The 96947-nt window shown below is 71.1% G+C and carries 80 protein-coding genes, 2 tRNA genes, 2 pseudogenes and 1 riboswitch; of the genes and pseudogenes, 29 read left to right on the top strand and 55 right to left on the bottom strand.

From position 1 onward, the window contains the following. Positions 1 to 216, top strand: a pseudogene (locus ACIRR9_RS03290) (glucosamine-6-phosphate deaminase); the annotation flags it as partial. 97 nt (positions 217 to 313) lie between these two features. On the opposite strand, the gene ACIRR9_RS03285 reads toward ACIRR9_RS03290, so the two are convergent. The 4 genes from ACIRR9_RS03285 to ACIRR9_RS03270 all read right to left on the bottom strand — a co-directional run bounded on the left by ACIRR9_RS03285 (position 314) and on the right by ACIRR9_RS03270 (position 5102). After that, positions 314 to 1798: a glycoside hydrolase family 3 protein gene (locus ACIRR9_RS03285; RefSeq protein ID WP_403746985.1), complete on the bottom strand. Its 1485-nt coding sequence runs from the start codon at positions 1796 to 1798 to the stop codon at positions 314 to 316. Positions 1799 to 1807: 9 nt separating this feature from the next. Then, entirely contained in the window at positions 1808 to 2647 is an 840-nt protein-coding gene (locus ACIRR9_RS03280; protein ID WP_123974245.1) for a carbohydrate ABC transporter permease, read from the bottom strand. Next, on the bottom strand, positions 2644 to 3630 hold the full coding sequence (locus ACIRR9_RS03275) for a carbohydrate ABC transporter permease (protein ID WP_403746983.1): 987 nt from the start codon (positions 3628 to 3630) through the stop codon (positions 2644 to 2646). The genes ACIRR9_RS03280 and ACIRR9_RS03275 overlap by 4 nt, the downstream gene beginning before the upstream one ends. Before the next feature lie 179 nt (positions 3631 to 3809). After that, the gene (locus tag ACIRR9_RS03270) at positions 3810 to 5102 is read right to left on the bottom strand and encodes an extracellular solute-binding protein (protein WP_403746981.1); all 1293 of its coding nucleotides are present in this window, start codon (positions 5100 to 5102) and stop codon (positions 3810 to 3812) included. 310 nt (positions 5103 to 5412) lie between these two features. On the opposite strand from ACIRR9_RS03270, the gene ACIRR9_RS03265 reads away from it, so the two are divergent. The 3 genes from ACIRR9_RS03265 (at position 5413) to mctP (ending at position 8298) form a co-directional block, all read left to right on the top strand. Then, positions 5413 to 6177: a GntR family transcriptional regulator gene (locus ACIRR9_RS03265; protein WP_123974248.1), complete on the top strand. Its 765-nt coding sequence runs from the start codon at positions 5413 to 5415 to the stop codon at positions 6175 to 6177. 223 nt (positions 6178 to 6400) lie between these two features. After that, positions 6401 to 6673, top strand: a complete 273-nt coding sequence (locus ACIRR9_RS03260; RefSeq protein ID WP_403746978.1) for a DUF3311 domain-containing protein — start codon at positions 6401 to 6403, stop codon at positions 6671 to 6673. Continuing rightward, positions 6670 to 8298, top strand: a complete 1629-nt coding sequence (mctP, locus tag ACIRR9_RS03255; RefSeq protein ID WP_403746975.1) for a monocarboxylate uptake permease MctP — start codon at positions 6670 to 6672, stop codon at positions 8296 to 8298. The genes ACIRR9_RS03260 and mctP overlap by 4 nt, the downstream gene beginning before the upstream one ends. Before the next feature lie 34 nt (positions 8299 to 8332). Here the strand turns inward: mctP and ACIRR9_RS03250 are convergent, their stop codons facing one another. Beyond that, the gene (locus tag ACIRR9_RS03250; protein WP_403746973.1) at positions 8333 to 11959 is read right to left on the bottom strand and encodes an ATP-binding protein; all 3627 of its coding nucleotides are present in this window, start codon (positions 11957 to 11959) and stop codon (positions 8333 to 8335) included. A gap of 157 nt (positions 11960 to 12116) precedes the next feature. Here ACIRR9_RS03250 and ACIRR9_RS03245 point away from each other — a divergent pair, with 157 nt between their 5' ends. The 3 genes from ACIRR9_RS03245 (at position 12117) to ACIRR9_RS03235 (ending at position 16314) form a co-directional block, all read left to right on the top strand. Next, positions 12117 to 12623, top strand: a complete 507-nt coding sequence (locus ACIRR9_RS03245) for a GNAT family N-acetyltransferase (RefSeq protein WP_403746971.1) — start codon at positions 12117 to 12119, stop codon at positions 12621 to 12623. Between the two features lie 45 nt (positions 12624 to 12668). Next, positions 12669 to 12801: riboswitch (cobalamin riboswitch) on the top strand. Between the two features lie 124 nt (positions 12802 to 12925). Beyond that, entirely contained in the window at positions 12926 to 15286 is a 2361-nt protein-coding gene (locus ACIRR9_RS03240; protein ID WP_403746969.1) for a ribonucleoside-diphosphate reductase subunit alpha, read from the top strand. Next, positions 15286 to 16314, top strand: coding sequence for a ribonucleotide-diphosphate reductase subunit beta (locus tag ACIRR9_RS03235; protein WP_403746968.1), 1029 nt, complete (start codon positions 15286 to 15288; stop codon positions 16312 to 16314). Before ACIRR9_RS03240 ends, ACIRR9_RS03235 begins: the two co-directional genes overlap by 1 nt. A gap of 15 nt (positions 16315 to 16329) precedes the next feature. Here the strand turns inward: ACIRR9_RS03235 and ACIRR9_RS03230 are convergent, their stop codons facing one another. After that, a complete protein-coding gene (locus tag ACIRR9_RS03230) occupies positions 16330 to 17109 on the bottom strand; it encodes a hypothetical protein (RefSeq protein WP_403746966.1) in 780 nt (259 codons plus the stop codon). A 34-nt stretch (positions 17110 to 17143) separates the two neighbouring features. Beyond that, entirely contained in the window at positions 17144 to 17356 is a 213-nt protein-coding gene (locus ACIRR9_RS03225; protein WP_403746965.1) for a hypothetical protein, read from the bottom strand. Between the two features lie 93 nt (positions 17357 to 17449). On the opposite strand from ACIRR9_RS03225, the gene ACIRR9_RS03220 reads away from it, so the two are divergent. After that, the gene (locus ACIRR9_RS03220) at positions 17450 to 18415 is read left to right on the top strand and encodes a helix-turn-helix domain-containing protein (RefSeq protein WP_403746963.1); all 966 of its coding nucleotides are present in this window, start codon (positions 17450 to 17452) and stop codon (positions 18413 to 18415) included. Positions 18416 to 18439: 24 nt separating this feature from the next. Here the strand turns inward: ACIRR9_RS03220 and ACIRR9_RS03215 are convergent, their stop codons facing one another. The 10 genes from ACIRR9_RS03215 to ACIRR9_RS03170 all read right to left on the bottom strand — a co-directional run bounded on the left by ACIRR9_RS03215 (position 18440) and on the right by ACIRR9_RS03170 (position 28706). Then, the gene (locus tag ACIRR9_RS03215) at positions 18440 to 19873 is read right to left on the bottom strand and encodes a cytochrome P450 (protein WP_403746961.1); all 1434 of its coding nucleotides are present in this window, start codon (positions 19871 to 19873) and stop codon (positions 18440 to 18442) included. Next, on the bottom strand, positions 19870 to 20955 hold the full coding sequence (cyc1, locus tag ACIRR9_RS03210) for an epi-isozizaene synthase (protein ID WP_403746960.1): 1086 nt from the start codon (positions 20953 to 20955) through the stop codon (positions 19870 to 19872). The genes ACIRR9_RS03215 and cyc1 overlap by 4 nt, the downstream gene beginning before the upstream one ends. A gap of 292 nt (positions 20956 to 21247) precedes the next feature. After that, positions 21248 to 21898, bottom strand: coding sequence for a peptide deformylase (gene def / locus ACIRR9_RS03205; protein WP_365350520.1), 651 nt, complete (start codon positions 21896 to 21898; stop codon positions 21248 to 21250). 155 nt (positions 21899 to 22053) lie between these two features. Then, entirely contained in the window at positions 22054 to 23034 is a 981-nt protein-coding gene (locus ACIRR9_RS03200) for a hypothetical protein (protein ID WP_365350553.1), read from the bottom strand. Between the two features lie 103 nt (positions 23035 to 23137). Next, positions 23138 to 24430: an HD-GYP domain-containing protein gene (locus ACIRR9_RS03195; RefSeq protein WP_403746958.1), complete on the bottom strand. Its 1293-nt coding sequence runs from the start codon at positions 24428 to 24430 to the stop codon at positions 23138 to 23140. After that, positions 24427 to 25779 carry an HD-GYP domain-containing protein gene (locus ACIRR9_RS03190; protein ID WP_403746956.1) on the bottom strand — a complete coding sequence of 451 codons (1353 nt, stop codon included), beginning with the start codon at positions 25777 to 25779 and terminating at the stop codon, positions 24427 to 24429. Before ACIRR9_RS03190 ends, ACIRR9_RS03195 begins: the two co-directional genes overlap by 4 nt. Positions 25780 to 25946: 167 nt before the next feature. Continuing rightward, complete coding sequence (rsrA, locus tag ACIRR9_RS03185) at positions 25947 to 26258, bottom strand: mycothiol system anti-sigma-R factor (protein WP_123974261.1); 312 nt, start codon at positions 26256 to 26258, stop codon at positions 25947 to 25949. After that, the gene (gene sigR / locus ACIRR9_RS03180) at positions 26255 to 26938 is read right to left on the bottom strand and encodes an RNA polymerase sigma factor SigR (protein ID WP_403747050.1); all 684 of its coding nucleotides are present in this window, start codon (positions 26936 to 26938) and stop codon (positions 26255 to 26257) included. The genes rsrA and sigR overlap by 4 nt, the downstream gene beginning before the upstream one ends. Positions 26939 to 27248: 310 nt before the next feature. Then, a complete protein-coding gene (locus ACIRR9_RS03175; RefSeq protein WP_403746953.1) occupies positions 27249 to 27881 on the bottom strand; it encodes an alpha/beta family hydrolase in 633 nt (210 codons plus the stop codon). Between the two features lie 9 nt (positions 27882 to 27890). Continuing rightward, positions 27891 to 28706 (bottom strand): SOS response-associated peptidase, encoded by an 816-nt coding sequence (locus ACIRR9_RS03170; protein ID WP_365350528.1) that lies wholly within the window; start codon positions 28704 to 28706, stop codon positions 27891 to 27893. A gap of 104 nt (positions 28707 to 28810) precedes the next feature. On the opposite strand from ACIRR9_RS03170, the gene ACIRR9_RS03165 reads away from it, so the two are divergent. The 4 genes from ACIRR9_RS03165 (at position 28811) to ACIRR9_RS03150 (ending at position 32433) form a co-directional block, all read left to right on the top strand. Continuing rightward, positions 28811 to 29533: a M50 family metallopeptidase gene (locus tag ACIRR9_RS03165; protein ID WP_384568074.1), complete on the top strand. Its 723-nt coding sequence runs from the start codon at positions 28811 to 28813 to the stop codon at positions 29531 to 29533. Between the two features lie 148 nt (positions 29534 to 29681). After that, on the top strand, positions 29682 to 31010 hold the full coding sequence (aroA, locus tag ACIRR9_RS03160) for a 3-phosphoshikimate 1-carboxyvinyltransferase (protein ID WP_365350532.1): 1329 nt from the start codon (positions 29682 to 29684) through the stop codon (positions 31008 to 31010). A 12-nt stretch (positions 31011 to 31022) separates the two neighbouring features. Next, positions 31023 to 32033 carry a ribosome small subunit-dependent GTPase A gene (rsgA, locus tag ACIRR9_RS03155; protein WP_403746951.1) on the top strand — a complete coding sequence of 337 codons (1011 nt, stop codon included), beginning with the start codon at positions 31023 to 31025 and terminating at the stop codon, positions 32031 to 32033. 76 nt (positions 32034 to 32109) lie between these two features. Further along, positions 32110 to 32433, top strand: coding sequence for a multidrug efflux SMR transporter (locus ACIRR9_RS03150; protein WP_123974268.1), 324 nt, complete (start codon positions 32110 to 32112; stop codon positions 32431 to 32433). A gap of 92 nt (positions 32434 to 32525) precedes the next feature. Here the strand turns inward: ACIRR9_RS03150 and ACIRR9_RS03145 are convergent, their stop codons facing one another. After that, positions 32526 to 33131, bottom strand: coding sequence for a TetR/AcrR family transcriptional regulator (locus tag ACIRR9_RS03145; RefSeq protein WP_403747048.1), 606 nt, complete (start codon positions 33129 to 33131; stop codon positions 32526 to 32528). A 218-nt stretch (positions 33132 to 33349) separates the two neighbouring features. On the opposite strand from ACIRR9_RS03145, the gene hisN reads away from it, so the two are divergent. Next, positions 33350 to 34150: a histidinol-phosphatase gene (hisN, locus tag ACIRR9_RS03140; protein ID WP_403746948.1), complete on the top strand. Its 801-nt coding sequence runs from the start codon at positions 33350 to 33352 to the stop codon at positions 34148 to 34150. Positions 34151 to 34332: 182 nt separating this feature from the next. After that, positions 34333 to 34725 (top strand): cyclic nucleotide-binding/CBS domain-containing protein, encoded by a 393-nt coding sequence (locus tag ACIRR9_RS03135; protein ID WP_123974272.1) that lies wholly within the window; start codon positions 34333 to 34335, stop codon positions 34723 to 34725. Between the two features lie 87 nt (positions 34726 to 34812). Here the strand turns inward: ACIRR9_RS03135 and ACIRR9_RS03130 are convergent. Continuing rightward, a pseudogene (locus ACIRR9_RS03130) lies at positions 34813 to 36296 on the bottom strand (catalase). Positions 36297 to 36439: 143 nt separating this feature from the next. Between ACIRR9_RS03130 and ACIRR9_RS03125 the strand changes: the two are divergent. Next, complete coding sequence (locus ACIRR9_RS03125) at positions 36440 to 36859, top strand: Fur family transcriptional regulator (protein WP_365350551.1); 420 nt, start codon at positions 36440 to 36442, stop codon at positions 36857 to 36859. 145 nt (positions 36860 to 37004) lie between these two features. Here ACIRR9_RS03125 and ACIRR9_RS03120 read toward each other — a convergent pair. From ACIRR9_RS03120 to ACIRR9_RS03105, 4 genes are all read right to left on the bottom strand, one after another. Beyond that, positions 37005 to 37078 (bottom strand) — tRNA-Met (locus tag ACIRR9_RS03120). 107 nt (positions 37079 to 37185) lie between these two features. Beyond that, the gene (locus ACIRR9_RS03115; RefSeq protein WP_403746946.1) at positions 37186 to 39027 is read right to left on the bottom strand and encodes a sel1 repeat family protein; all 1842 of its coding nucleotides are present in this window, start codon (positions 39025 to 39027) and stop codon (positions 37186 to 37188) included. A 238-nt stretch (positions 39028 to 39265) separates the two neighbouring features. Then, positions 39266 to 39339, bottom strand: a tRNA-Met gene (locus ACIRR9_RS03110). Between the two features lie 41 nt (positions 39340 to 39380). Next, positions 39381 to 42353, bottom strand: coding sequence for a UPF0182 family protein (locus ACIRR9_RS03105; protein ID WP_403747047.1), 2973 nt, complete (start codon positions 42351 to 42353; stop codon positions 39381 to 39383). Positions 42354 to 42571: 218 nt separating this feature from the next. Between ACIRR9_RS03105 and ACIRR9_RS03100 the strand changes: the two genes are divergently transcribed. Further along, positions 42572 to 43114, top strand: a complete 543-nt coding sequence (locus ACIRR9_RS03100) for a PPA1309 family protein (protein ID WP_365348953.1) — start codon at positions 42572 to 42574, stop codon at positions 43112 to 43114. Positions 43115 to 43232: 118 nt separating this feature from the next. On the opposite strand, the gene ACIRR9_RS03095 is transcribed toward ACIRR9_RS03100, so the two are convergent. The 4 genes from ACIRR9_RS03095 to ACIRR9_RS03080 form a co-directional block, all read right to left on the bottom strand. Continuing rightward, the gene (locus ACIRR9_RS03095; RefSeq protein WP_403746944.1) at positions 43233 to 44330 is read right to left on the bottom strand and encodes a PDZ domain-containing protein; all 1098 of its coding nucleotides are present in this window, start codon (positions 44328 to 44330) and stop codon (positions 43233 to 43235) included. A 59-nt stretch (positions 44331 to 44389) separates the two neighbouring features. Next, positions 44390 to 44554, bottom strand: coding sequence for a hypothetical protein (locus ACIRR9_RS03090; protein ID WP_185149156.1), 165 nt, complete (start codon positions 44552 to 44554; stop codon positions 44390 to 44392). 116 nt (positions 44555 to 44670) lie between these two features. After that, a complete protein-coding gene (locus ACIRR9_RS03085; protein WP_123974277.1) occupies positions 44671 to 45132 on the bottom strand; it encodes a molybdenum cofactor biosynthesis protein MoaE in 462 nt (153 codons plus the stop codon). A 190-nt stretch (positions 45133 to 45322) separates the two neighbouring features. Continuing rightward, on the bottom strand, positions 45323 to 46435 hold the full coding sequence (locus ACIRR9_RS03080; protein WP_365348947.1) for an SDR family oxidoreductase: 1113 nt from the start codon (positions 46433 to 46435) through the stop codon (positions 45323 to 45325). Between the two features lie 192 nt (positions 46436 to 46627). Here ACIRR9_RS03080 and ACIRR9_RS03075 point away from each other — a divergent pair, with 192 nt between their 5' ends. After that, the gene (locus ACIRR9_RS03075) at positions 46628 to 48067 is read left to right on the top strand and encodes a zinc-dependent metalloprotease (protein WP_403746941.1); all 1440 of its coding nucleotides are present in this window, start codon (positions 46628 to 46630) and stop codon (positions 48065 to 48067) included. Continuing rightward, complete coding sequence (locus tag ACIRR9_RS03070) at positions 48064 to 48585, top strand: NUDIX hydrolase (RefSeq protein WP_403746940.1); 522 nt, start codon at positions 48064 to 48066, stop codon at positions 48583 to 48585. Before ACIRR9_RS03075 ends, ACIRR9_RS03070 begins: the two co-directional genes overlap by 4 nt. Positions 48586 to 48652: 67 nt before the next feature. Here the strand turns inward: ACIRR9_RS03070 and ACIRR9_RS03065 are convergent, their stop codons facing one another. The 4 genes from ACIRR9_RS03065 to ACIRR9_RS03050 all read right to left on the bottom strand — a co-directional run bounded on the left by ACIRR9_RS03065 (position 48653) and on the right by ACIRR9_RS03050 (position 52519). Beyond that, on the bottom strand, positions 48653 to 49408 hold the full coding sequence (locus tag ACIRR9_RS03065) for an AIM24 family protein (RefSeq protein ID WP_365348941.1): 756 nt from the start codon (positions 49406 to 49408) through the stop codon (positions 48653 to 48655). A gap of 17 nt (positions 49409 to 49425) precedes the next feature. Beyond that, positions 49426 to 50106 (bottom strand): AIM24 family protein, encoded by a 681-nt coding sequence (locus ACIRR9_RS03060; protein WP_403746937.1) that lies wholly within the window; start codon positions 50104 to 50106, stop codon positions 49426 to 49428. An 11-nt stretch (positions 50107 to 50117) separates the two neighbouring features. Beyond that, positions 50118 to 51785: a TerD family protein gene (locus ACIRR9_RS03055; protein ID WP_403746934.1), complete on the bottom strand. Its 1668-nt coding sequence runs from the start codon at positions 51783 to 51785 to the stop codon at positions 50118 to 50120. A 137-nt stretch (positions 51786 to 51922) separates the two neighbouring features. Then, positions 51923 to 52519: a M48 family metallopeptidase gene (locus tag ACIRR9_RS03050; protein ID WP_365348935.1), complete on the bottom strand. Its 597-nt coding sequence runs from the start codon at positions 52517 to 52519 to the stop codon at positions 51923 to 51925. A 236-nt stretch (positions 52520 to 52755) separates the two neighbouring features. On the opposite strand from ACIRR9_RS03050, the gene ACIRR9_RS03045 reads away from it, so the two are divergent. Both ACIRR9_RS03045 and ACIRR9_RS03040 read left to right on the top strand, forming a co-directional pair. After that, complete coding sequence (locus ACIRR9_RS03045) at positions 52756 to 53961, top strand: TOMM precursor leader peptide-binding protein (RefSeq protein WP_403746932.1); 1206 nt, start codon at positions 52756 to 52758, stop codon at positions 53959 to 53961. Next, entirely contained in the window at positions 53954 to 55357 is a 1404-nt protein-coding gene (locus ACIRR9_RS03040; protein WP_403746931.1) for an ABC1 kinase family protein, read from the top strand. Before ACIRR9_RS03045 ends, ACIRR9_RS03040 begins: the two co-directional genes overlap by 8 nt. Positions 55358 to 55372: 15 nt before the next feature. On the opposite strand, the gene ACIRR9_RS03035 is transcribed toward ACIRR9_RS03040, so the two are convergent. The 5 genes from ACIRR9_RS03035 to ACIRR9_RS03015 form a co-directional block, all read right to left on the bottom strand. Further along, complete coding sequence (locus ACIRR9_RS03035) at positions 55373 to 55585, bottom strand: hypothetical protein (protein ID WP_316775496.1); 213 nt, start codon at positions 55583 to 55585, stop codon at positions 55373 to 55375. A 137-nt stretch (positions 55586 to 55722) separates the two neighbouring features. Next, positions 55723 to 56049, bottom strand: coding sequence for a hypothetical protein (locus tag ACIRR9_RS03030; RefSeq protein ID WP_123974288.1), 327 nt, complete (start codon positions 56047 to 56049; stop codon positions 55723 to 55725). Then, entirely contained in the window at positions 56046 to 56414 is a 369-nt protein-coding gene (locus tag ACIRR9_RS03025) for a WhiB family transcriptional regulator (RefSeq protein ID WP_123974289.1), read from the bottom strand. Before ACIRR9_RS03025 ends, ACIRR9_RS03030 begins: the two co-directional genes overlap by 4 nt. Positions 56415 to 56586: 172 nt before the next feature. After that, the gene (locus ACIRR9_RS03020; protein ID WP_403747045.1) at positions 56587 to 56868 is read right to left on the bottom strand and encodes a hypothetical protein; all 282 of its coding nucleotides are present in this window, start codon (positions 56866 to 56868) and stop codon (positions 56587 to 56589) included. Between the two features lie 198 nt (positions 56869 to 57066). Then, positions 57067 to 59262 carry an ATP-dependent DNA helicase UvrD2 gene (locus ACIRR9_RS03015; protein WP_403746929.1) on the bottom strand — a complete coding sequence of 732 codons (2196 nt, stop codon included), beginning with the start codon at positions 59260 to 59262 and terminating at the stop codon, positions 57067 to 57069. A gap of 176 nt (positions 59263 to 59438) precedes the next feature. Between ACIRR9_RS03015 and ACIRR9_RS03010 the strand changes: the two genes are divergently transcribed. Further along, on the top strand, positions 59439 to 59681 hold the full coding sequence (locus ACIRR9_RS03010) for a mycoredoxin (protein ID WP_089098894.1): 243 nt from the start codon (positions 59439 to 59441) through the stop codon (positions 59679 to 59681). Positions 59682 to 59737: 56 nt separating this feature from the next. Here ACIRR9_RS03010 and ACIRR9_RS03005 read toward each other — a convergent pair whose 3' ends face one another. The 6 genes from ACIRR9_RS03005 to ACIRR9_RS02980 all read right to left on the bottom strand — a co-directional run bounded on the left by ACIRR9_RS03005 (position 59738) and on the right by ACIRR9_RS02980 (position 70471). Continuing rightward, on the bottom strand, positions 59738 to 60340 hold the full coding sequence (locus tag ACIRR9_RS03005) for a class I SAM-dependent methyltransferase (RefSeq protein ID WP_403746927.1): 603 nt from the start codon (positions 60338 to 60340) through the stop codon (positions 59738 to 59740). 10 nt (positions 60341 to 60350) lie between these two features. Further along, entirely contained in the window at positions 60351 to 61295 is a 945-nt protein-coding gene (nudC, locus tag ACIRR9_RS03000; RefSeq protein ID WP_403746925.1) for an NAD(+) diphosphatase, read from the bottom strand. Positions 61296 to 61447: 152 nt separating this feature from the next. Continuing rightward, positions 61448 to 62851, bottom strand: a complete 1404-nt coding sequence (locus ACIRR9_RS02995) for a dipeptidase (RefSeq protein WP_403746924.1) — start codon at positions 62849 to 62851, stop codon at positions 61448 to 61450. Positions 62852 to 62861: 10 nt separating this feature from the next. After that, positions 62862 to 66464, bottom strand: a complete 3603-nt coding sequence (locus tag ACIRR9_RS02990; protein WP_403746922.1) for a UvrD-helicase domain-containing protein — start codon at positions 66462 to 66464, stop codon at positions 62862 to 62864. 60 nt (positions 66465 to 66524) lie between these two features. Further along, entirely contained in the window at positions 66525 to 69818 is a 3294-nt protein-coding gene (locus ACIRR9_RS02985; RefSeq protein WP_403746920.1) for an ATP-dependent helicase, read from the bottom strand. A 266-nt stretch (positions 69819 to 70084) separates the two neighbouring features. Beyond that, complete coding sequence (locus ACIRR9_RS02980) at positions 70085 to 70471, bottom strand: MGMT family protein (protein ID WP_403746918.1); 387 nt, start codon at positions 70469 to 70471, stop codon at positions 70085 to 70087. 162 nt (positions 70472 to 70633) lie between these two features. Here ACIRR9_RS02980 and ACIRR9_RS02975 point away from each other — a divergent pair, with 162 nt between their 5' ends. The 3 genes from ACIRR9_RS02975 to ACIRR9_RS02965 all read left to right on the top strand — a co-directional run bounded on the left by ACIRR9_RS02975 (position 70634) and on the right by ACIRR9_RS02965 (position 76682). After that, positions 70634 to 73375, top strand: coding sequence for a lysylphosphatidylglycerol synthase domain-containing protein (locus ACIRR9_RS02975; RefSeq protein ID WP_403746917.1), 2742 nt, complete (start codon positions 70634 to 70636; stop codon positions 73373 to 73375). Between the two features lie 62 nt (positions 73376 to 73437). Further along, on the top strand, positions 73438 to 74976 hold the full coding sequence (locus tag ACIRR9_RS02970; protein WP_403746915.1) for an alpha/beta hydrolase: 1539 nt from the start codon (positions 73438 to 73440) through the stop codon (positions 74974 to 74976). A gap of 158 nt (positions 74977 to 75134) precedes the next feature. Next, positions 75135 to 76682, top strand: coding sequence for an alpha/beta hydrolase (locus tag ACIRR9_RS02965; protein WP_403746913.1), 1548 nt, complete (start codon positions 75135 to 75137; stop codon positions 76680 to 76682). Positions 76683 to 76744: 62 nt separating this feature from the next. Here ACIRR9_RS02965 and moeZ read toward each other — a convergent pair whose 3' ends face one another. The 12 genes from moeZ to ACIRR9_RS02905 all read right to left on the bottom strand — a co-directional run bounded on the left by moeZ (position 76745) and on the right by ACIRR9_RS02905 (position 91304). Further along, the gene (moeZ, locus tag ACIRR9_RS02960; RefSeq protein WP_123974302.1) at positions 76745 to 77923 is read right to left on the bottom strand and encodes an adenylyltransferase/sulfurtransferase MoeZ; all 1179 of its coding nucleotides are present in this window, start codon (positions 77921 to 77923) and stop codon (positions 76745 to 76747) included. Positions 77924 to 77986: 63 nt separating this feature from the next. Further along, entirely contained in the window at positions 77987 to 78736 is a 750-nt protein-coding gene (locus tag ACIRR9_RS02955; protein ID WP_403746911.1) for a spherulation-specific family 4 protein, read from the bottom strand. After that, positions 78724 to 79683 carry an NAD(P)-dependent oxidoreductase gene (locus ACIRR9_RS02950; RefSeq protein ID WP_123974304.1) on the bottom strand — a complete coding sequence of 320 codons (960 nt, stop codon included), beginning with the start codon at positions 79681 to 79683 and terminating at the stop codon, positions 78724 to 78726. Before ACIRR9_RS02950 ends, ACIRR9_RS02955 begins: the two co-directional genes overlap by 13 nt. Before the next feature lie 217 nt (positions 79684 to 79900). Beyond that, positions 79901 to 81211 (bottom strand): hypothetical protein, encoded by a 1311-nt coding sequence (locus ACIRR9_RS02945; protein ID WP_403747043.1) that lies wholly within the window; start codon positions 81209 to 81211, stop codon positions 79901 to 79903. 20 nt (positions 81212 to 81231) lie between these two features. Next, positions 81232 to 82971: a DUF3492 domain-containing protein gene (locus ACIRR9_RS02940; protein ID WP_403746909.1), complete on the bottom strand. Its 1740-nt coding sequence runs from the start codon at positions 82969 to 82971 to the stop codon at positions 81232 to 81234. Between the two features lie 194 nt (positions 82972 to 83165). After that, positions 83166 to 84758 carry a dipeptide ABC transporter ATP-binding protein gene (locus ACIRR9_RS02935; RefSeq protein ID WP_403746907.1) on the bottom strand — a complete coding sequence of 531 codons (1593 nt, stop codon included), beginning with the start codon at positions 84756 to 84758 and terminating at the stop codon, positions 83166 to 83168. Then, on the bottom strand, positions 84755 to 85753 hold the full coding sequence (locus ACIRR9_RS02930; protein ID WP_403746905.1) for an ABC transporter permease: 999 nt from the start codon (positions 85751 to 85753) through the stop codon (positions 84755 to 84757). The genes ACIRR9_RS02935 and ACIRR9_RS02930 overlap by 4 nt, the downstream gene beginning before the upstream one ends. Next, on the bottom strand, positions 85750 to 86841 hold the full coding sequence (locus tag ACIRR9_RS02925; RefSeq protein ID WP_403746903.1) for an ABC transporter permease: 1092 nt from the start codon (positions 86839 to 86841) through the stop codon (positions 85750 to 85752). The genes ACIRR9_RS02930 and ACIRR9_RS02925 overlap by 4 nt, the downstream gene beginning before the upstream one ends. Before the next feature lie 4 nt (positions 86842 to 86845). Continuing rightward, positions 86846 to 88564, bottom strand: a complete 1719-nt coding sequence (locus ACIRR9_RS02920; protein ID WP_403746901.1) for an ABC transporter substrate-binding protein — start codon at positions 88562 to 88564, stop codon at positions 86846 to 86848. A gap of 166 nt (positions 88565 to 88730) precedes the next feature. Continuing rightward, on the bottom strand, positions 88731 to 88823 hold the full coding sequence (locus ACIRR9_RS02915) for an Ms4533A family Cys-rich leader peptide (protein WP_311737210.1): 93 nt from the start codon (positions 88821 to 88823) through the stop codon (positions 88731 to 88733). Between the two features lie 56 nt (positions 88824 to 88879). Further along, positions 88880 to 90304, bottom strand: coding sequence for a DUF3152 domain-containing protein (locus ACIRR9_RS02910; protein WP_403746899.1), 1425 nt, complete (start codon positions 90302 to 90304; stop codon positions 88880 to 88882). A gap of 7 nt (positions 90305 to 90311) precedes the next feature. Beyond that, the gene (locus ACIRR9_RS02905; RefSeq protein ID WP_403746897.1) at positions 90312 to 91304 is read right to left on the bottom strand and encodes an alpha/beta fold hydrolase; all 993 of its coding nucleotides are present in this window, start codon (positions 91302 to 91304) and stop codon (positions 90312 to 90314) included. A 229-nt stretch (positions 91305 to 91533) separates the two neighbouring features. Between ACIRR9_RS02905 and ACIRR9_RS02900 the strand changes: the two genes are divergently transcribed. The 4 genes from ACIRR9_RS02900 (at position 91534) to ACIRR9_RS02885 (ending at position 93422) form a co-directional block, all read left to right on the top strand. Then, positions 91534 to 91758 (top strand): hypothetical protein, encoded by a 225-nt coding sequence (locus tag ACIRR9_RS02900; RefSeq protein ID WP_365348885.1) that lies wholly within the window; start codon positions 91534 to 91536, stop codon positions 91756 to 91758. Positions 91759 to 91938: 180 nt separating this feature from the next. Continuing rightward, positions 91939 to 92583, top strand: coding sequence for a TetR/AcrR family transcriptional regulator (locus tag ACIRR9_RS02895; protein ID WP_365348883.1), 645 nt, complete (start codon positions 91939 to 91941; stop codon positions 92581 to 92583). Positions 92584 to 92746: 163 nt separating this feature from the next. Then, the gene (locus ACIRR9_RS02890; protein WP_365348881.1) at positions 92747 to 92974 is read left to right on the top strand and encodes a DUF3107 domain-containing protein; all 228 of its coding nucleotides are present in this window, start codon (positions 92747 to 92749) and stop codon (positions 92972 to 92974) included. A 175-nt stretch (positions 92975 to 93149) separates the two neighbouring features. Then, entirely contained in the window at positions 93150 to 93422 is a 273-nt protein-coding gene (locus ACIRR9_RS02885; protein ID WP_384568180.1) for a hypothetical protein, read from the top strand. 151 nt (positions 93423 to 93573) lie between these two features. On the opposite strand, the gene ACIRR9_RS02880 is transcribed toward ACIRR9_RS02885, so the two are convergent. Next, positions 93574 to 94320 (bottom strand): ferritin-like fold-containing protein, encoded by a 747-nt coding sequence (locus ACIRR9_RS02880; RefSeq protein WP_403746894.1) that lies wholly within the window; start codon positions 94318 to 94320, stop codon positions 93574 to 93576. A gap of 498 nt (positions 94321 to 94818) precedes the next feature. Here ACIRR9_RS02880 and ACIRR9_RS02875 point away from each other — a divergent pair. Next, the coding region (locus ACIRR9_RS02875; protein WP_403746892.1) for a DEAD/DEAH box helicase at positions 94819 to 96947 on the top strand (2129 nt) is incomplete at its 3' end.

The following is a 96947-nucleotide window of genomic DNA, read 5'->3' as shown; positions in this document are numbered from 1 at the left end:
GCACGGCACCTGGTGCTCCTCGCCACCGGCGAGGGCAAGGCCGACGCGGTCGCGGCGACCGTCGAAGGGCCGGTCGCCGCGGTGTGCCCCGCTTCGGCGCTGCAGCTCCACCCGCATGCGACGGTGGTGGTGGACGAGGCCGCGGCTTCCAAGCTGAAGCTTGCGGATTATTTCCGGTACACCTTTGTCAACAAGCCGGAGTGGCAGGGGATCTAGCGGTCGCGGGTCCGGCGCGGGCCGGTGGGGGCTGGTCGCCCGCGCGGCGGTAGCCGCACATTCGATACAGCCCCGCGCCCCTGAAGGGGCGCGAAGGCTAACGGGGTGCTATGACTTCGGCGGCTGCTGTGCCGCACACCCTCGCCGCGCCGTGGGTCGCGATGTGGAGGGCGCCCCTCGGTGGTGCCTGGGGTACGCCCATCTCCACCACGATCGTGTCCGGGCGGGCCTTGAGCAGGACGTCCAGGGCCCGGCCCATCCACGGGTGACGGTGTTCGTCCCGTACCACCGCGACGACACGGCGGTCCCCCGCCGCGACGATCGCCGCGTGGCCCGCGTCCTCGCCCGCGAAGCTGCCGGTCCCGGTGCCGGGCAGGAGGCGGGTCAGTTCGGCGGCCACGCCCCAGGGGGTCTCGTCGCCCACGGCGATGTTGGCCACCGGGGTGAGGGAGGCGACGAAGGGGGCTGCGGCCAGGGGCGTGAAGGAGTCGACGCGCGTCACACGGAGCGCGCGGCGGGCCGCGACAAGGCCGATGTCCGTGGGCGCGAGGTCCGGGTGGGCCGGCTCCGCCGTCCTCGTCCAGCGGGCCAGCATCCGTACCCGTTCCGCCGCCTCCGCCAGGCGTTCCTCCGGTAGCTCGCCGGAGCGGACCGCCGCGACCAGGGCGTCGCGCAGGCGTCGTACCGTCTCGTCGTCCGCCAGGCCGCCGCCCACGCAGATCGCGTCGGCTCCGGCGGCGAGGGCGAGGACGCTGCCGTGTTCGATGCCGTAGGTCGCGGAGATGGCCTGCATCTCCATGCCGTCGGTGACGATCAGGCCGTCGTAGCCGAGCTCGCCGCGGAGGAGTTCGGTGAGAACGCGGTGGGACAGGGTGGCCGGGCGGGCCGGGTCCAGGGCGGGGACCAGGATGTGCGCGCTCATGACGGCGCGGGTGCCGGCGGCGATGGCGGCCCGGAAGGGGGCCAGCTCGCGGGAGTGCAGGACCTCGGCCGTCGCGTCGATGCGGGGCAGGTCGAGGTGGGAGTCGACGGCCGTGTCGCCGTGGCCCGGGAAGTGCTTGGTGCAGGCCGCGACTCCGGCCGTCTGGAGGCCGGTGACATAGGCCGCCGTGTGGCGGGCGACCAGGTCCTGGTCGGCGCCGAAGGAGCGGACGCCGATGACCGGGTTGGCCGCGTTGGAGTTGACGTCCGCGGACGGCGCCCAGTTGAAGTTCACCCCGCAGGCGGCCAGGCGGCGGCCCAGTTCGAGGGCGACCTCCCGGGTCAGCTCCACGTCGTCGACGGCACCCAGGGCGTGGTTGCCGGGGAAGGAGGAACCGGTGTGCACCTCAAGGCGGGTGACGTCACCGCCCTCCTCGTCGATGGCGACCAGGACGTCGTCGCGTTCGGCCCGCAACTGGGCGGTGAGGGCGGCGAGCTGCTCGGGCGAGGCGATGTTGCGGCCGAACAGGCCCACCGAGGCGAGGCCTTCGCCGAGCCGGCGCAGCAGCCAGTCGGGGGCGGTGGTGCCGGTGAAGCCGGGCTGCAGGACCGTCAGCGCGTCGCGGGTGAGCGTGTCTGTGCCGCTGGCGAGTGTCGTCATCGGATGGGGTTATCCCTTCACGGCGCCAGCGGTCAGGCCCGCGGCCATCTTGCGCTGGACGAGGAGGAACAGGACGACGATCGGCACGGCCATCATGGTGGAGCCGGCCATCATCGGGGCGTATTCGGTGCCGTGCTTGGTGGTGAAGTTGGCGAGCCAGACGGTCGCGGTCTGGTGCTCCTGGCTGAGCAGCATCAGGGCGTAGAGGTACTCGTTCCAGGCCTGGATGAAGGCGTAGACCGAGGTGGCGACCATGCCCGGGGCGAGCAGCGGGAAGACCACGCGGATGAAGGCGCCGGTGCGGGAGCAGCCGTCGACCATGGCGGCCTCCTCCAGCTCCTTCGGGATGTTGACGATGAAGCCGCGCAGGGTCCACACCGTGAACGGCAGGATGAAGGTCAGGTAGGTGATGATCAGGCCGCTGAGCTTGTCGTACTGGTCCAGGTCGTTGAGGAGCAGGAAGACCGGGATGATCATGGCGACCAGCGGGACCATCTGGACCGCGAGGATGCCGACGATCACGATCTTCCGGCCGCGGAAGGCGAACCGGGAGATGGCGAGGGCGGCGAGCAGGCCGATGACCATGCCGATCGCGACGACGGAGAGGGAGACGATGAGGCTGCGGCCCACCGGACCCCAGAAGTCGGCGATGTCCAGGGCGCGGCGGAAGTTGGACAGGGTGATGCCCGTGGGCAGCAGGCTCGGGTCCGGGTCGATGGCGTCCTTCGCCGGCTTGAACGCCGTGTTCAGCATCCAGTAGACGGGGAAGCCGGCCGTCACGAAGACCAGGAGGCCGAGGATGTTCCAGCCCCAGCGGGACCCCTTGCGGGGGGTGGCGACGGTGCTCATTCGACCTCTCCGATCTTCAGCATCTGGCGCATGTACACGGCGACGACACCGAGCAGGAGGAGCACGGTGAGCAGGGCGATCGCGGAGCCCTGTCCGTAGTCGTTGATCACGAAGGCGCGGTCGTAGGAGTAGGTGGTCAGCAGCTGGAACTCGGGCTCGGGGTGGCCGCCGCGCATCACGAAGACCTGCGGGAAGACGCCCATGTCCCAGATGACCGAGAGCGTCGTGAGCATCACGATGATCGGCTTGAGGATGGGCAGCGTGACGTAGCGGAAGACGCCCCAGGCGCCGGCGCCGTCGAGGCGGGCGGCCTCCTCCAGTTCCGCGGGGACCTGGGTGAGCCCGGCGCTGAGCGTGATGACCACGAAGGGCACCGCCCCCCAGACCACCAGCAGCATGATCACGGCCAGCCCCTGCGGCCCGCTGGCGAACCAGTTGTGGCCGATCATCTCCACGCCCGGGAGCTTGCTGAGCAGGGCGTTGAGGATGCCGTAGTCGGAGTCGAAGAGCCACTTGAAGAGCGTGGTGGCGACGATGACCGGCATGCCCCAGCTGGCCACCAGCACGATGTTGACCAGGGTCTTCACCCAGCCGGAGACCCGCTGCAGCAGCAGGGCGATGAGCATGCCGACGACCATGGTGAAGACCACGCAGCCGACGGCGAAGACGATCGTGCGCAGCGCGACCTGCCAGAACTCGGTGTCGCCCAGTACCTCGGAGAAGTTCCCGAGCCCGACCCAGTCGGCGGGCTTGAACCCCCACAGCTGGGACTGGCCGAACTCCTGGAAGGAGAGGGTGACCAGCCGGTAGAAGGGATACCCGAGGACGAGCCCGAGGATCGCCAGACAGGGCGCGAGCAGCAGCCAGGGAACGGCGGGCCCGCCGGAGCGCCGGTCCGTACGTGGTCCGACCGGGGTACTGGGCGGTGGCGCCTGCCGCTGCGGCGGCAATTTGGCAGGGGTGGTCGTATCAGCGGCACTCATCGCGCGCTCCTCAAGCAGTTTCGAGAGAGGCCCGCAGCAACGCGCCCCAAAGGGGCGCGGGGAACTGCGCGACCAGCCACGGCGCACCGGCACCAACCCACCGACCCGTCGCGGCACTTCCTGATCTCACCCACCGGCCGGACCTGACCCCCCGTCGACCAGGCCCGGCCGCACTCCGACTAGTTGGTGCTGTTGATGACCTTGTCGATGGCCGCGTCGGCCTCCTTGGCGGCGGCCGCCACCGTCTCCTTGCCCGTGCCGATGTTCTGCAGCATGGTCTGCAGGACCTGAGCCTTCTCGACCTGCCCCCAGCCCGGTGCCATCGGGACGAACCAGTTGGACTCGGCCGCGGTGGCCGGGACCGCGGTCGCCGGGTCGCTCTTCAGCGTGGCGAGGTCGGTCTTGTTGTTCGGCAGGTTGCCCTTGGCCATCAGGCCCTTCTGGCCGGAGGGGCCGGTGAACGCGTTGATCCACTCGGCGGCGACGCCCTGCGCCTTGGACTTCACCGGGATGGCGAGGTCGGAACCGCCGAGGAAGACCGGCATGTTCTTGCCGGACGGGCCGGGCATCACGAAGTTGACGAGGTTGTCCTTCAGCTTGCCGCCGGTCTTGTCGTTCTTCGGGTCGGCCGCGGTCGCACCCTCCCAGGCGGCGCCGAAGATCATCTCCGACTTGCCCTGGCCGTAGACGATGTACCGGTCGGACTCGTCCTTGGTCTTGTCACCGTGCATGTACTTGTCGATGACGTTCTTGAACTCGTTGAGACCCTTGAGGGACTCGGCCGAGGAGAGGTTGCCCTTCCACTGGCCGCCGTTCTCGACGGCGATGGAGCCGCCGGCGTCGTAGACGAAGGACATCGCCGCGTACCAGTCACGGGTCGGCTGGTACCAGGCGCTGAACTTGTCGCCCTCCTTCTTCTGGATCTTGTCCAGGTCGGCGGTCAGCTCGGTGTACGTCTTCGGCGTGGTCTTGATGCCGGCCGAGGCGGCGATGTCCTTGCGCCAGTTGGCGACCCGGCCACCGGCGTAGTACGGCACGCCGTAGGTCTTGCCCTGGTAGGTGACGGAGGCCTTGAGGCCGTCGAGCCACTGGTCGGAGCTGGTGAACTGGGAGGCGTCGACGGGGGCGAAGGCGCCCTTGACCATGTAGCCGAGCATCTCGGTGTTGCCCATCTCGACCACGTCGGGGGCCTTGTCCGTGGCGAGGACGGCGTCCAGCTTGGTGTTCTTGTCCGGCCAGCCGTAGTACTCGTGCTTGATCTTGATGCCGGGGTGCTTCTTCTGCACGGCCGCGTCGGCCGCCTTCACCAGGTCGGGCCAGTTGTTCTGCGCGTCCACCGTGAGCCAGACGGTCAGCTCCTTGGCGTCCGTCCCCTTGCCGGAGTCCCCGCCGTCCTTCTTGTCACTGCCACATGCCGCGATGGAGACGACCATGCCCGCGATACCGATCGCGGCTATCAGCTTGCGCTTCACGCCACCCTCCTCAGGATGCCCACACACCCCCCGGGCCATGAGGCCGGGAAACTGGACCAATGGTGTAGACCAGTACCGGGAGCTTGAACCAGACCACGAGCCCTGTCAAGGGACCCGGAAGCGGCTCTGACCAGCCGTTATGCGACCTATATATGCAAGAACCTTTAAGTAAGAAGGCAGCGAAAAGAGCGTCGGCGGAGTAGTCTCGTCCGCTAGACCACTTGACCTTGTGGACTAGACCAAAAGCGGCGGCAACGGTATACAGAAGGGATCACGACGTGACCCACGGCCGGAGCCGGGAAGGCGGAGCATGAGCACCGACGTCAGCAGTGCGGAGAACGAGAGCGGGACAGCCGTCCGTACCGCGCGCGTGCCCAAGTACTACCGCCTGAAGAAGCATCTGCTGGAGATGACGGAGACCCAGGCGCCCGGTACCCCCGTCCCGCCCGAGCGCACCCTGGCCGCCGAGTTCGACACCTCCCGCACCACCGTCCGCCAGGCCCTCCAGGAACTCGTCGTCGAGGGCCGTCTGGAGCGCATCCAGGGCAAGGGCACCTTCGTCGCCAAGCCGAAGGTGTCCCAGGCGCTGCAACTCACCTCGTACACCGAGGACATGCGCGCCCAGGGCCTGGAGCCGACCTCGCAGCTGCTGGACATCGGCTACATCACCGCCGACGACCGGCTGGCCGCCCTGCTCGACATAAGCGCCGGCGGCCGGGTGCTGCGCATCGAGCGGCTGCGCATGGCCAACGGCGAGCCCATGGCCATCGAGACCACGCACCTGAGCGCGAAGCGCTTCCCCGCGCTGCGCCGCTCCCTCGTCAAGTACACGTCCCTGTACACCGCCCTCGCAGAGGTGTACGACGTGCACCTCGCCGAGGCCGAGGAGACCATCGAGACCTCGCTGGCCACCCCGCGGGAGGCCGGCCTGCTCGGTACCGACGTGGGCCTGCCGATGCTCATGCTCTCCCGGCACTCCCTGGACCGCGAGGGACAGCCCGTGGAATGGGTGCGGTCCGTCTACCGAGGGGACCGCTACAAGTTCGTGGCCCGGCTCAAGCGCCCGCAGGACTAGGACCGTTCACGACCGGCCGCCCCCTCGGCCGGTCGACCTGCAACCCCACCGGCAACCCCACCGGCCCCTTGCCGGTGCCCTCACCGGCATCTCCACCGAATCGACATACCGATATGCGGATGAGGTCTTCCGCTGACCTTGTGCGTTCGCCATGATTGCCTGCGCGTTACACAGGTGAACAACGGCGATCGCCGTACGGTCGGTGAGGGGACGGAGCCGCGAGATGTCAGATGCGTCCGATGTGACCAAAGCGGCGGTGGTGACGCCTGTGCGCGTCGTCATCGCCCTCTGCCTGATAGCGCCCTTCGTGGCGATGCTGTGGGTGGGCTCGTACGCCAGGACGGACCCGGTGTTCATCGGGATCCCGTTCTTCTACTGGTACCAGATGCTGTGGGTGCTGATCTCCACCGCGCTCACCATGACCGCGTACCAGCTGTGGGAGCGTGACCAGCGCGCCCGCAAGGCCCGGAGCACGGCCGGGGGTGCGCAGCGGTGAAGGACGGTGTGAACGGCGTCGCGCTCGGCGTCTTCGTCTTCTTCTTCCTGGCCGTCACGGTCATGGGCTTCCTGGCCGCGCGCTGGCGCAAGCCCGACAACGAGCACAGCCTCGACGAATGGGGCCTGGGCGGCCGGTCGTTCGGGACCTGGGTCACCTGGTTCCTGCTGGGCGGCGACCTCTACACGGCGTACACCTTCGTCGCCGTACCGGCGGCGATCTACGCGGCGGGCGCGGCCGGCTTCTTCGCCGTGCCGTACACGATCCTGGTCTACCCGCTGATCTTCACGTTCCTGCCGCGGCTGTGGTCGGTGTCCCACAAGCACGGCTACGTGACGACCTCGGACTTCGTGCGCGGCCGGTTCGGCTCCAAGGGGCTCTCGCTCGCCGTCGCCCTGACCGGCATCCTGGCAACGATGCCATACATCGCGCTGCAGCTCGTGGGCATCCAGGCGGTGCTCGACGTGATGGGCGTCGGCGGCAGCGACGGCACCAACTGGTTCGTGAAGGACCTGCCGTTGCTCATCGCCTTCGGTGTCCTCGCGGCCTACACCTACTCCTCCGGCCTCCGTGCCCCCGCCCTGATCGCGTTCGTGAAGGACGGGCTGATCTACCTCGTCATCGCCGTGGCGATCATCTACATCCCGATCAAGCTGGGCGGCTTCGACGACATCTTCGCCAAGGCGGGCCACGCGTTCGCGCAGACCAACCCGGCGACCGGCAAGCCGCGCGGCACGCTGGCCCCGGCGGAGCCCGCCCAGTGGACGTACGCCACGCTGGCGTTGGGCTCGGCGCTCGCCCTGTTCATGTACCCGCACTCGATCACCGCGACGCTCTCCTCCAAGAGCCGTGACGTGATCCGCCGCAACACCACGATCCTGCCGCTGTACTCGCTGATGCTGGGCCTGCTGGCCCTGCTCGGCTTCATGGCGATCGCGGCCGGGGTCAAGGTCACCAACGGCCAGCTGGCGATCCCGCAGTTGTTCGAGAACATGTTCCCGGACTGGTTCGCGGGCGTGGCCTTCGCGGCGATCGGCATCGGTGCCCTGGTGCCCGCGGCCATCATGTCCATCGCGGCCGCGAACCTCTTCACCCGCAACATCTACCGGGACTTCATCAAGCCCGACGCCACGCCGAAGCAGGAGGCCCAGGTCTCCAAGCTCGTGTCCCTGCTGGTGAAGGTGGGCGCGCTGGTCTTCGTCCTCACCATGGACAAGACGGTCGCCATCAACTTCCAGCTCCTGGGCGGCATCTGGATCCTGCAGACCTTCCCGTCGCTGGTGGGCGGCCTGTTCACCCGCTGGTTCCACCGCTGGGCCCTGCTGGCCGGCTGGGCGGTCGGCATGGTCTACGGCACGGTCGCGGCGTACGGTGTCGCCTCGCCCACCCAGAAACACTTCGGCGGCAGCGCCAAGGAGATCCCGGGCATCGGCGAGATCGGCTACATCGGCCTGACGGCGTTCGTGATGAACGTGGTGGTGACGGTGGTCCTGACCTTCGTCCTGAAGGCGCTGAAGGCCCCTGAGGGCGTGGACGAGACCAGCCCGGCGGACTACACGGCGGACGCGGGCGACCCCGGGGTCCAGGTGGAACTCCCGCCGGCCACCGCGGACTCGGTGCACTGACCGAGCAGGCCCGGCCGGGTGCACACGTGACGTTCTAGTCGCGCGTACGCCCGGCCATCGCGTCCCAGAAACGGTCCAGTTCGCGGACGCGCATGCGTACCCAGGGCGGTGTCCTGCGGCGCAGGAGCCGGGGGAACCAGCGGCGTACCCGGCCCGGCAGCAGGGCCTGCTGCTGGCGGCAGAACGGCTCGCGGATCTCTCCCCGGGGCAACCAGCCCCGGGGAGGGTACGGGCAGAGCCGGAACCTGCAGTCGGGCGGACAGGCGGATCCGGGTGCGGGCGGGGTGGCTGTGCCGATCCGCAGTCCGGGACGCAGGGGCTCCCGGTTCGTGCGGATGCACGGCGGCAGCGGCGTACCGAGCTGCTCCGCGCGGGCCATCCGTTCCTCGACCTCGTCCGGATGCCCGTCGCGTTCGATGAGGTTGAGCATGACCAGTACGTCGGCGACGAGGTGTTGGGCCCGCGGGTCGAGGGTGCTCCAGCCGACCGACGGCGGGATCCACAGGTTGTCCTTGCGGTAACCCCCGGAGTGCTCGGCGCGGGCACCGATGTTGTCGGCGACACCCTTCTCGTCGATCCACAGGAACCGCTCGGGCTGTCCTGTCTCCAGCGCGAGGGCCACCAGATCACCCGTCTCGGCCACGAACGGATGCAGGCGGCGCCGGACCTGATCGCCGTTCTCCCCGGGCTGTCCCGGCGCCGCGCTCTCCGTGCCCGCCATGGACAGCCAGCGCTCCACCGTCTGTACGGCGGTGGCCCCACCGCGCTGCTGCACCGGCCGGGACCCGCCGGCAGGGCCGCCGTTCCGCCCCGGCGTGGCGTACCCCTGGCGGTCGCAGCCGGCGGCCATGTCCGCGAGCTCCCACAGGCACAGTGCCTGGAGCAGGCTGAGTTGCGCGTACCAGCACCGGGACTGCTGCAGCACGGTCTCCGCCTGGCGGATCAGGTCGATGCGACCGCCCGGGTAGGTGTGGGGGTGCCGTTGGCGTCGGTTGGCCGCGTACTTGAAGCCCTGGGCCAGCGCCGCCTCCAGGGGCAGCGGCAGGTCGGGGGTACCGCCGGTGTACTTCGGGTCCAGGTGGCGCAACCACTTGGCGAGCCGTTCCCGGGCCTCGTCGCGGTGGACCTCGTCGACCGAGCCCAGGAGCATCGGGAGCGTCCAGGCCCGCATCACGAACTCCCTGAAGAGAGCCACCCGCCGCTGACGGTAACGCCGGTTGAGCTCCAGCCGGTCGTGCTGCAGCCGCCGGATGTGCTCGGACGACGCGGCCCGCCCGGACGCTCCGGCCGATCTCGCCCGCCCCATACGCTCGGCCCACGTCTCGTACTCCCGCCTCTTCCAGGCCCTCAGGCTCTCGAGACGGTTGTTGTACTCCTCCACGGGATCGCTGTTCAGGCCCACCCGCTCGCGGATCACGGCGAACGCCGCGTTGCCGCCGGCTCCGATCTCCTGGGCGACGGCCAACCGGATGGAGTAGGAGGGTTCTTCGATGCCCAGCAGGACGAGCTCCCAGTACAGCGGGGTGGTGTCGATCCGGTCGCCGACCTTCCGCAGCGCGGCTCCGAGCTGCTTGATCAACCTCCGCTTCGCGTCCCTCAGGGTGCGCCGGTCGCCCTTGACGCCGGGCCAGCTCTCGCGCACCGCGGCGACGATGTCACCCAGCCGTCTCGGATCCTCCTCCCCGCTCTCGATCTCCAGAGCCGCCGCGTAGAGGTCGAGGGCCTTCGGGTCGTCCGTACGACGGCTCGCGGCCGCGCTCAGGCGGTGGGCCGGAGTGCGGCCCCGCACGGGTGCCTGCCGGACCAGTTCGGCGATCTCCCTGCGTATGTCGGCCCGGATCCCGCCCTCCTCCTTCCCCGCGAGGCCCGCCGATCGCGCACGGGACAGCAGCACCAGGGCGATGAGCAGCTCCCGGCTGGGACCGGGCGGCTGCAGTGCCTGCTCGACCAGTTCGCCGGCACCCCGCTCCCCCAGCCGGCTCAGCACACGACAGCCGAAGTACGCCTGGATGATGCTGTGCGGGAAGCGGACCCGGTGCCCGAAGCCCTCCACCAGCTTGAGCTTGCTCGCATGGGCCGTGAGGCGGGCGAGGCCGGCCTGGCACTGGTCCATGTTCCCCTCGCTCAGCCGTCTGCGTTCCTCGTCGCTGAGCCGCTGGCACAGCACGCCCCAGATGTGTTGCCGGTCCCACTGGGAGAGGACGTTCCCGCGCTTCCCGTACCGGTCGAAGGCATGGCCGGTCCACATGTGCTCCGCCCGCGCCCGGGCACGCCGCGCCGGTCCGGGGTGGAGGACCTCCGGGTCGAGCAGTTCGGCGAAGTCCACCTCCAGCTTGTCCTGGAGCAGTCCGGCGCAGGCCAGCGCCGAGACCGCTTCGAGGGCGTCGCGGCGCTCCTGCGGGGTCAGCGCGACGTCCTCGCGCAGTTTCCCCTCGCACAGCGCCTCGGCCCAGGTGTCCAGCAGCCACAGCCGCAGGGCGGCGCGATCACGGCCACGGCCGTTCAGGTGCCGCGGATCGTCGCCCGGGCGATCCTGCTCCAGGGCTCCGCGCCGGTGGAGTTCACGGGCGATGTGGAGGTAGATGGGTGAATCGGTCACCTCCGCCGTCTCCACGATCCAGCCGAGCCGACGCTCGTCGGAGTCCGGTACGCCCGCTTCGACGAAGCGCAGCGCCGCCGCCTCGCCGAGCGGCTCCAGCTCGACGATCGCGGCGGAGGTGCTCTCCAGCGGACTGTGCGGACGGGATGCGATGACCAGCGGAAGCTTCTCCTCGTGGGCACGTTCGATGGCCCGGCGGATGACGTTGTCCCGGTTCTGCTGCTGACCGTCGTCCAGAAGGGCCTCTTCCAGCCCGTCGGCGAGGACGACCGGCTTGTCGTCGGCGAGGAGTTGTTGCCAGACCCGGTCGGTCTTGCTGCGCGCCAGGATGCCCTTGGGCGCCTCGTCGGTGAAGCGCCGCTTGGCCAGGTGTTCGAAGTTCAGGTCGGCTCCGTCGCCCGCGTCCCGCAGCCGGATCGGGACCGGTACGGCGTGCTGGCAGGCCAGGAGTTCGGTGAGCCGTACGAGGACGGCGGTCTTCCCCGCGCCGACCCCGCCGACGAGCAGATACGGCCGACGGGTGTCGCGCTCCCGCAGCCGCTCGGCGATGACCTGGGCGATCTCCTCCCGGCCCACGATCTCGGCGGTGTCGGGCCCGGCGGTGGGCACCAGTCCGCCGGGGTCCCGCAGTGCCTTGGTGAGGTAACGCCGTTTGGTCCAGCGGTACCACCAGAACAGGAAGAGCGCGGCGGCGATCGAAGCGGCGAGTATCGGACCGACGAACTTGAAGACGATGTCGAACGCCTTGCTCTTCTCCCGCCAGTGCTCGAACTCGGTGGTGTGGTGCACGCCCACGATGTACAGGCCCTCGATGATCCACGCGAGCAGCGTGAGCACGGCGACCAGCCAGATCAGCCTGGTGACATTGGCGTAGGAGGCCCATCTGCGCCACTTCTTGGGGCGGGCGGTCCCCCGGCGGGCCTCCAGACGGATCATCAGGGAGTGCCAGTGGCGGGCGAGTCGGCATCCGGCCCGGCTGCCCGCGCGTCTCGGACCAAGTGTCGCCATCTGCGCGGAGCGCGGCCGCTCCTTGCCGGGCGGGTGACGGACGACCCTCGTCATGGCGAATTCCTTCCGAGATCTGTGCTCGGGGCCAAGGAACCGAGGGGGCGACCACACCTAGTTCCATGGAATCACTCCCACCGCTGCCCGCAACCCGGCCGCACCACGGCGGAAACACCGTGGCTGGGCAGTGGGGGCCTCCGGCAGACTCGGCGGCATGGACATCAGGATCCGGCCGGCCGACCCCGCCGAGTACGAAGCCCTCGGCGAGATCACCGCTCAGGCCTACCTCCGGGACGGCCTTCTCGACTTCGGGGAGAGCGACAGCTACCTGGGCGAGCTGAGAGACGTGGCCGGGCGGGCGGCCGCGGCCGACATACTCGTGGCCGTACGGAACGGCAGTCTCCTCGGCGGAGTCACCTTCGTCCCCGCCGGTGGTCCCATGGCCGACATCGCGCGCCCCGGGGAGGCCGAGATCCGGATGCTCGCGGTCGACCGCGCGGCCCGGGGCCAGGGCGCCGGCGAGGCACTCGTACGTGCCTGTGTCGAGCGGGCCCGTGCCACCACGGGTTGCTTCCGCGTCGTGCTCTCCACACAGCGCACCATGCTCGCCGCCCACCGGATCTACGAACGGCTGGGCTTCGTCCGCACACCCGAGCGGGACTGGAATCCGCTGCCGGAGCTGGACGACATCACTCTCCTCACCTACGAGCTGACGCTCTGACACCACCGCGACACAACATCTGGGGGTGACACGACAGCCCGGCACTAGATGTATGCTCATGCTCGCTGTCACCACAGGGGAATCCGGTGCGAATCCGGAACTGTCCCGCAACGGTGTACTTGCGCACATCTGTGCGCAGGAGTCAGTCCGAGGACCTGCCGACAGCACATCCGGCCATCCGGCCCGGGTGTTCTGACGTCCGGGCCTCGTGGAGTGGGCCGGGGACGCGACACGCGTGCGCTCGCCCGTGTGCTGCCTCCTGCCCTCCGCCAGGCCCTGTGCCGAGCGAGGGAGAGCCCCACGTGACCATCGCGCCAGCCGACCCGGTTTCAGCGACCATCTCCGTGGAAGAGGACGGTCCCGGAACCGCGCTGCTGCGGACCCTGACCGAGCTGACCGCCGACCTCCCCGACGCCGACCCCGGCCGGGTCGCCGCCGCCGCGCTGCGCGGCCGGTCCGCGCGGGCCGACGAAGCGGAGTTGCGCGAGCTGGCCACGGAGGCGGCCGCCGGCCTGATCTCGGAGGACCCCGCCTACTCGCGGCTGGCCGCCCGTCTGCTCACGGTCTCCGTCCGCGCCGAGGCCACCTCGCAGGGCGTGACGTCCTTCACCGAGTCCGTGGCGGTGGGGCACCGGGAGGGGCTCATCGCCGACCGGACCGCCGAGTTCGTACGGCTGCACGCGGCCCGCCTGGACGCCCTCGTCGACCCGGACGCCGACGACCGCTTCGGCTACTTCGGGCTCCGCACGCTCCACAGCCGCTACCTGCTCCGGCATCCGATCACCCGGCGCGTGATCGAGACGCCCCAGCACTTCATGCTCCGGGTGGCCGCCGGTCTCGCCGAGGACGACACCGCGCGCGCACTGGACGAAGTCACCGCGCTCTACCGCCTGATGAGCCGCCTCGACTACCTCCCCTCCTCCCCCACCCTCTTCAACTCCGGCACCCGGCACCCCCAGATGTCGTCCTGCTACCTCCTCGACTCCCCGAAGGACGAGCTGGACTCCATCTACGACCGCTACCACCAGGTCGCCCGCCTCTCCAAGCACGCCGGCGGCATCGGTCTGTCGTACTCCCGGATCCGCAGCCGGGGTTCGCTGATCCGCGGCACCAACGGACACTCCAACGGCATCGTGCCGTTCCTGAAGACCCTGGACGCCTCGGTCGCCGCGGTGAACCAGGGCGGTCGGCGCAAGGGCGCGGCCGCGGTCTACCTGGAGACCTGGCACTCCGACCTCGAGGAGTTCCTGGAGCTGCGCGACAACACGGGTGAGGACGCCCGCCGTACGCACAACCTGAACCTCGCGCACTGGATCCCGGACGAGTTCATGCGCCGGGTGAACGCCGACGGGCAGTGGTCCCTCTTCTCCCCCGCCGATGTCCCGGAGCTGGTGGACCTGTGGGGCGAGGAGTTCGACGCGGCCTACCGCAAGGCCGAGGCCGACGGACTCGCGCGCAAGACGGTCCCGGCCCGTGACCTGTACGGCCGGATGATGCGCACCCTCGCGCAGACCGGCAACGGCTGGATGACCTTCAAGGACGCGGCCAACCGCACCGCGAACCAGACGGCCGTCCCCGGCCATGTCGTCCACTCCTCCAACCTCTGCACGGAGATCCTGGAGGTCACGGACGACGGCGAGACGGCGGTCTGCAACCTGGGGTCGGTGAACCTGGGAGCCTTCGTGACCGGCGGGGACATCGACTGGGAGCGGCTGGACGAGACCGTCCGCACCGCCGTCACCTTCCTCGACCGGGTCGTCGACATCAACTTCTACCCGACCGAGCAGGCCGGCCGTTCCAACGCCAAGTGGCGTCCCGTCGGCCTCGGCGCGATGGGCCTCCAGGACGTCTTCTTCAAGCTGCGGCTGCCCTTCGACTCGGCGGAGGCGAAGGCGCTCTCCACCCGGATCGCCGAGCGGATCATGCTCGTCGCGTACGAGGCCTCCGCCGACCTCGCCGAGCGCAACGGCCCGCTGCCGGCCTGGGAGAAGACCCGTACCGCGCAGGGTGTGCTGCACCCCGACCACTACGGCGTCGAGTTCACCTGGCCCGAGCGGTGGGCGGCGCTGCGTGCGCGGATCGCGACCACCGGCCTGCGCAACAGCCTGCTCCTCGCCATCGCGCCCACCGCCACCATCGCGTCCATCGCGGGCGTGTACGAGTGCATCGAGCCGCAGGTCTCCAACCTCTTCAAGCGCGAGACGCTCTCCGGTGAGTTCCTCCAGGTCAACTCCTACCTGGTGCAGGACCTCAAGGACCTCGGCGTGTGGGACGCCCGCACCCGTGAGGCGCTGCGCGAGGCGAACGGCTCGGTGCAGGACTTCGTGTGGATCCCCGAGGACGTACGACGGCTCTACCGCACGGCGTGGGAGATCCCGCAGCGCGGTCTGATCGACATGGCCGCCGCCCGGACCCCGTACCTGGACCAGGCCCAGTCCCTGAACCTCTTCCTGGAGACGCCGACGATCGGCAAGCTCTCCTCGATGTACGCGTACGCCTGGAAGTCGGGCCTGAAGACGACGTACTACCTGCGCTCGCGTCCGGCGACCCGTATCGCCCGCGCCGCCCAGGCCCAGGCCACCATCCCCGTCCAGCAGACGACCCCCGAAGACGCCGTCGCCTGCTCCCTTGAGAACCCCGAGTCCTGCGAGGCCTGCCAGTAATGACCAGCGAGAACAAGGCTGTGACGTCCAAAAACCTGCTCGACCCGGGCTTCGAGCTGACTCTGCGCCCCATGCGCTACCCGGACTTCTACGAGCGCTACCGGGACGCCATCAAGAACACCTGGACCGTGGAGGAGGTCGACCTCCACTCGGACGTCGCCGACCTCGCCAGGCTCACGCCGGCCGAGCAGCACCTCATCGGCCGTCTGGTGGCGTTCTTCGCGACGGGCGACTCGATCGTCGCGAACAACCTGGTGCTGACGCTGTACAAGCACATCAACTCCCCGGAGGCGCGCCTCTACCTGAGCCGGCAGCTCTTCGAGGAGGCCGTCCACGTCCAGTTCTATCTGACCCTGCTGGACACCTACCTCCCCGACCCGGAGGACCGGACGGCGGCCTTCGCGGCGGTCGAGAGCATCCCCTCCATCCGGGAGAAGGCCGAGTTCTGCTTCCGGTGGATGGACTCGGTGGACAACCTGGACCGGCTGGAGTCCAAGGCCGACCGCCGCCGCTTCCTGCTCAACCTGATCTGCTTCGCCGCGTGCATCGAGGGCCTGTTCTTCTACGGCGCCTTCGCGTACGTCTACTGGTTCCGCAGCCGGGGTCTGCTGCACGGTCTCGCCACGGGCACCAACTGGGTGTTCCGTGACGAGACGATGCACATGAGCTTCGCGTTCGACGTCGTGGACACGGTCCGCAAGGAGGAGCCGGAGCTCTTCGACGACGAACTCCGGCAGCAGGTCACCGACATGCTGCGGGAGGCCGTCGAGGCGGAGCTGCAGTTCGCCCGTGACCTGTGCGGTGACGGTCTGCCGGGCATGAACACCGAGTCGATGCGCCAGTACCTGGAGTGCGTCGCCGACCAGCGGCTCGGCCGCCTCGGCTTCGCTCCGGTGTACGGCTCGGAGAACCCCTTCTCCTTCATGGAGCTGCAGGGCGTCCAGGAGCTGACCAACTTCTTCGAGCGGCGCCCGTCCGCGTACCAGGTGGCGGTGGAGGGCACCGTCGACCTCGACGAGGACTTCTGAGCCGCCCTGGGCCGGCTACTTCAGGTCGAGTGCGTCCCCGGCCGACACCCGCATCGAGGTGGTCGTCGTGCCGGGGAAGTACCAGCGCCAGCTGCCCGCCGAGGTGACGGTCACCCTGGTGCTCAGCTTTCCGGCGCCGTCCGTCGTCACGGTCCGCACCGTGCCGTACTGGGCGGCGCCCTTCTTCCTGAACTGGAGCCTGACCTGCTGCCCGGGGAACCCGTGGTACTTCCGGTCCTCCCAGTTGGCCCGCGACAGCTTGCCGGTGACGGTCACCGCGGCACCCTTGGCGGCCTTCTCGGGCGCGATCACCGTGGTGAGCCGGGCGGCTCGCTTGACCTTGTACTCGGCGATGTGGTCGGAGATCCAGTAGTCGCCGTCGTTCGCCTTGACGGTGGCGTCGATCCGCCAGACACCGGCGACCCTGTTGCTGTCGATGGTGTCGCTGTCTGCGATCCAGGCGGGGTCGATGGTCAGCGTCGCCCGGCACACCGAGGTGGTCGTGCTCTTCTTCGTGCAGGACGAGTCGCCGTCCCAGGTCGCGAAGGTGTAGCCGTTCGTCTTGTTGAAGGTGAAGACATCCGTCAGCTTCTTCACCCCGGAGTTGTCCCTGACGGTGATGTCGACCGGGTACCGGATGGTCTTCGACGTGCCCACGATGACATTGCCGCCGTTGTTGACGACCGTCTTCACCACCCGGATGTCGCCCCGCCCCTCCGCGTGCGCTCCGGTCGCCGTCGTCAGCAGCAGGGCCGCCGCCCCGCCGGCCGCGGCCCAGGCCGTTCTGCCTCGCATGGTCCTCCCCTTGTCGTGCGCGTGCCAGGGAAGGCTAAGCGATCACGGACGTCCTGCGGTGTTCGGTCTTCCGGCCGCGCCCGGCTCCCTCGGTCCGCCGCGCCTCCCTGAGCTGCCGCGCTTCCCTGATCTGCCGGTCGAGGCGCCGGTCGCGCAGCACGCCGAGCACGGAGGGGAGGGCCATGAGGACGAGGATCCCGAGGACCAGGACCATTCCGACGAGACCTTCGATCTGGTTTCCATTCATGGACACCACTGTGGCTCCGGACAGGCCTGACCGTGAGTGGCAGGACTGCCGTACACCCTCGAATAACCGCCAGAGCCGAGGCAGACTGGCAGGATGCTGAAGAACGTGGCGACAGTGCTCCTGGACGGTGTGCACCCCTTCGAACTCGGAGTGGTCTGCGAGGTCTTCGGCCTCGACCGCTCCGACGAGGGGCTGCCGGTGTACGACTTCGCCGTGGTCTCGGCGGAGGGAGCGGCGCTCGGCACCCATGTGCCCGGCCTCACCGTCTCCACGCCGTACGGCCTCGACCGCCTCGACGAGGCCGATCTGATCGCGGTCCCGGCCTCCGACTCCAACATCGCCCGGGAGTATCCCCCTGAGTTGCTCGCCGCCCTTCGCCGGGCGGTGGACCGGGGCGCCCGGGTGCTCAGCGTCTGCTCCGGAGTCTTCGTGCTCGGCGCGGCCGGGCTGCTGGACGGGCGGCGGTGCGCGGCGCACTGGCGGCACGCGCAGCAGCTGGCCCGCCGCTTCCCGCGCACCCGGGTCGAGCCCGACGTGCTGTACGTCGACGAGGACCCGGTGATCACCTCGGCCGGCACCGCCGCCGGCATCGACGCCTGTCTGCACATCGTGCGCAAGACCCAGGGGCCGGAGGTCGCCGCGAAGATCGCCCGCCGGATGGTGGTGCCCCCGCACCGGGACGGCGGACAGGCCCAGTACATCGAGCGCCCGCTGCCGGCGGGCCCCTGCGACACGGTGGGCGGGGTGCTGGCCTGGATGACGGAGCATCTGGACGAGGAGGTCACCGTCGAGCAGCTGGCCGCCCGCGCCCTGATGTCGCCGCGCACCTTCGCCCGCCGCTTCCAGCAGGAGACCGGCACCACGCCGTACCGCTGGGTCCTTCGGCAACGGGTGCTGCTGGCACAGGAGTTGCTGGAGGGGACGGACGAGACGATGGACGCCATCGCGGACCGCACCGGTTTCGGTACGGCGGCCGCGCTGCGGCACCAGTTCGTGAAGGCGCTGGGCACCACACCGAACTCCTACCGGCGCACGTTCCGGGGGCCACAGGCCGCCTGAGCGCGCGCCGGTATCAGGAGGCCGTCACCAGGGCGCAGGCGTCAGCAGCAGGCGCTGGGGGCGCAGGGTGATTCCCACCCGGGTCACGTCGTCCGACCCGGATACCTGTTCGAAGCGGTACTTGGCACACAACGCCGCCGTGATCAGGCTCAGTTGGGTCATCGAGAAGTGGTCACTGGGGCACTTGCGGTTACCGACGCTGAAGGGGCTCATGGCGTGCTTCGGCACGTCCTTGGCCCGTTCCGGCAGCCAGCGGTCCGGGTCGAAGTCGAGGTGCCCGGTGTACGAGTGCGGGTCGCGCTGGATGGCGTAGGGGCTGTAGACGATGTCGGCGCCCGCCGGAATGCGATAGCCGCCGAGCTCGGTGTCGGTCTTGGCGCGCCGCGTCAATATCCATACGGCGGGACGCAGACGCATCGCCTCGACGACGACATTGTTGGTGTGCGTGAGCCGCCGCACGTGCTCAAAACCAACCGGTTGACCGCCCGTCACGGATTCGACCTCGGCCCGTACCTTCTCGGCGTGTTCCGGATGTTCGGCGAGCACCTGGAGCAACCACATGATCGTGGAGGCGACTGTTTCGCTGCCGGGGGTGAGTATCGCGACGACCTGGTCGTGGATCTCCTGTTCCCCGATGGGGTCGCCATTCTCGTCCTTCGCCGCGAGCAATGCCGTCAGCAAATCGTCCGGCTTTTGACCAGATGACCGGCGCTCGGCGACGATCTCGTCGACGAGGAGATGCAAATCGGCCAGTGCCCGGTTGAATTCACGGTTGGCGGGCAGCGGCAGCCGGTAGAGCGGGCCCAGCGGTACGACCATCCGGCGGTACATACCGCGGAAGACGCTCGCGAGATCGACGCTGAGCCGCTCCGCGCGCTCGTCCATGTACTCGCCGCGCAGCAGGCAGCGGGCGGCGATACGGACGGCGACCCGGAAGGACTCGGAGGTGCAGTCGATCGTCTCGCCGGGCCGCCAGCGCTCGGTCAGCGCATGCGCCTCCTCCTCCATGACCGGCCCGTAGCCGGGGATCGCGGACAGGTTGAACGCGGGCTGGATCGTGCGGCGCTGGCGCCGGTGGCGGGGGCCGTTGGCGGTGGCCACGCCTTCCTTGCCGAGCAGTCCCTCCAGGGACTCCCACAGCGGGCCGGCGATGATGAAGTCCGGGTTGAGGGCGAGGGCCCCGGTGAGCGCCGGGGTGGTGACGGCGTACACCTCCTTGGGGCCGAGGCGCAGCCGCACCATGTCGCCGTGCTCGCGCAGCCGGGACATGAAGGCCAGCGGGTCACGGACCAGCTTCCAGCCGTGACCGAGCACCGGCACCCCGCCGCCGGCCAGGGGCGGTACACGCAGCTCGGTGGCTTCGGTCGCTTCGGTCGCTTCGGTCGGATCGGTCGCTTCGGTCGGATCACTCGGTTCGGAAGTCTCCGCGGTCGCGGGCTTCACGGACTCGACGGTCATTTCTCACCTGCCGCTTCGTTGTCGACGTACGGGGGCGTGGACCGGTCGTCCCAGCTGTCGACCATGTATCGGCCGGATTCATGGTGGAACCAGTAGACGGAACTGAACCAGTTCCGCATATTGGCGACACAGGCCAGGACCGCGACACCGAGTTCCTTTCCGTGTACGGTGCCGTCATCGAGTTGCTCGGCGAGCCGAAGGGCGTCCTGCTCGGCGACCAGGAATTCGTGAATGCATTCCTCGACGCGTCGCCTGATTTCTTCGACCGCCTGTTCCAGGCTCATTCCCTCGTGGGTGACGAGACTGATTCCGAGATTGTGCACCTCGTCGCCCGCCATTTCCTTCGGCAGCGAGCAGAGGTCGTTGTACCAGGCCGCGAATTCCTGGCTGAGCAGCGCCGGACGACGGTATGCCGGGTGTTTCCGCACGGAGTCCGGGAGTTCGGTCCCGGCACTCGGTTCCAGCAGGTCCGTCCATATCCAGTGGGCGAAGGTGAGGCGCCGCAGGGCGAGGTACTCGTCGACCTTGGGAACATATCCCTTCGTGCGATTGCGGAACTCGCGGTCGTACGCCTCGATCACCTGGTGGAAGTGCCCGGCGAACCGCTGGTTCCAGGTCTCCGGCAGGAACGAGTACAGCCGCGCGACGCTGTCCGCGAACCCGGCCACCAGGATGTCCGGGTGGCGCAGATGGTGCAGGGGGGCGTCGAGGGCCGCGTGCAGCCGGAACCGCAGCCGCCGCCAGTCCCCGGTCCGGCCGTGCACGACGTCACGGTCGTGCCGGTCGTCCCAGACGAAGAACCAGGCGCTGTAGTCGCATATCGCCTGGATCACCTCCTCGGAGGCGCCCAGGTAGTACCCGGCCATCAGGTCGGTGTAGCAAAGGCCGTCGGCATATTCCTGCACCTTGTCCGCCGGCATCAGCCGTTTTTCCAGCAGCCAGAGGCGGGTGTTCTCCTGGAGCTGTGGCCAATACGGATGCAGTTGCCGGGGAAACCCGTCCTCGATCAACGGCAGGGCGAGTTGTGGTGGAACCGCGAGCGCCGTCGGCGTCGATGTGGTGCTGTGTGGGAAAGCATGCACGAACAAACCCCTCTCAGCCGCCAGGAGCGCACGCCCCTCCCGCGATGCCGGGCGTGCGCCGTTGTGTATCCCCGCACTTCCATTCAGCACCACAACTGACCGGTCTGGGAACGGATTTGCTTCACTCACTACCCCACATTGCCGAGAATCTCCCCTTGCGTGACTGGTTGGGGATCGCTAGGGGCGCACAAAGGATCGAATGTGCGACGGACAGATGAGCGAGCCTGACCGAACATGACGAACGCCTGGTCGAGGCGTTCTCGACCAGGCGTCACAACGGCCCTTGTACGTCTCAGTCGTTGGCGACCACGGGGTAGCGTGGCTCGTTCTCGGCCATCTGGCGAAGCGCGTCCTTGCGCTCGCGCTTGGAGAGCCGGTCGATGTACAGGTAGCCGTACAGGTGGTCGGTCTCGTGCTGCAAACACCGTGCGAAGTAGCCGGTGCCGCGCACCTTGATCGGGTTGCCCTTCTCGTCCTGCCCGGTGACCTCGGCGTAGTCGGGGCGGGCGAGCGCCGCGTACGCGCCCGGCACCGACAGGCATCCCTCGTTGCTGTCGTCCAGCCGCCGCTTCTCGGCAGGCAGGTCGACGAGCTTCGGGTTGCACACCACACCCACGTGCCGGGCGCCCTCGTCGTCCTGGCAGTCGTAGATGAAGACCTTCAGGTCGACGCCGATCTGGTTGGCGGCGAGCCCGACGCCCTCGGCGGTCCGCTGGCTCGCGAACATGTCGGCGACGAGCTGGTCCAGCTCCGCGCCGAACTCGGTGACGTCCTTGCACTCCTTGTGGAGCACCGGGTTCCCGACGACGGTGACGGGCCGCGAGGTCCCCCGCTCACGCCAGGCGTTCTCGCGCTCCTCGGTTCCCTCGGTGTCGACGACGAATCCCTCGTCGTCCACGGGGAGCACGCCCGCGTGCTGCTGATCGGTGTCCTGCTGCGCCATGACCGCGGTAAGCCTTCCTAGGTAAAGCAAGGGGGGATGTTGCTGATACAGGGTACGTGGACGCGCCCCGCCAGGGGCGCGGGGCTGTGTCCGATATGCGGCTCCGCCGCGTGGGCGCGGCAAGCCCCCACACAGCCGCACCCGAAACACGACCTTCAGCAGACCTCTTCCAAATCCCGCCAATCCCGGGAGTCAGGGCTGTCGGCAACCCACCCGTCCAGCAGCCCCCTCACCAGCGCGGCCGGCGCAGCCACCCCGCACTCCCGCTCCGGCACCCACAACTGCCCGTCGGTCCGATGCCCGAGCGGCCCGGGATGCCCCGGCTCGCTGTGGTCGTGGGGATCGAGGTGCACCCCGTCGCCCTCGTCGGACGGCATCCTCGACTCGGAGCACATCCGGCACAGCAACCGCACCGAGGAGGACCAGTCCTCCGCGGCGAACCCGGCGTCCCCGGCCAGCTGCTCCAGCGCGTCCCGGTCGGCCTCGGTCGCCGCCTCCAGCAGCACCACCCATGTCGGCACCGGCGACGGAGCCCACAGCTCGATCTCGTCGAAGACGGGGTACGCGTGCCCGGTCGCCGTGGTCCGCTCCCCGTGCGGCACGCCGTCGTGGAGTACGACCTCGCCCCAGCGCCGCCCGGACGAGGGCAGCGGAATGGACTGCACCTCGATACGGGCGGGGTCCAGCCGCCGCCCCCACACCACCTCGGCCTCCCCCTCCGGGGAGAGCCGTACGGCGGCACTGCCGAGGTCCATGCCGTCCGGCTCGGCGGACGCGGTGGCGCCGCCCGGTACCCGCAGCCCGTACGCCTGCCAGGCCCGCCGGGCCAGCGGCCAGTCCTGCAGCGCGGTCGCCGCGATACCCACGTTCCACCAGTCGGGCGCCCCGGTCTCCCGGTCGAGGAGGGCCACCGCCCGCAGCCCCGCGGCGCGCGCCTGCTCCCAGTCGTGCCGGAACTTGTGCAGCAGGGCGAGGTTGAACCAGGACTCGGACAGCCAGGGTTCCAGATCGGCGGCGCGTGTCAGCAGCTCGCCCGCGTCCTCGTACCGGCCGTCACCGATCAGCGTGAACGCGCGGTCGGTGGCCTGCCGCCAGGAGGCGGAGGGCCGGTGCCGTCCCTTGCCGAAGATCCTCACGATTCCCGCCTGCCAGTTCCATTTCCGCACAGTGGGCTGGCTTGTGCCCCCGGACATCACCCTCTCCCTCGCATCCAACCACGTACGGCGGGAGAGCCGCTCATTACCCATGGGTTACCCAGCCGCGCGCAAGGTCAGACAGTCCCGCCCGTCGCCCGCCACCACCCTGCCCGAGGCGCTCCGCGCCACACCCTTCATTCCAGAGCACGCGGGCCAGCGACTCCACAACCTCGGGAGCGTAGTCCCCGGCGGTGGCCAGGCGTAACTCCTCCAGCGCGGTCAGCGGCCCGCCGGGCCCGGAATCCCGGGACTTCTCCTCGTACGCGTTGACGACCCGTACGATCCGCGCGGCGACCGGCTGCTCCCGGTACGGGTCGGCCTGCCGCTCCACGACCACGGCGACGGCCGCGTCCACCCCGGTCTGCCGTACGACCGCTCCGCCGAGCAGGGCGATCCGCCGCTGCTCCTCCGCCGGCAGTACGGCCGTGGCCCCGGCCTGCACCGGGTCGACCAGGCTGAGCTGGCCGATGTCGTGCATCAGCGCCGCGTACTCCAGCACGGTGAGCTCCGCTCCTGTCAGCCCCAGGTCCCGCCCGACCGCCTGGCTCAGCGTGGCGACCCGGCGGGCGTGCCCGGCCGGGGTGTACCCCGCTATCTCGGTGGCGCGGGCGAGGGAGGCGATGGTCTGCCGGTAGGTGGCCCGGACGGCCGCGTACCGGCGCAGGGACAGCTGGGTGAGAAGGAGGGGCAGACAGAAGACGGGCAGCGCCCACAGCCCCACGACGGCGACGGCCAGCGCCATCACCGCGCCGGTGGCGCAGACCGCGGACCCGATGCCGAGCAGACCGCGCAGCTCGTCCCGCAGCAGCGGCCCGAACCGCCACCCGGTCCGCGAGTGCGCCTGTGCTGCCGCCAGCACGACGTCGCACAGCGCGGTGAGCACGAGCAGCGCGATGAGCAGCAGCGCGTACGCCGGTCCGCCCCACTGCTCCAACACGCCCCTGCTGTAGAGGGGTTGGAAGCAGACGGCGGCGAAGCCGACGGTGAGGACGCGGCGGGCGAGATGGTCGAGGGTGGGCCGACGCCCGCTGGCTATATGGGGCACGCTGCCGAGCAGCGAGGCCGCGCACACGACGGTGACGACCTGAAAGGCCCCGTCGTGCGTGGCGACACCGGCATCGCCCCCCAGCAGGGCGTACGCCAGCCCCCCGGCGGCTCCGAGCGGCGCGGCCTCCCGCACCTCGGCTCCGGTCCACCGCCCCCATTCCCCGACACCGACGAGCACCCCGAAGGCAAGGGCGGCACCACGGTCGTCGAGGCCCGCCCAGAGAGTGCCGGCGAGACAGCCGAGGGCAAGGAGGAGAGCAGCGAGCCGGATGCCCCGCAGCGCGATCACGGGGCGCCCCGGCCGACGCTCTCGCGGTCGCCTGTCGGGCGGCCGGAAGCGGGTGCGCCGGGTGGGCAGACGTCTGCGGTGACCGCGGGGTGCCAGCCCTCCCTGCCCAGCGCTCGCACGAGGGCGTCGACGACACCCGCGTCGAACTGGCGCCCGGCGCAGCGTCGTAACTCCTCCACCGCAGCCCCTACCGGCCGGGCCCGGCTGTAGGAGCGCGTCGAGGTCATCGCGTCGAAGGCGTCGGCGACGGCCACCACCCGCGCGGACTCCGGGATCTGGCCGCCCGCCAGTCCGTAGGGATAGCCGCTGCCGTCGATGCGCTCGTGGTGGTGGAGGATCGCCGCGCGGGCCTCGCCGAGGAAGGAGATCCCGCGCACCATCTCATGGCCGTACTCGGGGTGGAGTTCGATGATCCGCCGCTCCTCGGGGGTGAGCGGGCCGTCCTTGCGGAGCAGCCTCGTGGGGACCCCCAGTTTCCCGACGTCGTGCAGGATGCCGGCGAAGCGGAGCACCTCCACCCGCTCGTCGTCCATGCCCAGCTCGCGCGCGATCATCACGGAGGCCTGTCCGACCCGCTCGCTGTGCCCACGGGTGTACCCGTCCTTGATGTCGACGGCCTGGACGAGCGCGCGGATGGTCGCCTGGTGGGCGGCCCGTTCCCGGTGGTACTGGGCGAAGACCCACCAGGACACGCACATCGGCAGCAGCACGAGAAGCGCGGCGACGGGACCGTAGGGGCTGCGCCAGAGCACCGCCATCATCAGCCCGGCCAGCCCGTGCACCCCGATCGGCGCGAGGGAGCGGGCGAGGAGGCCGTGCCAGGCCCGTCGTACCGGAACCCTCCCCCGCTGCCCGAAAGGCGTGGGGGGTGCCCCCACCGCGACCGCCAGGATCCCGCCGTCGAGGAGGGCGAGGACCGTGCAGAAGGCGAGTACCGCCGCGGCGCACGGCAGCAGCGCGTACGGGAACTCGCAGCCCGCCACCGCGTCCCGCCCGCCCAGAACCCAGTGCACACAGCCTGCGCCCCACACCGCGAGGGCCAGTTCGGCGGCCCGCCACACCCGCCGTACCGCCTGCGGCCGCTGCTCGACGTGCGAGAGCAGGGCACCCGGCAGGGGTACGAGCGCGGCGGCGGCCGGCGGCAGCAGAAACGCCCCGGCGAGCAGCACCGGGTAGAAGGTGCCGCCGAGGCGTTTGCGCAGAACGTGTTCGCCGCCCGCGTACAGCGCGGCGAGGAGAGCCACCGCCGGCCACGGCGTATGCGTGCCCCGGAGCGGCAGCAGACAGGTCAGGGCGCTCAGGGCGACACAGGCCACGTAGGCGCGTACCCGTGCCGGAACCGCCTCCATCACGCCCCTCCCCCGACCGTTCCCCCGACCGTGCCCGTCCAGGCTCCGGAGCCTAGGGCGGCAGCCGGAGGGCCCGGGAGGTTATGACCGGAGGATTAGCACGTTCGGGTGAAGGGTCACCGGGGTGGCGACGCCCGGCGGGGAAGCGCTCGGCTCTCCTGCGGAGTTCAGCTCTCCTGCGGAGTGACGGGGGCGGCGGCCACGTCGTGCTCCGGGACCGTCTGCCCGGAGCGGATCAGGTCGAGCCGTCCCAGCACCTTGGCCCGCAGGTCGCTCGGTACGTCGTCATGCCCGCAGCACCGCTTGACCAGCTTCTTCACGGCCTGCTCCAGCCCGTACTTCTCCAGGCAGGGGGAGCACTCGTCGAAGTGCTGCCTGAACTTGACGCGATCGACGTCCGGCATCTCACTGTCGAGGAACTCGTAGAGATGATCGAGTACCTCACTGCAGTCCGTCTCGTGCGGCTCTCCGCAGCTCATGAGCCCGAGCCTTTCGCTTCGTTCGACTCTCCGGCGCCGGCCGGGACGAGCCCGCGCTCACGGGCGTAGTCCTCCAGCATGCCGCGCAGCTGGCGCCGGCCACGGTGCAGCCGGGACATCACCGTACCGATGGGGGTCCCCATGATGTCTGCGATCTCCTTGTACGCAAAGCCCTCTACGTCAGCGAGGTAGACGGCGATGCGGAATTCCTCGGGAATCGCCTGCAGCGCTTCCTTGACGTCCGAGTCGGGCAGATGGTCGAGCGCCTGCGACTCCGCGGAGCGCAAGCCCGTCGACATGTGCGACTCGGCGCGGGCGAGCTGCCAGTCCTCGATCTCCTCGGCCGCGGAGCGCTGGGGTTCGCGCTGCTTCTTGCGGTACGAGTTGATGAAGGTGTTGGTGAGAATGCGATACAGCCAGGCCTTGAGGTTGGTGCCCTCGCGGAACTGGTGGAAGGACGCGTACGCCTTGGCGTAGGTCTCCTGTACCAGGTCCTCGGCGTCGGCCGGGTTGCGCGTCATGCGCAGCGCGGCCGAATACATCTGGTCGAGGAATTCGAGCGCGTCCCGTTCGAAGCGCGCGGTGCGCTCCGCAGACGACTCCGCACCCACGCCCGGGCCCTCGGGCTGCTCCGCCTGGCCGTTGTCGGTCCCTGCGTCGGTCCCAGTGACCGGACCCACCTCCTCAAGTTCCAGGGCAGGACCGAAACCGATCCCACTCGAATCGGAGGATAGAACACGACCCGTCCCTGCCGCCGCTCGAATAGGAGCGGTCTTCGCCGCATGCAGCACCGACCAGTCCAGGTCAATGCGGCTGTCGCGGCTCGAATCAGACTCTGCCGGGCGAAGCCCGTCCACGGGGTGGCGGCGGGCGACGGGAGGGCAGATGGTCGAACCCATGCGGCGGACTTCCTCTCCTACGGCGTAGGCGCTGGTGTCCCAGCACTTCTGTCCGCCTCAACAGTGGTCCGTCACTCAACATTCCCGGGCGTTACCCGAGTGACGTGGCCCACCCGACGACCGCGTCCGTGATGATCGTCACTACCTGTTCCGGCCCGATGTCCGCCCGTTTGGGTACCGCGAAGCCATGATCGGCGCCCGGCACCTCGACGAGCCCGTACTCCCCCTCCGGGAACTCGGCCGGTCTCCCGAACGGGTCGTTCCCGCCCTGCACGACCAGCGTGGGCACGCCGGCCCCCAGCAGCTCCTCGGCGCGGGACTTCTCCGGCTTGCCCGGCGGGTGCAGCGGAAAGCTCAGGGCGAGTACGGCCGCGGCCCCCAGCTCCGTCGCCGTACGGCAGGCGACCCGGGCCCCGGCACTGCGCCCGCCGGACACCACCGGCAGGCCCTTCGCGGTGAGCGCCGGCCACACCCCGCGCCAGCCCACGTCGAGCGTCTTCGGCGCGGGTGCGAGCTTCTTCCCGGCGACCCGCCAGGGCTGCTCGACGAGCGCGACGCTCACTCCGTGGGCGGGAAGGACGGCGGCGATCCCCTGGAGGTCACGGGCCTCGATCCCGCCGCCCGCGCCATGGCCGACGGCGAGCACCAGCCGCGCCCGCTCCGCCTCGTACCAGGTGATGCGGGCGTCCCCCGCCTCCGTACCGACGATCTTCGAGGTAGTCACCTGAGAAGGCTAGAAGAGTGTGCCCTCCTCGGGCCCCTCCAGCTCCTTCAGCAGCTCCGGGCCGTTGTTGCGGACGTTGCTGACGGCCGTGGAGACCGGGTAGGCCCGCATCAGGCCCTCCGGCGGCGGGGCCAGCAGCGGGCGCAGGTCCTCGACGTCCGTGTGCGCCGGGTCGAGCCAGGCGTCCCAGCGGTCGGGCGTGAGCATCAGCGGCATCCGGGGGTGGATGTCCGCCAGCGTCCGCGGCCCCTCGGCCGGCGCGACCGCCAGCGGCGAGGTCTCCGCCTCCGTGGTGATCACCGAGCAGGTCGCCCACCAGGCCAGCGGGTGCTCGTCGGGCAGCGTCCGGTCCCGCCAGAACTCGTACAGCCCCGCCATGGCGAACACCGACCCGTCGGCGGGCAGCACGAAGTACGGCTGCTTGCGCGGCCGCTTCTTCTTCCCCTCGACCTCCAGGTCGCGTTCGTCCTTGGCGGTGACCCACTCGTAGTAGCCGTCGGCGGGCACGATGCAGCGGCGGGCTGCGAAGGCCCGGCGGTACGACGGCTTCTCGTGCACGGTCTCGGCGCGCGCGTTGATCATCCGGGCGCCGCCCTCGGGGGTCTTGGCCCAGGAGGGCACCAGCCCCCACTTGAGCTTGCGCAGCTGGCGAACCGGACGGCGGTCGTCGGCGTCTTTCAACGGACGGTCGAGGACGACGTAGACCTCCTTGGTCGGCGCCACGTTGTAGTCGGGCTCCAGGGTCTCCTCGGGATCCCACTTCTCGATTTCAAAGACTCCTGCGAGATCCTCGGGCCTACGACTGGATGCATACCGTCCGCACATACGTGCAACACTGCCAGGCCCACCCGTCGCCCGACCACCACCCCCCGACGACGGCGCTACGCGCCGACCCCTGTCGATTCACCAGAGGGAGCAACCGCCGGACCATGGACAGCCTCGCCGCCCTCGCGCTGCCCGACCTCTGGGACCGGCTGACCGGCACCCAGCCCGACCCTGATCTCTGGGTGGTGCTCGCGACCCTGGTCGCCGCGCTCGCGGTGGTCGTCCCGCACAACCTGTGGCGGATATCCCGCAACGCCATCACCATCGCCCACGAGGGCGGTCACGGCCTGGTCGCCCTGCTCACCGGGCGCCAGCTCACCGGCATCCGCCTGCACTCCGACACCAGCGGCCTCACGGTCAGCCGGGGCAAGCCGCACGGCATCGGCATGATCCTCACGGCGGCGGCCGGATACACGGCCCCGCCGCTGCTGGGCCTGGGCGGGGCGGCTCTGCTGGGCGCGGGCCGCATCACACTCCTCCTCTGGGCCGCCACGGCGCTGCTCATCGTGATGCTGGTGATGATCCGCAACGCCTACGGCGTCCTGACGGTGTTCCTCACGGGCGGCGCGTTCCTGCTGGTGTCCTGGCTGGCGGGTCCCCAGGTGCAGGCGGCGTTCGCGTACGCGGTGGTGTGGTTCCTGCTGCTGGGTGGGGTACGCCCGGCGTTCGAGCTGCAGGCGAAGCGCTCCCGGGGCGGCGCCGGCGACTCGGACGCGGACCAGCTGGCCCGGCTCACCCATCTCCCGGCGGCCGTATGGCTGTTCCTGTTCCACACGGTGTCGCTGTGCTCACTGATCGGCGGGGGCCGCTGGCTGCTTCACATGTGACCAGCCCCGAAGGGGCGAGTCACAGGGGCGCGGGGTTGTACCGATATGCGGCTCCGCCGCGCGGGCGCGACCATCCCCCACGGCGCCGCACCGGCCCACCGACGCCCGCCCACCGGCTGATACCTCCCCCTGCCACTAAAGTGACCCCATGGCCGCAAACCCCACCGCACCAACCGCCCTCTGGCCCGCCCCCCACGCGCGCGGAGCCGTCGACGCGACGGTCCACGTGCCCGGGTCCAAGTCGGTCACCAACCGCGCCCTCGTCCTCGCCGCCCTCGCCTCCGAACCCGGCTGGCTGCGCCGCCCCCTCCGTTCCCGCGACACCCTGCTGATGGCCGGCGCCCTGCGCGCGATGGGCGTCGGCATCGAGGAGGGCGTGGGCCCCGACGGCTCCGGTGAGGCCTGGCGGGTGATCCCCGCGGGGCTCCGGGGTCCCGCCACCGTCGACGTCGGCAACGCCGGCACGGTGATGCGTTTCCTTCCGCCCGTCGCCACCCTCGCCGCGGGCGACATCCGCTTCGACGGCGACCCCCGCTCCTACGAGCGCCCCCTGCACGGCGTGATCGACGCCCTGCGCGCCCTCGGCGCCCGCATCGACGACGACGGCCGGGGCGCGCTCCCGCTGACCGTGCACGGCAGCGGCGCGCTGGACGGCGGCCCGGTGTCGATCGACGCCTCGTCCTCCTCCCAGTTCGTGTCGGCCCTGCTCCTGTCCGGCCCCCGTTTCAACCAGGGCGTGGAGGTCCGCCACACCGGCGCGACGCTGCCCTCGCTCCCCCACATCCGGATGACCGTCGACATGCTGCGCGCGGTCGGCGCCCAGGTGGACACCCCCGAGTCGGGCGGCGAGCCGAATGTCTGGCGGGTCACGCCGGGTGCCCTGCTCGGCCGCGACCTGACCGTCGAGCCGGACCTCTCCAACGCCCAGCCGTTCCTCGCCGCCGCCCTGGTCACCGGCGGCAAGGTGCTGATCCCGGACTGGCCGTCCCGGACCACCCAGCCGGGCGACCGGCTGCGCGAGATCTTCACCGAGATGGGCGGTTCCTGCGAACTGACCGAGTACGGCCTGGAGTTCATCGGCTCCGGCCGGATCCACGGCATCGACGTCGATCTGGGCGACGTCGGCGAGCTCACTCCCGGCATCGCGGCGGTCGCCGCCCTCGCCGACTCCCCCTCCACCCTGCGCGGGGTCGCCCACCTCCGGCTGCACGAGACGGACCGCCTGGCCGCGCTCACCAAGGAGATCAACGAACTCGGCGGTGACGTCGCCGAGACCGCCGACGGCCTGCACATCCGCCCGCGCCCGCTGCACGGCGGGACCTTCCACACCTACGAGGACCACCGCATGGCCACCGCCGGTGCGATCATCGGCCTGGCCGTACCGGGCGTTCGGATCGAGAACGTGGCGACGACGGCGAAGACCCTGCCGGACTTCCCCGACCTGTGGACCGGGATGCTCGGGAGCGTCGGGGCGTAGGGGCGTACGACCATGCGCCGCTACGGCAAGCACACCGACGAGGACGACATCCGCGCCCGCCCCAACCGCAAGGGCAACCGGCCGCGGACGAACATCCGCCCGAAGCACGAGGACGCGGCCGAGGGCATGGTCCTCACGGTCGACCGGGGCCGGCTGACCTGCCTGGTCGACGACCGCACGATCCTCGCGATGAAGGCCCGCGAACTGGGCCGCAAGGCGGCGGTGGTCGGTGACCGGGTCGCCCTGGTCGGCGACCTCTCCGGCAAGAAGGACACCCTGGCCCGGATCGTCCGCATCGAGGAACGCTCCTCCGTGCTCCGCCGCACCGCCGACGACGACGACCCGTTCGAGCGGGTGGTCGTCGCCAACGCCGACCAGCTGGCGATCGTCACCGCGCTGGCCGACCCGGAGCCCCGCCCCCGTCTCATCGACCGCTGTCTGGTCGCGGCCTACGACGGCGGCCTCACCCCCCTCCTGGTCATGACCAAGTCGGACCTGGCCCCGCCGGACAAACTCCTGGAGCTGTACGGCGACCTGGAGATCCCCTATGTGGTCACCAGCCGACAGGAGCTGGAGACCGGGGATGCGGCCCAGCGGGTCCAGGAACACCTCGACGGCAAGATCACCGCGTTCGTGGGCCACTCCGGCGTGGGCAAGACGACGCTGGTGAACGCCCTCGTCCCCGAGGACCGGCGCCGTACGACGGGCCATGTGAACGCGGTGACCGGCCGCGGCCGCCACACCACGACCTCCGCCCTCGCGCTCCCGCTCGCCGGGGAGGACGGCTGGGTCGTCGACACCCCGGGCGTCCGCTCCTTCGGCCTGGCCCATGTCGATCCGTCCCGGGTGATCCACGCGTTCCCCGACCTGGAGCCCGGCACCGTCGACTGCCCGCGCGCCTGCAGCCACGACGAGCCGGACTGCGCGCTGGACCAGTGGGTGACCGAGGGACACGCGGACCCGGCCCGGCTCTACTCGCTGCGCCGGCTGCTGGCCACCCGGGAGCGCAAGGAAGGCGACTGACCACCGCGTTGTTTGTCCTGGCCCGAGTTCGGTAAGTGCATAATCGCACCGAGCCGGACGTACGGGAGGACAGCACATGGCGTGGCTGCTGGTGATCGTCGCCGGGATCCTGGAAACCGGCTTCGCCGTCTGTCTCAAGCTCTCCCACGGTTTCACCCGAATGTGGCCGACGATCGCCTTCGCCTCCTTCGCCCTGGGCAGCTTCGGCCTGCTGACCCTCTCCCTGAAGAAGCTGGACGTGGGCCCGGCGTACGCGGTGTGGACGGGCATCGGAGCGGCGGGCACGGCGATCTACGGCATGATCTTCCTGGGCGACCTGGTGTCGACCCTGAAGATCGTCTCGATCAGCCTGGTGATCGTGGGAGTGATCGGCCTCCAACTTTCGGGTTCCGCCCACTGACTCGCGGTCCGCTCGAACCTGGCGAACTACGGGGCGGACGGGCCGGCCTCCAGGGACTGCACGAAGGTGGGCTGGCTGAAGTGACGCGCTGATCAGGCGAGCTGCCGGTGGAGGGCTCCGCGGACCAGCTCCGGGATGCCGCCCTCCCCCGGTGGCGCGGCCACACAGGACAGAGCGAGCCGTACGACCGTTTCGCAGGAGCGGGCCAGCTCGCCGCTCTCGGCCCGGAAGGCACCGGAGCCGGCCAGCGCGGCCACCGCCCGGTCCCGCACGATCTGCACGAAGTCACCGGGCGAGGGCAACGGTCCGTCCGCCCGCCGCTGCGCCGGCACGGCCGACGAGGAAGGCACCGCGGACAGCGTCGGTGCGGGCAGCCGCTCGCTCCAGCAGCCCGTGAGCATCGCCCGTACCAGCACGTTGTCCCGGGCCGCCACGGTCATCCACTCGGCCGTCGCCGTCAGGCGTTCCCGCACGTCGCCATGGCCGCCCAGCGCCCGCTCCACCCCGGCGAGGTACCCGTCCGCCTCCCTGCGCACCAGCGCCCTCGCCAGGCCCTCCTTGCTGCCGAACTCGTTGTACAGCGTCTGCCGGGACACCCCGGCCGCCATGGCCACGTCGACCATCCGCACCGCGGCCCACGGTCGGCGCGCGAGCGACGCGTAGGCGGCGTCCAGTAGGGATTCGCGGGCTGCAGGCATCATCGCCTCCTGGGGCGAGCGACTCTGCGCCCAGATTTGACGCGCACGAATCCACTGTCAAGGGTTCGCGAAGGCACCGGGGGGCGCCCTTCGGCCAACACGCGCGGGCGCACCGAGATCACCGGCCGGTCACCGTCCGATCACCCCACGGCGTCCCCACGGCATCTCCGGCATCCGTGTGTAGCCCTGCCCCCACCCCGGCAGATACCGTTCGTCACATGCCGGACTACCTCGATGACCTGCGTCTCGCCCATGTACTCGCGGACGCGGCGGACGCCACCACCATGGACCGCTTCAAGGCCCTCGACCTCAAGGTCGAGACCAAGCCGGACATGACCCCGGTGAGCGAGGCGGACAAGGCCGCCGAGGAGCTGATCCGGGGTCAGCTGCAGCGCGCCCGGCCCCGGGACGCGGTCCTGGGCGAGGAGTACGGGATCGAGGGCACCGGCCCGCGCCGCTGGGTGATCGACCCGATCGACGGCACGAAGAACTACGTCCGCGGGGTGCCGGTCTGGGCGACCCTGATCTCCCTGACGGAGGCGGCCGAGGGCGGCTACCAGCCGGTCGTCGGCCTGGTCTCCGCACCCGCGCTGGGCCGCCGCTGGTGGGCGGCGAAGGGCCACGGCGCCTTCACCGGCCGCAGCCTGTCCTCGGCCTCCCGCATCCACGTCTCGAAGGTCTCGAAGCTGTCCGACGCCTCCTTCGCGTACTCCTCGCTGAGCGGCTGGGAGGAGCGCGGTCAGCTGAACGGCTTCCTGGACCTGACCCGTGATGTGTGGCGCACGCGCGCGTACGGCGATTTCTGGCCGTACATGATGGTCGCCGAGGGGGCGGTGGACATCTGTGCCGAGCCGGAGCTGTCGTTGTGGGACATGGCGGCCAACGCGATCGTCGTGACGGAGGCCGGCGGCACCTTCACCGGCCTGGACGGCCGTCCCGGCCCGCACAGCGGCAACGCGGCCGCGTCCAACGGGCTGCTCCACGACGAACTGCTGTCGTACCTCACCCGGCGTTACTGAAACAGCCTCCTGAGGCACAACTGGGCACCCTTCCGTGGCACATATGAGCGCGTGCGCCCTCAATTGGCGACACGCACCCCCTTGTTGACCCTCGCTTTACCTGCCACCCTGAGAGAACTCCCACTTGTGCATTTGTGAATCGCTGAACTATCTCCGCGATTCCCTAGGAGGTGGCACCTTTCATGCTCGTCCGTGACGCCATGAGTACGGTGGTCCTCACCGTCGGCCCCGCCCATACCCTCCGCCAGGCAGCCGCCCTGATGTCCGCGCGCCGCGTGGGCGCGGCGATCGTCCACGACCCGGACGCCGGCGGCATCGGCATCCTCACCGAACGGGACATCCTCAACTCCGTCGGCCTCGGCCAGAACCCCGACGCCGAACGCATCCACGCCCACACCACCAACGACGTCGTGTTCTGCACCCCGACCTGGACCCTGGAGGAGGCGGCCCGGGCGATGGCCCACGGCGGCTTCCGCCATCTGATCGTCCTCGACGGCGGCGAGCCGGCCGGCATCGTCTCGGTCCGCGACATCATCCGCTGCTGGGCCGGGGACCGCGCGCCGGCCCCCGTGTAGCCCGTCCAGGCACGCCGAACGGGCCGGACCCCGACCTCCCGGGGATCCGGCCCGCCCGCCCACGACAAGCGGTCCAGTGCTGGAGTGTCAGCCGCGAAGGGCCTGGACCGCGGCCTCCAGCCGCTTGCCGAAGTCTCCGTCGGCCCGACGGAAGTTCCCGATCGCGCGCTCGGCGATGTCGTCGCGCGACACCTTGGCGATGAAGCCGGCCAGGTTCTCGACCAGCCGTTCCCTCTCGTCCTCCGACATCAGGCGGTAGAGGTCGCCCGCCTGCACGAAGTCGTCGTCCTCGGCGTGCACCGCGGCCGGGTGGTCGCCGGTCGCGCCGGTCACCGCGGTGGCCTGCCACAGCGGGCGGTCCGTCTGGAAGGGGCCGCCGAAGCTGTTCGGCTCGTAGTTCTTGGCGCCGCCGTGCCGGCCGTCGTACAGGTGGCCGTCGCGGGAGTGGGTGCGCGCCTCGGTGGCGTGCGGGCGGTTGACCGGGAGGTGGTCGGCGTTGATGCCGACGCGGTAGCGGTGCGCGTCGCCGTAGGCGAAGAGGCGGCCCTGGAGCATCTTGTCGGGGGACGGCCCGATACCGGGCACGAAGTGCGCGGGGCTGAAGATCGACTGCTCCACCTCGGCGAAGACGTTCTGCGGGTTGCGGTTCAGCTCCAGACGGCCGATCTCGATCGGCGGGTAGTCCGCGTGCGGCCACACCTTGGTGAGGTCGAACGGGTTGAAGCGATAGGTCGCCGCGTCCGTCGCCGGCATGATCTGCACCTGCACGGTCCAGGTCGGGAAGTCCCCGCGCTCGATGGCCTCGCGCAGATCGCGCTGGTGCGAGTCCGGGTCCTCACCCGCGAGCCGGTTCGCCTCGGCCTGTGTCAGGTTCCTGATCCCCTGGTCGGTCTTGAAGTGGTACTTGACCCAGAAGACCTCGCCGGCCTCGTTGTTCCACTGGTAGGTGTGCGAGCCGTAGCCGTTCATGTGGCGGTACGACGCCGGGATGCCGCGGTCACCGAAGAGCCAGGTCACCTGATGGGTCGACTCGGGGCTGAGCCCCCAGAAGTCCCAGACGTTGTCAGCCTCCTGGCTGCCCGATGGGGGCACCTCCCACGCCTTTCGGGCAGTGGGGGAGGGTCGCGCTTCTGGGTGTGGATGAAGTCGGGGAACTTGACGGCGTCCTTGATGAAGAACACCGGGGTGTTGTTGCCGACGAGGTCGTAGTTGCCCTCCTCGGTGTAGAACTTCAGCGCCCAGCCGCGCGGGTCGCGCACGGCGTCGGCGGAACCGAGGTTGCCGGCCACGGTCGAGAAGCGCAGGAAGGTCTCGGTCCGCTTGCCGACCTCGGAGAGGAAGGCGGCCCGGGTGTACTTCGTGGCGTCGGCGGTCACCGTGAAGGTGCCGTAGGCGCCCGCACCGCGCGCGTGCACCACACGCTCCGGGATGCGTTCCCGGTTGAAGTGGGCGAGCTTCTCCAGCAGGAGCTGGTCCTGGAGCAGAACCGGTCCGCCGATGCCCGCGGTCTCGCTGTTCTGGTTGTCGGCCACCGGCGCACCGGCCTCGGTGGTCAGCGGTCCCTGCGTCACACCCGTCTCCTGTGTCATTTCGCACCATTCCTGTTGCTTTGCTGACCCAAGCACGATCCTACATTGGACTTAGTCCAAGTCAAGCTCAGCTCCAAAGTCACACCTATTCGGAAAATGGTCCGGCTGCTGTTAGGCTGGATGTCATGAGTGACCTTCTGGAACGGCTTCGCGGACGCGGATGGCGGATGACCGCGCAGCGACGCGTCGTGGCCGAGGTCCTGGACGGCGAACACGTCCACCTGACGGCCGACGAGGTGCACGCCAGGGCTGTCGTGAAGCTGCCCGAGATCTCCCGGGCGACCGTCTACAACACCCTGGGCGAGCTGGTCACACTCGGCGAGGTCATCGAGGTCTCGACGGACAAGCGCGCCAAGCGGTACGACCCGAACGCGCACCGGCCGCACCACCACCTGGTCTGCTCCCGCTGCGGTTCGATCCGCGACGTCCACCCGACCGGCAACCCGATGGCCGACCTGCCCTCCTCGGAGCGGTTCGGCTTCACGGTGTCGGACGTCGAGGTGACATACCGCGGTCTGTGCCCGGACTGCGCGGCGGCCGTCTGACCAACGCCCCAAACACGAAGGCCCCGGCGCTCATGGAGAGTGCCGGGGCCTTCGTGTCGTACACGCGCACGGGGTTCCCGAGACATGCGTCGTAGAAAAGCCGAGGGCCGGAGTCCGTTTCCGGACTCCGGCCCTCGGCCTTCAGTAGCGGGGACAGGATTTGAACCTGCGACCTCTGGGTTATGAGCCCAGCGAGCTACCGAGCTGCTCCACCCCGCGTCGATGAACTGAACATTACGTGAGGGACGCGGGCAGAGGCAAATCGATTCCGGTCAGCCCGTCTGACCTGCGAGAAGGCTCCGGCCGACCTGGGAGAAGACACCGGCTCACGCCGACAGCTCCTCCCGCAGCGCATCCCGCAGCCGGCCCGCCCGTTCCGCCACCTCCGCCGGTCCGAGCGCCACCGCCCGGTCGGCCCACTGCTGCCCCACCGCCAGCTCGCCCCGACGCGCGTAGACGAGAGCGAGCCGTAGCGCCGCCCGTCCGTGCCCGGCGTCGGCCGCCCGCTCCCACCACACGGCGGCCTCCGGCTCGCTGCCCTCCCGGGCCAGCAGCAGCCCCAGATTGAACGCCCCGTTCCGCGACCCGGCCTCGGCCGCCGCCCGGTACCACCGTGCGGCCTCCACCACGTCCCCGCGCGCCGCAGCGAGCATCCCGACCCGCACCTGGGCCCTGCGGTGCCCCTGCGAGGCGGCCCGCTCGTACCACTCCTCGCACTCGGTCTTCACGTTCAGCGACGACTCCCCCAGCTCGTGCTCGGAGACCGTCGGCCGGCGCGCGTCGAGCACGGCGGCGAGCCGGTACGCGGCCTCGGGGCTCCCGCCGCCGGCCGCACACCGCAGATGCCGCTCGGCGGCCGCCTCGTCCCCGTCCCGCAGCCGGGCGATCCCGACCTGCAGGGCGGCCTCGGTGTGCCCGGCTGCGGCGGCACGCTCGTACCACCGCAGCGCGACCCGCTCCTCGCCCCTTCCGGCGTAGAGGATCCCGAGGTTGAACGCGGCATCCACGCTCCCGGCCTCGGCGGCCTTGGAGAACCACGGCTCGGCACCGGTCGGGTCGCTGCCCTGGAGCAGCAGGATGGCCAGCGCGTTCGCCGCCTCCCGGTGTCCGGCGTACGCGGCCCGCCGGTACCACTGCTCGGCCTGCGCGGTCCGCCCCTGGTCGGCGCAGAGCAGCCCGAGGTTGTACGCCCCGTTGTCGTCGCCGGCGTCCATCGCCGCCCGGTACCAGCGCTCCGCGGTCTGTGTCTCGCCGCGCTCGGCGTGCAGCGCGCCGAGCGCGTTCGCCGCGTTGCCGTCGCCGTCCTGCGCGGCCCGCAGCCACCAGACGGCCGCGCTCTCGGTGTCCCCGGCGTCGCGCAGCAGGAAACCGAGCGCACAGGCGGCGCGGGCCTCGCCTTCCTTGGCGGAGGTCAGATACCAGCGGCCGGCCTCCTTGAGCTCGCCCCGCCGCTCCAGGATCGCCCCGAGGTGCAGCGCGGCCCGCCGGTGTCCGCGCGCGGCGGCCTGCCGGTACCACTGCTCGGCCTCCTCGGTGTCCGTGGCCCCGGCCGCGGCCTCCGCCCCGACACCGTTGTCACCCCCGGCCTCGCCCTCGTCCGTGACCGGTCTGCGGTCGAGCGCACGCGCCAGCCGGTACGCCGCCTCCCGGTGCCCGCGCTCGGCGGCGGCCCGCATCCACCGGCCGGCGGCCGGGTCCCCCCGGTGCTCCAGCAGGTCGGCCAGCGCGTAGGCGCCGAGCGCGTGTCCCTGCTCGGCGGACTGGCGCAGCCAGTACTCGGCGGCCGGCTCGTCCCCGCGCTCACGGTGGTGACGGCCCAGCGCGTGGGCGGCGGCCGCGGAGCCGGCGACGGCGGCGATCCGCCACCATCCGGCGGCCTCCTCGGGGTAGCCGCGCTGATGGAGGAGGACGCCGAGGTTGTTGGCGGCGGCGCGGTCACCGGCGGCGGTGGCGGCACGCAACTGGGGTTCGGCTCCGTCGAGGTCGCCACGGCGCAGCAGCATGGCGCCGAGGACACTCATCGCCTCGACGTCACCGGCAACGGCCTGCAGCCGACAGCGCGCCTCTTCGGCGGCCTCGGCGGCCTCGTCGCGGGTCGGCTCCTCGCCCGAAGGCTGCACAAATCGCCCTGTCTCGAACAGAGTTGCCTTGTCCCCCATAACGTTCATCGTCGCACCACCTGCAACCTGGATACACCCGGTATACCGCAACCCGAGAGGTCACTTCAGCGTTTTGTCGACATGCCCACAGAACGACAAGTCAAACACATCTCCGCCAACTCCCCACAGCGGCACGGCGACCATGTCCATCGGTACATGCGTTCGTCGTCCGCCCGGACACCACGGGCCGTCCCCACGCACACCACGAAGGCCCGGATCCCAAGAGGATCCGGGCCTTCGACCTGAGTAGCGGGGACAGGATTTGAACCTGCGACCTCTGGGTTATGAGCCCAGCGAGCTACCGAGCTGCTCCACCCCGCGCCGTTGCGTTGCAACCGTATCACGGCGCGGGGCGGAGCTGATCATCCACTCGGACTGGGGCTCGGACTGCCACCGGCACTCGGGCTGCTGCTCGGACTCGGGCTGCTGCTCGGGCTCGGGCTGCTGCTGGGGTTCGCGGTGCTGCCGCCGCCCTTGCCCGCAGCCTTGGACTGCGCCTCCTCGGCCCGCTTCAGCGCGTCCTGCAAGTCGGCCTGGGCCTTGCCGTACGCCGTCCAGTCGCCCTGCTTCAGGGCCTCCTGGCCCGCTTCGAAGGCCTTCTGGGCGTCGTTCAGCGCCTCCTGGACCGTGGCATTGCCGGACGTCGGCGGTGTGGTCGTCCCGTTGTCCGAGGAGCCCGTGTCCGAACCGTCCGTCCCGAACACCTTGTTGAGCGCCTCGTCGAGGGTGTCCTCGAAGGCGGTCCTGCCCTCGTAGGTGACCAGCACCTTGCGCAGAAGCGGGTACTTGACGCCGGCACCGCGTACGTAGACGGGCTCCGCGTACAGCAGGCCCCCGTCCAGCGGCACGGTCAGCAGATTGCCGTACTCGACCTCGGAGTCGCCGCCCTTGAGGAGCTTGATGGCGGCGGCGATCTCCTGTTCGGAGTTGAACTTGCTCTGGACCTGTTTGGGTCCGTCGACGGTCGTACTGGTCGGCAGTTTCAGGATTCTGATCTTGCCGTAGTCCGTCGAACCGGCCTCGGAGTCCACCGACATGAACGCGCTGAGGTTGTTCCGGCCGTTGGGCGTGAACGTCGTCGACAGCGAGAACGCCTGCGCGCTCTGGTCCGGCATCTTCATGCTCAGGTAGTACGGCGGCACCGCGTTGCCCGACTTGTTGGTCGGGTCGTCGGGCACCTGCCACACCTCGCTGCCGGTCAGGAACGTCTGGGCGTCCGTCACGTGGTAGCGGGTGAGCAGCTCGCGCTGGACCTTGAACAGGTCCTGCGGGTACCGGAGATGGGCCATCAGGGACTGCGAGATGGCGCTCCTGGGCTCCACCGTGCCGGGGAACGCCTTCATCCAGGTCTTCAGTACCGGGTCCTCGGTGTCCCACTGGTAGAGCTTGACGGCGCCGGTGTACGCGTCGACGGTGGCCTTCACCGAGTTGCGGATGTAGTTGACCTGGTTCTGCTGGGCGACCACCGCGCGGGAGTTGTTGGCCGCCGTCAGCGAGTCGGCCGTCGTGTCGCCGAGGGTCGTACGGGAGGCGTACGGATAGCCGTTGGTCGTCGTGTAGGCGTCGACGATCCACTGGATGCGGTGGTCCACCACCGCCGGATAGGCGTCGCCGTCGATGGTCAGCCAGGGGGCCACCGCCTCGACACGCTCCTTGGGCGTGCGGTTGTACAGGATCCGCGAGCCCTCGCCGATCGCTCCGGAGTAGAGGATCTGCGGCTCGTTGAACGCCACCGCGTACGCGGCCCGGTTGATCGGGCTGGAGAGGCTGACCCCGCTCTTGCCCGCGTAACTGGTGGTCTTCTCGCCGCTGTCGTCGGAGTAGTCGATCTCCTTCTGGGGACCGCCGACGATCGAGTACGTGGTCGTCTTCTCGCCGTAGTAGACGCGCTGCTGGTACGTGCCCAGGTCACCGGTGGACGGCAGGTCGGACTCGGTGAAGACGGGCTGGCCCTGGGAGTCGGCCTCGGTGCCCTTGGCGGCGACCACACCGTAGCCGTGGGTGTAACGGAAGTGGTCGTTGATCCAGTTGTTCTTCGGGACGCCGTCGAGGTTCAGCTCGCGCAGACCGAGGACGGTGTCCTGGACCTTGCCGTCCTTGGTGTAGCGGTCCACGTCCAGATTGGTCGGGAACGCGTAGTAGTTCCACATCTGCTGGGCCTGCTGGAACGTCGGCGAGACGATGTTCGGGTCCATGATCCGGATGCTCGCCGTGGCATCGACGTCGCCGCGGAGCTTGGTCTTGTCCGTAACGGTGCTCTTGCCCGTGTACTCGCTGACCTCGGTGTCGTCGATGCCGTACGCCTCGCGGGTCGCCTTGAGGTTCTTCTGGACGTACGGGGCTTCCTTGGCCTGCTCGTTGGGCTGGACCTGGAACTTCTGGACGATCGCCGGGTAGAGGCCGCCGATGAGGATCGCCGAGAGGACCATCAGGCCGAAACCGATGACGGGCAGCTGCCAGGTGCGCCGCCACAGGGTGGCGAAGAACAGCAGCGCGCAGATGACGGCGATGCAGAACAGGATCGTCTTGGCCGGCAGATACGCGTTCGCGTCGACGTATCTGAGGCCCGTCCAGTTGTCGGTGGCCTTGAAGTCGCTCGACTTCACCGCCAGTCCGTACCGGTCGAGCCAGTAGGCGACCGCCTTGAGGGCGACGAAGAAGCCGAGCAGCACCGAGAGGTGGCCGGTCGCCGCGCCGGTGGCGCGGGCGCCGGGGCTGGTGACGCGCAGCCCGCCGTACAGGTAGTGGGTGAGCGCGGCGGCGATCAGGGACAGGATCGCGGTGGCGAAGCCGAAGCCCAGCAGGAAGCGGTACCAGGGCAGGTCGAAGGCGTAGAAGGAGACGTCGAGGTGGAACTGCGGGTCCTTCTGGTGGAAGGGCACGCCGTTGACCCACATCAGCCAGGTGCGCCACTGACCGGCCGCGGACGCGCCGGCGATCAGCCCGACCAGCGCAGTGACCGCGAGCAGCAGCCACCTCTTGTACGGCGCGATGCCCATCCGGTAGCGGTCGAGGCTCTGCTGCTCCATGGACATGGCGCTCAGCGGGGGCCGCAACCGGTGCGCGAGCCAGATGTTGAACCCCACCGCGGCCGCCATCAGCAGACCGAAGACGCAGAACAGCCCGATCTTGGTCCACAGGGTGGTGGTGAACACCGAGGAGTAGTGCACCGACCGGTACCAGAGCCAGTTCGTCCAGAATCCCGCGAACATGCTGAACGCCATGCCGAGTACGGCAAGGACGCCCAGTGTCATGAGCAGGGTCCGGACGCGCCGGGACGGTCGGCCCGCCGCTCTGATCCGTGGCCCCGTCGGGCCTCCGCCGCGGTCCGGCATCTGGAAAGCCAAGGTGCGCACCTCGAAGTCGCTGTCGATCTGCTGCTGGTCTGCAGCTGGTCTGCTGTTGATCCGGTTTTGTTCCGCTTTTGTTCCGTCAGGCCCCCGTGCTTGTGGGCCTTCCGTGGCCCCCCGTGATCGCGGGGCCATACCTATGCAACTTACTCACGGTTTACTCGGTTCCCGATTCCGGCCATGAACGAGGCAGGATTGTGACCATGTCCAACACTCCCATGGCAGCGAACCCGCTCACCCGGGCCGTACTCGAGATCGACGAGTACGCCTCCGGCCTCGGCTGGGACCAGCCCGCTCGCCTCTTCGCCCTCGTCGACACCGCACGGCTGCGCACCCAGGAACCGGCTCTCGCCGCCCAGCTCGGACTGGAGGACGAGTCCGCGACCACCGGTCTCACTCCGATCGAGCAGGACGAAGTGCCAACGGACAAGGCGCTCGACGAGTTCCTGGGCACCATCGCCTGGCCGGACGCGGTGGTCGGCTGCGCGCTCACGGTGGAGCGCCTGATGCTGCCCCCGTCCGCCGAGTCCCAGGTCCCGGAGGGGCTGAGCGGGGCGAAGCTGACCAAGTGGGTGGCGCAGCATCCCGACCGCCAGGAGGTCCGGATGACGGTCGCCGTGCTGCGCGACGGCAGCCGCGACTCGGCGGTGCGCCTGCGTGAGAAGGACTCGCCGACGGAGGTCCTCACCGGCCCCGACCTGGTTCCGGGCCTGGCGGAGGCCCTGAAGGCGACGTTCGAGGACTGAGGACCTGTCCCGTCCTGTTCCTGTCCTGTCCTGGGGCACCGGGGGGTGCCCTCTCCTACGGCACTGGGGGCGCCCCTCGTCAGGAAGGGCGCCCCCGGCCTTTGTGACTCGTGCTTCCTCAGCCCTTGGTGCTGCACTTCGGCAGGGCGCCGGTGTCACCGCTGCGGATGTCCTTCAGGGCGCCGAGGGCGTCGCCGATCGTCTTGACCTTGACCAGGGTGAGTCCGCTCGGGGTGTCCTGGGCGGCCTCGGCGCAGTTGTCGGCCGGGGTCAGGAAGTACTGGGCGCCCTTGCTGCGCGCGCCGATGGTCTTCATCGAGATACCGCCGATCGGCCCGACCTTGCCGTCGTCGTCGATCGTGCCGGTGCCGGCGACGAACTTGCCGCCGGTGAGGCTGCCCGGGGTCAGCTTGTCGTAGATCCCGAGCGAGAACATGAGCCCCGCGCTGGGCCCCCCGACGTCGGCGAGCTTGATGTCGATGGAGAACGGGAACGTGTGATCGGTCCCGGCGGAGATCCCGACGATGGCCCGCTTGGTCCCGGTGTCGTCGGACGTGGTGGTCTTGATGGTGACGTTCTCGGTCTTGGTGGCCGTCTTGTTCGCCTTCTCGGCGGCGGCCTGCTCCTTGGCCGGCACGACGGTGAAGACGACGTCCTGGCCGGGCGTGTGCTTGGTCACCAGTGTGGAGACGTCGGTGGGCTGCTTGACCGCCGTGCCGTCTACGGCCTTGATCACGTCACCGGCGTGCAGCCTGCCCTCGGACGGCGAGCCCTTGAGGACCGTCGACACGATCACCCAGGACTTCACCGGGACGCCCAGTTCCTCGAGGGCGGCGACCTTCGCGCTCTCCTGGGACTGGCTGAACTCCTCGGCGTTCTCCTGGGTGGACTGCTGCTCCGTCTTGCCGTCCGGGTAGAGGGTGTCGTGCGGCACGACCTTGTTGTCGTGCGACAGCCACCCGTAGACCGCCTCGACGAGATTCATCTTGTAGTCGGCACTGGTGACCCTCACCGTGGTCATGTTCAGGTGCCCGGAGGTCGCGTAGGTCTTGTGCCCGGAGATCTGCAGCACCGGCTCGCCGTCGTGGTCCCCCAGCGTGTTCACCGTCGGGCCGGGGGACATCTCCGAGTACGGCACGTTGATGAGCACTCCGGCGCACAGGAGTGCGATCAGCATCAGGGTGGAGGCGAGCATCGTCGCGGTGCGGCGTGGCATGCAACGACAGTACGGGACGCGTCTGTCAGCGCACCGTCAGGGCCGCCGTCAGACGCACCTCAGCCGCCGGAGTGGGACTTCTCCATGGCCTCGCGAAACCGTGCGTACCCGTCCAGTTCGGGCCCGTCGCTCCGCACTCTCCTGGTCCGATTGGCCCAGCTTCCCCACAGACCTGCACCGACCGCGGCCACCAGCGGAATCAGCAACCAGACGAGCGCCGCCATGCCCACCTCCCAACCCCTTGAGCGTCCGCGACTGACTGATCAGCAGATTAACCATCCGCACTGACAACGCTCACGCTGGGGGTTCGGTTACGCAACCGGAGTCCGGACGGGGTCTTTCAGCAGGCCCCGACCCATTCCTCGGTACCGTCCGAGAACGTCTGGTGCTTCCAGATGGGCACCTCGTGCTTGAGGTCGTCGATCAGCTTCCGGCAGGCTTCGAAGGCGTCCCCCCGATGCGGACACGACACACCGACGACCACGGCGAGATCACCCACCCGCAGGTCCCCCACCCGATGCACCGCGGCCAGCGCCCGCACCGGGTACTCGGCGACGACCTTCTCCGCGATCCGCCGCATCTCGCTCTCGGCACTGGGATGACACGAATACCCGAGCGCGTCCACGTCGGCGCCCCCGTCGTGGTTCCGCACGGTCCCCACGAACAGCGCGACGCCTCCGGCGGCGTCGTCCCCCACGGCCGCGAAGACCTCGTCCACGGAGAGCGCGCTCTCCCGAATCCCGATCAGCCTGATGGGATCGTCAGCACCCTGCTCACCGGGATGATCATTCATAGCAGCCATACCTCCATCGTGCCGCAAGCCCGGGAGCACTCGGAATACGCCTGACATCAGGCACACGCGCGTGCGGCTTCGGAGACTCCTACAGGAGTCCTGCGGTAGCCCTGCGGAGTGCCGGGAGTACTGGGAGCCCTGCGGAGTGCTGCGGGAGGGAAGTCCTGCGGCGCAGAGCCACGCCCTCACGCAGCGGAGCTCAGATCCGCCGCCGGGCCTTCCGGGCCCGCCGCACCACAGCCGCCGCGCCCAGCAGAGCGACCGTCGCCCCCGCGGCCCCCGCGGCCGTCGCGTCCTTCCGTCCCAGCCGCCGCCCGACAACGGTGTGCCGCCCGGCCACCTCCTCCAGCAGCTCGGCCAGCACTTCCTCGTTCGTCCACCCCGGCCGCCACCCGGCATCGTGCAGCCGGCTCCCGCTCACCACCCACGGGTACATCGTGTAGGCGAGATCCCCGGCAGGCGACGGCGTCAGCCCGATCCGGTGCAGCCGAGCCGCGGCGCCCAGCGCGACCGCCGACGGCAGCTCCATCCGCCGGATCCCGCTCAGCTCCTCGACCTCCTCCTGCTCCAGCCATCCGTCGCAGCCGACGGCGAGCTCTCCCTCGACCTTCTCCAGGACGGCGTACTCGAGCGCACTGCACAGATCCTCGACATGGCAGAACTGCCAGGCGGGCCGCGATCCTGCGACCACCAGCAGCCGAGGCGACTCGAAGTACCTGGTCAGCGCGGTGTCGGTGCCACCGACGAGCACCGCGGGGCGCACGACGGTGACATTGAGCCCAGGATGCGCGCGGGGCGCCCGGCGCGCGAGCCGCTCGACTTCGAGCAGGTCGCCGACCCCCGTGGCCTCCGCGGTCGCCCGCAGCTCCGCGTCCTCGGACAGCGGCAGCTCGTTGTCCGGCAACGCGCCGTAGACCATCGAGGACGTGCACAGCACCACGCGGTGCACCCCGGCCGCGGCCGCCGCGGTCAGCACGGTCTGCGTCCCGCGCACGTTGTAGGCCGTACGGGCGGCGGGATCGGTCTCCAGATCCAGATCGAGCGCGAGATGCACCACCACGTCGGCCCCGCGCAGCTTCTCCGCGATGGCCGGATCCCGCACGTCGAGGATGTGCCACTGGGCGTCCGGGCACTCCCCGCGCCGCTCGTCGATGGCGATGACCTGCTTGATCTCCTCCGACGCGGCCAGCCGCTCGGTGAGCAGCGCGCCGACCCCGGTCGCGGCGCCGGTCACGGCGACGACGGGCCCGCGCACGGCGGGAGGGGTTGAGTGGTTTCGCGCTGCGCGAACCTGCGGATCTGGGGAACTCACCGGGCGTCTCCAGCGGTTGTCTTCAGTACGGGCGCGAGTGACGCGTACGTACCAGGTGGCATCCATCCTGCCGCAGGCCGAGTGTCGGCGAAGCACCGAGGCCCGATCGGGCTCGGGTGTCTACGCTGGGTGGTGTTGTCGGGCAGCCGCGCCGCCGGAGAGAACCGGTGGCCTTACCAGCCGAGGATTCCCGTGAGTGACACCCCATTCGGTTTCGGCCTTCCGCCGGAGGAGCCGGAAGACGGCGACGAGGGCAAGAAGAAGGACCAGCAGAGCGGCGGTGGGCAGGGACCGGCCAGCCCGTTCGGCTTCGGCACGCCCGGAGCCGGCGGCTTCGGCAGCCCCGGCTCCGACAATCCGTTCGCTGCCATGTTCGGTTCGCTGAACCCCACCGACCTGGGCGCGGCCTTCCAGCAGCTGGGCCAGATGCTCTCGTACGAGGGCGGCCCGGTGAACTGGGACATGGCCAAGCAGATCGCCCGGCAGACGGTCTCCCAGGGCACGTCGGACGGCGTCAAGGACGCGAGCGTCGGCCCCGCCGAGCGCACGGCGGTCGCGGAGGCCGTGCGGCTGGCCGACCTGTGGCTGGACGACGCGACGTCGCTGCCGTCCGGTTCCGGTTCGGCGGTGGCGTGGTCGCGCGCGGAGTGGGTCGAGGCGACGCTGCCCGCCTGGCAGGAGCTGGTCGACCCGGTCGCCGAGCGGGTCGGCGCCGCGATGGGCGACGTCCTGCCGGAGGAGATGCAGGCCATGGCGGGCCCGCTGATCGGCATGATGCGCTCGATGGGCGGCGCCATGTTCGGCACGCAGATCGGGCAGGCCGTCGGCGTGCTCGCGGGCGAGGTCGTCGGCTCGACCGACATCGGCCTGCCGCTGAGCCCGGCCGGCAAGGCCGCGCTGCTGCCGGTGAACATCGAGGCGTTCGGCAAGGACCTGGGCGTGCCGAAGGAGGAGGTGCGGCTGTATCTCGCCCTGCGCGAGGCGGCCCACCAGCGCCTGTTCGCGCATGTGCCCTGGCTGCGCTCGCACCTGTTCGGCGCGGTCGACGGCTACGCGCGCGGCATCAAGGTCGACACGGCGAAGCTGGAGGACGTGGTCGGCCAGTTCGACCCGCAGAACCCCGAGCAGCTTCAGGACGCCCTGCAGCAGGGCATGTTCCAGCCGGAGGACACGCCCGAGCAGAAGGCGGCACTGGCCCGTCTGGAGACGGCCCTGGCGCTCGTGGAAGGCTGGGTCGACGCGGTGGTCCACGCGGCCGCGAAGCCGCGTCTGTCGTCCGCCGACGCGCTCCGCGAGACCCTGCGCCGCCGCCGCGCCACGGGCGGCCCCGCGGAGCAGACGTTCGCCACACTGATCGGCCTGGAGCTGCGGCCGCGCCGGCTGCGGGACGCCTCCCGGCTGTGGGCCTCGCTCACGGACGCGCGCGGTGTCGACGGCCGGGACGCGCTGTGGGCCCACCCGGACATGCTGCCGACGGCGTCCGACCTGGACGACCCGGACGGCTTCGTGCACCGCGAACAGCTCGACTTCTCGGAGCTGGACAAGATGCTCGGCGAGGCGGCGGAGCAGCCCGACGTGCGCCCCGACCTGCGCAAGAAGGACGACCAGGCAGAGGGCGACGACACCGAGTGAGCCTTCACGACGACGCGGTCCTCGTCCTCAAGGGGTACGAGGACCAGGCCGAGCTGCGACAGGCCTACCTGGACCATCTCGCGGCCCACCCGGACGGCATGTGGAAGGCCTGTCACTCGGGCCATGTCACGGCGAGCGCCCTGGTCGTCGATCCCGGGCACGGCCGGGTACTGCTGACCCTGCACAGGAAGCTGCGGATGTGGCTGCAGATGGGCGGCCACTGCGAGCCGGGCGACGCCACCCTGGCCGCGGCGGCCCTGCGGGAAGCGACGGAGGAGTCCGGGATCCCCGGGCTGACGCTGCTGCCGGGCGGCCCGGTCCGCCTGGACCGGCATCCGATCCCGGCGCCGTGCCACTGGCACTTCGACGTCCAGTACGCGGCCCTCGCCCCGCAGGGCGCCGCCCATGCGATCAGCGACGAGTCCCTCGACCTGCGCTGGTTCGCCTACGACGAGGTCGCGGCGGTCGCCGACGACTCGGTCGTACGACTGCTGGAAGGGACCCGCGCGCGGCTCTGAGCCGGTTCATCCGCGGACATGCGTAAGGGGCGCCCTCCTTGTCGGGCGCCCCTTGCTTTTCGGGCTCTCAGCTCCAGACGTTGCCCTGGTTCATCCCGCGCGCGCCCTGCTGTCCCATGCCGAACTGGGCGGCGACACCGTGACCGATCTGGGCGTTCTGCGGGGGCAGCAGTTCACTCGGCTGGACCAACGCGAAGCCACTTCCCATGAAACTGAGCTCCCAGCCCTCCCCGGTGTTGCCCCGGCGCCGCCACACGCCCGAGGAATGCGTCTGGGCCTGCATCTGGACGCGCAGTCCGGTGGACCAGGCGACGATCGCGTCGGCGTCGCAGTTGACGTACTTGTCGGGCGTGACCTGCATCAGCAGCGGCGCACCGGAGGTCATCAGGGCGACCTTGCCGCGTCCGGTGATGTTGAGCTGGTACTTCCCGGACCCGGAGATGCCGTACAGGCTGTCGACGGCGACGACCTCGTAGTGCAGCGAGGAGTCCATGGCGAGGACGTAGCCGCTGTCCACGGTCAGGCCGTCCTGCTCGACGTCCAGGACGTGGATGTGCTGGGCGAGGTTGGCGAAGTAGACCGTGCCCTGCCCGTGGCAGCGCATCAGGTCCAGGCCCTCGCCGGTGTACGCACGCGCGCGTGCCTGGTTGTTGCCCTGGTACTCGGCGTCGAACTCGACGAGCCCCTGGTAGGCGACCATGGTGCCCTTGCGGGCGAGGATGTCGTCATGGCCCTCCAGGACGACCCGCAGCATCTGCTTGTTCTGGAGGCTGTAGCGGTCCCGGGCCTGGGAGTCGTTGAAGGCGAAAAGCGGGCTCTGCATGGTTTCCTGACTCCCCCTCAGCCCCGGAACCGGAGACGGTCGGTGCTGTCCTCGCTGGGCTGGACGACGACGATGCCCTGGCCCGAGAAGGCCATCTGGAAGGCCTCGCCGCTGCCCCGGCCGATCAGCGACTGCGCCTTGAAGCTGCGCTTGCCCTTCACCTTGAGGTTCGGGGACCAGGCGACCAGCGCGTCCGGGTCGACGTACGTCTCGTCCTCGCCGCCGCCGCAGTCGACGACGATCGGCTTGCCCCGGGAGGTCAGCGCGACCCAGCCCTGCCCGGAGATCTTGGTGTTCCACAGCCCCTGCCCGGCGAACTTGGCGAGGCCCTTGACCCGCTCCACACCCCAGGTGAGGTGGGCGTCGAAGGCGAGCAGGTTGGTGGCGTTGACGGAGATGCCGTCGCCGTCGAGGTTGATGACGACGACGTTCGCGCCGTAGTCGGCGAGGTAGAGCAGCCCGTCCCCGGAGCACTTCATCAGGGAGGCGCCCTCACCGGTCATCCAGTCCCGGGCGATCTGGCGCACGGCCGGCGGGTTGGGCTCGTACTGGACGAAGCCCTCGTAGGCGACCATCGACCCCACGCGCGCGAGGAGGTCGTTCCCGGTCTGCATGGCGACCTTGAGCATGTGATCGCCGTGGTTCTCCATACGGGCGGTGACGGGTGCGGGGGCGTAGCCCGCGAGCGGCTGGTTCATGACGGGCTCCCTCAGACCTCGTACGGTTGGACGACGATGAAGTTCCCGGGCGCGCCGCGGAACTGCAGGTTGACGCTCTCGCCGGTGTCGCCCGGGTAGGCGTTGCGGCGCATCCGGACCTGGCTGGAGACGATCACCTGGGAGGCCGCCGACCAGGCGACGATCGCGTTGCAGTCGGCGAAGGTCGTCGGGGTCACGGGCAGCACCACGGGCGTGCCGTGCGTCTTGACGACGATGGTGCCGGTGCCCTGGAACTGCATCGTGAACAGCGCGCCGCCCGGGATGCCGTGGCCCTCGATCCGGCGGACCTCGTGCTGGAGGCTCTCGTCGAAGGCGAGGACGCTCTCGGCGGAGACGCAGATCGCGTCGCCCTGGAGTTCGATGGGGTGCAGATGGGCGGAGTTCTCGGCGAAGAACACCTGGCCGTTGCCGGTGCAGCGCATCAGCTGCATCTCCTGGCCGGTCGCGTTGCCCACGATCCGGCCGGCGAATCCGGCGCCCTTGTAGCTGAAGTCGACCTTGCCCTGGTAGAGCACCATGCTGCCCTGCCGGGCCAGCACGGGCTGGCCGCCCATGCCCAGGTCGGCACGGATGAGCTTGCTGTTCTGCGGCGTCCAGCGCTGCCCGGTGGGCGTCTCCTTGAACTTCTGGAGCGCGGCACCGACTCCGGCACCGCCCTGGGGAGCGCCTTGCGGGACCGCGTAGTTCTGCTGGCCGGGGACCTGCCCGAACGGCTGCTGCTGGCCGTAGCCCGGGGGCGGGGGCGGGGCCTGGGGGTATCCGGGCGGCGGGCCCGGGGCCTGGGGAGGCGCCGGAGGCCGGCCGTAGCCGGGTGGCACGGGCGCGTTCGGGGCGGGCGGCTGGCCGTAGGGCGCGGGCGCCGGGCCCGGGGGCGGCACGGTACCGGTGGCGGGCGGGGTCATCGGGGCGATGAGGGTGGGCGCGGCATGCACGTTCGGAGCCGACGCGGGGCCGGGGGCCGGGGGCGGGGTGAAGCCCTGGGGGGCCGGCGCGGGGGCGGGGGCCGGCGCAGGAGTGGGGGCGGCGGGGGCCGGGGCGGGCGCGGACGGGGCGGCGAAGGCGGGCGGCGCGAAGCCGGGCGCGGCCCCGGTCTGCGGCTGCTGGGGCGCGGGCGCGGCGGGCGCCTCCTCCTCCAGCACCTCGCCGCCGAAGTTCTTCAGCAGCGCCTCCAGACCGCCGTCGAAGCCCTGTCCGACGGCGGCGAAGCGCCACACGTCCTTCAGGTAGAAGTCGCCGAGCATCACGGCGCGTTCGGTGGAGAACTCCGAGCCGCTGAAGGAGTACCGGGCCACCTCCTCGCCGCCCGCGACGATACGGATGTATCCGGGAGCGACCTGCGACATCTGGCCGGTGCCGTCGACGGTCGCGGTGAACGACAGCTTCTGGATCTGCGGCGGGATCCGGTCCAGCGTGACCCGGAAGGACTCCGTGTCGCCCGCCTGCGTACCCAGCAGCTGGATGGACTCCTCGGGGGACTTCGGCTGGTTGAAGAAGACGAAGTAGCGGTCGTCCGACAGCCGTTCGTCGGCGTCGAGGCCGAAGCAGCTGATGTCGAAGGACAGTCCGGGCCCGGAGATCTGCACGCCTACGTACAGATCCGTGCCCGCCGTGAGGTCACTGATCCTGGCCTTGTGGCCGCGTTGGAATTCCCTGGCCATGCGTTACGACCATCCCCCATCCCGAATGCGAGTGCGTCGCGCCAGGCTAACCGCTAACTCGGACATCGGAAGAAGTCGGTACAGACCCGGTACACAACCGCGCTCAGCGCCCCCGAGGGGAGCGCTCCCGGGGTGCGTCACTCATCTCGCGCGCCGGGCACATGGGACAGCCGGTCGGCGGCGACCACCCCTTCGAGGTAACCCCGGGCCCGCTCGGTCCGTGGATACGCCTCCAGCAACCGCCAGAACCGGGGGCCGTGTCCCGGCACCAGCAGATGCGCGAGTTCGTGGCAGAGCACGTAGTCGACGACGTACTCGGGCATGCCCTGGAGCCGGTGCGAGAGCCGGATGCTGCCCTCGGCCGGGGTGCAGGAGCCCCAGCGGGTGTTCTGGTTGGTGACCCAGCGCACCGAGGCGGGACGGGCCCGGCCGCCGAAGTACTGGTCCGACAGCCGCTGGGCGCGCTCGGCGAGTTCGGCGTCGCCGAGCACTCGCTTGCTCTCCTGGGCAGCGAGCTTCTTGAGCATGACGGTCACCCAGCGTTTCTCCTCCGCCTCGGACATCCGGGCGGGGATCAGCACGACGGTGCGATCGCCCTCGCGGTACGCGGAGACGGTCCGGCGGCGCCGGGCGCTTCTGCGAACCTCGATCGCGCTCGCCCCCGAGCCGCTGGGCGGCTGGCTCGTCGTGCTGCGCTGTGGGTTTCCGGCGCTGTGCAGTGGGTCGGCGGGCACGCCCCGACGTTACCCGCTGCACATGTGGGAAGTCCCGGGTCCGGGACGGTTCGATGCCGATCCCCCACCATGCGTTTGATTTGTACGACGAATACCCACCGCCTGTGGACAACTTTCGGCACCCGCCGGGCGGGCCGGGCATGCTGGCACTCGTCGCCACTCGTCCGCGGAGCACGACCGGCTCCACCGGCAGACGGGGACGTTCCATCACCTTTCGACGGCTACGGGGGCCTGTCATGCATCCTTTGATGAAGCCCGCGCTCCGGCGCGGCTGGCGTGATCTCAACACCGTGCAGTTCGGGATGACTCCGGCGCACGCGATGACACTCGGACCGATGGACACGGCAACCGGGAGCTTCCTGGACCTGCTCAACGGCACCCGGGGGCTCGCGCTGCTGCGCGAGGAAGGGCGCCGCATGGACCTGCCGGACGGGCATGTCGACGCGCTGGTGGAGCGGCTGTCCCGGGCCGGGCTCGTCGACGACACGCGTGGCGGCGGGCCGGCGGCACAGTCGCTGCGCGACAAGAAGCAGGTGCTGGAGCGGTTGCGCCCCGATCTGGAGTCGCTCTCCCTGATCACCCCGGAACCGGGCGGCCCGCTCGGCCGGCTGGCGGCCAGGCGTGCGCTGCGGGTGCAGGTGCGGGGCGCGGGCCGGGTCGGTGTCACGCTGGCCGCGCTGCTGTCCGGTGCGGGTGTCGGCGAGGTCGACGTGCGGGACGTGGGCCGGGTCCAGCCGTGGGACGTGATGCCGGGCGGGCTGCCGGCGGAGACGGTCGGCGAGCGCCGGGACGAGGCCGCGCGCAGGGTCGTCCGCGGAGCGGCCCCGGACCGTCCGCCGCGCCGTCCGGACCCGGCCGCGGAAGAACCCGGTCTGGCCCTGGTGATCATCGCCCCGCGCGACGACGTCCTGGTGCACGCCCCGGACGCGCGCGCCGCCGAGCCGCTCATGGCCTCGGGGACCCCACACCTCTATACGGGTGTGGTGGAGGGCACAGGCGTCGTCGGCCCGCTCGTCCTCCCCGGCGGGACGGGGTGCGCCCGCTGTCTGCACGAGCACCGTACGGACCGGGATCCCGCCTGGCCGCGCCTGGTCGCCCAGTGGCGTTCCGGACAGGCCCGCCGGGTCGGCGCCTGCGATCTGACGCTGGCTGCGGCCGTGGCCGGGCTGGCCGCCGCCCACGCCCTGGCCTTCCTCGACGGGGAGTCGCCGTCCGGTACGGGAGTGCGCTGGGAGGCGTCCGTGCCTGCTCTGCACTGGCACGCGCGCCCGGTCCGGCCGCACCCCGCATGCCCCTGCGCAGCTGCGGAGAAAACCAAGGGGGAACACTCCTCAACGGACGGGGATCCACACGCGACAATGGTGGGGCAACGGCCGTCGGCGGAGCGACGAGAGCACGCGGACGCGGCGCGGCCGACTGGGACTTGGAGGGCGCATGTCTGATCTTCCCCGGAAGGCGGTCACCCGGACCGCCAAGCTCGCCGCGCTTCCGCTCGGCATCGCCGGCCGGGCGACCTGGGGTCTGGGCAAGCGCATCGTGGGTGAGTCCGCGGAGATCGTCAGCCGGGAGCTGCAACAGCGCACCGCGGAGCAACTCTTCAAAATCCTGGGAGAGTTGAAAGGCGGGGCGATGAAGTTCGGGCAGGCCCTGTCCGTCTTCGAGTCCGCTCTCCCGGAGGAGGTCGCCGGTCCCTACCGGGCCGCCCTCACCAAGCTCCAGGACGCCGCACCGCCGATGCCGACCCGCACCATGCACGCGGTGCTCGCCGAGCGGCTCGGGGAGGACTGGCGTGAGCTGTTCCTGGAGTTCGAGGACAAGCCCTCGGCGGCCGCCTCGATCGGCCAGGTGCACCGGGCGGTCTGGCACGACGGCCGCGCGGTCGCGGTCAAGGTCCAGTACCCGGGAGCCGGCGAGGCCCTGCTGTCCGATCTGGGACAACTGAGCCGGTTCGCCCGGCTGTTGGGGCCGCTGATCCCCGGTATGGACATCAAGCCGCTGATCGCGGAGCTGCGCGACCGGGTCTCCGAAGAACTGGACTACGCCCTGGAGGCACAGGCCCAGGCAGCGCACGCGGAGGAGTTCACCGACGACCCGGATGTGGTGGTCCCCTCGGTGGTGCACCAGTGCGACCAGGTCCTGGTCACGGAGTGGATGGACGGGATACCGCTCTCCGAGATCATCTCGCAGGGTACGCCGGAGCAGCGCGACCGGGCCGGCCAACTCCTGGCCCGCTTCCTGTTCTCGGGCCCGGCCCGCACCGGCCTGCTGCACGCCGACCCGCACCCGGGCAACTTCCGTCTGCTGCCCGGCGAGCCGGAGGACGAGGAGGAGTGGCGCCTGGGCGTGCTGGACTTCGGCACCGTCGACCGCCTCGCCGGCGGCCTGCCCGCTCCGATCGGCGACTCCCTCCGGATGACGCTGGACGGTGATGCCGAGGCGGTCTACGAGCTGCTGTGCGCCGAGGGGTTCGTCAAGGAGTCCATAGAGCTGGACCCCGACGCCGTCCTGGACTATCTGCTGCCGATCATCGAACCCGCCCAGCTCGACGAGTTCACCTTCACCCGCAACTGGATGCGCAGCCAGGCGGCCCGTATCGCCGACCCCCGCAACCCGGCCCACCAACTGGGCAAGCAGCTCAACCTGCCGCCCGCCTACCTCCTGATACACCGGGTGACCCTGAGCACCATCGGCGTGCTGTGCCAGCTGGGCGCGACGGTACGGCTGCGGGAGGAACTGGAGGCCTGGCTGCCGGGGTTCGTACCCGACGAGTTCGTACCCGAGGAGGTCGAGTACACGGAGGAAGCCGAAGCGGCAGAGGCGGCCGTGGAGGCGCAGTAGGGGCGGTGCCGGTGTTCACCACCAGGGCGAGTCGAGCCGGCCCTCGATCGCTCTGAGGTTCTCCCTGGCACAGGCGTCGCAGAAGAACTGGCGGACGCCGTTCTCCACGGAGCAGGTCCAGGTGGTGGGCTGGGGGCCGTCGGCCGGTGTGCCACAGCGGGCGCACACGAGAGGGTGGGGCTCCGTGGCGGAGCCGCCGTGATCACTGCCTCCGGAAAGACTCGTCACCTGGTGACGATAACCCCGCCGTGGGCGGATCAGCGCGCACAACGCACCGCGGGGGCCGGTCCGTTCGGACGGACCGGCCCCCGCGGGGAGCATTCGCCTCCCTCGGCCGGGGAGGCCACCGCTTCAGGTGTTCGGGATCACTGCATGACGGCCATGGCGAGCGCACGGCGGGCGCGCATCGAAGCGCGCTCGGCCCGGCGCTGCATCCGGCGAGCGGTCGCCAGGCGCACGGCCCGGCGTTCCTGCTCGGCCTCGTACAGTCGCTCGTGCATATGCGCACGAGCCAGGGCTTCTGGGATGAGTTGCATCTCTCGGGTCCTGTTCTGACGCGAGCCGGTGGTCGTACCGGCAGTGGTGAAGTCTGGAGTCGCGGAGCCTGTGGGCTCGCTGGTGGACGGCTTCATCGGGGCCTGCTTCTTGGGGTCGTGCGTGAGGGGGCGGTCGATCGTTCCGAGGATGTTCATGCCGTGACCGGGTTCTTGCGCGGGCGGCCACGCGGCCGCTTCCGGGCAACGACGACACCCTGGACGAACAGCTCGCCACCCCAGACACCCCAGGGCTCGCGCCGCTCCTGGGCACCGGCGAGGCAGGCCTCGATCAGCGGGCAGGTGCGGCAGAGGGACTTGGCGTACTCGACGTCCGCCGGCGACTCGGCGAAGAAGACCTCCGGGTCGTAGGAGCGGCAGGGGACGGGTACGCCGAGGTTCTCGATGGCGTCGTCGAGCGCGGTGAGCGCGGTGAGCGGGATCAAGGTGGAGTCCTCCGTGAGGCCGGGCGGGGGGATCGTTTCGGAAGGCGGTACGGACGGGGCGTGCGCTTCGAGTTGCACGGTTGGTCTTCCTCGTCTGGTCGTTCCGGTCCGGTCGGACCGGTTGGCGGCTGGTACCGGGTTCTGCTCTCGTCCCGAGGCTCCTTCGCTTCGCTCTCCCCGTTCGGGGAAAACAGAAGGGCCGCGGATCCCCGATGGGGTTCCGCGGCCCTGAAGGCGCCGGCCTGATCAATCAGGCTGGATCACTCCAGGGTTCTGGCCCACGGAAGGCCCACATCAGGTGGTGCTGCGTCGTCTGCTTCCGGCTTGCGGCACCGGCAGCCGTAAAGGCATAGGACTTGGCCTGTGCCACTACTGCTTCCAGTGCCTTGGTCGGTCGCTCGTTCCGCTCACGGACGGGAAGACCCGCGAGGGAAACGGAGGACGCCGGACGCACGGCAGGAATGCCGGACACACCGGTGCCCCGGTTGGAGACGCCGAGCATGCACAGGGAGACGGCCGAGAGATCGGTCATTTTGGCCGCGCTGATGTTGGTCTCGATGCTGATCACTGGACTCGCCTCCTCTCGGCGTCTAAGGAACTGGCTGGGCCAGTCCGTTCGGATATGCAAGTACATCACGGAACCGGGCCTTCGAGAAGGCCGCCGCTTCCGTGCCTAGAACCTATGGGGATTGCTGGGGCATGCGCAAACTATTTTTTCGACGAGTTGAAGTCATTCCGTCCCGGTGCCTCCGCCGGGCTCCTGGCCTGCGCAGATGGCCAGAACATCGGCTCCGTATCGGTTGAGCTTGCGCATGCCGACACCGGGGATGCGGGCCAGCTCGCGATCGTCGTCCGGGGCGCTCTCGGCGATGGCCATCAGTGTCCTGTCGGTGAAGACGCAGAAGGCCGGCTGACCGCTGAGCCGGGCCTGGTCGGCGCGCCACTCACGCAACCGTTCATACAGACCCTCGTCCATGTCGGAGGGGCAGCCGTCGCAGCGCATCAGTTTCATCTCGCCGGCGTCGGTGAGAGTGCGCCCGCAGACCCGGCAGCGGGCGGGGGAACGCTGGGTGCGCCGGGGCACTGCCACGGGGCCGCCGGTGAAGCCGCGTTCGACACCTCCGCCGCCCGCGCCGGAGCCGCGGCCGACGGTGCCGGTGGAGCCCGGGCGCAGCCCGTCCAGGAAGTGGCTGGGCCTGCGGTTGGGCCTGCCTCCGGGGGTGCGGGAGAGGGACCAGGAGACATGGAGCCGTTCCCTGGCGCGGGTCACACCGACATAGAGGAGACGGCGTTCCTCCTCGACCTGCTCGTCGGTCTTCGCATAGGTGATCGGCATCATGCCCTCGGCGACCCCGACCAGGAACACGACGTCCCACTCCAGGCCCTTGGCCGAGTGCAGGGAGGCGAGGGTGACGCCCTGGACGGTCGGCGCGTGCTGCGCGTTGGCCCGCTCGTCGAGTTCGGCGACGAAGTCGGCGAGGGTGGCGGCGGGCCGGGCGGCGGCGACGTCGTGGGCGAGGTTGACCAGGGCGGCCAGCGACTCCCAGCGTTCCCGGACCGCACCGGAGCCGGCCGGGGGCGCGGTGGTCCAGCCCTCCCCGGAGAGGACCGCACGCACCTGGGACGGCAGGTCGACGGTGTCGTCGAGCAGCGCGTCGTTGCCGCCGAAGCGGGCCGCGGCGCGCAGGGCGACGCCCGCCTTGCGTACCTCGGGCCGGTCGAAGAACCGCTCGGCGCCGCGCAACTGGTAGGACACCCCGGCGTCCGCGAGTGCCTGCTCATAGGCCTCAGACTGGGAGTTGGTGCGGAACAGGACGGCGATCTCGGCGGCCGGGACCCCGGCGGCGATGAGTTCCCGGATGCGGCGGGCGGCGCCCTCGGCCTCGGCGGGCTCGTCGGCGTACTCGGTGTAGACGGGCTCGGGTCCCGCCGGGCGCTGGGAGATCAGCTCCAGGCGGTGGTCGGCGGCCCGTCCGCTGGCCTGGGCCAGCAGACCGTTGGCGAGGCGGACGACCTGGGGGGTGGAGCGGTAGTCACGGACCAGCTTGACGACGGTGGCACCGGGGTGACGGATGCGGAAGTCGAGCAGATGGTCGGGGGTTGCGCCTGTGAACGAGTAGATGGTCTGGCTGGCGTCGCCGACGACGCACAGGCTGTCGCGGTCGCCGAGCCACAGCTCCAGCAGGCGCTGCTGAAGGGGGCTGACGTCCTGGTACTCGTCGACGACGAAGTGCTGGTACTGGGCGCGGACCTGGTCGGCGATGTCGTGCCGGTCCTGCAGGACGGCGACGGTCAGCAGCAGGACGTCCTCGAAGTCGATGACCCCGCGGTCGCGCTTGAGGTCCTCGTACACCGAGTAGATCTGGGCGATCTCGGCCGGGTCGCGGGGGGCCTCGCGGCCGGCCTTCACGGCGGCGAGCGGATAGTCGGCGGGGACGGTCTGGGTGACCTTGGACCACTCGATCTCGGCGGTGACGTCCCGCAGCTCACCCCGGTCCAGCCGGACACGGCAGGCGGCCGCGGCGTCGGCGACGAGCTGGATCTTGCGGTCGACGAGCCGGGGCAGGGAGCCACCGATCGCTTTCGGCCAGAAGAACTGGAGCTGACGCAGCGCCGCGGAGTGGAAGGTGCGGGCCTGCACTCCCTGGGCGCCGAGCTGGCGGAGCCGGCCGCGCATCTCTCCGGCGGCGCGGTTGGTGAAGGTGACGGCGAGCACACTGGACGGCTGGAGGATGCCGGCCCGCACCCCGTAGGCGATCCGGTGGGTGATCGCCCGGGTCTTGCCGGTACCGGCTCCGGCCAGCACGCACACCGGTCCGTGCAGGGCGGTCGCCACCTCGCGCTGCTCGGGGTCGAGCCCTTCGAGCACCGCGTCGGCCGAGTCGGGTGCCTGCGGGAAGAGGGAGGAGTGCGTTGCTGCTGTCACACGGCAATGCTGCCAGGTCGCCGGAGACGGCTGCGCCGGTTGTCCACAGGCAACCCCTTGCAGTCGTACCAATGCGGCAGGCGTCACTCCGGACCGGTACTGCGGGAATGGCGGACGGGTCGCGTACGTTCCTTCCCTGGACGACCATCCCGACCTGCCGAAGGAGCGCGAGCGAGATGCAGGGCACTGTGACGATGTACAGCACCACGTGGTGCGGCTACTGCCGCCGGCTGAAGAGCCAGCTGGACCGCGAGGGCATCGCGTACACCGAGATCAACATCGAGCAGGACCCGGAGTCGGCCGCGTTCGTGGAGAAGGCGAATGGCGGAAACCAGACGGTCCCCACGGTGCTCTTCGCCGACGGCTCGACGCTGACGAACCCCTCGCTGGCCCAGGTGAAGCAGAAGGTCGGCGCGTAGTTTTTCTGCCGGCGCGAGGGCGGTCCCTGACCGGGTCAGGGACCGCCCTCGCGCGTTCAGCGTGGTTTGTCCCACACCGCCGTGTAGCGCCAGAGCAGCCGACGCCGGTACCGGCGGCCGGGGAGCAGGTGCGCGGTGGCCCGCCGGACCTCTCCCCAGTGCATGGGGGAGTCCTCGACGGGCATCCCCGCCGGGGCCCGCTTGCCGCCCCGCAGAAGCGCGTTCAACCGGCTCGCGGGCACTCCGCAGCCGCTGATCACCCAGTCCAGAGGGGTGTGGTTGAACGCCATGCCCACGATGACCAGCCGACCGCCGGGCGCCAGCAGGCTCACCAGCCGGTCGATCGCGTCGTCGAACGGGGCATGGTGGATGACGGCGACGGCGCTGACGAAGTCGTAGCTCCCCTCGTCGAGGAGGCCGCCGTCGAGATAGTCGCCCTCGAGGAAGGTGACGTTCCCGGCGTCCCGTTTGCCGGCCAGTCGGATCATCTCCGCCGACCGGTCCACGCCGGTCACCGACTCCGCCCTGGTCGCGAGCTTCGCGGCCAGCAGGCCGTCGCCGCAGCCGACGTCCAGGGCGGTACGGCAGCCGTCCGGTACGGCGTCCAGCACCAGCGGGTGGTAGTGGACGTTGTGGTTCCAGTACGTCTCGACGGTCATCGCGGAAGCCTCAGACGAAGCTCCTCGTGGGCAGTGGCTTGCCGTACCACATCTCGATCAGGCGGGCCGCGATGGAGATGCCGTACGGCGGCAGGACGTCACCCGAGTCGAAGGCGGCGCCCAGTTCGTCGCGGGAGAACCAGCGGGCCTCGTGGATCTCGTCGCCGTCGACATCGACCTCGGTCGAGGTCGCGCGGGCCATGAAACCGAGCATGAGGCTGGACGGGAACGGCCAGGGCTGGCTGGCGACGTACTCGACCGGGCCGACGGTGATCCCGGCCTCCTCGAAGACCTCACGGCGCACCGCCTGCTCGATGGACTCCCCGGGCTCGACGAAGCCGGCGAGCGTGGAAAAGCGGCCCTCGGGCCAGTGGACCTGGCGGCCGAGCAGGATGCGGTCGTCCTCGTCGGTGACCGCCATGATCACGGCGGGGTCGGTGCGTGGGTAGTGCTCGGCGCCGCAGGCGGGGCAGCGGCGGATGTGGCCGGCGGCGGCGATGACCGTGCGCTCGCCGCAGCGGGAGCAGAAGCGGTGGGTGCGCTGCCAGTTCTCCAGGCCGACCGCGTGCACCATCAGGCCGACGTCACGAGGTGACAGCAGCAGCCCGGCCTCGCGCAGGCCCGCGGGCCGCGCGGACTGGTCGATCCGGCCGGGCAGGGCGTCCTTCTGGAGCGCGAAGTAGCTGACGCCCTCCTCGTCGGTGCCCAGGAAGTAGCGGTGTGCCTCGGTGAGGGGGGCCTCGAAGGAGGGGGTCATCACGAGTTCGGTCCGGCCGTCGGGCGTCTCGTCGATGAGGACCTGGCCGCCGGAGACCACGAAGCAGCGGGTGTCGGGGTGGCTCCACGCCGCCGCGAGCCAGGCCTCGTCGAGGCGGTGGTGCGCGGCGCGGTCGATGCCGCTCGGGGCGGTGAGCGAGATGGGTCGGTCTGCGGTGTGGTCGGTCCAGGTGGTCACGGGTGCTTCCAACTCCCCCAGTGCAACGGTTGTTTCAGCGGGCGGTTCAGCGGGACGAAGGGCGGGAGGAGACCGGGTCGGGCGGCGGGGCGGGCGGGGCGGCCCTTCCAGTGTGCCCCGCGCGCGGTGCCGCTCCGGACGACGCCGGTGGCTCAGGGTGCATGGCGCCAGTTCTCGGCGAAGTCGCTCCACAGGTAGGCGCTGGTCTCGACGCCCTTGAGGAGGAGGTCCAGCTCGACCTTCTCGTTGGGGGCGTGCCAGCCGTCGGAGGGGACGGAGATGCCCAGGAAGAGGACCGGTGCGCCGAGGACGTCCTGGAGGTCCGCGGCGGGCCCCGAGCCACCCGAACGGGTGAACCGGACGGGCCCTTCGAAGGCCCGGCCCATGGCGCGGGCCAGCGACTGGAGGCCGGGGTGGTCGAGCGGGGTCAGGCACGGGCGGGTGGCCGGCAGGAAGGTGATCTCGGCGCGGATCCCGGCGGGGATCCGCTCGGCGGCCCAGGCGCGGACGATCTTCTCGATGTGCTCGGGGTCCTGTCCGGCGACCAGCCGGAACGAGAGCTTCAGCAGCGCCGAGGACGGGATGATCGTCTTGCTGCCGGGGCCCTGGTAGCCGCCGCCGATGCCGTTGACCTCGGCGGTGGGGCGGGCCCAGATGCGCTCCAGGGTGGTGTGCCCGGCCTCGCCCTCGGTGGCGTACGAGTGTGCTTCGCGCAGCCAGCCCGCCTCGTCGAAGGGCAGCTCGGCCCAGAGCCGCCGCTCGCGGTCGCCGAGTTCGACGATGCCGTCGTAGAAGCCGGGGATCGCGACGCGCGCGTGCTCGTCGTGCAGGGCGGCGACCAGGCGGGCGGCGACAGTCGCGGGGTTGGGGACGGCGCCGCCGAAGGCGCCGGAGTGGATGTCCTGGTCGGGGCCGTGCAGGACGATCTCGCACTCGGCGAGCCCGCGCATGCCGGTGCACACCGTGGGGGTGTCCTTGGACCACATGCCGGTGTCGGAGACGATCACGGCGTCGGCGGCGAGCCGGTCCGCGTGCTGCTCGACCAGCGCCCGGAAGTGCGGGGAACCGGACTCCTCCTCGCCCTCGATCAGCAGCTTCAGGTTGACCGCGGGGGCGGTGCGGCCGGTGGCGGCGAGGTGGGCGCGGACGCCGAGTGTGTGGAAGAACACCTGGCCCTTGTCGTCGGCCGCCCCGCGCGCGTAGAGGCGGTTCTCCCGGACGACGGGCTCGAAGGGCTCGCTGTCCCAGCCGTCCTCGCGGGCGGCGGGCTGCACGTCGTGATGGCCGTAGACCAGGACCGTGGGCGCCTCGGGGTCGCCCGCGGGCCACTCGGCGAAGACGGCCGGGGCGCCCGGTGTCTCCCAGACCTCGGCGGTCGGGAAGCCGGTCTCCGTCAGCTTGGCGGCGAGCCAGTCGGCGCTGCGGCGTACATCGGGGGCGTGGTCGGGCTGGGCCGACACGGAGGGGATGCGCAGCCATTCGGCGAGGTCGTCGAGGAAGGCGGCGCGATGCTGCCCGATGTACGTACGGACGGCGCTGTCCGGGGTCTGGCTCATGGTCACGAGCCTATCGGCCCGCGCCGACATCCTCGGCGGGCGGTTCGTCACACTCCGCTTGTCCGACGATCAGCTTTTCCAGGGCCGCCCGGTCGGGCAGCCCTTCGGGGCGCTCGATCTCGCCGGTGCGTACGTGCACGAACGCGACCGTGACCGACTCGGGTGGCACGCCCTGCTGCTCGGCCCAGCCGATCCGGTAGATCGCCAGCTGGAGCGGGTCGGCGAGACGGGTGCGGCTCGTCTTCCAGTCGACGATCTCGTACCTCACCTCGTCGCCGTGCCCGGTCCTGTAGACGGCGTCGATACGGCCCCTGACGACCCGGCCCGCGAGGGCGAGCTGGAAGGGGGCCTCCACGCGATAGGGCGTGCGGTGGGCGTACTCGGTGCGTTCGAAGGCCTCCTTGAGGGCTTCGAGGTCGCGTTCGTCGGCGATCTCGGCGTCACTGCCGGGGAGCTCGTCGGGCTCCAGCATGGGCAGCGTGAGCTCCTCGAAGCGCGCCTCGACCCAGGCGTGGAATCGGGTGCCCCGGCGTGCGGCCGGTTGTGGAGGGCGCGGCATGGGGCGCGCGAGTTCCTGCGCGAGCCCGTCCGGGTCCTCGGCCAGCCGCATCAGCTGGGTGGCGGAGAGCGTCGCCGGCAGGGGCACGTCGGTGACGGCCTGCCGGGCGCGCAGGAGCTCGCCGGTGAGGGCATCGAGGTCACGGTCCCAGGAGGCGATGACGCGGGCCTCCTCGGGGGTGACCCGGGCTTCCGCCGGGGTGACGGGGGCACGCTCGGAGTCCGGCATGCGCGCGTGCCGGGGCTGCGGGGGGCGCGCGTGCTCGGGCTGCGGGGCACGTTCGTGTCCCGGAGCCGGGGCCGGGGCGTCTGCCCGCTCCCGCGCACGCGGGGGCGTGCGCTCGGCGGGCGCGGCCTGGTGCGGGACCGTGGGGCGGTCGGTGCTCCAGGAATCCCATTCGGCCGAGTCCCAGTCGGCCGAGTCCCCGTCCGGGAAGTCGCCCTCGTAGGGGTCGGTCTCCTCGTCCTCGGGCGGCGGGGGCCAGTCGGGGTCCTCGTGGCCGCCCGGGTCGTGCCCGGCCGTCGGATGACCGTCCGCCCCGGCCGTGAGGGCGTCCAGGTGGGCGAGGACGGTCTCGGCGGCCGCGCGGCGGCGCGCCAGGGCGGCCTCGTCCAGGGGCAGCGGCCACACCTGGTCGGCGCTCGCCGTGTGCAGGGCCGGGTTCTCCTCGTCCTCCGCCGGTTCGTCGGCCCAGACCTCGATCTCGCCGTGTCCGGCGGCGCAGTGGTCGTACAGGTCCTGGAGGAAGTCGGAAGGGCCGCGTGGTTTCTTCTGGTTGGGGCCCCACCAGTGGCCGGAGCCGAGGAGGAGGGAGCGGGGGCGGGTGAAGGTGACGTAGCCGAGGCGGAGTTCCTCGGTGTGCTGGTGCTCCTTCATCGCCTCGTGGAAGGCCTTCATGCCCCGCGAGTCCCAGGCCTCCACGTCGGGCAGGGTCTCGCGGTCGCCGCGCAGGGCGTGCGGGAGCACCTTCGCCTGGGCGGTCCACTTCTCGCGCCCCTGGCTGCTCGGGAAGGTGCCCTTGACGAGTCCGGGGACGGCGACGACGTCCCACTCCAGGCCCTTGGACTTGTGAGCGGTGAGCACTTTGACGGTGTTCTCGCCGCCGGGCAGGGCGTTGTCGAGGCCCTTCTCGTACTGGGCGGCGGTGCGCAGGAAGCCGAGGAAGGCGAGCAGGGTGGCCTCCTGGTCGCCGGCCGCGAAGGAGGCGGCGACGTCCAGGAAGTTGGAGAGCGTCTCACGGCGGCGGGCGGCCAGCGCGTGCGGGGACGCGGACAGTTCCACTTCCAGGCCGGTGACCGCGAGGACGCGGTACAGGACGTCCATCAGCGGGTCGGACAGGGCGCGGCGCAGTTCGCGCAGTTCGGTGGCGAGGCGGGCGAAACGCACGCGCGCGTCCGGCGAGAACGGCAGTCCGTCGTCCTGCTGCCCGGACTGCTCGGTGCCGAGCGGCAGCTCCAGGAACGTGTCCAGGGCGTCCGCGAGCGATATCACCTCGGCGGGGTCGACGCCCTGGACGGCCTCGGCGAGCCGGCGGTCCGGGTCGTCGGCGTCGCCCACGCGCGCGTGCGTCACGAGCAGCCGGGCGCGGCGGCCGAGGAGGGCGAGGTCGCGGGGGCCGATGCGCCAGCGCGGGCCGGTCAGCAGCCGGACCAGGGAGGCGTTGGCCCCGGGGTCCTGGAGCACCTCGCAGACGGCGACGAGGTCGGCCACCTCGGGAAGGTGCAGCAGTCCGGAGAGGCCGACCACCTCGACGGGGACGTCGCGGGCGACGAGGGCGCCCTGGATCTCGGCGAAGTCGGTCGCCGTACGGCACAGGACCGCGATCTCGCCGGGCGCGGTGCCGGTGCGGACGAGGTGGGCGACGGAGTCGGCGATCCAGTCCATCTCCTCGGCGTGGGTGTGCAGCAGGGCGCAGCGGACCGTGCCGTCCCGCTCGGCACCCGGGGCGGGGCGCAGGGCCTCCACGCCCGCGTGCATGGCGCGCAGCGGCTCGGCGAGGCCGTTGGCGAGGTCGAGGAGGCGGCCGCCGCTGCGGCGGTTCTCGCTGAGCGCCCGGCGGGTGGCGGGGCTGCCGTCGGCGTGTGCGAAGTGCTCGGGGAAGTCGTCGAGGTTGGCGACGGAGGCGCCGCGCCAGCCGTAGATGGCCTGGCAGGGGTCGCCGACCGCGGTCACGGGGTGGCCGGTGCCACCGCCGAACAGGCCCGCCAGAAGTACCCGCTGGGCGACCGAGGTGTCCTGGTACTCGTCGAGGAGTACGACGCGGAACTCGTCGCGCAGCAGCCGGCCCACCTCGGGGATGCCGGCCAGCGACGCGGACAGCGCGATCTGGTCGCCGAAGTCGAGCAGGTCACGTTCTCGTTTGGCGGCCCGGTAGCGCAGGACGAGCCCGGCCAGTTCGCGGCGTGCGGCCGCGGTCTCGGGCACCTTGCGCAGGTCGGCGTTGCTCAGCTTGGCGCCCGCCAGGGTGTTCAGCAGCCCGGCGTCCCAGGTGCGCAGGTCCTCGGGGCGTACGAGGTGCTCGGCGAGCTCGGAGTCCAGGGTGAGCAGGTCGCTGACCAGGTCGGCGAAGGAGCGGGTCAGGGCCGGGTAGGGGCCGGGCGCCTCGCGCAGCACGCGTGCGGCGAGCTGGTAGCGGGTGGCGTCGGCGAGCAGCCGGGAGGTCGGCTCCAGGCCGATGCGCAGACCGTGGTCGGTCAGCAGCCGACCCGCGAAGGCGTGGTACGTCGAGATGACCGGTTCGCCGGGCGGGTTGTCCGGGTCGATGGCGTCGGGGTCGGTGACGCCCGCTTTGACGAGCGCCTTGCGGACGCGCTCGGCGAGCTCACCGGCCGCCTTGTTGGTGAAGGTGAGGCCCAGGACCTGTTCCGGGGCGACCTGTCCGGTGCCGACCAGCCAGACCACGCGCGCCGCCATCACCGTCGTCTTGCCCGACCCGGCTCCGGCCACGATCACCTGCGGGGCGGGCGGCGCGGTGATGCAGGCCGTCTGCTCCGGGGTGAACGGGATGCCGAGGAGCTCCTTGAGCTGCTCGGGGTCGGTGATGAGGGCGGACATGAGGAAAGAGGCTAGCGGCGGGCACTGACAATCGGGACACGGCCAATCGGGAGACGGCGCTCACTCCACCACGTGCCGCCCCTCGGGCCGCGCACTGCACGAGGCGCGGAAAGCGCAGTGCGTGCAGTGCTGGCCGGTGGTCGGGGTGAAGCGTTCGTCGAGGACCTTTCCGGCGGCGGTGGCCAGCAGGTCACCGACCCACTCCCCCTCCAGCGGCTCCTGTGCCTGCACCTTGGGCAGGGTCTCGCCGCCGTCGCGCTGGGCCGCGCCCTGTCTGAGGTGGACCAGTTCGGCGCCGCCGGGCTCGGGGCGTGCGCCGTCGAAGGCCTCGTCGACGGCGCCCTCGCGGACGGCGAGCTGGTAGACGGCGAGCTGCGGGTGGCGGGCCACCTCGGCCGCGCTGGGAGCCTGCTTGCCGGTCTTGAAGTCGACGACGTAGGCGCGGCCCTCGCCGTCCGTCTCGACGCGGTCCATCTGGCCGCGGATGCGCACCTCGTAGTCGCCCGCTCCGAGGGTGACGTCGAAGTCCTGCTCGCTGGCCACGGGCGTGCGTTCGGTGCGGTCCAGGACGTGCCACTTCAGGAAGCGTTCGAGCGCCACGCGCGCGTTGTCCTTCTCCTGCGCCGACTTCCAGGGGGCGTCGAAGGCGAGCGCGTTCCACACCGACTCCAGGCGCTCCATGAGGACGGCGAGGTCGGCGGGGGTGCGTCCGGAGGCGACCTCGTCGGCGAGGACGTGCACGACGTTGCCGAAGCCCTGGGCGGTGGTGGCGGGGGCGTCGGCCTTCACCTCGCGGCCCAGGAACCACTGCAGGCTGCAGGTGTTGGCGAGCTGGTCGAGGGCGCTGCCGGAGAGCACGACGGGCTGGTCGCGGTCGCGCAGCGGCACCTTGCTCTCGGTCGGTTCGAACATGCCCCACCAGCGGTAGGGGTGGGCGGACGGCACCAGGGGGCGGCCGTCCTCGTCGGCGAGCGCGGCCAGCCGGGCCAGGCGACGGGCGGCCGCCTCCCGGAGGACGTCGGACGCGCGCGGGTCGACCGTGGTCGCGCGCAGCTCGGCGACCAGGGCGGCCACGGAGAGCGGTCGGCGGGGACGTCCGGTGATGTCCTGGGGCTCGACGCCCAGCTCGGTGAGGAAGCGGGAGGGCTGGTCACCGTCGTCCGCGGGCGCCTTCACCGCGGTGACGACGAGGCGTTCACGCGCGCGCGTGGCGGCGACGTAGAACAGGCGGCGTTCCTCGGCGAGGAGCGCGCCCGGGGTGAGCGGTTCGGCGAGTCCGTCGCGGCCGATGCGGTCGGCCTCCAGGAGTGAGCCGCGGCGGCGCAGGTCGGGCCAGAGTCCCTCCTGGACGCCGGCGACGACGACCAGACGCCACTCCAGGCCCTTGGCACGGTGCGCGGTCATCAGGCGCACGGCGTCCGGGCGTACCGCGCGGCCGGCGAGGGTGTCGGCGGCGATGTCCTCGGCCTCGATCTCCGCCAGGAAGTTCAGAGCGCCCCGGCCGCCGCCGCGCTCCTCCGCGCGGGCGGCGGTGGCGAACAGCGCGCACACGGCGTCCAGGTCGCGGTCGGCGTTGCGGCCGGCCGCGCCGCCGCGCCGGGCGGTGCGCTCCAGGCGTGAGGGCCAGGGTGTGCCGTTCCACAGGTCCCACAGCGCCTCCTCCGCCGTACCGCCGCCCGCCAGGCGCTCCCTGGCCTTCCTGAGCAGCGCGCCGAGCCGCTGGGCCCCGCGCGCGTAGCCGGGGTCGTGGACGGCCAGGCGCTCGGGCTCGGCGAGCGCCCGCGCGAGCAGTTCGTCCGAGGGCGGCGGGAGCGCGTTTCCGGCCGCGCGCTCCTCGTCGCGCAGGGCGCGGCCGAGGCGGCGCAGGTCGGCCGCGTCCATGCCGGCGAGCGGGGAGGTGAGCAGGGTGAGGGCGGTCTCGGTGTCGAGCAGGCAGGCACCCTCTGCCGGATCCTGCGCGGCTTCCGCCTCCGCCACCGCCCGGAGCGCCGTCAGCAGGGGTGCCACCGCCGGTTCATGGCGCAGCGGCAGGTCGTCGCCGTCGATGTCCAGGGGTACGCCGGCCGCGGTGAGGGCGCGGCGGACGGCCGGGATGGTGTGTGACCCGGCACGCACCAGGACGGCCATGTCGCTCCAGCGGACGCCGTCCTCCAGGTGCGCGCGCCGCAGGATGTCGGCGATGTTGTCGAGCTCGGTGCCGGACGTCGGGTACGTGTAGACCTCGACGCCGCCCCCGTCCCGTGCCGCGGTCAGTTCCCGGTGGGCGCGCACCTTGTCGGCGGGCAGCCGGGTCAGCGGCATCCGCCGGGTGAGCAGGCGGGTCGCGGCCAGCAGGCCGGCGCCGGCCCGGCGGGACGTGCGCAGCACCTCCACCGGGGCGGGACGGCCGTCCACGCGTGCGAAGGCCGACGGGAACTCCAGGATGCCGTTCACGTCGGCGCCCCTGAACGTGTAGATCGACTGGTCCGGGTCGCCGAACGCGACCAGGGTGCGGCCGCCGCCGGCCAGGGCGTGCAGCAGGCGCACCTGGGCCGGGTCGGTGTCCTGGTACTCGTCGACGTAGACGGCGTCGTAGCGGCCGGCGAGGTCCAGGGCGACCTCGGGACGCTGGGCGAGCAGCACCGCACGGTGGACGAGTTCGGCGTAGTCGAGGACGCCCTGGAGGTCGAGGACGTCGAGGTACTCGGCGAGGAACGCGGCCGCGGCCCGCCAGTCGGGGCGGCCGATACGGCGGGCGAAGGCGTCCAGGGCGGCCGGGTCAAGGCCCAGTTCGCGGCTGCGGGCGAGGACCGCGCGGACCTCGTCGGCGAAGCCCCGGGTGGTCAGGCAGGCGCGCAGTTCGTCCGGCCAGCGCACATGGTTCAGCCCGAGCCGCTCCAGGTCGGGCTGGCCGGCCAGCAGGTCACGGACGGCGACGTCCTGCTCGGGGCCGGACAGCAGCCGCAGCGGGTCCGCGAACAGGCCGCTGTCCTGGTGGGCACGGACCAGGGCGTAGCAGTACGAGTGGAAGGTGGTCGCCCGGGGCGCGCGGGCCGCCCCCACGCGCAGGGCCATACGGTCGCGGAGTTCGACGGCGGCCTTGCGGCTGAACGTCAGCACCAGGATCCGCTCGGGGTCCCCGCCCCGGGCGATCCGCGCGGCCACGGACTCGACCAGGGTGGTGGTCTTCCCGGTGCCCGGACCCGCGAGGACGAGCAGCGGCCCCGGCCCGTGGTCAACCACGGCGCGCTGTGCGGCGTCAAGACGAGGGGGATCCGCATCGGCCGGCGGGGTACGGACCAGTCGGTAAGCGCCACGGCTCCCCTGTCGCACCTGGAGGTGCGACAGGCGCCTGGTGGAGGAAGAGGAGCTCACGTGGTTCGCCGGTCCTGGTGGGTGTGCTGGTTGACTCGCGGTCGCGCGTGCGCAGCGGTGGCCGCGGGGTGAGCGGGACACGTGCAGCCGACGCTACGCCGACGAACCGGGCGGAAGCAGAGCTTCCGCTTGTTCCCGTCCGCCTCGGGCGGCACTCGTGGCACACGCGCCCCGCATCTCACGAACGTACGTCATGCCACGGACGTCCCGTGTGTCCCTCGTACGGGCCATGGGTTCCCCTCGGGGGCCTCCGATGGCGGAAGCTGTCAGGTGTGAGCCTCCGTGTCCGCGCCGCCGTCCCACCGCGCCCGCTTCATGTCGAGCCGCGGCAGATGGCCCTCCGCGGCCCTGCTCGCCTCCTTCAGCGGGGTGCCCTCGGCGCGGTAGTGGTCCAGGGCACCCAGTTCGTGCCCCGGGAGCAGCACCCCGTCGGAGCGCACCACACGCCACCACGGGACGGCACCGCCGTAGAGGGACATCACACGCCCGACCTGGCGCGGCCCTCCCTGCTCAAGCCACTCCGCGACGTCGCCGTACGTCATCACACGTCCGGGCGGGATCCGCTCCGCGACCTCCAGGACCCGCTCGGCGTACTCGGGCAGTTCGTCCGGGTACCCCTCCCGGATGTCCTCGGGAAGGCTCTGCTCGCTCATTCGCCCCATCCTGCCGCACCCCACCGACAACCGGCGCGGTGCGCGTCAGGCCTCCGTCTCGCCCTCGGGCGGCGCTTCGGGCAGACTGTGCGCCCCCGCATTCTGCACCCTGATGCCCTCGTGTGTCGGTGGAGCATGCCACCATCGTGCGGGCGGTGACTGGTGATACGAGATCAAGAAGAGACGACCAAGCAGCAGGGCGTGCACCCCGACGGCGCGGCGGGCACCTCTGACGCCGCCGCACGCCCGGACGACACGCCCCCCGGCTCCGTGGAGCCGGACACCGCCGCCGGATCCGACGTCTCCGAGGCGGAACACGTGCCGGACGACGAGATGCACACCGACGAGGTGGAGGGCGACGAACCGCTGCTCCCCGCGCGCGTGCACCGTCCGTCCGACCTCATGCGGCTCCTGGTCGGCGTGCTCGCCATCGCCGTGCTGCTCGGGATCGCCGCGTTCGCGCACGGCACCACCTCGGGGCTGGAACAGGACATCAACAAGGGCACAGGGCAGGCACCCGACCTGCTCATCAGGTTCGCGGGGCTGGCCTCCAGCATCGCGATCCTGCTGGTGCCGGTCGCGTTCGCCATCGAGCGGCTGATCAAGCGGGACGGGCTGCGGATCGCCGACGGCGTGCTCGCCGCCGTCCTCGCACACGGCGTGACCCTCGCCACGGACCTGTGGGTGGCCCGGGCCGCCCCGGGCTCGATCCAGGAGGCGCTCACCCAGCCCTCCCCCGGTGACATCCACGCCCTCACCGACCCGGTGCACGGCTATCTCGCGCCCGTCATCGCCTATATGACCGCCGTCGGCATGTCACGGCGGCCCAGATGGCGCTCGGTGCTGTGGATCGTGCTGATGCTCGACGCGTTCTCCATGCTGGTCACCGGCTACACGACGCCGTTCTCGATCATCCTCACCGTGCTGATCGGCTGGACCGTCGCCTACGGCACGCTGTACGCGGTCGGCTCGCCGAACGTCCGCCCCACCGGGCGGACCCTGCTGGCGGGCCTGCGGCACGTCGGCTTCCACCCGGTCGGCGCGGCCCGCGAGGAGGTCCTGGACTCCGAGAACGGCGACCGGGGCCGGCGCTACTTCGTCACCCTTGAGGACGGCCCGCCACTGGACGTGACGGTCGTCGACCGGGAACAGCAGGCCCAGGGCTTCTTCTACCGTGCGTGGCGCAACCTGACCCTGCGCGGCTTCGCCACCCGCTCCAGCCTCCAGTCGCTGCGCCAGGCCCTGGAACAGGAGGCGCTGCTGGCGTACGCGGCGATCGCGGCCGGCGCCAACGCGCCCAAGCTGATCGCCACCTCCGAGCTGGGCCCCGACGCGGTGATGCTCGTCTACGAGCACACCGGCGGCCGTACGCTCGACTCGCTGGCCGCCGAGGAGATCACCGACGAACTGCTGCGCAGCACCTGGCACCAGGTGCAGGCGCTGCAGTCACGCCGGATCGCGCACCGCAGGCTGGCGGGTGACGCCATCGTGGTGGATCGTTCCGGCAAGGTGATCCTCACCGACCTGCGCGGCGGCGAGATCGCGGCCGGCGAGCTGCTGCTGCGCATGGACGTCGCCCAGCTGGTCACCACGCTCGGCCTGCGGGTGGGTGCCGAACGGGCGGTGGCCTCGGCGGTCGGTGTCCTCGGTCCCGACGCCGTCGCCGACTGTCTGCCGATGCTCCAGCCGATCGCGCTCACCCGCTCCACGCGCGCGACGCTGCGAAGACTGGCCAGAGAACGCGCCGAGCGCGAGCGCGACGCGGTCCTGGAGGCGTCCCGGCAGGTCAAGCAGGCCCGCGCGGAGGAGGCCGAGAAACCCGACAAGAAGACGGTGCGGGCCGAGCAGCGGGCCGAGAAGCGGGCCCTGGACGAAGCGCTGGAAGAGGCCCGCGAGGAGGACCTGCTCACCCAGATCCGGCACCAGGTGCTGCGGATCAGACCGCAGGCACCCGTCGAACCGGCCCGTCTGGAGCGGGTGCGGCCACGCACGCTGCTCAGCTTCATGGCCGGGGCGATCGGCGCGTACTACCTGCTCACGCAGCTCACCCACATCGAGTTCGGCACCCTGTTCGCGCAGGCCCAGTGGGGCTGGGTGCTCGCCGCGGTGGCGTTCTCGGCGCTCAGCTACGTCGCGGCCGCGATGGCTCTGCTCGGGTTCGTGCCGGAGCGGGTGCCGTTCGTGCGGACGGTGGCGGCGCAGGTCGCCGGCTCCTTCGTGAAGATCGTGGCACCGGCTGCCGTCGGCGGTGTCGCCCTCAACACGCGCTTCCTGCAGCGCGCCAGAGTGCGCCCCGGTCTCGCGGTGGCCAGCGTAGGCGCCTCGCAGCTGTTCGGGCTCGGCTGCCACATCCTGATGCTGCTGTCCTTCGGCTATCTCACCGGCACCGAGAAGACGCCTTCGCTGTCCCCGTCCCGCACCGTCATCGCGGGCCTGCTGACCGTCGCCGTGCTGGTCCTCGTGGTGACCTCGGTGCCGTTCCTGCGGAAATTCGTCTCCACACGCGTGCGGTCGCTTTTCGCGGGTGTCGTGCCGCGCATGCTGGACGTGCTCCAGCGGCCGCAGAAGCTCGTCACCGGTATCGGCGGCATGCTGCTGCTGACCGCCTGCTTCGTGATGTGCCTGGACGCCTCCATCCGCGCGTTCGGCGACCAGTCGACCTCGCTCAGCATCGCCAGCGTCGCCGTCGTCTTCCTCGCCGGAAACGCGCTCGGCTCCGCGGCGCCCACCCCGGGCGGTGTCGGTGCGGTCGAGGCGACCCTGACGGTCGGCCTGATCGCCGTGGGCCTCCCCAAGGAGGTCGCGGCACCCGCCGTGCTGCTGTACCGGCTGCTCACGCTGTGGCTGCCGGTCCTGCCGGGCTGGCTGGCCTTCAACCACCTCACGCGCAAGGGCGCGCTCTAGGGGCGTACCTCGTACGGCTCGTGCCCCGCGCGCGTGGCCGTGGGCGACCCCAGGATGGGAGCATGCCGAACCCCTTCCGGATCCGCGCCGCCATGACCACTGCCCTGGTGCTGTCCTCCCTGCTGACCGGGTGCAGCGACGGTTCCAAGGACGGGGATCTGACGGCCCAGACACTGAACTGGAAGAGCTGTCCGGCGCCCGACGAGGCCGAGGGCGGCGGTGACTCCCCGTCGCCCCTGCCCGGTGGCGGCACCTGGCAGTGCGCCACCATGAAGGCGCCCCTCGACTGGGCGAACCCGAAGGGCCCCACCATCGGTCTCGCGCTGATCCGCGCCAAGGCCAGCGGCGATCCGAGCAGACGGATCGGCTCCCTGATCTTCAACTTCGGCGGGCCCGGCGGCAGCGGCGTCACCACACTCCCCGCGTTCGGCGAGGACTACGCGGCCCTGCGCACCCGTTACGACCTCGTCAGCTTCGACCCGCGCGGAGTCGGCCGCAGCGACCCCGTCGAGTGCCTGAGCGACGCCCAGCTCGACGACTACTTCCAGCAGGACGCGACACCGGACACCGACGCCGAGCGAACCGCACTGATCAACCGCACCAAGCAGTTCAACGCCGCCTGCGAGAAGAACTCCAGGACGATCCTGCCGCACGTACCCACCACCGACGCCGCCCGCGACATCGACCTGATGCGCCAGGTCCTCGGCGACAGGCAGCTGCACTACTTCGGCATCTCCTACGGCACCGAACTCGGCGGCGTCTACGCCCACCTGTTCCCGAAGAACGTGGGCCGGGCCGTCTTCGACGCCGTGGTCGACCCCACCCAGAACCCCGAGCAGAGCTCGCTGGGCCAGGCCAAGGGCTTCCAGCTCGCACTCGACAACTTCGCCGAGGACTGCACCTCGAAGACGACGGAGTGCCCGATCGGCGACACCCCGCAGGACGTGAAGGACCGTATCGCCAAGCTCCTGACGAACCTGGACGGCAAACCGATCCCCGGCATCCTCCCCCGCCAGCTGACCCAGACCGCCGCTACCAACGGCATCGCCCAGTCCCTGTACTCCAAGGACTTCTGGGAGTACCTCACCGAGGGCCTGGAGGAGGCGTACGACGGCGACGGGAAGATCCTGATGCTGCTGTCCGACTCGATGAACGGCCGCAACCAGAACGGCGAGTACAGCAACATCACCGCGGCGAACATCGCCATCAACTGCGCCGACCAGAAACCGCGCTACACCGCCGACTTCGTCCAGCAGCGACTGCCCGAGTTCCGCGCCGCCTCCCCGCTGTTCGGCGACTACCTCGCCTGGGGCATGGTCAGCTGCACGAACTGGGCGGTGCCGGGCGCCGCCGACCATCCCGACGTCAGCGCGCCCGGGTCGGCGCCGATCCTGGTCGTGGGCAACACGGGGGATCCGGCCACACCGTACGAGGGTGCGAGGAAGATGGTGGAGGCGCTGGGGAAGGGCGTCGGGGTGGAGCTGACGTACAAGGGGCAGGGCCACGGGGCGTACGACAGCAAGAACAAGTGCGTGCAGGGTGCGGTGAACGGCTATCTGCTGGAGGGGACGGTGCCGGCGGCCGGGAAGGTCTGTGCGTAAGGGGCGCGCAACAGCCCCGCGCCCCCATCAGGGCTCTGCAGAACCGCAGGTCAGACGGTTATCCACAGGCTGAAACGGCATTCGCTCGATCCGCCTACTATGGCCTGACCGCTTTCCGCGACGAACCCGTGGAGAGCCTGTGTGGGGGGTGTGCGCGCATGTTGCGATGTGTACGGTGGGCGGCCGTTGTTGCCGCCGGGCTGCTGGTGGCCGGGTGCAGTGGCGGGTCCTCGGGCGAGGGCGGGGATGAGGGGAAGGCACGGTCCGGACAACCGTCACCCTCTTCCGTCGCCTCTGCCGCCCTGCCCGCTTCCCTCACCTCCCAGAAGCTCGACTGGGGCCGCTGCAAGGCCACTTCCGACTCCGCCGCACCCGGCGACGACTGGCGGTGCGCGACGCTCAAGGTGCCGTTGGACTGGGCGAAGCCGGACGGTGCGACGATCGGGCTGGCGCTGATCCGGGCGAAGGCGAGCGGGGGTTCGGGGAAGCGGATCGGCTCGTTGGTGTTCAACTTCGGCGGTCCGGGCGGCTCCGGCGTCTCGACGATGCCGTACTACGCCTCCACCGTCTCCGCACTGCGCGCGCGGTACGACCTGGTGAGCTGGGATCCGCGCGGGGTCGGCGCCAGTGAGGGGATCCGCTGTCGCAGCGACAAGGACATCCAGTCCGCCGAGTCGATCGACGCGACGCCGGACACCCCCGCGGAGGAGACGGCGTACTTCCAGGACGCCGCGGACTTCGGCAAGGGGTGCGAGAAAGCCGCCGGCACGCTGATCGCGCATGTCTCGACGACCGACACGGCCCGCGACATGGATCTGATGCGTCAGGTCCTCGGGGACACGAAGATGCACTACTTCGGCATCTCCTACGGCACCGAACTCGGCGGCGTCTACGCCCACCTGTTCCCGAAGAAGGTGGGGCGGCTCATCCTGGACGCGGTGGTGGACCCGACGGCCGACTCGGTCGGCCAGGAGAAGAACCAGGCCGCCGGCTTCCAGCGGGCCCTGGACGACTACCTCAAGTCCACCGGCCAGGACCCGGACCAGGGTTCCCGGAAGATCGCCGGTCTGCTGAAGAGGCTGGACGCCACGCCGCTGCCCACGTCCTCCGGGCGGAAGCTGACCCAGAGCCTCGCGGTCACCGGCATCGTGCTGCCGCTGTACAGCCAGGACAGCTGGCCGACGCTGACCAGCGCGCTCAAGGCGGCCGAGGAGGGCGACGGCTCGGAGCTGCTGTCGCTCGCGGACCAGTACAACGAGCGGGACTCCTCGGGGCACTACGGCACGACCACGCACTCCCAACGGGTCATATCGTGCCTGGACGACAAGGAGCGGCCGACGCTCGCCGAGACGAGGAAGCGGCTGGCGGCATTCGAGAAGATCTCGCCCGTCTTCGGGGACTTCCTGGGCTGGGACTCGGCCGGCTGGTGCCACGACTGGCCGGTGGCGGGGCAGTGGGACACACCGGAGGTGAGCGCACCGGGCGCGGCACCGATCCTGCTGGTCGGCAACACCGGCGACCCGGCCACCCCGTACGAGGGCGCTCGGAGGATGGCCGACGAGCTGGGCAGGGGCGTCGGAGTGGAGCTGACCTGGAAGGGCGAGGGCCACGGCGCGTACGGCAGCGGGAGCGACTGCGTGGACTCCACGGTGAACGCCTATCTGCTGAGCGGCTCGGTCCCGAAGGACGGCAAGGTCTGCTCATGACGAAGGCGGGGGCCCCGGGCACCTGTCGTGCCCGAGGCCCCCGCCCACCGCGGAGCCTGTGCTCAGTAGACCGGCTTCGACGGCTCGATCTGGTTGACCCAGCCGATGACGCCGCCGCCGACGTGGACGGCGTCCGCGAAGCCCGCGGACTTCAGAACCGCGAGGACCTCCGCACTGCGGACACCCGTCTTACAGTGCAGGACGATCTTCTTGTCCTGCGGCAGGCCCTCCAGGGCGGTGCCGAGGAGGAACTCGTTCTTCGGGATCAGCTTGGCGCCCGGGATGGAGACGATCTCGTACTCGTTCGGCTCGCGGACGTCGATGATCTCGATGTTCTCGCCGTCGTCGATCCACTCCTTGAGCTGCTTGGGAGTGATCGTCGAGCCGGCGGCCGCCTGCTGGGCCTCCTCGGAGACGACGCCGCAGAAGGCCTCGTAGTCGATGAGCTCGGTGACGGTCGGGTTCTCGCCGCAGACCGCGCAGTTCGGGTCCTTGCGGACCTTGACCTGGCGGTACTGCATCTCCAGGGCGTCGTAGATCATCAGACGGCCGACGAGGGGCTCACCGGTGCCGGTGAGGACCTTGATGGCCTCGGTGACCTGGATGGAGCCGATGGACGCGCACAGCACGCCCAGGACGCCGCCCTCGGCGCAGGAGGGGACCATGCCCGGCGGCGGGGGCTCCGGGTAGAGGCAGCGGTAGCAGGGACCGTACTCGGACCAGAAGACCGAGGCCTGGCCGTCGAAGCGGTAGATCGAGCCCCAGACGTACGGCTTGTTCAGCAGCACGCAGGCGTCGTTGACCAGGTAGCGGGTGGCGAAGTTGTCCGTGCCGTCGACGATCAGGTCGTACTGGCTGAAGATGTCCATCACGTTCTCGGCCTCGAGCCGCTCTTCGTGGAGGATCACGTTCACGTACGGGTTGATGCCGAGGACGGAGTCACGGGCGGACTCGGCCTTGGAGCGGCCGATGTCGGCCTGGCTGTGGATGATCTGGCGCTGCAGGTTCGACTCGTCGACCTCGTCGAACTCCACGATGCCGAGGGTGCCGACGCCCGCGGCAGCCAGGTACATCAGCGCCGGCGAGCCCAGGCCGCCGGCGCCCACACAGAGCACCTTGGCGTTCTTCAGCCGCTTCTGCCCGTCCATCCCGACGTCAGGGATGATCAGGTGGCGGGAGTACCTGCGGACCTCGTCTACGGTGAGCTCAGAGGCTGGCTCGACCAGGGGTGGCAGCGACACGGGGACTCCGTTGATCGGTCAATCACTACAGTTGTTCTCCCTGTAACACTGCCACGGCCATCTTCATTCCGAGACACCCGTCCCGACCCGCGAGACGATGTCGTCCCAGTAGCCGGGCATCGTCTCCCAGGGGTCGACGCGACCGCCGCGGTCCGTGCGGTCGGTGAAGTAGATCGTGGCCGCGCCCTGCCAGCGTGCGATCCGCAGCGCCTCGTCGAGGTGGCCGCGGGGCACGCTGTGCACGAAGTGGCAGAAGCGGTCGGGCGGGTAGTCGGCGGTCCACTCGGCCACCTGGGACCAGCGGTAGTCGCTCCAGGGGCCCGCGAAGGTCACCAGCTGGTCGGCGTTCTCGGCGTATCCCGGGTGGGGGTGGGTACCGTGGCCGAGGACCACGTGGGGCTCGTCGCCCACGGTGCGCACCGCGGCGACGGTGCGGCGGACCCCGGGGAGCGTGGTGCGGTCGGTGGGGCAGCGGTCCAGCAGGAAGCCGTCGACACGGTACCAGTCGTGGTAGCGGTGGGCGTCGGTGATCAGGTCACCGTGGGGCCGGGCGCCGTAGGCGGTGTCCAGGCGGCCCAGGACGCGGACGCCCGCGTTGCGGAGCCGGCCGGCCGCCTCCAGGCAGTGCGGGTCGGGGCGGCTGCCGGGGCCGCCCGCGACATCGAGGGCGACCCAGTGCAGGGGTATGCCGGGGCGGGTGAGTTCGGCCCACTGTGCGGGGGCGAGGAGGGGGTGGGCGTAGCCGGGGATGCCGAAGGCGGTGCGGACGCCGGTGGTCGCGGCACCCGCCCTGGTACTGGTCAGATGCGGCATGCCGCCTCCATCCAGATGTCCGCCAGGGACTCCTCGAGGTTGATGCGGGGCCGCCAGCCGAGCCGGTCACGGGCGCAGCGCACATCGGCCTGCTGCCAGCTTCCGCAGCCGTCCGGGTACGGGTACGCGACCGGGGCCGCGTGGTCGGAGTCGAGGCGGGGGTGGCCGATGGGGCTGCGGAGCGGGCCGGGCGGGCCGTCGAGTTCGTGCAGGGCGCCGCCGTACCCGGCGACACGGGCGAGGACGGCGGCGGCGTCGCGGAGGCGGACGGCGCGGCCGGAGCCGATGTTGATGACGCCCTGGGCGGCGGAGAGCGAGGCCGCGTGGACGGCGCGGGCGACGTCGCGTACGTCGACGAAGTCGCGCTGGACGCCGAGGCCGCCGAGCTTGAGTTCGCCGTCGCCGGACTGCATGGCGCGGCGCATGGCCTCGGCGAGGCGGCCGAGCGGGGAACCGGCCGGGGTACCGGGACCGGCGGGCGAGAAGACGCGCAGGACGACGGCGTCCAGGCCGGAGCCGAGGACGAGTTCGGTGGCGGCGAGCTTGCTGACGCCGTACGGGCCGCCGGGGCGCGGTACGGCGTCCTCGGCCGTGGAGGAGCCGGGCTGGCTCGGGCCGTACTCGGCGCTGCAGCCGATCTGCACCAGGCGGGCCCCGCAGCCGCTGCGGCGCAGTGCCTCGCAGATGGTGGCGACGGCGACGGTGTTGTGCCGGGTGAGTTCCCGGGCTCCGCCGCGGGTGGCGCCGGCACAGTTCACGATGACGCCCGGGTGGACGGCGTCGAGGAAGCGGGTGAGCGCGCCGGGGCTGCCGGTGGCGAGGTCGAAGCGGACGTCGGCGTCGTCGCCGCGGCCGAGCGCGGTGAGCTGGACGGCCGGGTCGGCGAGCAGCCGGTCGGCGACGAAGCGGCCGAGGTATCCGTTGGCTCCGATCAGCAGAACCCTCATCGTGCGGCTCCCGGGGTGTGCGCTCCGGCGACTCCGGTGGTTCCGGACGCTCCGGGTCCGGGTCGGGAGGTGGTCATCTGGCGGTCTCCTTCTAGGGGTGTCCGGTGGATCAGGTGGGCTGTGAGAAGCAGCGCTATTCGGCCGGGCCGGGCGGGGTCGTGAGGGTCCTCCTCCGAGGGGGTGCGCGCCGGACCCCGCGACGCCTCGGTGGCCCGACTCACTCCGGGTCTCCCGTCGGCGCGTGGGCCGAGGCCCGGGTGAGGGTGCGGGTCGCCCGGATCAGCAGCGCCAGGGCGGTGATGCCGCAGACGACGGCCGGGACGCTGCCCGCGCCCCACGCGTCGACCAGGGCGTCGACGGGGACGGCCAGGAAGGCGCAGCCGGGCAGTCGGCCGGCCAGGACGAGGGCCATGGCCGCCGCTTCGGCCACGGCGGACGCGGCGAGGGCCTGGGTGGGGCCCTGGGTGACGTGGTGGACGGTGAGGAGGCGGGCGAGCAGCAGGAGGGCGCCGAGGGCGAGGGCCTCCGGGTAGCCGGCCGGTTCGCCCAGGGCGGCACCGCACAGCGCGAGCAGGGCCGTGAGGGCGCTCAGGAAGAGGACGAACACGCCGAGCAGCAACGGCTGTACGGCCGCCGTGAACTCCTCCAGGCCCCGGCTGCCCGCCAGCCTGCGGCGGGCGGCCGCCGTGAGGAGATGGGCGCTCCAGGCCGCTGGGGCGCAGGCCAGGGTGAGGGCGAGGACCGGGGCGACGTTCACCGGCCAAGGGCCGTGCGCGGCGCCGGTCGGGAGGCCGTCGGGGCCGCCGTCGGCCACGGCGCGCAGGAGGCCGTTGCCGAAGAGCGCGTAGGCGAGGAGCCAGCAGGTCCACACCCGGGTGCCGGTGGCGCTGCGCCAGGCGAGTGCGCGGGCCTGGGCCAGGGGGCCTCGGCGCAGGGTCAGGCGTACGGCCAGGGCGACGGCGAGCACGCCGGCAGCCGCCACCAGGAGACGGGGGCGGCCCTCGGTGAGCCGTACGCCGGTCACGACCGCTGCGCAGACAGCGCCCGGAAGGAGCGTGAGCAGCACCCAGTCGGCGCGCACCCGGGGCGCGGGCGCCGGTTCCGGGCGCGGGCCGGCTTCGCGGGGCACGCGGGCATAGAGCTCCTCGGCGAGCGAGAAGACGTCACGGTGCCGGAAGCGGACGGCGGCCCGGTCGGTGACGCCGTGCGCTTCGAGACCGGCCGCGATCTCCAGTGGGTCGACGGCCCGTTCGCAGAGCGCGCGGTGACGGTGCATGAGCGCCTTCACGGGATCGGCGCCACCTCGACGGGGGATGGTTCCACGGCTGTCGGCGGTGGCGGTGTCCTTGACGGCGGCGACCCGGATCTCCGGAGCGACCCCGGCGGAGGCCGGCGACTCGCCTCGGGAGAAGGGATCACCCGAAGCGTCCTCCTCCGTGCCCAGGAGCCATTCCTGCGAGCGCGCGTCCCAGGCGTCCGCCCCGCCGGGTTGTCCGGGCCGGTCCAGCTCCCCCGGACCGGCGCCCATCGCGCCGTCCTCGCCGCCGTTCACAACGGCCCCTCCGCGGCCGCGAGCGGGGTGGGCCGTACCGGGGCGGGTCGGGTGGCGGCGGCCGACGCCCACCCGGGTCCGCCGCGCGCGACGACGCGGGCCGTGGGGCCGGTCCAGCGAACGGGGATGTGCGCCTCGGCCGGGACGGCGAACGGCAGGGGCTCTCCCGTCGCGGAGAGGACGACCCGGCGCACCGGGCAGTGCGAGACGATCTCCAGGTAAATGCCGCGAAATGCCGCGATGTTCTGCTCGACGGTGAACAGTTCGAGCGCTCGGGCGCGCGCGGCGGCTCCGAGGCGCTCACGGCGCTCGGGATCGCGCAGCAGGGCGACGCACGCCTCCGCGAGCGCCCGCGGATTGCGCGGGGGTACGACGAGACCGGTGCCGCCGATGGCCTCCACCACGGCGCCGACGTCCGTGGAGACGGTCGCGCGGCCGCAGAACATCGCCTCCACGAGGCCGACCGGGAAACCCTCGACGACGCTGGAGAGGACGACGACCGCGCCGGACGCGTAGGCGTGGGCGAGCGTCGGCGCCTCGGGGCCCCCGATCTCCTCGAAGGCGACCGGGTTGTCGCCGACGGCGTGCACGCCCTCGGCCTCGTCGGGGAAGAGCTGCGCCGCGAGCGCCTTGCAGTGGCCCAGATAGGCCTCGCCCTCCGGCCCGGCCGGGGCACCCAGGACCCGCAGCCGCGCCTTGGGGGCCTCCCTGCGGACCTCCGCGAAGGCGTGCAGCAGCGACACCAGGTCCTTGGACGGCTCGATCCGGCCGACCCACACGAGCATGTCCGGGTCGGCGCGGTCCGGGGCCTCGCCGACCTCGGTGAAGCGGGAGGCCTCCATGCCGGGGTGGACGGTGCGGATACGGGCGCGGCCGGCGCCGCAGCGCTCCTGCCAGCGGCGGGCGTGCGCGTTGCCGGGGGTGATGATCGCGGCGCGGCCGTAGACCTCGGCGGTGAGCCGGCCGTGGAAGGCGGCGAGCAGCGCGCGTACGGCCGGGGTGGCCGTGTCCGGGCCGGAGGCGAGGTAGTGCGAGCGCAGTGGCACGCCGTACTCGGTGACCAGGAGCGGCACGTCGGAGAAGTGGCGGGCGAGAAGGCCGGGCAGGGCGGCCGTGCCGCCGGCGGTGGCGTGGCAGAGGTCGGCTGCGCCCAGGCCGTCGTCGCCGTACCAGTCGAGGGAGAGCGGGCGCAGGGCGCGTTCGAGGTGTGCGGCCACCGCGAGGAGGTCCGGCACGCGCGCCTCGCGCGCCGTCCCGAGTGCGCCGGGTGCGCGACAGGCGCGCTCCAGCGTGCGTACGGCGGTGTCGGAGCGGAGTGCGCCGACCAGTCCGCCCTCGTCACGGGCGAGTTCGGCGAGCCCGTAGAGCGCGCTGCCGAAACGGTCCGCCATGTGACCGGGCTCGGCTCCGGAGCCGTCCGGGCCGTCTGCGCCGTCCACGGCCGGGCCGGCGCACAGCACCCCCGCCAGCTCCCCATAGCCCTCGACGAAGCGCCGGCGTGCGCGCCGCCCGTACGCGACCCCGTCCTCCTCGGCGGTCCACAAGGGAGCCGTGCGCACCCGGCTGACGTGCGGCGGCAGTTCCAGCCGGCCTTCGTCCTCCTGGCGCCTGCTGCGGCTGAGCGCGTAGATGTCGAACTCGTGCTGCCCGAGCCCGCGCACGAGCCGGTCGCACCAGAGTCTGGCGTCACCGCTCACATACGGATAGCCACCCTCCGTAAGCAGTCCGATGCGCACGTGTGCACCCCCGATCGATCTCCCGCATGGGGAGCCGCCGTCGGCTTGGCGGCTCGCAGCGGGACGAACGTATGCGGACAAGGCGGTGGCGCGACGGACGGTTGTCCATCGCGCCACCAAAAGGGGTGAACGGTCGTAACTTTCCCGTGCGGGTCGCGTTCGGTCGCGCTAGGCGACCGTACGGCGGCGGAACGTCACGCCGACGCCAGTTCCCGCCGTGCCGCCCGCCGCCGCGCCGCGGCCTCGGGATCGAGGGCGGGTACGGCGGCCAGGAGCTGCCTGGTGTACGGGTCCCGGGGGTTGTCGTACACCTCGTCGGCGGGCCCGGTCTCGACGATCCGCCCACGCCGCATGACCGCGACCCGGTCGCTGACCTGGCGGACGACGGCGAGGTCGTGGGCGACGAAGACCAGGGCGAGCCCGAGTTCGCGCTGGAGTTCGCCGAGCAGGGCGACGACCTGGGCCTGGGTGGTGACGTCCAGCGCCGAGACGGGCTCGTCGCAGACGATGACGCGCGGGTCGGCCGCGAGCGCCCGCGCGATGCCCACGCGCTGGCGCTGGCCACCGCTGAACTCGTGCGGATAACGGTCGTAGTGCACCCCTTCGAGCCCCACGCGCTCCAGCAGTTCGATCACGCGCCCCCGGATACGCCCCTCGTCGCGTTCTCCACGCGCGCGGAGCGGGTCGGCTATCGACTCGCCCACGCTGCGGCGCGGGTTGAGGGAGGAGACCGGGTCCTGGAAGACCATCTGCACGGCCGGCCGCACGCCCACGCGCGCGTGCCCCTCGTAACGGACCTCCCCTGCCGTCGGCTCCAACAGTCCGACCAGCATCCGGCCGAGCGTGGTCTTGCCGCTCCCGCTCTCGCCGACGATGCCGAGGGTCTCGCCGCGACGGACGGTCAGCGACACGTCGTCCACGGCCGCGAACGCCTGTTTCCCGCGCCCGAACTCGCGCCGCAGGCCGGTCGCCTCCAGGACGACCTCGTCGGAGGCCGCCGAGGGCGCACGGGCCGCGTCCACGCGCGGGACCGCGGAGAGCAGTTCGCGGGTGTACGGCTGCGCCGGCGCCCCGAGCACGGCGGCGACCGGCCCCTGCTCGACCTCGCGTCCGTGCCGCATGACGAGCACCTGGTCGACGCTCTCGGCGGCGACGCCCACGTCATGGGTGACGAGCAGCAGGCCCATGCCGGTCTCCTCGCGCAGCGTGTGCAGCAGGTCGAGGATCTGGGCCTGGACGGTCACGTCGAGGGCGGTGGTGGGCTCGTCGGCGATCAGCAGCTCGGGTTCGCAGGCGAGTGCCATGGCGATCAGCGCGCGCTGGCGCATGCCGCCGCTGAACTCGTGCGGCCGGGACCGGGACCGGCGCGGGGCGTCCGGGATGCCGACCCGGTCCAGGACCTCCACCGCACGCGCGCGTGCGGCTCGTCGTGACCCGCGCGTGTGGACGCGGTGGACCTCGGCGATCTGGTCGCCGATCGCGTAGTACGGGTCGAGTGACGACAGCGGGTCCTGGAAGACCATGGCCGCCTTCGCGCCGCGCAGCCGCCGCAGTTCGGCGTCGGAGGCGGCCTGTACGTCGATGCCGGCGACGTCGATCGAACCGCCGACCCGCGCGCCCGTGCCGTGATGCAGGCCCAGCAGGGCCGAGGCGACCGTGGACTTGCCGGAGCCGGACTCGCCGACCAGGGCGAGGGCCGCGCCCCGCTCCAGTCGGAAGGAGAGCCCGTCCACGGCCCGCAGGGAGCCGAACTCGACGGTCAGGTCGGCGACTTGGACGAGACTCACGTCAGTACCACCCGTCGGTCGGCCACCGCGTACAGCACGTCCGCGATGGCGTTGGCGAGGACCACGAAGAAGCCGATGACCAGGACCATGCCGACGACGACGGGCAGGTCGACCACGCTGACGGCGTGGACGAGTTCCTGGCCGAGGCCGGGCAGTCCGAACAGCGACTCGGTGAGCACGGCGCCGCCGACGGCCGAGCCGAAGTTGTTGGCGTTCAGCGCGATGACCGGCGCGAGCGCCCCGCGCAGGGCGTGCCGCCCGACGATCGAACGCTCGCTCACCCCGTACGCACGGAAGGTGCGGATGTGGTCCTCCGCCAGCGTCTCCAGCATCGACGAGCGGGTCATCCGGGCGAACGCGGCGGACTCGATGAGGGCGAGGGAGAGCCAGGGCAGCAGCAGGTTCCACGCCCACTGTTCGGGGTCGTCGGTGAACTTCACGTACTGCGGGAAGGGCAGGAGTTGCAGTTCGCCGCAGACGACGATCATCAGGACCAGGCCGATGACGAAGACCGGTGTGGCCCAGCCCGCCAGCGTGAGGCCGGTCAGCACCCGCTCGGTGAGCCGGCCGCGCCGCCAGACGGAGAGCACGCCCGTGCCGACGCCCAGGAGCAGCCACAGCACCATCGCGCCGAACACCAGCGAGAGGCTGACCGGAAGCCTGGTCAGGATGATGCTCAGGACCTGCTGGTCGGTCTGGTAGGAGAGGCCGAGGCAGGGCGCCGAGCAGTGTTCCACGGAGGTGCCGGTGGAGTAGTCCTGGCCGGCGACCAGCCCCTGGAGGAAGTGCCAGTAGCGCACGTACAGGGGGTCGTCGAGGTGCAGCTGCTGGGCCACCTGGTGCACCTGTTCCGGGGAGCAGCGCGGGCCGCAGGTGATCTGGGCGACGTTGCCCGGGGTGACGTAGAAGACGACGTAGACGATCACCGAGATGGCGAGCAGGGTCGCCAGGGTGCCGATGGTGCGGCGCAGCAGGAAGCCGCCGAAGCCGTTCACGCGGAATCCTCCTTCGCCGAGGCCGAGGCCGGGGCCGGGGCCGCCGTCGCGTTCCCCGTCGTCGCGTTCCCCGTCGTCGCGTTCCCCGTCGTCGCGTTCGCCGTCGTCGCGGCCTCGCGCCTGCGGCCGGTGCCGACGCCGAGCCGGGAGGCGGCGCGCGGGTCCAGGGCGGTGCGGACGCCGTCGCCGAGGACGGTCAGCGCGAGGACGGTCGCGAACAGCGCGCCGGCCGGCAGCAGCAGGTACTGCGGGGCCGCCTGGTACCAGACGTCGGCGGCGGTGAGCATCTGGCCCCAGGAGGGCGTCGGCGGCTTCACCCCGATACCGAGGAAGGACAGGGCCGCCTCGGCGCTGATGTTGACCGGGATGAGGATCGAGGCGTAGGTGATGACCGGTGCGGCCAGGCCGGGCAGCAGTTCGCGGCGGGCGATGCGCCAGGCACCCCAGCCGCTGAGCCGCGCGGCGGCGACGTAGTCGAGCCCCTTCAGGGTGAGCGTCTGGGCGCGCACGATCTTCGCGATGCTGCCCCAGGAGATGAACCCGATGACGAGGGTGACCAGGACGGGCCGGGGGAAGCTCTGCGGCACGATCGCGAGCAGCGCCAGTGACATGACCATCAGGGGCAGCGCGACGAAGATGTCCGTGATCCTGCTCAACAGTTGATCGGTCCATCTGCCGCCGAGCGCGGCCGCCACCCCGACGAGCAGCCCGAGGAGCACCTGGATCACGGTCGCCGAGAACGCGACGCCCAGGGAGACCCGGGCGCCGTACACGAGCCGCGCGAACAGGTCACGCCCTGTCTGCGGTTCCACGCCCAGCCAGTGGTGGCCGGAGATGCCTCCCAGTGAGCCGGTCGGCACGCCGCCGCGCGCGGAGTCGATGAGCGACGGGTGGTAGGTGGTCGGGTCCTGGCCCTCAAGGGCGGTGAGCAGGGGGGCGGCGAGCGCGACCAGGACGAGCAGCGCGACGATCCCCGCCGCGACGGTGGCGGCCCGCTGCGTACGCAGCCGCCGCCAGAACCGACGAGCCCCCGAAGCCCCCGAGGCGGACGCCTCGGGGGCCTGGGTGGCGACAAGTGCCTCGCTCACGGCGCTACTTCACCGCGACCTGGGAGATGTCCAGGACACCGGTCCAGTCGCTGATCACGACGTTCCTGATGTCCTTGCCGACCAGCCGCTTGTAGACGGGGTGGAACAGCGGCACGGTCAGCGCCTGCGCGCCGATCTTCTTGTCCAGTGCACCCCACCGCTTGGCGGCCGCGTCAAGATCGGTCAACTTGTTGATCGCGTCAATCTCGGCATTGACCGAAGCATCGTTGAGCTGGGAAGCGTTGAAGTTCGCGCCGTCCTTGACGATCTGCCGGCCGTCGAAGATCGGGGCGAGGAAGGGACCGCCGGAGGGCCAGTCGGCACCCCATGCGGCGAGGAAGAAGCCCGGCTCGGTCTTCACGCTGTGGACCGTGTCGGAGTAGTTGTTGTCCTCAAGGCCCTGGAGCTTGACCGTGATGCCGGCCTTCTTGAGGGCGTCCTGGATCGCGGTCGCGATCTCGGGGCTCGTCTTGAAGTTCTGGGCGTTGTCGTGGGTCAGCGTGACCGTGAGCCCGTTCGGGTGACCGGCCTCCTTCAGCAGCTCCTTGGCCTTGGCCGCGTTGCCGGTGTCACCCGCCGGGAAGAGGTCGTACGGCGTGTAGCCGAAGGACTTCTGGTTCGGCAGGAAAGTGGTCGCGGACTCGGCGAGGGCGCTGCCGCCCGCCGCGTTGATCACGGACGACCGGTCGACGGCGTACGAGATCGCTTCGCGCACCTTGGGGTTGTCGAACGGCTTGACCTTCGGATTGAAGGCTATGTAGTTCGTGTAGCCGAAGTGACCGGTGCCGACGCGCGCGGCCAGTTCCTTGTCGCCGGTCACCTTGGCGAGTTCGGCCGGACCGAGGTTGGTGTCCGTCGTCACGGCGGCCGCGTCCGTCCCCTGGGACGCCGACAGCCGCTGGTTGATCACGGACGAGTCGAGGCCGGACTGCACGTCGATCTTGTCCGGGTACGCCTTGCGCTGGTCGTCGACGGCCGCGGACCAGTACTTGTTGCGCTCCAGGACCAGGTGCTCACCGTCGTTCTCGTTCTTCACGACCTTGTAGGGGCCGGACGAGACCGGGTGCTCCTCGTACTTCGTGCCCGTGTCCTTGGCCTGCGGGACCGGCGTGAACTGCGTCTGCGTGGCCAGGAACGGGAACTCGCCCTCGGGCTTGTTCAGGTGGAAGACGATCGTGCGGTCGTCCGGCGTCTCGATCGCCGAGAGCCCCTTCTTGTCCTTGTACGGTCCCTGGTAGTCGGCGGCGCCGACCAGCCAGTCCCGCAGGTAGGGCGCGCCGCCGGAGAGCTCGGGGGCGAAGGAGCGCTCGATGCCGTACTTGATGTCGGCGGACGTGATCGCGGTCCCGTCCTCGTACTTGAGGCCCGTCTTCAGCGTGTACGTCCACACGGTCGCGTTCTTGCTGGGGCGCCCGGTGTCGGTGGCCAGGTCGGGGACGACCTTGGTGCCGGCGGCGCCGTTCGCGCGGTTGCGGGTGGTGAGCGTCCGGAAGACCAGGGAGGGCACGTTGCCGCCGCCCGAGGTGTACAGACGGGCCGGGTCGAAGTCCGTCTGGGGGTCGGAGTTCAGGACGGTGAGAGTGCCGCCCTTGTGCGGCGCGGAGTCGCCACTGGAGCCGTTGGCATCGTTGTCCTTCGGCCCGCAGGCGGCGGCGCCCGCTGCCACGACCAGGCTGACGGATGCCACGGCCATGCGGCGCGCTATGGCGGACGGTTGACGCATCGGAATGACGACCTCTCGGAAGGCGTGTCTCGATATATGAGACATATTGACGAGGAGTGAGACGAAAGTGAACAGACGTCTGCCCGGGCGTCAGGTCGTCGAAAAAGGCCATGACCGAGTCACGGCAGCAGAAGAAGATCGCGACGCGAACGCCCTGGGGCGAGCGTCAGCGACAGTGGATGTCGGCCACGCAGAGCGCGGTCACGCCGATGAGCGCCAGCTCGATGGCGGCGCGCGAAGAGGCGTGGAGGGACGACATGCCCAGAAATATGTATGAACTTTCTGCCCATGTCAATGTGACGTATGCGCCACCTGTCAACCCTTGGGATACGGCCAGGAGTTGGGCAGACAGTGGATTCCGTCGTGGTCCAGGAACTTGGTCTGCTGCTGCATGACCGGGGCCAGCTCGCCGTCCTTCTCGCAGGTCACATGGCCGTAGCCGAGGCGGTGGCCGACCTCGTGGTTGATCAGCATCTGCCGGTACGCGTAGATCTTGTCGCCGTAGGTCTTGCTGCCCTGGGCCCACCTGTACGCGTTGATCATCACGCGTTCGGTGGACGCCGAGTCGCAGGACACGTTGTCCTCGGTCGTGTCCAGACCGGACTTGGCGCACCACTTGGCGGTGGTGCCGGGGCTGGCGAGCGTGATCACGAAGTCGGGCTTGCCGGAGGACACGCGCTCGAAGGTACGGGCGCCGTCGTGGGCCCAGCTGCGGTCGTCGTTCAGCGTCTTCTGCACGGCCTCGGCGAACAGTTGCCCGTCCAGCCCCAGGCCCTGCTCCACGTCGACGCGGTAGGTGTACTTCCGCCCCTTGCCCGGCGCCTTGGCGCTCCCGGGCACGGTCTTGAACTTCCCCGACCCGGTCAGCGTGGCACTGAGCGGGTACTTCGTGCCCATCGCCTGCTCGTACGACAGTGTCGCCACGCGCGGCGAGGCGGAGACGGACGGGGTCGTACGGGCGTTGTCGCGCGAGGCGGCACTGTCACTGGCCCGGGTACCGCCGGCGGCCGACTCGGACCGTACGCCGCTGTCGCCGCCGCGGGCGACCTGCCCGGCGACGACCACCGCGAGCACGGTGGTGACGGCGGCGGCCGCGACGCCGGTGAAGGCCCGGCCCTTGCCGCCCTTGGGCTGCGCGGGCACCCCGGCGGGCGGCGCGCCTTCGCCCTCGTCCACACCGGACGGGAGCGGAGAGACCTGCGGATCGGAGACCGGCGGATACGTTTCCGCGCGCTGGGCGCCGATGCCGGGGCGGGGCGAGAAGACGTCGGCATCCTCGTCGAAGGCGTCGATGTATTCCTGCCGAAGCCCACCGGGCCCGCCCTGCCGCTGCCGCGGTATCGCCGCACCGGCCCCGGCGGCCCCACCGGCCCGCCCGCCCAACTCACCCCAGCCACCGCCCGCTTCACGCTGCTGCGGATGACCGCCCCGAACCCGGGGAACACCGCCCGCGGGAGTCCCGTCAGGGAGGCGGGGGACACCGCGCGCGGGAGTCCCGTCGGCGAAACGAGGCACGCCGTGCGCGGGCGTACCGTCCGGCAGACGCGACAGCCCCTGGGCAGGCGTCCCGTCGGGCAGACGCGGCACTCCCCGGCCGGGCGTCCCGTCGGCCGGGCGTGGCACCGCTCCGGCAGCCCCGCGCTCCGCCCCCTTCCGGCCGGCTTCCCGGGCTGCACCCGGGCCCGTTATGTCCGCGGCATCACCCTTGGGTGCCGGGCCGCGGACGCTGTGGCGTCCCACCCGGCCCTCAGCTCCCCATACCCGGCGCGGCCGAGCCGCCGGACAACACGTCGTGTTCCGCGAGGAGTTCACGGAACGCCCCGGCCACCGCCTCCGGGTACTCCATCATCGCCACGTGCCCGGCGTCCGGCATGGACAGCAGACGGGAACCGCGGAAGCTGCGCGCGGCCTTCTGGGCCATGCGGTAGCCGACGAGCTGGTCGCGGCCGCCGTAGATCAGCAGGGTGGGGGCGAGGACGCGCTCGGCCTGGCGCCAGAGCCCGTGCTGGCCGCCCAGCGTGTACGCGTTGACGATCCCGCGCGCGGACCGCGCCATCGCGTCCCAGAAGTACGGGAGCCGCAGCCGCCGTTCCAGCTCCTCCACCGCGTGCTCGAACGCCTCCGGAGTCACACTGCCGGGATCGCCGTAGCAGAGCGCCAGCACGCCCCGTACGCGCTGTTCCGCGGTCCACTTGCCGTTCGTGCGGGTGAGGAGTCCGGCGACACCGGGCAGGCCGAGGATCACCGTCGGCACGGCCGTGCGCTGCACGCGCAGCTCCGGCAGGGCCGGCGAGACCAGCGTGAGCGTACGGACCAGGTCGGGACGGACGGCGGCGATGCGGGTGCTGACCGCGCCGCCCAGGGAGTTGCCGAAGAGGTGGACCGGACCGCGGCCGGACGCGTCCAGGTAGCGGATGACCGCGCGCGCGTGCCCGGTGACGGAGTAGTTGCCGTCGTCCGGCGGCGGCGAGTCACCGAAGCCCGGCAGGTCGACGGCCTCGCCGTCCACGACGCCTTCGAGCTGCTCCATCAGCTGCGACCAGTTCTGCGAGGAGCCGCCGAGTCCGTGGACGAACAGCGCGGGCGGCAGGCCCTCGCGCGCGGGCGGGCGTGAACGGACCGAGAGGGTGACGCCCGGCAGCCCCACCGACCGCAGCCGCTCGCCCTCCGCGACTCTGACGGCCACCGCCTTCGGGAGCACGCTGGCGGGCGGCACGGACGGCAGCTCGGTCGAAGACATGGGCCAATGTTACGAGACGATCACACAGTGGTTCATGTGTTCGCCGTCACAGGGCGGCCCGGGCGAGCCGCCGCCGAGCCCGGCGAACGGCCGACGAACGACCGACGGCCCCGGCGAACGGCCGACGATGGCATAGCGTCCGCCTTCGCTGTCTCCTACGCTCATAAACAGGGCACCCGATTGTGGCCCCCTGCTCTGCCAGGGCCGTTCGAAGGAAGGGAGCCCGACCATGGCCTATGAACCCACCGACCCCGACGTGCTCGACGATCTGAAGGCGGAGGACGCCCCGGAGATCGACGTCGAGGCCCCGGAGGGCGACGCAGCCGAGCAGCACACGGACATCGCACCGTCCCACGACGACCCCCTCACCGGGGTGGACCCGGACCGCGCGAACGAGGCCGATCTCATCGAGCAGGCACGTGTGGTCTCCATCGACGAGGACGACTACCGCTGACCGGCACCGGCCTGCGACGGGTCCATCAGTGCTGTCCGCATTTCCCGGTGCTTTTCCTGGTGCGGCTTTCGCCGCCGTCCGGTACGTGAAATTCTGCGCTCGCACCGCGCACAGGACGGTTACCGAAAAGTACGATGGCCGCGCGGAGCAATCCGCATGTGGACGACTTTGGGAGGCGGCGTGACAGCCATCGAGCAGACAGAGGCGGCACGCCCGCGGGGCACTCGCCTGCCGCGCCGTGCCCGACGGAACCAGCTGCTGGGCGCCGCCCAGGAGGTTTTTGTCGCGCAGGGGTACCACGCGGCCGCGATGGACGACATCGCCGAGCGCGCCGGCGTCAGCAAACCGGTGCTCTACCAGCACTTCCCGGGCAAGCTCGACCTGTACCTGGCCCTGCTGGACCAGCACTGCGAAGCGCTGATCCACGCGGTGCGCGGCGCGCTCGCGTCGACGACCGACAACAAGCAGCGCGTCCGGGCGACCATGGACGCCTATTTCGCGTACGTCGAGGACGACGGCGGCGCCTTCCGTCTGGTCTTCGAGTCCGACCTGACCAACGAGCCCGCGGTGCGCGAGCGCGTCGACAAGGTCACCACCGAGTGCGCCGAGGCGATCTGCGAGGTCATCGCCGAGGACACCGGTCTCTCGCGCGCGGAGTCGATGCTGCTGGCCTCCGGCCTCGGCGGCCTCGCCCAGGTGGTGGCGCGCTCCTGGCTGCACAGCGACCGCAGCGTCCCGCGCGACCAGGCGGTACAGCTGCTGGCGTCACTGGCGTGGCGGGGCATCGCGGGCTTCCCGCTGCACGGCATCGACTCCCATCACTGACGACCGTCCGCCGGCTTCCGCCGCCGTCCGCGCGGGGCATTCCCGTTCGCTGTTCGCTCCTGGCGTGCAGGCGCGCCGCGTGTACGTCCCCTCACCGGGCTAATGTGTGCAGCGTACGGCGCGGAAGGTCGCGCACTTCACTGACCGTCGGAGGGACATAGCCGTGGAGGTCAAGATCGGCGTGCAGCACGCGCCCCGCGAGATCGTGCTGGAGAGCGGTCTGAACGCCGAGGAAATCGAGCGCCTCGTCGCCGACGCGCTGGCCGGCAAGTCGCAGGTGCTGTCCCTGGAGGACGAGCGCGGCCGCAAGGTCCTCGTCCCGACGGAGCGCCTGGCGTACATCGAGCTCGGTGAGCCGACGGTGCGCAAGGTGGGTTTCAGCGCGGTCTAGCCACAGCAGCGCGAGGGGGCCCGGTGGACGTGTGTCCGCCGGGCCCCCTCGCCATGTCCGGCTTCCACATCGGGCCCACAAGTCGCCCACAGAGGAGGATTGCATTCCGCAGGTCACGGGTATGACGGGCTACGACCGTGAAGCACGGGCCGGCCGTGGGAGGGACCCCCTCGTGATGCTCCTGGAAGTCCTTGGATCCGCCCTGCTCGGTCTGGCCCTGGCGTGGGCCGCGACCAGCCGCCTGGCGCACCGTCTCCCGGCCCGCCCCCTGGTCTTCTCCACGGGCGCCGCGGGAGCACTCTTCGGCGACTTCGTCACCCACAGCGCGCTGGGCCCCGGTACGGCTTTCGTGAGCCTCGTGGGAGCGGCGATCGTCTCGGCGGCGTCCCTGTCCCTGCTCCTCCGCCCGACGGGCCGCCGCCTGCGCCGACGATCGATCCCGGCGTAGCTTTCCGAGCGCCCCAAAACTTTTTGAAGCGCCCCGAACTGAAGCGCCCCGCAAGGGGCGCCGGGGGTACCCCCGGCCGAAGGCTGGGGGAGGAACTGCGCGACCGGCCACAACGCACCCGCAGCCGCGCAGCCCCGCCCCCCTCAGAGCGCTACGCCGCCAACCCGAGCGCAGCCATCCGCTTCGTGTGGGCCTCGGTGATCCGCGAGAACATCCGCCCCACCTCGGCGAGATCGAACCCGTCGGCCACACCGCCCACCAGCATGGTCGACAGCGCGTCCCGGTCGGCGACCACCCGCTGGGACTGCGACAGCGCCTCCCCCATCAACCGCCGTGCCCACAGCGCCAGTCGGCCCCCCACGCGAGGGTCGGCGTCGATCGCGGCCCGTACCTTCTCCACGGCGAACTCGGCGTGCCCCGTGTCGTCGAGGACGGCCAGCACCAGTTCGCGTGTGTCGGAGTCCAGCCGCGCCGCGACCTCCCGGTAGAAGTCGCTGGCGATGGAGTCGCCGACGTACGCCTTGACCAGGCCCTCCAGCCAGTCCGACGGCGCCGTCTGCCGGTGGAAGCCGTCGAGGGCGGCGACGAACGGCTCCATCGCCTGCGTGGCGTCCTCGCCGATCTCCGTCAGCTGGTTCCGCAACCGCTCGAAGTGGTGGAACTCGGCCGACGCCATCTTCGCCAGCTCGGCCTTGTCGACCAGGGAGGGCGCCAGCTTGGCGTCCTCCGCGAGGCGCTCGAACGCCGCGAGCTCGCCGTACGCGAGCGCGCCGAGCAGGTCCACGACCGCGGCACGGTACTGCGGTTCGGCCGACGCCTGCGCCCAGTCCTGGGCGGCGACACCAGTCGGTGCGGCGGAGGCGTTCTCAGGCTTGTCAGAGCTCGTCATGAAGCGCACAATAGCCCGCTCTTCGCCCCCGGGAAGCCCCAGGTCATCCACTGTGACTACCACGACGTGACCAAATCGGCCATCACATGTGCGCGATTCCGGGGTATGGTGGTAATGCGCCTGCTGGTACGCCGACGTATTTCGACGTCCCTCGACAGGCCGCACGTATGAGGATGCCCGGTCGGTGGCCCGATCGGCTCCGACCCGACAGCCCTCCCGGCTCGTACGGCACTGTGCGTACGACGACCGGAGGGACACACCCTCAGCGGTACGAGCGCTAGAGCGTCGGCAGAGGTCCCGTGCACTACGGCGTGCCCCCCACGGCCCGCCCGTAAGGCAGCCGACGTCCCCGGCACGGTCCGTCAAAGACCCCCGCGCTCGCCTCGCGCCGCGACACACAGAAGAGGCAGCACCCTGACTACGACGTTTCGTGAACTCGGAATCCTTCCCGAGACCGCCGAGGCCCTGGAAGCCGTCGGCATCATCAACCCCTTCCCCATCCAGGAGATGACGCTCCCGGTCGCCCTGTCCGGCACCGACGTCATCGGCCAGGCCAAGACCGGCACGGGCAAGACCCTCGGCTTCGGTCTGCCGCTCCTGGAGCGCGTGACCGTCCCCGCCGACGTGGAGGCCGGCCGCGCCGCCCCGGAGGCCCTCACCAACGCCCCGCAGGCGCTCGTCGTCGTCCCCACGCGCGAGCTCTGCACCCAGGTCACCAACGACCTGCTGACGGCCGGCAAGGTCCGTAACGTACGCGTTCTCGCCATCTACGGCGGCCGTGCCTACGAGCCGCAGGTCGAGGCCCTGAAGAAGGGCGTCGACGTTGTCGTCGGCACCCCGGGCCGGCTCCTGGACCTCGCGGGCCAGAAGAAGCTCGACCTCAAGCACATCAAGTCGCTCGTCCTCGACGAGGCCGACGAGATGCTCGACCTGGGCTTCCTGCCCGACGTCGAGAAGATCATCGACATGCTGCCGGCCAAGCGCCAGACCATGCTGTTCTCGGCCACCATGCCGGGCGCGGTCATCGGCCTCGCGCGCCGGTACATGAGCCAGCCCACCCACATCCGCGCCACCGCGCCGGACGACGAGGGCGCGACCGTCGCGAACATCGCGCAGTTCGTCTACCGCGCGCACTCCATGGACAAGCCGGAGATGATCGCGCGCATACTGCAGGCCGACGGCCGCGGGCTCGCGATGATCTTCTGCCGCACCAAGCGCACCGCCGCCGACATCGCCGAGCAGCTGCAGCGCCGGGGCTTCGCCTCCGGCGCCGTCCACGGCGACCTGGGCCAGGGCGCCCGCGAGCAGGCGCTGCGCGCGTTCCGCAACGGCAAGGTGGACGTCCTCGTCTGCACCGACGTCGCCGCGCGCGGTATCGATGTCGAGGGCGTCACCCACGTCATCAACTACCAGTCCCCCGAGGACGAGAAGACGTACCTGCACCGGGTCGGCCGCACCGGCCGCGCGGGCGCTTCGGGTACGGCGATCACGTTCGTCGACTGGGACGACATCCCGCGCTGGCAGCTGATCAACAAGGCGCTGGACCTCAAGTTCCCCGACCCGGTGGAGACGTACTCCACCTCCCCGCACTTCTTCGAGGACCTCAAGATCCCCGCGGGCACCAAGGGTGTCCTGCCGCGCTCGGAGCGCACCCGCGCCGGGCTCGAAGCGGAGGAGCTGGAGGACCTGGGCGAGACCGGCGGTCGCGGTGGCCGCGGGCGCGGTGCCCGGGGCGGCCGGGGCGAGGCCCCCCGCTCCGAGGAGCGCGAGCGTCCGGCCCGCACCCCGCGCCGTCGCCGTCGTACGCGTGGCGGTTCGACCCTGGATCCGGCGAACGGTACGACGTCCACGGCGCCGGCCGCCGAGTCCGCGTCCCCCGTCGCCGAGGAGCCCACGGCCACCCGGACCCCCCGCCGCCGTCGCCGTACGCGTGCCGGGGCTTCGCAGGAGCCGCTGGCGGCCGCCGCCCCGGTGACGGCGACGCCCGCGGCCGTGACGCCGGAGACGGTCGTCGAGACGGTGGAGGCCGTCGTGGAGCCGGGCGCGCCGGAGACGCCGCGCCGCCGTCGCACCCGCCGGTCGGCCGAGGCCGCACCGGTGGCGGGGACCACGCCGGTGACCGAGGCCCCGGAGGCCGAGGAGGCGCCGAAGGCCCCCGCACGTCGCCGTACCCGCAAGGCCGTCGAGGCGCCCGAGGCCGCCCCCGTGGCAGCCGTCGAGGCCGTCGAAACGGTCGAAGCGGTCACGGAGCCGAAGCCGCGCCGCACCCGTAAGGCGGCGGCCGCCGCCGAGGCCGTGGTGAACACCGCCGAGGCCGTCGAGACCAAGCCGCGCCGCCGTACCCGTAAGGCCGCCGAGCCCGTGGCCGAGGTCGTGGAGGCCCCGCAGGAGGCCGTCGAGGCCCCGGTGACACCGGCCCGCCGTCGCACCCGCAAGGTGGCAGAGCCGGCCGCGCCGGTGGTGGCCGCCGTGGAGCCGGAGGCCGCCGAGGAGCCCAAGCCGCGCCGCACCCGCAAGACGGCAGCCGCCGCCGAAGCCGCGGTCGACACGGCCGAAGGCACCGAGGCCAAGCCCCGCCGCACCCGCAAGACCGCGGCCGCCGCCCCGGAGGTCACCGAGACCGCTGAGGTCGTGGA

The organism is Streptomyces sp. NPDC101234 (assembly GCF_044767525.1).
GTDB classification, from domain to species: domain Bacteria; phylum Actinomycetota; class Actinomycetes; order Streptomycetales; family Streptomycetaceae; genus Streptomyces; species Streptomyces sasae.
The sequence above is the reverse complement of the archived record's forward strand: the minus strand, read 5'-3'. Positions and strand labels throughout refer to the sequence as shown.

Bases quoted from the DNA above. Each gene is read 5' to 3' on its own strand.
- ACIRR9_RS03115 (WP_403746946.1), bottom strand. From the start codon at position 39,027: ATGAACGTTATGGGGGACAAGGCAACTCTGTTCGAGACAGGGCGATTT.
- ACIRR9_RS02990 (WP_403746922.1), bottom strand. From the start codon at position 66,464: ATGTCCGCCCTCATCACCGACCCCGAGCAGCTCAAGGAGCTCCTCGGC.
- ACIRR9_RS03190 (WP_403746956.1), bottom strand. From the start codon at position 25,779: ATGGAGGCGGTTCCGGCACGGGTACGCGCCTACGTGGCCTGTGTCGCC.
- ACIRR9_RS02920 (WP_403746901.1), bottom strand. From the start codon at position 88,564: ATGCGTCAACCGTCCGCCATAGCGCGCCGCATGGCCGTGGCATCCGTC.
- ACIRR9_RS03235 (WP_403746968.1), top strand. From the start codon at position 15,286: ATGACCAGCGAGAACAAGGCTGTGACGTCCAAAAACCTGCTCGACCCG.
- ACIRR9_RS02915 (WP_311737210.1), bottom strand. From the start codon at position 88,823: ATGTCGTCCCTCCACGCCTCTTCGCGCGCCGCCATCGAGCTGGCGCTC.
- def (WP_365350520.1), bottom strand. From the start codon at position 21,898: ATGGCGCAGCAGGACACCGATCAGCAGCACGCGGGCGTGCTCCCCGTG.
- ACIRR9_RS03105 (WP_403747047.1), bottom strand. From the start codon at position 42,353: ATGCCGGACCGCGGCGGAGGCCCGACGGGGCCACGGATCAGAGCGGCG.
- ACIRR9_RS02970 (WP_403746915.1), top strand. From the start codon at position 73,438: ATGCCGAACCCCTTCCGGATCCGCGCCGCCATGACCACTGCCCTGGTG.
- ACIRR9_RS03005 (WP_403746927.1), bottom strand. From the start codon at position 60,340: ATGACCGTCGAGACGTACTGGAACCACAACGTCCACTACCACCCGCTG.
- ACIRR9_RS03285 (WP_403746985.1), bottom strand. From the start codon at position 1,798: ATGACGACACTCGCCAGCGGCACAGACACGCTCACCCGCGACGCGCTG.
- ACIRR9_RS03060 (WP_403746937.1), bottom strand. From the start codon at position 50,106: ATGAACCAGCCGCTCGCGGGCTACGCCCCCGCACCCGTCACCGCCCGT.
- ACIRR9_RS02885 (WP_384568180.1), top strand. From the start codon at position 93,150: ATGCTCCTGGAAGTCCTTGGATCCGCCCTGCTCGGTCTGGCCCTGGCG.
- ACIRR9_RS03095 (WP_403746944.1), bottom strand. From the start codon at position 44,330: ATGCCACGCCGCACCGCGACGATGCTCGCCTCCACCCTGATGCTGATC.
- ACIRR9_RS02950 (WP_123974304.1), bottom strand. From the start codon at position 79,683: ATGAGGGTTCTGCTGATCGGAGCCAACGGATACCTCGGCCGCTTCGTC.
- ACIRR9_RS02900 (WP_365348885.1), top strand. From the start codon at position 91,534: ATGGCCTATGAACCCACCGACCCCGACGTGCTCGACGATCTGAAGGCG.
- ACIRR9_RS02955 (WP_403746911.1), bottom strand. From the start codon at position 78,736: ATGCCGCATCTGACCAGTACCAGGGCGGGTGCCGCGACCACCGGCGTC.
- ACIRR9_RS03230 (WP_403746966.1), bottom strand. From the start codon at position 17,109: ATGCGAGGCAGAACGGCCTGGGCCGCGGCCGGCGGGGCGGCGGCCCTG.
- ACIRR9_RS02980 (WP_403746918.1), bottom strand. From the start codon at position 70,471: ATGAGCGAGCAGAGCCTTCCCGAGGACATCCGGGAGGGGTACCCGGAC.
- ACIRR9_RS03215 (WP_403746961.1), bottom strand. From the start codon at position 19,873: ATGACCGTCGAGTCCGTGAAGCCCGCGACCGCGGAGACTTCCGAACCG.
- ACIRR9_RS03030 (WP_123974288.1), bottom strand. From the start codon at position 56,049: ATGAACATCCTCGGAACGATCGACCGCCCCCTCACGCACGACCCCAAG.
- ACIRR9_RS03260 (WP_403746978.1), top strand. From the start codon at position 6,401: ATGTCAGATGCGTCCGATGTGACCAAAGCGGCGGTGGTGACGCCTGTG.
- ACIRR9_RS03090 (WP_185149156.1), bottom strand. From the start codon at position 44,554: ATGGCGGCGCTCGTCTGGTTGCTGATTCCGCTGGTGGCCGCGGTCGGT.
- ACIRR9_RS03065 (WP_365348941.1), bottom strand. From the start codon at position 49,408: ATGCAGAGCCCGCTTTTCGCCTTCAACGACTCCCAGGCCCGGGACCGC.
- ACIRR9_RS03045 (WP_403746932.1), top strand. From the start codon at position 52,756: ATGCATCCTTTGATGAAGCCCGCGCTCCGGCGCGGCTGGCGTGATCTC.
- ACIRR9_RS03145 (WP_403747048.1), bottom strand. From the start codon at position 33,131: ATGCCTGCAGCCCGCGAATCCCTACTGGACGCCGCCTACGCGTCGCTC.
- rsgA (WP_403746951.1), top strand. From the start codon at position 31,023: ATGCGCCGCTACGGCAAGCACACCGACGAGGACGACATCCGCGCCCGC.
- rsrA (WP_123974261.1), bottom strand. From the start codon at position 26,258: ATGAGCTGCGGAGAGCCGCACGAGACGGACTGCAGTGAGGTACTCGAT.
- aroA (WP_365350532.1), top strand. From the start codon at position 29,682: ATGGCCGCAAACCCCACCGCACCAACCGCCCTCTGGCCCGCCCCCCAC.
- ACIRR9_RS02905 (WP_403746897.1), bottom strand. From the start codon at position 91,304: ATGTCTTCGACCGAGCTGCCGTCCGTGCCGCCCGCCAGCGTGCTCCCG.
- hisN (WP_403746948.1), top strand. From the start codon at position 33,350: ATGCCGGACTACCTCGATGACCTGCGTCTCGCCCATGTACTCGCGGAC.
- ACIRR9_RS03125 (WP_365350551.1), top strand. From the start codon at position 36,440: ATGAGTGACCTTCTGGAACGGCTTCGCGGACGCGGATGGCGGATGACC.
- ACIRR9_RS03250 (WP_403746973.1), bottom strand. From the start codon at position 11,959: ATGACGAGGGTCGTCCGTCACCCGCCCGGCAAGGAGCGGCCGCGCTCC.
- ACIRR9_RS03220 (WP_403746963.1), top strand. From the start codon at position 17,450: ATGCTGAAGAACGTGGCGACAGTGCTCCTGGACGGTGTGCACCCCTTC.
- ACIRR9_RS03085 (WP_123974277.1), bottom strand. From the start codon at position 45,132: ATGGCTGCTATGAATGATCATCCCGGTGAGCAGGGTGCTGACGATCCC.
- ACIRR9_RS02995 (WP_403746924.1), bottom strand. From the start codon at position 62,851: ATGAGCCAGACCCCGGACAGCGCCGTCCGTACGTACATCGGGCAGCAT.
- ACIRR9_RS03225 (WP_403746965.1), bottom strand. From the start codon at position 17,356: ATGAATGGAAACCAGATCGAAGGTCTCGTCGGAATGGTCCTGGTCCTC.
- ACIRR9_RS03245 (WP_403746971.1), top strand. From the start codon at position 12,117: ATGGACATCAGGATCCGGCCGGCCGACCCCGCCGAGTACGAAGCCCTC.
- ACIRR9_RS02945 (WP_403747043.1), bottom strand. From the start codon at position 81,211: ATGGGCGCCGGTCCGGGGGAGCTGGACCGGCCCGGACAACCCGGCGGG.
- ACIRR9_RS02965 (WP_403746913.1), top strand. From the start codon at position 75,135: ATGTTGCGATGTGTACGGTGGGCGGCCGTTGTTGCCGCCGGGCTGCTG.
- ACIRR9_RS03265 (WP_123974248.1), top strand. From the start codon at position 5,413: ATGAGCACCGACGTCAGCAGTGCGGAGAACGAGAGCGGGACAGCCGTC.
- ACIRR9_RS03020 (WP_403747045.1), bottom strand. From the start codon at position 56,868: ATGACCGATCTCTCGGCCGTCTCCCTGTGCATGCTCGGCGTCTCCAAC.
- ACIRR9_RS03170 (WP_365350528.1), bottom strand. From the start codon at position 28,706: ATGTGCGGACGGTATGCATCCAGTCGTAGGCCCGAGGATCTCGCAGGA.
- ACIRR9_RS03150 (WP_123974268.1), top strand. From the start codon at position 32,110: ATGGCGTGGCTGCTGGTGATCGTCGCCGGGATCCTGGAAACCGGCTTC.
- ACIRR9_RS03275 (WP_403746983.1), bottom strand. From the start codon at position 3,630: ATGAGTGCCGCTGATACGACCACCCCTGCCAAATTGCCGCCGCAGCGG.
- ACIRR9_RS03280 (WP_123974245.1), bottom strand. From the start codon at position 2,647: ATGAGCACCGTCGCCACCCCCCGCAAGGGGTCCCGCTGGGGCTGGAAC.
- ACIRR9_RS03040 (WP_403746931.1), top strand. From the start codon at position 53,954: ATGTCTGATCTTCCCCGGAAGGCGGTCACCCGGACCGCCAAGCTCGCC.
- ACIRR9_RS03010 (WP_089098894.1), top strand. From the start codon at position 59,439: ATGCAGGGCACTGTGACGATGTACAGCACCACGTGGTGCGGCTACTGC.
- ACIRR9_RS03135 (WP_123974272.1), top strand. From the start codon at position 34,333: ATGCTCGTCCGTGACGCCATGAGTACGGTGGTCCTCACCGTCGGCCCC.
- ACIRR9_RS03100 (WP_365348953.1), top strand. From the start codon at position 42,572: ATGTCCAACACTCCCATGGCAGCGAACCCGCTCACCCGGGCCGTACTC.
- ACIRR9_RS03165 (WP_384568074.1), top strand. From the start codon at position 28,811: ATGGACAGCCTCGCCGCCCTCGCGCTGCCCGACCTCTGGGACCGGCTG.
- ACIRR9_RS03055 (WP_403746934.1), bottom strand. From the start codon at position 51,785: ATGGCCAGGGAATTCCAACGCGGCCACAAGGCCAGGATCAGTGACCTC.